At 69.9% G+C, this 115,343-nt stretch carries 91 protein-coding genes, 1 other RNA gene and 2 riboswitches (2 of these 94 only partly in view); of the genes, 22 read left to right on the top strand and 70 right to left on the bottom strand.

The window, feature by feature from the left end:
* On the top strand, window positions 1-814 hold the 3' portion of the coding sequence (locus RAB71_RS04380) for a class I SAM-dependent methyltransferase (RefSeq protein WP_010342188.1). Its footprint begins 14 nt before the window's first position; the window shows 814 of its 828 coding nt (coding positions 15-828); its start codon lies beyond the left edge, outside the window; its stop codon occupies window positions 812-814.
* A 7-nt stretch (window positions 815-821) separates the two neighbouring features.
* Here the strand turns inward: RAB71_RS04380 and RAB71_RS04375 are convergent, their stop codons facing one another.
* The 3 genes from RAB71_RS04375 to RAB71_RS04365 all read right to left on the bottom strand — a co-directional run bounded on the left by RAB71_RS04375 (window position 822) and on the right by RAB71_RS04365 (window position 4,669).
* The gene (locus RAB71_RS04375; protein WP_010342187.1) at window positions 822-1,895 is read right to left on the bottom strand and encodes a metal-dependent hydrolase; all 1,074 of its coding nucleotides are present in this window, start codon (window positions 1,893-1,895) and stop codon (window positions 822-824) included.
* 243 nt (window positions 1,896-2,138) lie between these two features.
* Complete coding sequence (locus tag RAB71_RS04370) at window positions 2,139-2,957, bottom strand: UDP-2,3-diacylglucosamine diphosphatase (protein WP_010342186.1); 819 nt, start codon at window positions 2,955-2,957, stop codon at window positions 2,139-2,141.
* Window positions 2,954-4,669 carry a lysophospholipid acyltransferase family protein gene (locus RAB71_RS04365; protein WP_175300585.1) on the bottom strand — a complete coding sequence of 572 codons (1,716 nt, stop codon included), beginning with the start codon at window positions 4,667-4,669 and terminating at the stop codon, window positions 2,954-2,956. The genes RAB71_RS04370 and RAB71_RS04365 overlap by 4 nt, the downstream gene beginning before the upstream one ends.
* Window positions 4,670-4,875: 206 nt before the next feature.
* Here RAB71_RS04365 and metK point away from each other — a divergent pair, with 206 nt between their 5' ends.
* A complete protein-coding gene (metK, locus tag RAB71_RS04360) occupies window positions 4,876-6,087 on the top strand; it encodes a methionine adenosyltransferase (protein ID WP_010342184.1) in 1,212 nt (403 codons plus the stop codon).
* Window positions 6,088-6,462: 375 nt separating this feature from the next.
* Here metK and RAB71_RS04355 read toward each other — a convergent pair whose 3' ends face one another.
* The 3 genes from RAB71_RS04355 to RAB71_RS04345 all read right to left on the bottom strand — a co-directional run bounded on the left by RAB71_RS04355 (window position 6,463) and on the right by RAB71_RS04345 (window position 11,674).
* Window positions 6,463-7,680: a histidine-type phosphatase gene (locus RAB71_RS04355; protein ID WP_010342183.1), complete on the bottom strand. Its 1,218-nt coding sequence runs from the start codon at window positions 7,678-7,680 to the stop codon at window positions 6,463-6,465.
* Window positions 7,681-7,724: 44 nt separating this feature from the next.
* Entirely contained in the window at window positions 7,725-8,765 is a 1,041-nt protein-coding gene (locus RAB71_RS04350; RefSeq protein WP_234006609.1) for a Ca2+-dependent phosphoinositide-specific phospholipase C, read from the bottom strand.
* Between the two features lie 122 nt (window positions 8,766-8,887).
* Window positions 8,888-11,674: a TonB-dependent receptor gene (locus RAB71_RS04345; protein ID WP_029561984.1), complete on the bottom strand. Its 2,787-nt coding sequence runs from the start codon at window positions 11,672-11,674 to the stop codon at window positions 8,888-8,890.
* Here RAB71_RS04345 and RAB71_RS04340 point away from each other — a divergent pair.
* Window positions 11,673-11,849: a hypothetical protein gene (locus RAB71_RS04340; RefSeq protein WP_156148527.1), complete on the top strand. Its 177-nt coding sequence runs from the start codon at window positions 11,673-11,675 to the stop codon at window positions 11,847-11,849. The genes RAB71_RS04345 and RAB71_RS04340 overlap by 2 nt on opposite strands.
* A gap of 194 nt (window positions 11,850-12,043) precedes the next feature.
* Here RAB71_RS04340 and RAB71_RS04335 read toward each other — a convergent pair whose 3' ends face one another.
* The 5 genes from RAB71_RS04335 to RAB71_RS04315 all read right to left on the bottom strand — a co-directional run bounded on the left by RAB71_RS04335 (window position 12,044) and on the right by RAB71_RS04315 (window position 21,107).
* The gene (locus RAB71_RS04335; protein WP_167397495.1) at window positions 12,044-13,987 is read right to left on the bottom strand and encodes an alpha/beta fold hydrolase; all 1,944 of its coding nucleotides are present in this window, start codon (window positions 13,985-13,987) and stop codon (window positions 12,044-12,046) included.
* Between the two features lie 2 nt (window positions 13,988-13,989).
* Window positions 13,990-14,970 carry a DUF4105 domain-containing protein gene (locus RAB71_RS04330; protein ID WP_052471043.1) on the bottom strand — a complete coding sequence of 327 codons (981 nt, stop codon included), beginning with the start codon at window positions 14,968-14,970 and terminating at the stop codon, window positions 13,990-13,992.
* A 59-nt stretch (window positions 14,971-15,029) separates the two neighbouring features.
* Window positions 15,030-15,605 (bottom strand): TetR/AcrR family transcriptional regulator, encoded by a 576-nt coding sequence (locus RAB71_RS04325; protein ID WP_010342178.1) that lies wholly within the window; start codon window positions 15,603-15,605, stop codon window positions 15,030-15,032.
* Between the two features lie 83 nt (window positions 15,606-15,688).
* Window positions 15,689-18,403, bottom strand: coding sequence for a phosphoenolpyruvate carboxylase (gene ppc, locus RAB71_RS04320; protein ID WP_010342177.1), 2,715 nt, complete (start codon window positions 18,401-18,403; stop codon window positions 15,689-15,691).
* 160 nt (window positions 18,404-18,563) lie between these two features.
* Window positions 18,564-21,107 (bottom strand): prolyl oligopeptidase family serine peptidase, encoded by a 2,544-nt coding sequence (locus RAB71_RS04315; protein ID WP_052471021.1) that lies wholly within the window; start codon window positions 21,105-21,107, stop codon window positions 18,564-18,566.
* 132 nt (window positions 21,108-21,239) lie between these two features.
* Window positions 21,240-21,339: riboswitch (S-adenosyl-L-homocysteine riboswitch) on the top strand.
* Between the two features lie 33 nt (window positions 21,340-21,372).
* Between RAB71_RS04315 and ahcY the strand changes: the two genes are divergently transcribed.
* The 3 genes from ahcY (at window position 21,373) to RAB71_RS04300 (ending at window position 23,658) form a co-directional block, all read left to right on the top strand.
* Entirely contained in the window at window positions 21,373-22,818 is a 1,446-nt protein-coding gene (gene ahcY / locus RAB71_RS04310; RefSeq protein ID WP_010342174.1) for an adenosylhomocysteinase, read from the top strand.
* Window positions 22,819-23,072: 254 nt separating this feature from the next.
* Window positions 23,073-23,357: a ribbon-helix-helix protein, CopG family gene (locus tag RAB71_RS04305; protein ID WP_010342173.1), complete on the top strand. Its 285-nt coding sequence runs from the start codon at window positions 23,073-23,075 to the stop codon at window positions 23,355-23,357.
* A gap of 1 nt (window position 23,358) precedes the next feature.
* The gene (locus tag RAB71_RS04300; protein ID WP_010342172.1) at window positions 23,359-23,658 is read left to right on the top strand and encodes a type II toxin-antitoxin system RelE/ParE family toxin; all 300 of its coding nucleotides are present in this window, start codon (window positions 23,359-23,361) and stop codon (window positions 23,656-23,658) included.
* 38 nt (window positions 23,659-23,696) lie between these two features.
* Here RAB71_RS04300 and RAB71_RS04295 read toward each other — a convergent pair whose 3' ends face one another.
* On the bottom strand, window positions 23,697-24,458 hold the full coding sequence (locus tag RAB71_RS04295) for a class I SAM-dependent methyltransferase (protein WP_010342171.1): 762 nt from the start codon (window positions 24,456-24,458) through the stop codon (window positions 23,697-23,699).
* A gap of 532 nt (window positions 24,459-24,990) precedes the next feature.
* Here RAB71_RS04295 and RAB71_RS04290 point away from each other — a divergent pair.
* The 3 genes from RAB71_RS04290 to RAB71_RS04280 are packed head-to-tail and all read left to right on the top strand — an operon-like array spanning window position 24,991 to window position 27,984.
* A complete protein-coding gene (locus RAB71_RS04290; RefSeq protein ID WP_010342170.1) occupies window positions 24,991-26,379 on the top strand; it encodes a cytochrome P450 in 1,389 nt (462 codons plus the stop codon).
* On the top strand, window positions 26,372-27,286 hold the full coding sequence (locus RAB71_RS04285; RefSeq protein ID WP_010342169.1) for a sulfotransferase domain-containing protein: 915 nt from the start codon (window positions 26,372-26,374) through the stop codon (window positions 27,284-27,286). Before RAB71_RS04290 ends, RAB71_RS04285 begins: the two co-directional genes overlap by 8 nt.
* Window positions 27,283-27,984: a sulfotransferase family protein gene (locus RAB71_RS04280; protein ID WP_010342168.1), complete on the top strand. Its 702-nt coding sequence runs from the start codon at window positions 27,283-27,285 to the stop codon at window positions 27,982-27,984. The genes RAB71_RS04285 and RAB71_RS04280 overlap by 4 nt, the downstream gene beginning before the upstream one ends.
* A 12-nt stretch (window positions 27,985-27,996) precedes the next feature.
* Here RAB71_RS04280 and RAB71_RS04275 read toward each other — a convergent pair whose 3' ends face one another.
* The 4 genes from RAB71_RS04275 to RAB71_RS04260 form a co-directional block, all read right to left on the bottom strand.
* Window positions 27,997-28,770, bottom strand: coding sequence for a TorF family putative porin (locus RAB71_RS04275; protein WP_010342167.1), 774 nt, complete (start codon window positions 28,768-28,770; stop codon window positions 27,997-27,999).
* 5 nt (window positions 28,771-28,775) lie between these two features.
* The gene (locus RAB71_RS04270; protein WP_010342165.1) at window positions 28,776-31,319 is read right to left on the bottom strand and encodes a methyl-accepting chemotaxis protein; all 2,544 of its coding nucleotides are present in this window, start codon (window positions 31,317-31,319) and stop codon (window positions 28,776-28,778) included.
* Window positions 31,320-31,828: 509 nt separating this feature from the next.
* Complete coding sequence (locus RAB71_RS04265; RefSeq protein ID WP_010342164.1) at window positions 31,829-32,386, bottom strand: DUF3228 family protein; 558 nt, start codon at window positions 32,384-32,386, stop codon at window positions 31,829-31,831.
* Between the two features lie 181 nt (window positions 32,387-32,567).
* Window positions 32,568-33,488 carry a M14 family metallocarboxypeptidase gene (locus RAB71_RS04260; RefSeq protein ID WP_010342163.1) on the bottom strand — a complete coding sequence of 307 codons (921 nt, stop codon included), beginning with the start codon at window positions 33,486-33,488 and terminating at the stop codon, window positions 32,568-32,570.
* A gap of 332 nt (window positions 33,489-33,820) precedes the next feature.
* Between RAB71_RS04260 and RAB71_RS04255 the strand changes: the two genes are divergently transcribed.
* The 3 genes from RAB71_RS04255 to RAB71_RS04245 all read left to right on the top strand — a co-directional run bounded on the left by RAB71_RS04255 (window position 33,821) and on the right by RAB71_RS04245 (window position 36,989).
* The gene (locus RAB71_RS04255; RefSeq protein ID WP_029561981.1) at window positions 33,821-35,191 is read left to right on the top strand and encodes an alpha-amylase family protein; all 1,371 of its coding nucleotides are present in this window, start codon (window positions 33,821-33,823) and stop codon (window positions 35,189-35,191) included.
* Between the two features lie 178 nt (window positions 35,192-35,369).
* A complete protein-coding gene (metF, locus tag RAB71_RS04250) occupies window positions 35,370-36,206 on the top strand; it encodes a methylenetetrahydrofolate reductase [NAD(P)H] (protein ID WP_010342161.1) in 837 nt (278 codons plus the stop codon).
* Window positions 36,207-36,371: 165 nt separating this feature from the next.
* Entirely contained in the window at window positions 36,372-36,989 is a 618-nt protein-coding gene (locus tag RAB71_RS04245; protein ID WP_010342160.1) for a DUF4124 domain-containing protein, read from the top strand.
* Window positions 36,990-37,243: 254 nt separating this feature from the next.
* Here the strand turns inward: RAB71_RS04245 and RAB71_RS04240 are convergent, their stop codons facing one another.
* From RAB71_RS04240 to RAB71_RS04230, 3 genes are all read right to left on the bottom strand, one after another.
* The gene (locus tag RAB71_RS04240) at window positions 37,244-38,206 is read right to left on the bottom strand and encodes a Nudix family hydrolase (protein WP_010342159.1); all 963 of its coding nucleotides are present in this window, start codon (window positions 38,204-38,206) and stop codon (window positions 37,244-37,246) included.
* 247 nt (window positions 38,207-38,453) lie between these two features.
* Window positions 38,454-38,828 carry a VOC family protein gene (locus RAB71_RS04235; protein WP_010342158.1) on the bottom strand — a complete coding sequence of 125 codons (375 nt, stop codon included), beginning with the start codon at window positions 38,826-38,828 and terminating at the stop codon, window positions 38,454-38,456.
* A gap of 83 nt (window positions 38,829-38,911) precedes the next feature.
* On the bottom strand, window positions 38,912-39,466 hold the full coding sequence (locus RAB71_RS04230; RefSeq protein WP_010342157.1) for a TetR family transcriptional regulator: 555 nt from the start codon (window positions 39,464-39,466) through the stop codon (window positions 38,912-38,914).
* A gap of 103 nt (window positions 39,467-39,569) precedes the next feature.
* On the opposite strand from RAB71_RS04230, the gene RAB71_RS04225 reads away from it, so the two are divergent.
* Window positions 39,570-40,757: an FAD-dependent monooxygenase gene (locus RAB71_RS04225; RefSeq protein ID WP_010342155.1), complete on the top strand. Its 1,188-nt coding sequence runs from the start codon at window positions 39,570-39,572 to the stop codon at window positions 40,755-40,757.
* 134 nt (window positions 40,758-40,891) lie between these two features.
* Here RAB71_RS04225 and secA read toward each other — a convergent pair whose 3' ends face one another.
* Complete coding sequence (secA, locus tag RAB71_RS04220; RefSeq protein ID WP_010340116.1) at window positions 40,892-43,633, bottom strand: preprotein translocase subunit SecA; 2,742 nt, start codon at window positions 43,631-43,633, stop codon at window positions 40,892-40,894.
* Between the two features lie 164 nt (window positions 43,634-43,797).
* Window positions 43,798-44,745: a M23 family metallopeptidase gene (locus tag RAB71_RS04215; RefSeq protein ID WP_010340117.1), complete on the bottom strand. Its 948-nt coding sequence runs from the start codon at window positions 44,743-44,745 to the stop codon at window positions 43,798-43,800.
* Window positions 44,746-44,755: 10 nt separating this feature from the next.
* Here RAB71_RS04215 and RAB71_RS04210 point away from each other — a divergent pair, with 10 nt between their 5' ends.
* The gene (locus RAB71_RS04210) at window positions 44,756-45,232 is read left to right on the top strand and encodes a DUF721 domain-containing protein (RefSeq protein WP_010340118.1); all 477 of its coding nucleotides are present in this window, start codon (window positions 44,756-44,758) and stop codon (window positions 45,230-45,232) included.
* Window positions 45,233-45,377: 145 nt separating this feature from the next.
* On the opposite strand, the gene lpxC is transcribed toward RAB71_RS04210, so the two are convergent.
* From lpxC to RAB71_RS04135, 15 genes are all read right to left on the bottom strand, one after another.
* Window positions 45,378-46,292: a UDP-3-O-acyl-N-acetylglucosamine deacetylase gene (lpxC, locus tag RAB71_RS04205; RefSeq protein ID WP_010340119.1), complete on the bottom strand. Its 915-nt coding sequence runs from the start codon at window positions 46,290-46,292 to the stop codon at window positions 45,378-45,380.
* Between the two features lie 252 nt (window positions 46,293-46,544).
* Complete coding sequence (gene ftsZ / locus RAB71_RS04200) at window positions 46,545-47,771, bottom strand: cell division protein FtsZ (protein ID WP_010340120.1); 1,227 nt, start codon at window positions 47,769-47,771, stop codon at window positions 46,545-46,547.
* A 294-nt stretch (window positions 47,772-48,065) separates the two neighbouring features.
* Entirely contained in the window at window positions 48,066-49,301 is a 1,236-nt protein-coding gene (gene ftsA / locus RAB71_RS04195; protein ID WP_010340121.1) for a cell division protein FtsA, read from the bottom strand.
* Window positions 49,298-50,152, bottom strand: a complete 855-nt coding sequence (locus RAB71_RS04190; RefSeq protein ID WP_010340122.1) for a cell division protein FtsQ/DivIB — start codon at window positions 50,150-50,152, stop codon at window positions 49,298-49,300. The genes ftsA and RAB71_RS04190 overlap by 4 nt, the downstream gene beginning before the upstream one ends.
* A 121-nt stretch (window positions 50,153-50,273) precedes the next feature.
* Window positions 50,274-51,215, bottom strand: coding sequence for a D-alanine--D-alanine ligase (locus RAB71_RS04185; protein WP_010340123.1), 942 nt, complete (start codon window positions 51,213-51,215; stop codon window positions 50,274-50,276).
* A complete protein-coding gene (gene murC, locus RAB71_RS04180) occupies window positions 51,212-52,648 on the bottom strand; it encodes a UDP-N-acetylmuramate--L-alanine ligase (protein ID WP_010340124.1) in 1,437 nt (478 codons plus the stop codon). Before murC ends, RAB71_RS04185 begins: the two co-directional genes overlap by 4 nt.
* On the bottom strand, window positions 52,645-53,883 hold the full coding sequence (murG, locus tag RAB71_RS04175) for an undecaprenyldiphospho-muramoylpentapeptide beta-N-acetylglucosaminyltransferase (protein ID WP_104609617.1): 1,239 nt from the start codon (window positions 53,881-53,883) through the stop codon (window positions 52,645-52,647). Before murG ends, murC begins: the two co-directional genes overlap by 4 nt.
* A complete protein-coding gene (gene ftsW / locus RAB71_RS04170) occupies window positions 53,880-55,199 on the bottom strand; it encodes a putative lipid II flippase FtsW (RefSeq protein ID WP_010344434.1) in 1,320 nt (439 codons plus the stop codon). Before ftsW ends, murG begins: the two co-directional genes overlap by 4 nt.
* Window positions 55,199-56,284: a phospho-N-acetylmuramoyl-pentapeptide-transferase gene (gene mraY, locus RAB71_RS04165; RefSeq protein WP_010344435.1), complete on the bottom strand. Its 1,086-nt coding sequence runs from the start codon at window positions 56,282-56,284 to the stop codon at window positions 55,199-55,201. The genes ftsW and mraY overlap by 1 nt, the downstream gene beginning before the upstream one ends.
* Window positions 56,274-57,767, bottom strand: coding sequence for a UDP-N-acetylmuramoyl-tripeptide--D-alanyl-D-alanine ligase (gene murF / locus RAB71_RS04160; RefSeq protein WP_104609618.1), 1,494 nt, complete (start codon window positions 57,765-57,767; stop codon window positions 56,274-56,276). The genes mraY and murF overlap by 11 nt, the downstream gene beginning before the upstream one ends.
* A complete protein-coding gene (locus tag RAB71_RS04155) occupies window positions 57,764-59,248 on the bottom strand; it encodes a UDP-N-acetylmuramoyl-L-alanyl-D-glutamate--2,6-diaminopimelate ligase (protein WP_010344438.1) in 1,485 nt (494 codons plus the stop codon). The genes murF and RAB71_RS04155 overlap by 4 nt, the downstream gene beginning before the upstream one ends.
* Window positions 59,245-61,113, bottom strand: a complete 1,869-nt coding sequence (locus RAB71_RS04150; protein ID WP_041500523.1) for a penicillin-binding protein 2 — start codon at window positions 61,111-61,113, stop codon at window positions 59,245-59,247. Before RAB71_RS04150 ends, RAB71_RS04155 begins: the two co-directional genes overlap by 4 nt.
* Window positions 61,110-61,373: a cell division protein FtsL gene (gene ftsL, locus RAB71_RS04145; protein WP_010344441.1), complete on the bottom strand. Its 264-nt coding sequence runs from the start codon at window positions 61,371-61,373 to the stop codon at window positions 61,110-61,112. Before ftsL ends, RAB71_RS04150 begins: the two co-directional genes overlap by 4 nt.
* Window positions 61,370-62,482: a 16S rRNA (cytosine(1402)-N(4))-methyltransferase RsmH gene (gene rsmH, locus RAB71_RS04140; RefSeq protein WP_010344443.1), complete on the bottom strand. Its 1,113-nt coding sequence runs from the start codon at window positions 62,480-62,482 to the stop codon at window positions 61,370-61,372. The genes ftsL and rsmH overlap by 4 nt, the downstream gene beginning before the upstream one ends.
* Before the next feature lie 14 nt (window positions 62,483-62,496).
* Window positions 62,497-62,898: a division/cell wall cluster transcriptional repressor MraZ gene (locus RAB71_RS04135; RefSeq protein ID WP_010344444.1), complete on the bottom strand. Its 402-nt coding sequence runs from the start codon at window positions 62,896-62,898 to the stop codon at window positions 62,497-62,499.
* A 371-nt stretch (window positions 62,899-63,269) separates the two neighbouring features.
* On the opposite strand from RAB71_RS04135, the gene RAB71_RS04130 reads away from it, so the two are divergent.
* Window positions 63,270-64,055, top strand: coding sequence for an NRDE family protein (locus tag RAB71_RS04130; RefSeq protein WP_029562321.1), 786 nt, complete (start codon window positions 63,270-63,272; stop codon window positions 64,053-64,055).
* Window positions 64,056-64,206: 151 nt separating this feature from the next.
* Here RAB71_RS04130 and rnpB read toward each other — a convergent pair.
* From rnpB to rsmI, 3 genes are all read right to left on the bottom strand, one after another.
* An RNA gene (gene rnpB / locus RAB71_RS04125) (RNase P RNA component class A) lies at window positions 64,207-64,573 on the bottom strand.
* A 28-nt stretch (window positions 64,574-64,601) separates the two neighbouring features.
* The gene (locus RAB71_RS04120; RefSeq protein ID WP_138985784.1) at window positions 64,602-65,306 is read right to left on the bottom strand and encodes a hypothetical protein; all 705 of its coding nucleotides are present in this window, start codon (window positions 65,304-65,306) and stop codon (window positions 64,602-64,604) included.
* Window positions 65,307-65,334: 28 nt separating this feature from the next.
* Window positions 65,335-66,162 (bottom strand): 16S rRNA (cytidine(1402)-2'-O)-methyltransferase, encoded by an 828-nt coding sequence (gene rsmI, locus RAB71_RS04115; protein ID WP_010344447.1) that lies wholly within the window; start codon window positions 66,160-66,162, stop codon window positions 65,335-65,337.
* Between the two features lie 81 nt (window positions 66,163-66,243).
* Between rsmI and RAB71_RS04110 the strand changes: the two genes are divergently transcribed.
* From RAB71_RS04110 to RAB71_RS04095, 4 genes are read left to right on the top strand one after another with little or no spacing between them, the layout of a single operon-like run.
* Entirely contained in the window at window positions 66,244-67,968 is a 1,725-nt protein-coding gene (locus RAB71_RS04110; protein ID WP_010344448.1) for a penicillin-binding protein activator, read from the top strand.
* Window positions 67,958-68,326: a YraN family protein gene (locus RAB71_RS04105; RefSeq protein WP_029562323.1), complete on the top strand. Its 369-nt coding sequence runs from the start codon at window positions 67,958-67,960 to the stop codon at window positions 68,324-68,326. Before RAB71_RS04110 ends, RAB71_RS04105 begins: the two co-directional genes overlap by 11 nt.
* Before the next feature lies 1 nt (window position 68,327).
* Window positions 68,328-68,882, top strand: coding sequence for a metal-dependent hydrolase (locus RAB71_RS04100; RefSeq protein WP_010344451.1), 555 nt, complete (start codon window positions 68,328-68,330; stop codon window positions 68,880-68,882).
* Window positions 68,879-70,264, top strand: a complete 1,386-nt coding sequence (locus RAB71_RS04095; protein WP_104609619.1) for an FAD-binding oxidoreductase — start codon at window positions 68,879-68,881, stop codon at window positions 70,262-70,264. The genes RAB71_RS04100 and RAB71_RS04095 overlap by 4 nt, the downstream gene beginning before the upstream one ends.
* A gap of 192 nt (window positions 70,265-70,456) precedes the next feature.
* Here RAB71_RS04095 and RAB71_RS04090 read toward each other — a convergent pair whose 3' ends face one another.
* The 15 genes from RAB71_RS04090 to RAB71_RS04020 form a co-directional block, all read right to left on the bottom strand.
* Window positions 70,457-71,428 carry an IS110 family transposase gene (locus RAB71_RS04090; RefSeq protein ID WP_353940057.1) on the bottom strand — a complete coding sequence of 324 codons (972 nt, stop codon included), beginning with the start codon at window positions 71,426-71,428 and terminating at the stop codon, window positions 70,457-70,459.
* Between the two features lie 426 nt (window positions 71,429-71,854).
* Complete coding sequence (locus tag RAB71_RS04085; protein WP_010341967.1) at window positions 71,855-72,355, bottom strand: AAA family ATPase; 501 nt, start codon at window positions 72,353-72,355, stop codon at window positions 71,855-71,857.
* Between the two features lie 147 nt (window positions 72,356-72,502).
* Window positions 72,503-73,231: a response regulator gene (locus RAB71_RS04080; protein WP_010341966.1), complete on the bottom strand. Its 729-nt coding sequence runs from the start codon at window positions 73,229-73,231 to the stop codon at window positions 72,503-72,505.
* On the bottom strand, window positions 73,221-75,899 hold the full coding sequence (locus tag RAB71_RS04075) for a sensor histidine kinase KdpD (protein ID WP_010341965.1): 2,679 nt from the start codon (window positions 75,897-75,899) through the stop codon (window positions 73,221-73,223). The genes RAB71_RS04080 and RAB71_RS04075 overlap by 11 nt, the downstream gene beginning before the upstream one ends.
* 60 nt (window positions 75,900-75,959) lie before the next feature.
* The gene (gene kdpC, locus RAB71_RS04070) at window positions 75,960-76,556 is read right to left on the bottom strand and encodes a potassium-transporting ATPase subunit KdpC (protein ID WP_234006670.1); all 597 of its coding nucleotides are present in this window, start codon (window positions 76,554-76,556) and stop codon (window positions 75,960-75,962) included.
* Window positions 76,557-76,628: 72 nt separating this feature from the next.
* Window positions 76,629-78,698 (bottom strand): potassium-transporting ATPase subunit KdpB, encoded by a 2,070-nt coding sequence (kdpB, locus tag RAB71_RS04065; RefSeq protein WP_010341963.1) that lies wholly within the window; start codon window positions 78,696-78,698, stop codon window positions 76,629-76,631.
* A 10-nt stretch (window positions 78,699-78,708) separates the two neighbouring features.
* Entirely contained in the window at window positions 78,709-80,544 is a 1,836-nt protein-coding gene (gene kdpA / locus RAB71_RS04060) for a potassium-transporting ATPase subunit KdpA (RefSeq protein ID WP_010341962.1), read from the bottom strand.
* Window positions 80,545-80,560: 16 nt separating this feature from the next.
* Window positions 80,561-80,653, bottom strand: coding sequence for a potassium-transporting ATPase subunit F (locus tag RAB71_RS04055; RefSeq protein WP_010341961.1), 93 nt, complete (start codon window positions 80,651-80,653; stop codon window positions 80,561-80,563).
* A 249-nt stretch (window positions 80,654-80,902) separates the two neighbouring features.
* Entirely contained in the window at window positions 80,903-82,411 is a 1,509-nt protein-coding gene (locus RAB71_RS04050; RefSeq protein ID WP_029561950.1) for an outer membrane beta-barrel protein, read from the bottom strand.
* An 861-nt stretch (window positions 82,412-83,272) separates the two neighbouring features.
* Complete coding sequence (locus tag RAB71_RS04045; RefSeq protein WP_029561949.1) at window positions 83,273-84,844, bottom strand: CocE/NonD family hydrolase; 1,572 nt, start codon at window positions 84,842-84,844, stop codon at window positions 83,273-83,275.
* Between the two features lie 233 nt (window positions 84,845-85,077).
* A complete protein-coding gene (gene thiL, locus RAB71_RS04040; protein WP_104609557.1) occupies window positions 85,078-86,052 on the bottom strand; it encodes a thiamine-phosphate kinase in 975 nt (324 codons plus the stop codon).
* A gap of 132 nt (window positions 86,053-86,184) precedes the next feature.
* Complete coding sequence (gene nusB / locus RAB71_RS04035) at window positions 86,185-86,655, bottom strand: transcription antitermination factor NusB (protein WP_010340900.1); 471 nt, start codon at window positions 86,653-86,655, stop codon at window positions 86,185-86,187.
* A complete protein-coding gene (gene ribH / locus RAB71_RS04030) occupies window positions 86,652-87,119 on the bottom strand; it encodes a 6,7-dimethyl-8-ribityllumazine synthase (protein WP_010340901.1) in 468 nt (155 codons plus the stop codon). The genes nusB and ribH overlap by 4 nt, the downstream gene beginning before the upstream one ends.
* Window positions 87,120-87,238: 119 nt before the next feature.
* The gene (gene ribB, locus RAB71_RS04025) at window positions 87,239-88,366 is read right to left on the bottom strand and encodes a 3,4-dihydroxy-2-butanone-4-phosphate synthase (protein WP_029561816.1); all 1,128 of its coding nucleotides are present in this window, start codon (window positions 88,364-88,366) and stop codon (window positions 87,239-87,241) included.
* A 115-nt stretch (window positions 88,367-88,481) separates the two neighbouring features.
* Window positions 88,482-89,081 (bottom strand): riboflavin synthase, encoded by a 600-nt coding sequence (locus RAB71_RS04020; protein WP_010340903.1) that lies wholly within the window; start codon window positions 89,079-89,081, stop codon window positions 88,482-88,484.
* Window positions 89,082-89,160: 79 nt separating this feature from the next.
* Window positions 89,161-89,324: riboswitch (FMN riboswitch) on the bottom strand.
* 217 nt (window positions 89,325-89,541) lie between these two features.
* On the opposite strand from RAB71_RS04020, the gene RAB71_RS04015 reads away from it, so the two are divergent.
* Window positions 89,542-90,165: an outer membrane beta-barrel protein gene (locus RAB71_RS04015; RefSeq protein WP_010340904.1), complete on the top strand. Its 624-nt coding sequence runs from the start codon at window positions 89,542-89,544 to the stop codon at window positions 90,163-90,165.
* Window positions 90,166-90,251: 86 nt separating this feature from the next.
* On the opposite strand, the gene ribD is transcribed toward RAB71_RS04015, so the two are convergent.
* The 6 genes from ribD to RAB71_RS03985 form a co-directional block, all read right to left on the bottom strand.
* Window positions 90,252-91,361 carry a bifunctional diaminohydroxyphosphoribosylaminopyrimidine deaminase/5-amino-6-(5-phosphoribosylamino)uracil reductase RibD gene (ribD, locus tag RAB71_RS04010; RefSeq protein ID WP_010340905.1) on the bottom strand — a complete coding sequence of 370 codons (1,110 nt, stop codon included), beginning with the start codon at window positions 91,359-91,361 and terminating at the stop codon, window positions 90,252-90,254.
* Window positions 91,358-91,834 (bottom strand): GNAT family N-acetyltransferase, encoded by a 477-nt coding sequence (locus tag RAB71_RS04005; protein ID WP_010340906.1) that lies wholly within the window; start codon window positions 91,832-91,834, stop codon window positions 91,358-91,360. Before RAB71_RS04005 ends, ribD begins: the two co-directional genes overlap by 4 nt.
* A gap of 4 nt (window positions 91,835-91,838) precedes the next feature.
* Window positions 91,839-92,369, bottom strand: a complete 531-nt coding sequence (gene nrdR / locus RAB71_RS04000; protein WP_010340907.1) for a transcriptional regulator NrdR — start codon at window positions 92,367-92,369, stop codon at window positions 91,839-91,841.
* A 105-nt stretch (window positions 92,370-92,474) separates the two neighbouring features.
* The gene (gene glyA, locus RAB71_RS03995; protein WP_010340908.1) at window positions 92,475-93,743 is read right to left on the bottom strand and encodes a serine hydroxymethyltransferase; all 1,269 of its coding nucleotides are present in this window, start codon (window positions 93,741-93,743) and stop codon (window positions 92,475-92,477) included.
* Window positions 93,744-93,864: 121 nt separating this feature from the next.
* The gene (locus RAB71_RS03990; protein ID WP_010340909.1) at window positions 93,865-94,362 is read right to left on the bottom strand and encodes an RcnB family protein; all 498 of its coding nucleotides are present in this window, start codon (window positions 94,360-94,362) and stop codon (window positions 93,865-93,867) included.
* Window positions 94,363-94,472: 110 nt separating this feature from the next.
* Complete coding sequence (locus RAB71_RS03985) at window positions 94,473-95,396, bottom strand: helix-turn-helix transcriptional regulator (protein ID WP_104609559.1); 924 nt, start codon at window positions 95,394-95,396, stop codon at window positions 94,473-94,475.
* A gap of 208 nt (window positions 95,397-95,604) precedes the next feature.
* Between RAB71_RS03985 and RAB71_RS03980 the strand changes: the two genes are divergently transcribed.
* Window positions 95,605-97,050 carry an MFS transporter gene (locus RAB71_RS03980; protein WP_010341955.1) on the top strand — a complete coding sequence of 482 codons (1,446 nt, stop codon included), beginning with the start codon at window positions 95,605-95,607 and terminating at the stop codon, window positions 97,048-97,050.
* A gap of 136 nt (window positions 97,051-97,186) precedes the next feature.
* Window positions 97,187-98,848, top strand: coding sequence for an energy-dependent translational throttle protein EttA (gene ettA / locus RAB71_RS03975; RefSeq protein ID WP_010341954.1), 1,662 nt, complete (start codon window positions 97,187-97,189; stop codon window positions 98,846-98,848).
* A 174-nt stretch (window positions 98,849-99,022) separates the two neighbouring features.
* Here the strand turns inward: ettA and RAB71_RS03970 are convergent, their stop codons facing one another.
* The 10 genes from RAB71_RS03970 to RAB71_RS03925 all read right to left on the bottom strand — a co-directional run.
* A complete protein-coding gene (locus RAB71_RS03970) occupies window positions 99,023-99,538 on the bottom strand; it encodes a peptide deformylase (RefSeq protein ID WP_010341952.1) in 516 nt (171 codons plus the stop codon).
* A 465-nt stretch (window positions 99,539-100,003) separates the two neighbouring features.
* Complete coding sequence (locus tag RAB71_RS03965) at window positions 100,004-104,491, bottom strand: cellulose synthase subunit BcsC-related outer membrane protein (protein ID WP_104609556.1); 4,488 nt, start codon at window positions 104,489-104,491, stop codon at window positions 100,004-100,006.
* Window positions 104,479-105,645 (bottom strand): cellulose synthase complex periplasmic endoglucanase BcsZ, encoded by a 1,167-nt coding sequence (gene bcsZ, locus RAB71_RS03960; RefSeq protein WP_010343619.1) that lies wholly within the window; start codon window positions 105,643-105,645, stop codon window positions 104,479-104,481. Before bcsZ ends, RAB71_RS03965 begins: the two co-directional genes overlap by 13 nt.
* Window positions 105,642-107,930: a cellulose biosynthesis cyclic di-GMP-binding regulatory protein BcsB gene (gene bcsB / locus RAB71_RS03955; RefSeq protein ID WP_010343618.1), complete on the bottom strand. Its 2,289-nt coding sequence runs from the start codon at window positions 107,928-107,930 to the stop codon at window positions 105,642-105,644. Before bcsB ends, bcsZ begins: the two co-directional genes overlap by 4 nt.
* Before the next feature lie 59 nt (window positions 107,931-107,989).
* On the bottom strand, window positions 107,990-110,140 hold the full coding sequence (bcsA, locus tag RAB71_RS03950; protein WP_010343617.1) for a UDP-forming cellulose synthase catalytic subunit: 2,151 nt from the start codon (window positions 110,138-110,140) through the stop codon (window positions 107,990-107,992).
* Between the two features lie 95 nt (window positions 110,141-110,235).
* Window positions 110,236-110,649, bottom strand: coding sequence for a hypothetical protein (locus tag RAB71_RS03945; RefSeq protein ID WP_104609555.1), 414 nt, complete (start codon window positions 110,647-110,649; stop codon window positions 110,236-110,238).
* Window positions 110,650-110,696: 47 nt separating this feature from the next.
* The gene (locus RAB71_RS03940) at window positions 110,697-111,155 is read right to left on the bottom strand and encodes a cellulose biosynthesis protein BcsD (protein ID WP_010343616.1); all 459 of its coding nucleotides are present in this window, start codon (window positions 111,153-111,155) and stop codon (window positions 110,697-110,699) included.
* A 211-nt stretch (window positions 111,156-111,366) separates the two neighbouring features.
* Window positions 111,367-112,551 carry a nicotinate phosphoribosyltransferase gene (gene pncB, locus RAB71_RS03935; protein ID WP_010343615.1) on the bottom strand — a complete coding sequence of 395 codons (1,185 nt, stop codon included), beginning with the start codon at window positions 112,549-112,551 and terminating at the stop codon, window positions 111,367-111,369.
* A gap of 592 nt (window positions 112,552-113,143) precedes the next feature.
* Window positions 113,144-114,109 carry a glycosidase-like protein gene (locus RAB71_RS03930; protein WP_167397489.1) on the bottom strand — a complete coding sequence of 322 codons (966 nt, stop codon included), beginning with the start codon at window positions 114,107-114,109 and terminating at the stop codon, window positions 113,144-113,146.
* Window positions 114,100-115,343 carry the 3' portion of a hypothetical protein gene (locus RAB71_RS03925; protein ID WP_041499664.1) on the bottom strand. It continues 271 nt past the right edge of the window, so only the last 1,244 of its 1,515 coding nucleotides appear in the window; its start codon lies beyond the right edge, outside the window; its stop codon occupies window positions 114,100-114,102. The genes RAB71_RS03930 and RAB71_RS03925 overlap by 10 nt, the downstream gene beginning before the upstream one ends.

The following is a 115,343-nucleotide window of genomic DNA, read 5'->3' as shown; positions in this document are numbered from 1 at the left end:
CGACACCCCGACCTACCTGCACGGCTATTCCGACACCGAGCAGGCGCGCCTGCTGAAACAGGCGCGCTTGCTGGAAGCCACCCTGTTCAACCAGATCGACTACACCGGCGCGCGGCGCCTGCTCGAAGTGGGCAGCGGCGTCGGCGCGCAGACCGAAGTGCTGCTGCGGCGCTTCCCGGAACTGCACGTCACCGGCATCGACCTGAGCGAGGCGCAACTGCAGGCAGCACGCGAGAACCTGCAACGCATGCCCTGGTGCCAGGACCGCTACACCCTGCAGCAGGCCGATGCCGGCGACCTGCCATTCCAGCCGCGCAGCTTCGATGCGGCGTTCCTGTGCTGGGTGCTGGAGCACGTGCCGTCGCCGGCGCGGGTGCTCAGCGAAGTGCGGCGCGTGCTGGCGCCGGGCTCGCCGGTGTACGTGACCGAGGTGATGAACGCCTCGTTCCTGCTGCATCCGTACTCGCCGAACGTGTGGCGCTACTGGATGGCGTTCAACGACTTCCAGTACGACCATGGCGGCGATCCCTTCGTCGGCGCCAAGCTCGGCAACCTGCTGCTGGCCGGCGGCTATCGCGACGTCAGCACGCAGATCAAGACCCTGCACCTGGACAACCGCGAACCGGCGCGGCGCAAGACCATGATCGGGTTCTGGGAAGAGTTGCTGCTGTCGGCGGCCGAACGGCTGCTGCAGGCCGGCGCGGTGGATGCGGAGACCGTGGCGGGCATGCGCCGGGAAATGGCGCAGGTGCAGAGCGACCCGGACGCGGTGTTCTTCTATTCGTTCGTGCAGGCGCACGCGACGGTGTATTGAGCGGCATTTACTGCGCCATGGGTGACGCCTGCGCGCCGACCGGCGCGGGCGACGCCGGCTCGACCCAGATCCGCTGCCACATCCGCGCCAGCGCTGCACCGATTTGCCCACGCGCTTCCGGCGCTCGGCAGGCGGCCTGCAACTGCCGCGGCGGAATCGCCGCCCAGCCGTCGCCGCGCTGCCGCGCCACCGCGAAATTGAAGTTGTAGTCAGGCTCCAGGCCCATGCGCAGGTCGCTGAGCACCAATTCACCGTCCTTGACCTGCGCGCGCATAAAGCCGCGGTTGAACCAGCTCAACCGCTGCACCGCCGGCAGCTCGCGCACCTGCGCCAGCGCCTGGGTGTTGGAGGGATAGCCCTGGAAGCGCATTGGCCCGCGATCGGCGACCAGCGAACGCTCGCCGATCACGTAGCCGCTCGGCGTCATCGCCACCACCCGCCACAACAACGTGTTGAACGGCATCGGCACCGAAAAGCGCGGCGCCTGCGCCAGGCCCATCGCCGCCAGCGCACGGTCGGCCTCGCCATCGACCAGGTGCTTGGCCAGCAGCGACCAGCCCAGGTAGGCGCTGCTCAGCAACAACCCGGCCAGCAAGGCCTGCTGCGCCACACGCCGCGCACGCGCGAACCAGGCGATGGCGCAGGCCAGCAGCAGCCACAGCGTGTAGGCGGGATCGATGATGAACACGCTCGACCACATCGTCGGCGATGGCCGCAGCGGCCACCACAGCTGCGTGCCGTAGACGGTGAACGCATCCAGCAACGGATGGGTGATCAGCGCCAACTGGATCGCCCAGAACCAGCGCCGCGGCGCTTCGGCGACCCGTCCATGGCCGAAGCGCCGGAACAGCCACCAAATCAGCCAGCCGAGCAGCGGCAGCACGAACAGCGAATGGCTGAAACTGCGATGCACCGTCATCAGCGTGACCGGGTCGCGGGTCAGCGGCAACAGGATCAGCGCATCGAGGTCGGGCACGGTGCCGAGTGCGGCACCGGCGATCAGTGCCGCGCGCCGATGCGCAGCGGGCGCGATGGCCGCGGCAATGGCGCCGCCGAGCACGATCTGGGTGAGGGAATCCATCGACCGATGCTAGCAGCGATGCGGGGATGGGGGGGCGGCGGTAGCGCGCGGTTGTCAAGGTGAATGCCCGCCAGACTGCAGCGCGCGATTCCCGGGGCGGGCAGGTGCGTTGCAGAAGCGGTGTCGGTCACCACTCGCCATCGCATGGCATCGTTGGCACTTGCTGTCACGGCTGAAGCCGCTCCTACGCAGCTTCTTCGGCGGCTGCCGGACGATGGCGGCGTCCGCTGCGAGCGTCCAGCTTCAGGCCGCGCGCGGCCAGGCGTTCTCCTGCACCAGCCGCAATCGCGGCGGCAGTTCGCGCAGCACCTCGCCGCGGTGCGAGAGCAGGCGCAGCGTGCCGTCGGCCTCCTCGGCGAGCGCAGTGAGGTTTTCGACCCAATCGCCGTCGTTGGCGTAGACCAAGCCGTCGCGTTCGAACAGCCCGGCGCGGTGCACGTGGCCGCAGATCACCCCGTCCAGGCCGCGACGGCGCGCGTCGTCCAGGCCGGCGGCGACGAAGCGCTCGATGTAGCGCTCGGCGGCGCTGCTCTGCCGCTTCAGGTAGTCGGCCAGCGACCAGTAGCGCATGCCAAGGCGGCGGCGCACGCGGTTGGTGAGCTGGTTGCCGGTGAGGATGCGGTAGTACAGCCAGTCGCCGAACTTCTCCTGCAGGCCGCCGAACTGGGTCACGCTGTCGTAGTCGTCGCCGTGCACCACCAGCAGGCGGCGTCCGTCGGCGGTGGCGTGCACCGCGCGCCGACGCACCTGCATCGCCGGCAGCGCCAGCCCGCAGAACCGGCGGATCGGCCGGTCGTGGTTGCCCGGGACGTAGATCAGTTCGGTGCCGCCGCGGGCCAGCGCGTGCAGCGCATCGACTACGCGCTGGTGCGCCGCGCCCCACACCGCGCGGCGCTGCGCCATCCACCAGAAGTCGACGATGTCGCCGACCAGGTACAGCTGGTCGCAGTGCAGGCCGCCAAGGAAGTCGGCCAGTTCGCGCGCATGGCAATGCGGCGCGCCCAGGTGCACATCGGAGACGAACACTGCGCGGCGCGGCGCCAGGCTGTTGAGCGGACTCATGCCACCACCTCTGCTTCGTTGCGGGGACGTTCGAGGTAGCGCGCGCGCTTCTTGCTGCGGATGCGCTGCAGATCCAGCTCGATCAGGCCGTCGACGGCGTCGTTGAACGCCGGGTCCACGCCGAAGGCGAGGAAGCGCGCACCGCCGGGCTCGCACAGATCGGTGTACTGCTTGTAGAGCATCGGCACCGCCGCGCCCAGCGCGTCGAGGTTGCCCTTGAGCACCTTGAAGGCGGTGTCGGCATCCAGTTCGTCGAACGCTGGCGGCGCCTCCGGATACGGGAACGGCCGCGCCGAGGCGGCTTCGCCGCTGGCGTCGCCGTAGTAGCGCGCGTAGTAGGCCACGATCTGCTCGCGCGCTTCGTACGGCAGCGCGGCGCTGATCGACACCGCGCCGAACAGGTAGCGCACCTGCGGATGGTCTTGCAGATAGGCGCCGATGCCCTGCCACAGGTAATCGATGCTGCGGCTGCCCCAGTAGTCCGGCACCACGAAGCTGCGGCCCAGTTCCATGCCCGCGGCGATACGCGGCAGCATGCCCTCGCCGTAGCGGAAGAGTTCGGCGGTATAGAAACCGGCCAGGCCGCGCTCGGCCAGCACCTGTGCGCCGCGGGCGACGCGGTAGGCGCCGACCACGCGCGTGGCGGCGCCGTCCCACAGCACGATGTGCTCGTACCAAGTGTCGTAGTCGTCCAGGTCCAGGCGCCGGCCGGTGCCCTCGCCCACCGCACGGAAGGTCAGTTCGCGCAGGCGGCCGATCTCGCGCAGCAGCGCCGAGCCGGCACGCAGCCGGCCGACGCGGATCTGCTTGCCATCCAGGGTATGGCCAAGGCTGCGCAGCCCGGCCACTTCCACCGCCAGTTGTGCCGGGTCCTCGGCGGCGACCAGCGCTTCCTCGCTCGGCGCGGCCTGTCCACCGCTGCGGCCGAGCGCATACAGCTCGCTGCGCAGGCGCCGCATCAGATCGGCTTCGGGCAGGTCCTGCGGCAGCGCGCGGGCGCGGCCCAGGCTGAGCGCGATGCGGCGCTCGCGACGAGCGAACATCTCCCGCGCCAGCAGCGCGGTGCCGGCCGGCTTGAACAGTGCCGAGGCGCCATAGAACAGCGCCGAGTTGCGCGCATGGATACGCACCGGCAGCACCGGCGCGGCGGTACGCAGGGCAAAGCGCAGGAAGCCGCGGCGCCAGCGCCCGTCGGCGACGCCGCCCCAGCCCAGCCGCGAGACCTCGCCGGCCGGGAACACGATCACACATTGCTCCTGGGCCAGCGCCTGCTCGATCGCCCGCACGCTGGCCGGCGACGGCGCGCCGCCGAGGATGCGCACCGGCAGCAGCAGATCGCGCAGGCCTTCCAGCGCCCACAGGAAATCGTTGGCGACGATCTTCACGTCGCGCCGCACCTGGCCCACGCAGTCCAGCAGGGCCAGTGCATCCAGCGCGCCGGAAGGATGGTTGGCGACGATCAGCAGACGCCCGCGCGCCGGAATGCATTCGGCGGCGGTCGGTGCGACCACGTAGCGGGCCTGCAGGAAATCCAGTCCGGCCTGGACCAGGGCGAACCCGCGCAGGTCGCGGTTGGCCTCCAGGAACGCGTCCAGCGCGTCCAGTCCCGACCATTTCTGCAGACCACGCAGCAATGGCCGGACCAGCCGCGAGCGGCGTCCGGCAAACCAATGTGGGTAGCGGTCCTGAAGACGGCGTTCGAGTGCGAGCACGGCAAGCCCCCTTGCTGACTGCGCACAGCTTCGGCGGCGGCGGCGACACCGATCTTGCAATCTGGCTACGGCAAGGTGACGGACGCACCGTGGCGCGCCAACCGGTTAACCTTGGGCAACGTCCGCCCGGGGCATCATGCACGCCACCCGGCGCCCGTGTATCATTCGCCTCCATCTTTTCATCCGAATACAAGGATATAGCCGCGATGTCCAGCTATCTCTTCACCTCCGAGTCGGTCTCCGAAGGCCACCCGGACAAGATCGCCGATCAGATCTCCGATGCGGTGCTCGACGCGATCCTGACCCAGGACAAGCGCGCGCGCGTGGCCTGCGAAACGCTGGTCAAGACCGGCGTGGCGATCGTCGCCGGCGAAATCACCACCAGCGCCTGGATCGATCTGGAAGCGCTGACCCGCAAGGTGATCCTGGACATCGGCTACAACAGCTCCGACGTCGGTTTCGACGGCGAGACCTGCGGCGTGCTCAACCTGATCGGCAAGCAGTCGCCGGACATCAACCAGGGCGTGGACCGCAAGAAGCCGGAAGAACAGGGCGCTGGCGACCAGGGCCTGATGTTCGGCTACGCCACCCGCGAGACCGACAGCTTCATGCCGGCCGCCATCCACCTGTCGCACCGCCTGGTCGAACAGCAGGCCAAGGTGCGCAAGAAGAAGAACTCGCCGCTGGCGTGGCTGCGCCCGGATGCCAAGAGCCAGGTCACCCTGCGCTACGAAGACGGCGTGGCGACCGCGATCGACGCGGTGGTGCTGTCCACCCAGCACGATCCGGACATCAAGCAGAAGCACCTGGTCGAAGCCGTGCGCGAGGAGATCCTCAAGCCGGTGCTGCCGGCCAAGTGGCTGCACAAGGGCACCAAGTTCCACATCAACCCGACCGGCAAGTTCGTGATCGGCGGGCCGGTGGGCGACTGCGGCCTGACCGGGCGCAAGATCATCGTCGACACCTACGGCGGCTGGGCGCGCCACGGCGGCGGCGCGTTCTCCGGCAAGGATCCGTCCAAGGTCGACCGTTCGGCCGCCTACGCCGCGCGCTACGTCGCCAAGAACGTCGTCGCCGCCGGCCTGGCCGACCGCTGCGAAGTGCAGGTCTCCTACGCCATCGGCGTGGCCGAGCCGACCTCGATCTCGGTCACCACCTTCGGCACCGGCAAGATCGCCGACGACAAGATCGAGAAGCTGATCCGCAAGCATTTCGACCTGCGTCCGTTCGGCATCATCCAGATGCTCGACCTGATCCATCCGATGTACCAGCAGACCGCCTCGTACGGCCATTTCGGCCGCACCCCGAAGGCCTTCACCTACACCGACGGCACCGGCGCCCAGCACCAGGCCACGGCGTTCTCGTGGGAGAAGACCGACCGCGCCGAGGCACTGCGCGCGGACGCCAAGCTGAAGTAAGCCGGCCAGCAGCGCTTGCAAGAAAGAGCGGGCCGCATTGCGGCCCGTTCTGCGTTTGGGGGATGTATCGTGCTGCACCGTCGACGCAGACGCTGTCGCGGGATGCGTCGCCATAGGCGACACCGCCGCCGTGGCTGGGCGTTACGACGACGGCCTGTCGCGGCTGAAGCCGCTCCTACAGGATCAGCGGCGCATCGCTGTCGCCGCGAGCAAAGGACACGGCATCGCAATGCCGGCAACGCGTCATCCATCCACGCGTCGGCGCACCGCCCGTCGTAGGAGCGGCTTCAGCCGCGACGGGTATTCCGGGGAAAACCTGTCGCGGCTGAAGCCGCTCCTACGAGGAGCAGGAGATCAAACGAGCTTCGCGCCTGCTCAGCCACGCCGTTGCAGCGCCGCCTGCAGCAGCGACTCGAACTTCGGCAGCGGACACAGCCCGGTCGTGGCGTCGCTGCAACCCGGAATCTGCAGCGTCTGCAGCAGCGGCGGGTGGCGCAGGCTCAACGGAGTCAGCGCGCGCAGTTGATCCAGCGACTGCGCCTGGTACCGCACGCGCACGTAGCGCTGGCCGTTGCGTGCATCGCGCACCTGCTCCACCACCAGCGCGCCGCCCGGGGGCGCGTCGTCACGGCCGAAGCCGGGCAGATGGAAGTGCAGGTCGAGCAGTCCGCTGAGCGCGGCGATGTGGGTGTCGCTGGCGACCAGCACGCTCAGCCGCGGCGCGTCGGCCGCGCCCAGCGTGTCCAGCAGGCGGTGCGCCAGCGGCGCGCCCGCGCGCGCGGCCATGTACTGCGGCCGTGCGTAGATCTCGAACAGCAAGGCATGCAGTCGCGACACCGCGGCGATGCGTGCCGGCGTCGCGCGGCCCCAGCCGACCTGGTCCAGCGGCATGCCTTCGGCGTACTGCAGGATGAACACCTCGGCCGTGCCCGAGGTCAGATCCAGCGGCCCGTGCAACGCCAGGCTGCGCCCGTTCTCGCCTGCGGTCAGCGACGAGGGCATGTGCACGAAGTCGCAGCGCTCCGCGCAGCCGAGGATCTCCTGCATGGTGCGCAGTTCGTGCGCATACGGCGCCAGCACCGCGCCCGGGCCACCGGTCTGGCGCTGGATCGAGGCCACCGCAGCGGCGGCATCGAACTCCACCGCGCCGGCTTCCACCGGGCGGAACAGCGGGTCGTCGCTGCCTTCGGCTTGGTGGCCGGCCTGCAGATGACAGCCGGGCGCCAGCGTGTCGGCGAGCAACTGCGCGCTGACGATGGTGCGCTGGTCGGTGTTGGCGTAGATGCTGACCGTACCGTCCGCAGGGCAGCCCTGCGCCGGCAGCACGCCATCGCGCAGCAGCCATTGCCGGGTGTAGTCGCCGCTGCGCTCCACCGCGGTGCGGCCATGCGCGGTGAGCAGGCTCGGCGGCGTGTCCCACACCGGCCAGGGCTGCGGCGCCAACGCGGCGGCCGCGGCCTCGCCCGGCAGCGGCGCGCGCACGCCGTGGCGGAACAGCATCCACACCTTTTCCACCTGCAGCGCGGGCGCGGCCTTGGGCGCCGACCGCGCCTGCGCGCCCAATGCCGCCACCAGCAGCACGACCCACAGCATCCAACGCGTACCTGTTTTCATCATCGTCCCCAACATGGAAAGTCTCACGGTGCGCTCGTGCCGCACGCGGCCGTGACCCGGTCGCAGTGCAGGCCCGTGGCGATGCCGAGCCAATAGCCCAGCCGCTGCGGATCCGGCGCGCCGGCGTAGTAATCGGTGCTGATCCATTGCGCGCCGGCATCCACTGCCGCCTGTGCGCGGCGGCGGTCGTGCGCGCGCGCCTCGCGGCCGTCGACATCGGCGCGGGTGCGCACCACGAAGCCCTGCGTCACCAGCGCGCGGATCCGCGGCGCCTCGGCCAGCGGATCCTCGATCGACAGCACCGCCGCCTCCGGCTGGTCCGGCGCATACCAGCCGAACATCATGCGACCGCGCAGCGACGGATGCGCCTGGCGATACAGCGCCTCGTGCCGTGGATTGCCGTCGAGCACGAACAGCAAGTGGCCACGTGCCTGCGCCACCCGCGGCCAGGCATGCGCCAGCACCGCCTCGCGCAGGCTCGGCGCGTCGCCGCGCACGTCGTCGGGCACGATCAGGTGCGCGCGCCCGATCACCTCGGCGATGTCGCGGTCCAGTGCGTCCAGATCGTTGGCGTCGAAGGCGGAACGGTGCGGCCACACGCCCGGCACCGGATCGAAATCCACCGCATTGACCAGCACCACCAGCGGCGTGTGCTGTGGGTGCGCGCGCGACCAGGCGGCGAGGATCGCCAGACAGTCGCGAAAGCGCAGGCAATGGCTGGCGTAGTCAAGGCCCGGTTGGTGCAGCACCTTGGCGCCGGGCGCGTGCATGCGGGCACGGGTCGCCGCATCGGCACGCGCATAGGGCGCGGCATACAGGCCGCCGTGCGGATCGGCGGCCACGTCGAGTTCGAGTTGCCGCAGCCCCAGCGCGAGCTGGGCCTGCAGCGAAGGATGGCCATAGGCCAGTGCCGGCCATTCGGCGGCGTCGTGCGCCTGCAGGCGCCGCCGTACCTGCGCGGTCGGCGCCGGCCGATAGCTGTTGTGCGAGCCGAGCAGTTGCACCTGGTCCAGGCGCAGGCCGTCGATCGACACCGTCGCCGGCGCCTCTGTCGACCACGCCATTCCCGGCAGGATCGTCAGCGCCAGCCAGACGAACAGCGCAGCAATGCCGGCAACGCGCCACCCGCCGCGCGGCACAGGGCCGTGCGACGGTTGGCGACGTCCAGCGTGCGCAAGCGCCCGCTTCAGAACGTGTACTTCACGTTCAGCAGCGCGGTGCGGCCGGCATCGACGATGTCGGAGATCGCGGTGCTGTTGTGGCCCACGTGCGCCCAGTAGCTCAGGCGGTTGGTGAGGTTGGCCACCGACAGGTCGGCGCGCAGGTGCTCGTTGAAGGTGTAGCCCACGTGCAGGTCCACACGCGTGATCGGCTTGACCCACAGGTCGTCCCAGGTCGCGCCGCGGTTGTAGTAGTCGTACACCGAGACGTATTCGCCGGAGTAGTGGTAGGCCAGGTTCACCGACAGCGGGCCCTTCTCGTAGAACAGCTCGGCGTTGGCCATCAGGTCCGGCGCGTTCTGGATGCGCTCGTCGTGGAAGCCGTCCATGCCCAGGTCGACACGGGTGGTCTGGCGGGTGACGTTGGCGCCGATGCCGAAGCCGTCCAGCGGTGCCGGCATGCCCTGCAGGGTCTGCCGCACCGCGGCCTCGAAGCCGAGCACCTTGCCGTCGCCGCCGTTCTGCGGACGCACGTAGCGCACGTTGCCGGCGCCGGTGCTGGTGCCGGCGTTGGCCGGATCCGAGCCGCTCTCGTAGATGTAGTCGGTCAGGCGCTTGTAGTAGCCGGCCAGCATCGCGTGGCCGCCGTGGCCGTTGTCCCACTCGCCGGACAGGTCGACGTTGAGCGACTTGATCGGCTTCAGGTCCGGATTGCCCTCGGTGATGACCGTGGTGCCGTCGCTGGAGACGTCGTAGTTGGCGCCACCGCCGAGCTGCACCAGCGCCGGCCGGGTGTAGCTGGTCCACACCGAGGCGCGGTACACCGCACTGCCGTCGCCCGGGCGGTAGTTCAGGAACACGCTCGGCAGCGGCACGTCGTAGCTGGTGTGGTTGCTGCTGAAGAAACCGGGCAGTTCGTTGCCCTTGGCGTCTTCGGGCATGGTCCAGAAGGTGTTGCGGATGCTGGTGTGCTCGAAGCGCACGCCCGGGATCACCTCCAGGTCGCCAGTGCGGAAGGTGGCCATCGCATACGCCGCGGTCACCGCCTCGTCGCCACGCATGGTCGCGCAGTTCTGGTTGTTGATCGCCAGGCTGCCGCAGGTGTCGAAGCTGGCCGCGGTCAGGTGCTGGGCGATCATCGCCTTCAGCCCGCCGTTGCTGAGCTTGACCGTCGGCCACGCGTACTTGCCCGGATACACCGAGTCGTACTGGCCGACCACCAGGCCGGTGTCGCGCAGCAAGGTGCCGTCGGTGAACTTGCTGTTGGTCCAGTCGCGCGAAGTGAAGTCGCGGGAGCTGTCGACGTACTTCACGCCGAACTGGATGTTGCTCAGCGCACCCTGGTCGAAGTCGTAGCGCACGTCGAACTTGGCGCCGCCCTTGGTCTGGCCGCTGTAGGACTTGGTCAACTGGCCGTAGCGGCGCGCATACAGGCTGCCGATGTCGCTGGCCTGGGCCTGGATCGCCGGGGTCAGCAGCGGCTTGGGGAAGCCTTCGCTGTCGTAGCCGGAGAAGGTGCTGGCGCCGCCGTACGGGAACTGGGTGGAGGCGTACTGGTCCACGCGTGCGGAAATCTCCACGTGGTCCGGGCGATCGTTGTCGCCGTAGCTGTAGAACAGGTTCGGCGACAGGGTCCAGTTGCCCAGTTGCTTGTCGGCGCCGAACTGGAAGGTGGCCAGGTCCGCCACTTCCGGATTGGTCTCGTACCAGTAGCGCACCGCCACGCGGTTGATCTGCGGCTGGTACACGCCGGTGGTGCCGATCTGCGCCAGGCTCACGTTGGCCGGCACCAGCTGGGTGTAGCCGGTGTTCTGCTCGGTCTTGGCGTAGGCATAGGTGGCGCGCGCGTACAGCTGCAGGCTCGGATCGACGTGCCAGTCGAAGGACACGTTGCCGCCGTAGCGCGTGGTGTCGCCGGCGGAATAGCCGATGTTGGCGCCGGTGGCCATCAGCAGGTCCTGCGGATCGTAGCCGGGCGCCGGCTGGCCGCTGGCGTCGGTGCGCGAGAAGTAGCGCTTGTTCCAGTCGCCGCGCGAGGCGGCGGCGTTGGCCACTTCGCTGTTCACGTAGTGGCGCTCGTCGTAGTACGCGCTGGTGTAGATGCCGAACTGGTTGTCGGTGCCGAACTTGGCGTGGAATTCGCCGGCCGCGCCCTTGCCCAGGCCGTTGTCGCCGTAGTCGCGCGCACGGCTTTCCATGCGCCCGCTGGCGGTGACGCTGCCGCCCATCGCCTCGCTGTAGTCGAAGCCGCTGGGGGTGCGGTAGTCGATGGTGCCGCCGATCGCGTCGCCGTCCATCGCCGCGGTGGAGGTCTTGTTCAACACGATGGTCTGCAGGCCCGACGGCGGCAGCAGGCTCAGCTGCACGCTGCGGCTGTAGGGCAGGCCCTGGGCGACGTTGACGCCGTTGATCAGGTTGACGTTGTACTCGGCGTTGAGGCCGCGCACCGAGGCGAACATGCCCTCGCCGCGCGCGGCGCCGTCGACGCCGCCGAAGTACGACTGCCCGGTGTTGACCACGTTGACACCCGGCAGCAGGCCCAGCGCCTCGGCGATGTTGTGCACGGCGGTGTACTTCAGGTCCTCGGCCGACAGCACGTTGGCCGTGTTGGTCGCGGCCATCTGCATGTCCGCGGCGTTGTAGCGGGTGACGGCGACGGTGATCTTGTCCAGGGTCTTGGCGCTGGCGTCGGACGCGGCGGTCTGCGTCTCCTGCGCATCCTGCGCCTGGGCCAAGGCCATCGGCGCGACACCGAGCAACGCTGCGGCGATCGCCAGTGACAGGCGTTTTTGAAGATGGATCGAGTGCGACATGAAAAATCCGAACGTAGGCGCGGCCAACGGAACGCGCCGCAGGCCGGGCATGGAGGGGAGAGAGGCCGTGATCGTGTTCACGGCGGCGCGCATTGTTCGGGTTGGCGGCTGCAATTTCGTGACAACGATGTCATCGGCAACCATCGACGGACGATTCGACGCGTTTCCTGCGTAATTCGGCACAACCGCAGCGGTGCGTCGACGCTGCGATGCGGATATGGCACTGCGGAGAAGGCGACGGGTTAGGCGTTCCCTTGGTGTGCCACGAGGCGATCGTCGGCGCTGCATCGCGCCTCGGGGAGTGAGCGGCAACGCGATGCCCTCGGCGCGCTCGACGACGGCGCGTGCAACCGCCCGTCGCGGGCATCGTTACCGCGTCGCGGTGGCGTCGACCTGCAACTGCGCGTGCAGGATGCGGCGGATCTCCAGGATCGCCTGCGGCGTCTCCTGCACGCTGTGGCCCGAGGTGATCACCAGTTCGGACACTGCGCCCGGCAGGTGCGCACTGCGGTACGGCACCAGCCCATCGTCGGAGGCGGCCAGCGGCACCGCCGGATCGCGGCGGGCGATGATGGTGTGGTAGCGCACCGCCGGCGCGATCGGCAGATCCGCCGCCGCGCGCACGAACGGATCGGTGTCGCGCAGGTTGTCGATGCTGTTGGGCACGCGCACCGGCGCGCCATCGGGGCCGTCGATCCCCTGCAGCCAGGTGTTCAGGCGATCGAGCAGCGTCACCGGCAGGCGCACCAGGCGCCCGGCCAGGCGTCCGAGCCGCCCTTCGGCGAAGGTGGTGCCGCGTTGCGGCGCGGCGATGAAGATGGCGCGGTCCACCTCCGGCAACGGCGCGAAGCGCAGCAGCGGCTGCAACTGCGCCAGCGCCTGCGGGTCCAGCGGGCGCCGGCCGGCGCGCGCGCCAATCAGGTCGTTCCACAGCGTGTCGCCGGAATCGCTGACCAGCAGGCGCCCGATCACCCCGCCCATGCTGTGGCCGATCAGGACCATGTGCTGCGACGCCGGCGCCTGCCCGGGCGGATCGAAATGGCGCAGGGTCTGCTGCAGCAGCGTGGCGATCTGCGCGCGGTTCCAGGCGATCGGCATGTTGGTCGGGTAGTAGACCTGCCAGATCTGGTAGTGCCGGCGCAGTTGCTCGTCGCCCATCAGTTCGTTGGCGACGTTGACCCATGCCTCCGGACTGCTGGCCAGGCCGTGCAGCATCAGGATGATGCGTCGGTCCGGATCGTATGGCTGCATCAGGTACAGATGCGGCTGGTCGATGCCATCCCCGCGGCCGAGCATCGAGCGCAGCGACTGCCGCGCGAAGCCGGCGCGGGCCAGCCACAGGCCGTAGGCGGCGGTGAAGTTGGCCGCCAGCGGCAGGCGCTGGCCGTGTACCTCGACCTCGCCGTCGCGGTACGGATCGTAGGGCGCGACCACCACGCTGCGGGTGTCGAGTACCTGCGCCAGGCTATCCCCTTCGAAGCGCAGCAGCACCGTGGTCGGCGCATACGGCATTTCGCTGAACGCCGGCGCGTGCGGGTCCGGCGCGGTCCTGGCGGCGGCCGCCGCGGTCGGGTCGCCGACCTTGGCCGGCGCGATCTCCGCGACCAGTTCGGCGCCGAAGCCGTCACGGCGGTAGGCGCTGCGCAGGCCATCGAAGCGCAGCGTCGACGCCGGCAGCATCGCGTCCGGCCGCGCCACCCCGCCGGGCAGGCGGAAGCTGCCCATGTCCGCGCGCACCTGCCAGCCGGCCGTGCGCAGCGCGTCGTCGTCGTGCAGCTCACCGCTGGCGCTGCCGGCGCGCCAGCGCAGGAACAGTTCGCCGACCACCTGCTGCACGGCGTAGTTGTAGTAGTCGCGCACCTGGGTCTGCCGATCCTCGAAGGCGCGCGCGCTGGCCGGGCGCGGGGTATAGAACAGGTAGGCGTAGGCGTAGCGCGCGGCCTCCAGCCACGCCTGCAGCGTCGCATCGTCCAGCGCCCCCGCCTGCCGCGGCGTGCGCGCATTGGCCGCATGCACCCACAGCTCCGACAGGGTCGCCAGCCGCCGCTCCTGGTCCAGCCCCTGCAATGCGCGCAGCTGTGTGGCGCAGGCCGGAACGTCCGCCTCGCAGGTTTTGGGGTCGAGCGCGAGCACGCGCAGCGTCTCCAGGCTGGCATCGCTGAGCCTGCCGGTGCTGAGCACGTCGCCACGCTGGGTGGCGATGTAGTCGGCGGCGCTGCGCGACTGCACGCTGACCATCGCGCAGCCGCTGCCGAGCAGCGACGCGGCAGCCAGCAGCGCGGCGCCCGTGCACCGCGCAAGACGTGCGCGCAGGGTCATGGCGTGACCGCGAGGTCGTCGCCGGGAATGCCGGCGCGGATGCGCGTGGAGAAATCGGCGCTGGCGCCGGCCGCGCGGGCACGTTCGCCGATGCGGCCGCGCGCGCGCAGCGTGGCCAGGCTGTAGCCGGGCACGAAGCCGTGCTGCGCGTAGACGTAGGACGGCAGGTAGCCGGACAGCAGCAGGCGGATGTCGAGCGGCAGTGCGGGATCGAGCTTGCGCGCCAGCTCGAACACGATGGTGGTGCAGTTGCTGGTGGCGGTGTTGTAGAACCGCGGCGTGCGCTGCAGTTGCTGCGCCCGCGCCACGTAGCCAAGGAACAGCTGGCGCAGTTGTGCGCGCGAGAGGTTGAGCCGGTACAGGTACACGTCCTCGCCGCGCACGTTGCTGCGCACCGCCAGGATGTCGCGCTCGTCGGCGGCCACCATCACCTGCTCGAAATTGCGGAAGAACCCGGCCAGCGCCGAGAACGCCTCGTCGCGCTCCTTGCGGATTTCCAGCGAGAACACCACGCGTCGGCCGTCGTCGAAACCGAACGAAACCAGGGTGTGGGCGATCGCCGGCCCCATCCAGTACGACAGCGCCAGGTCCGCCGACGCCAGCCGCTCCAGGTCGTAGCGGCGCGTCTCCCAGCGCGGGGTGTAGTCGTGGTCGCTGCGCCAGGCGAAGTTGCGCACGTTGTGCAGGGTCACCACGTGCCCATCCACCTGCGGCTCCAGCAACTGCGCGACATCGTCGGCCCAGTCGCGGTTCTGCTGCGGCTGCAGCGCCGACCAGCCCACCCCCATGCCCGCACAGCCGAGCGCGAACAGCAGCGGCAGCACGCGGTACTCGCGCGGATGGCGAAGGCCCCACAGCGCAGCGGCGCCCAGGGCGGCCCACAGCAGCGCCGAGCCGTAGCGCACCACAGCGCCGGTGTGCGGCAGATAGGCCAGGAACAGTGCGCCCCACAGACTGGCGGCCAGCACCGCCAGCATCGCCACGGCGCGCGCCAGCCGCCACGGCCAGGCGCGTCGGCGTGCGGCGCTGTCGGCGCTCACAAGTCCGCCGCCGCCGCGGGCGTGGCCAGGGCGTGGCACAGCAGCCGGCAACCGCGTTGCGCCAGCGCCTTGCGTTCGGCCTCGTCGCTGCCGCGCTGGCAGGCGCCGAGCATGTCCATCGCCAGGGCCAGGTCTTCCTCGCCCAGGTCCGCACGGCACAGGCCGGCGGCGATCGCACGCTGCAGGAACGGCAGCAGGATCGCCATCGCCCGCGTGTGCGCGGCGTCCATCATCGGATGCTCGCGCGGCAGCGACCGCCAATAGTCGGCCAGCGGCGCCGACATCGCGATGTGTTCGGCGACGTCGTACATCAGCAGGAACAGCCCGTCCGGCCGCGTGCCGATCTCGCGCGCGCAGCCCTCCAGGCCGTCCAGGCCGCGTTCCAGCAGCGCCGCCATCAGCTCGGTGCGGTCGGCGAAATGACGGTACAGGGTGGCGCGGCCGAGGCCTGCGCGCTCCACCACCAGTTCCAGCGGCGCCAGCACGCCGTGCTCACAGAACACCTCGTCGGCGGCGTCCAGCAACAGGCGGCGGCGGTGGGCGGTATCGGCTCGCATCTCCATGCGCGGCATTATCGGACAATTTTGTCCGCCCGCAAGCGGGTGGCGACGGGCGGCCGGCGGCAGCGGCCGGCGGCGCCCGTGAGGCGCCAGCGTCAGCCGGTGTTCTGCACGCCCTGGGCGACGCCGTTGACGCAGGCCACCAGCGCCCGCAGCAGGTCCTCGTCCTCGCCGTCGGTGGCGCGCCAGCGCTGCAGCAGGTCCACCTGCAGCACGCTGATCGGGTCGATGTAGGGATTGCGCAGGCGGATCGACAACGCCAGGCGCGGGTCGTGCTGCAGCAGCGAGGCCTGCCCGGTCAGCGCCTTCACCCAGCCCTTGGTCAGCGCCAGTTCGTCGCGGATGCGCGGGAAGAAGCGCTCGTGTAGCGGCCCGGACAGGCGCGAGAACATCTCGGCGATGTTGAGGTCGCCCTTGGACAGGACCATGGCGATGTCGTCGAGGAAGGTGCGGAAGAACGGCCAGTCCGCCGCCATCGCGCGCAGCGCGTCCTCGTGGCCGGCGTCCACCGCCGCCTGCAGGCCGCTGCCCACGCCGTACCAGCCCGGGATCACCGCGCGCGCCTGGCTCCAGGCGAACACCCAGGGAATCGCCCGCAGATTGGACAGCGCCGCATCCTGGCCGAGCCGGCGCGACGGCCGCGAGCCCAGGGTCATGCGTTCGATCACGTCGATCGGCGTGGCCAGGCGGAAGTAGCGCATGAACTCGGCATCGCCGACGAAGCCGCGGTACGCCTGGCTGCTGTGCTCGGCGACCAGGTCCATCACCGGCCGCCAGCCGTCTTCGCGCGCGTCGGCCGCGCGCGGGCGCAGGCTCGACAGCAGCACCGCGCCGGTCATCTGTTCCAGCGAACGCAGTGCCAGCGCGCGGATGCCGTACTTGCGGTGGATCACCTCGCCCTGTTCGGTCACGCGCAGGCGCCCGTCGACGCTGCCGCGCGGCGCCGCCTCCAGCGCGCGCGTGGTCTTGCCGCCGCCGCGCACGATCGAGCCGCCGCGGCCGTGGAAGAAGGTCAGGCGGATGCCCAGCTCGGCCGCCGCCTCCAGCAGTTCCACCTGCGCGCGCTGCAGGCCCCAGCGCGAGGCGGCGATGCCGCCGTCCTTGCCGCTGTCCGAATAGCCGAGCATCACCATCTGCACGTCGTCGCGCGCGGCCAGGTGGCGGCGGTAGACCGGGTCGGCCAGCAGGTCGCGCAGGGTCGCGGTGCCGCCGCGCAGGTCGTCCACGGTCTCGAACAGCGGCACGATGTCCAGCGGCACCGCGCCGTCGGCATCGACCAGGCCGCCGCGGCGCGCCAGCGCCAGCACGGTCAGCACGTCGGCGCGGTCGTGCGCCATCGAGATGATGTAGCTGCCCAGCGCGTCGGCGCCGTGCCGCGCGCGCGCATCGGCGAGCGCGGCGAACACCGCGTCCAGCCGCGCATTGCCTTCGTCGTCGGCCACCGGCAGGGTCTGCTCGCCGCTGGCGTAGGGACCGAGCAGGCCTGCGCGCTCCTCCACAGCACGCGTGTCCCAGTCCTGCGTGTCCAGCGCGGCGGCGACCGCGCGCGCGTGCACGCTGGACTCCTGGCGCACGTCCAGCCGCGCCAGGTGGAAACCGAAGCTGCGCACCCGCCACAGCAGGCGCCGCACCGCGAACCAGCCGGCGTGCAGGCCCTTGTTGGCCTGCAGGCTGTCCAGGATCAACTGCAGGTCGCTTTCCAGTTCGGTCGGCGCGACATAGGCGCCGGGCGCGTCGTCCAGGGTGGCCTGCAGGCGCGCGCGCATCAGGTCGTTGAGCAGGCGGTAGGGCATGTCGCCATGGCGCGGCCGCGAGCGCGCCGCCGCCTCCGGCAACAGTTGCCGGTAACGCTCCAGTTGCTCCAGCAGCGGTGCGCTCACCGCGACCAGGGTGGTCGACTGGCTGAGCAGGCTGGCCAGCTGCCACAGCTCCTTCAGATAGCGCTCCAGCACCGCGCGCCGCTGCGCGTCGAGGGTGGCGGTGATGGTGGCGGCATCGACATTGGGGTTGCCGTCCATGTCGCCGCCGACCCAGGTGCCGAAGCGCAGCAGCCGCAGCAGGGGCAGCGCCTGCCCGTAGGTCTGCTCGATGGCGTGCTCCAGGGTCTCGTACATCACCGGGATCACCCGGTACAGCACCTGGGTCAGGTAGAAGCCGACGTGCTCGCGCTCGTCCTCCACGGTGGGGCGCACCGGCGAGGAATCGGCGGTCTGCCACGAGGCGGTCAGCGCCATGCGGAAGCGCGCCGCGTCGGTGGCGCGCTCGCCCGGGGTGCGCAGGCCGTCGAGGTTGTCGACCAGGCTGGCCACCATCAACTGTTCCTTCTCCAGCAGCGCGCGCCGCACCGCCTCGGTCGGGTGCGCGGTGAACACCGGCTCGACGTCGATGCGCGGCAACCAGTCGCGCAGTTCCTCGATGCCGACGCCCTGCGCCTTGAGCCGGCGCAAGGCGTCGAGCAGGCCGTCCGGCTGCGGCGTGTCGGCGCTGCTGCGCTGGTAGTCGCGGCGGCGGCGGATGCGGTGCACGCGCTCGGCGATGTTGACCACCTGGAAATAGGTACTGAAGGCGCGCACCAACGCTTCGGCATCGCGCGGCGCGCGGCCGGCGAGTTGCTCGCTCAGCGAGGACAGCGGCGCGGCGCGTTCGCGGCGCGCGATCGCGGTGGTGCGGATGCGCTCGATCTCGTCGAGGAACTGCGCCGAGACCTGTTCGGCGAGCAGGTCGCCCACCAGGGCGCCGAGCCGGCGCACGTCGTCGCGTAAGGGAAGGTCGGGCGTGGCGAAGGCGATGCTGCTGCGGGACTCGTTCATCGGGAAACGCATGGCTCGGCAGTGGGGGCGCCGCAAGCCTAACCGAAAAGGGATCGCGCTCCCGTCGGCTGCGCGACGGTTTCAAAGCGAACCATTTGCGCGGCACAGCAGTGCCCTGCGCCACGGCGGCACGCACGTGCGGCCGTGGCACAGGCGCGGCTCAGCGCGGCGTGGCGCCTGCCGCAGCCGGCGCGGACGTCGGCGTGGGCGCCGGCCCCAGATAGGTGCGCAACCAGCGCTCGCTCTCGGCCAGCATCTGCAGCACCGATTCGCGTGCGCGGTAGGCATGCGCCTCGTTGGGCAGCATCACCAGCCGCGCGGTGCCGCCGTTGCCCTTGATCGCCGCGTACATGCGCTCGCTCTGGATCGGGAAGGTGCCGGAGTTGTTGTCCTCGGCACCGTGGATCAGCAGCAGCGGATCCTTGATCCGGTCGGCGTAGTTGAACGGCGACATCGCCTGGTAGACCGGCTGCGCCTGCCAGTAGGTGCGCTCTTCGGACTGGAAGCCGAACGGGGTCAGCGAGCGGTTGTAGGCGCCGCTGCGGGCGATACCGGCCTTGAACAGGCGCGTGTGTGCGAGCAGGTTGGCGGTCATGAAGGCGCCGTAGGAATGCCCGCCGATGGCGATGCGATCGCGATCGGCGACGCCGCGCCGCACCACCTCGTCCACCGCCGCCTGTGCGTCGGCGACCAGTTGCTCGACGTAGGTGTCGTTGGGTTCGCGCGCGCCCTCGCCGACGATCGGCATCGACGGATCGTTGAGCACCGCATAGCCCAGCGCCAGGAACGCCTGCGGCCCCCAGTAGCCGATCGCGTTGAAGCGGTACGGGGAGTCGGTGACCTGGCTGGCGGCGTCGGCGGATTTGAACTCGCCCGGGTAGGCCCACATCAGCATCGGCAGCGGGCCGTCGCGCTTGGCGTCGTAGCCTGGCGGCAGCAGCAGGGTCGCGGTCAGTTCCACGCCGTCCTTGCGCCGGTAGCGGATCTGCTCCTTGTGCACGTCGCGCAGTTGCGGCGTGGGGTGCGGGAAGCGGGTCAGCGCCACCGGCTCCGCGTCCGCACGGTCGAGCCGATAGAAGTTGCGCGGCTCCTGCGGCGTCTCGCGGGTGATCAGCAGGCGCTGGCCACTGTCGTCGAGCAAAGCCTGCGGTACCGCGTAGTACGGCGCCTGCGACTGGAACAGGCGGGTGCTGTGCCGCGTGTCCAGATCGTAGCGATCCAGGAACGGCCGGTCGCCCTGCGGCGAGGCGCCTTCGCCGCGCAGGAACAGGCTGTGACCATCGGCGGCGATCAAAAGGCGCGGGTTGCCGGCGGCATCGCGCTCCGTCACCGGCGTGCCCGGATCGGCGTAGCGGTCCTCCTGCGAACGTTGCACCAGCAACTGCGGCGCCTGCGCGGGATTGTCCGGTGCCACGCGCCATTGTTTGGTCTGGCGCGTCTTCCACCAGAACTCGTCGATCAGCGCCAGGTCGCCGCGGCCCCAGAAAATACCGGCGAAGCGCGACTGCAGGCGCGCCAGCGTTGCCGGCGGCGCGGTGAACGGCGCCGCCTGCATCAACACCGCGTCGCGCACCGCCGCCTCGCGCGCCGGATCGCCACCGTCCTGGGCCTCGGCCCAGACCAGGGTGGCCGGTGCGTCGCTGCGCCAGTCGATGTCGCGCACACCGGTGCGCACCGCATCGTTGCCGGTCGGCAGGCCTTCCACCAGCGGCAGCTGCGCCACCGTGTGCAGCGGCTTGCCGGCGCGGTCCAACACCTCGATGGTGCGCGGGAAGCCGCTGGCCGGCACCAGGTAGGAGAACGGCCGCTGCAGGCGCTGCGCCAGCAGATAGCGGCCGTCCGGCGACGGCGCCAGCGACAGGTACAGGTCCGGGGAGGCGATGCGCTGCTGGCGCCCGTCCACATCGACCAGTGCCGGCTGCGCGCGCAACTGATAGTCGAACTGGCGCGCGTCGGCCTCGTTCTTCAGCAGGTCCTGATAGGTGCGCAAGGCGGTGGCGCCGCCGCCGGCGGTCTGCTGCACCGCGGGCCCGGTCGGCACCGCATCGGACGGCGGCGCGGCACCCTGCTCCTGCGGCTGCAGCAACACCAGCAACTGGCGGCTGTCTGGCATCCACGCATAGCCCTCGCCGGACACCGTGTTGAGCCGCTCGGCGACCCGCCGCGCCCGCAGCGCAGCGATGTCCACCACCCACAGTTCGTTGGCGCCGCTGCGCGCATCGACCCGGTTGAAAGCCAGATGCCGCTGGTCCGGTGCCCAGGCCATGCCGGCGATCGACAGCGGCGACGGCAGGCCCTCGATGCGCAGTTCGCTGCCGTCGGCGATGCGCAGCAGCCACAGCTTGTCGCCGAAGGCGAAGCGGCTCTGCGAACGGGTGCGCGGATGGATGCGCAGCCCAGCGAGCTTGAGTTCCGGCTGCGCGACCTGGGCGATGCCGGGCAACGCGGGCAACTGCAGCATCGCCGCCAGATCGCGCCGCGGGCTCAGCGACAGCTGCGGCGGCCGCGGCGCATCGACGATGGCCTGCAGCGGCGCCGACGGCAACTGGTAGCCGCTGTCGGCGGCATCGGCGGGCGCGGCGGCGGCCCCAGATGCCGGGGCGGCATCCGCAGCAGCGCTGCCGGCCGCCGCCAGGGCCGCGCACAGCAGGCCGCAGACCGGGCCGGCCACGCGGCGGCGCCCGCGCACTGTGATCTGGTTCATCTCTCCCCTCTCCTTCACATCGGTCGAACCGATGACGGTAGCAGGGCGGGCGCCGCACGCCCCCTGTCGATGGTTGGGCACGGGCGCGTGTTCAAGCGCCGCACGTGGCAGCCGCTATAATCAGTTACCCCTTGCGCCGAGGGGCGCTGCGACCGGATCGAGACCGGGTTCCCCGTCTCCAGACCCGGCCAGGCTCGGCGCGAGGCTTGAGCGACAACGGCGCCCGGACTTCGCGAGTTTCTCGCCATTGACCGGAGCTTTATCGATGAACGCTGCACTCAAGAGCTTTTCCACCGAGGGCGACTACAAGGTCGCCGACATCAGCCTGGCCGACTGGGGCCGCAAGGAACTGGACATCGCCGAGCACGAGATGCCGGGCCTGATGTCGATCCGCCGCCAGTACGCCGCCGCCAAGCCGCTGGCCGGCGTGCGCGTCACCGGCTCGCTGCACATGACCATCCAGACCGCGGTGCTGATCGAGACCCTGAAGGACATCGGCGCCGACGTGCGCTGGGCCTCGTGCAACATCTTCTCGACCCAGGACCACGCCGCCGCGGCGATCGCCGCCACCGGCACCCCGGTGTTCGCCTGGAAGGGCGAGACCCTGGAGGAGTACTGGGACTGCACCCTCGACGCACTGACCTTCACCCTGCCCGACGGCACCCAGACCGGCCCGGAGCTGGTGGTGGACGACGGCGGCGACGTGACCCTGCTGATCCACAAGGGCTACGAACTGGAGAACGGCTCCAAGTGGGTGGACGAACCGGCCTCCTCGCACGAGGAGCAGGTGATCAAGAACCTGCTCAAGCGCGTGGCGGTGGAGCGCCCGGGCTACTGGACCCGCGTGGTCAAGGACTGGAAGGGCGTCTCCGAAGAGACCACCACCGGCGTGCACCGCCTGTACCAGCTGGCCGAAGCCGGCACCCTGCTGATCCCGGCGATCAACGTCAACGACTCGGTGACCAAGAGCAAGTTCGACAACCTGTACGGCTGCCGCGAGTCGCTGGCCGACGGCCTCAAGCGCGCGATGGACGTGATGCTGGCCGGCAAGGTCGCGGTGGTGTGCGGCTACGGCGACGTCGGCAAGGGCTCGGCGCACAGCCTGCGCGCCTATGGCGCCCGCGTCATCGTCACCGAGATCGACCCGATCTGCGCGCTGCAGGCGGCGATGGAAGGCTTCGAGGTCAACACCGTCGAGGACACCCTCGGCCAGGCCGACATCTACGTCACCACCACCGGCAACAAGGACATCATCCGCATCGAGCACCTGACGCAGATGAAGGACCAGGCCATCGTCTGCAACATCGGCCACTTCGACAACGAGATCCAGGTCGAGGCGCTGTACAAGCTGCCGGGCGTGCAGAAGATCAACATCAAGCCGCAGGTGGACAAGTTCATGCTGCCCAACGGCAACGCGATCTTCCTGCTGGCCGAAGGCCGCCTGGTCAACCTGGGCTGCGCCACCGGCCACCCCAGCTTCGTGATGTCCAACAGCTTCGCCAACCAGACCCTGGCGCAGATCGACCTGTGGCAGAACAAGGACAGCTACGAGAAGCAGGTATACCGCCTGCCGAAGAAGCTGGACGAGGAAGTGGCGCGCCTGCACCTGGAGAAAATCGGCGTGAAGCTGACCAAGCTCACCGACGCACAGGCCGCCTACCTCGGCGTGCCGGTCGACGGTCCGTTCAAGCCGGAGCACTACCGCTACTGAGGCATTGGCTGGACATCGCCAGGCAGACCAGAACGGGCGCCGCGAGGCGCCCGTTTTTTGTGCAATCGGCGCTGCGAGCGTGCGGAAACAGGGGCTGGAAATTCGTACGGAGCGAAAACCGCAGACATCGCCACCTTGCGCACTCCCTGCTCCAAGCGGCCTTTCCGACTAGTGGGCCGACGCGCCTGTCCAGCCAGGCCATGCGTACCACACCTGCGCTACATTGATTCCACACCAATCGCCTGGAGCTCCCCATGAGCACCACCACCATCCGCCTGCCGGACGCACTCAAGGCCCGCGTCGCCAAGGCTGCGGAAGCGGCCGGCACCACGTCGCACAACTTCATCCTGGAAGCCATTGCCGAGAAGGCCGAGTTGGCCGAGCGGTGCTTCGACTTCCATGCAGAGGCCGAGCGCCGTTGGGGCGAATTCCTCGAAACCGGCGAAAGCATTCCCTGGGACGAGATGCGTCGCTATCTGATGGAACGCATTCAGGGCAAGCACACGCCCCCTCCCGCCCCCCGCAAGTTCGCGAAATAGCATGGAGCACGTCGAGTTCCTGCCCTCTGTCAACGAGGACCTACGGCGCATCATCGGCCATCTGGAACAACACGAAGCCGAGCATATCCAGGAACGTCTGAGCGAGATCGTCAGCGCATCGAACGTGCTGACGGACAATCCGCTGATCGGCCGGCTGCCGCGCCATGATCTGCGTGAACTGGTGATTGGCCAAGGCGCTCAGGGACATGTTGCCCTCTACCGATACGTGGTGGCGCTGGATACCGTCTTTGTCCTGGCGATCCGCGCAGAACGCGAGGCAGGCTATGTCCGCGATGCGTAACATCATCGCCATCTAGCGCACAAGACGGCGCTAGTCTTTCAGATCCTGCAATCGCCAGCCGGCGCGTACACCGAAATCTGGATGCGGCTGCGCGCATGGTACGGCGTGCGTGCCCAGTCGCTCCAGCGCGCCTCCAGGCACAGGCCGGCGATCTGCGCCATCAGGTCCAGTTCCGATGGCCACACGTAGCGGCGGCGCTCGCTGAAGATGCGCGTGCCGGATTCGCCCAGCACCACCACGCGCTGGTCGATGCGCTGCTGCAGCGGATCCGGCTGCGAGCACACCAGCATCACTGCCGCGCCATCGCCGTCGGTGTCCGGCACGTCCAGCACCTGGCTGACCTTGCCGCCGCTGTCGAACACCTCTGCGCCCGGCACCGCGCTCTGGATCAGCAAGCGCCCGTCGGGCGCCAGGCAGCGCGCCGCATTGACCACGCACCGCAGTTGCTCGGCCTGGCTCAGCAGATAGCCGAACGCCCCCACCGCATAGATCAGGCCGAACGACCCGCACACCGGCATGTCGGCGAAATCGGCGCAGACCAACTGCAGGCGGTCGCTGCCGGGTTTGGCACGCAAGACCTCGAGCATCGCCGGGGAATTGTCGATACCGGTGACCGGCACATCGCGGTGCGCAAGCGGCAAGCCGATACGGCCGGTTCCGATGCCCAGTTCCAGCGCCGCGCGGCCCGCGGCCAGTTCGGCCAGCACGTCGACGCACTGCTGCGTAGCGGCGGCAGGCCAGCGATCGTAGACGCGATCGTAGATCGCGGCCAGGCGATCGTACTCGTGGGTCACGGGCATCCGCAGCCACTCGTTGCCGAAGTGGCGCGACGATAGCACGCAGCGATCGCGACGCAATGGCGCACGCACGGCAGCGACGCCGACGGCAAACGCGGCGACGCGATCCGATCACTTGCGACGCAAGGTGCTCGACGAAAAATGACAGGAATATTGCAGTTGGCGACGCTTCAGTCTTTCGCTTGCGTCGCCGTAGTCGAGCGAGGAAGCTTTCTGCGCGCCTGCCACAGGCGGCAGGCGCGACGATCGCAACAGAGTCCCCCGTTCAATCAGGAGTATCGCCATGAAGCGCCTTTTTGATTCGCTGTCGCGTTGGGTACAGAGCCTCGGTGGCAACAGGCTCGGCTACATCTACACCTACTGACTTCCCGCCACCGTTGCGTGGCATTCGCGTGCGAGAGGGGGCGATCCGCCCCCCCTCTCTTCGGCACTCGGCGCATTGCACGGCCACGCATGCGTTCGCCGTCGGTCCCATGTCGTCTTCCGCATCGCGGTGCACCGTGCCGTCATGCGTCTTCGTGCAGGTGAGTGCGTGATGCAGACGCAACAACGTCCGCCCGGTCCGCGTGGGCATTGGGCGTTCGGCAACCGGCAGGCCTTCGCGCGCGATCCCCTCGACTTCCTGCAACGCTGCGCACGCGAACATGGCGACGTGGTGCGGGTCGCCGAGCGCACCTACCTACTGGCATCGCCGGCAGCCATCGCGACCGTGCTGGGCGACGATAGCAGCCTCTACGCCAAATCCGATCCGGACCCGCGCACGCGGCGTGCTGCATTCCCGTCCTCGGTGATGAACAGTCAGGGCGAGGCCTGGCGACACAAGCGCCAGGCACTGCAGCCCGCATTTCGCGCCGGGCTGGTCCGCGACTATGCCGGACAGGCACTCGCCGCCACGCAGGCGCTGCTGCAATCGGGCGAGGACATCGCGCATGCAAAGGACCTACGCCTGACGATGACAGCGCTCTGTGCGGAACTGGGCGCCGGCTTCCTGCTCGGCGATGCGGCGCACGCGCCCGCGCTGCTGCGGATGCTGCCGATGGTCGATGCGATCCTGCAGCAGACCCGCACGCCGTCCGCGGCGCCGGCCTGGTGGCCGAGTGCCGGCAAGCGCCGTCTACGTGCCGCGCGCAACGCGCTGGACAGCGCACTGACGCAGATCCTGGCATCGCCACGTCCACCAGGCGCGAACGCCTCGGTGCTGGACCTGCTGCGGCGCGACGATCCACAGGGCCAGGGCGACTGGTGCCGCGATGAGACGGCGGCGATGCTGATGTCGGCGCTGGAGCCGATGGCGGCAGGCCTGACCTGGACGCTGTTGCTCCTGGCGCAGCATCCATCGATCGCGCAAGCGGTGGCGGAGGAAGCCGATGTATTGCCCGACATCGGCAACGCCTCCGCCACGGCAGGCGACGACACTCTTGTCGAACACCTGTCACTGACCCGCGCCTGTGTGAAGGAAGCCATGCGCCTGTATCCGCCGGCATGGATGACCGCGCGCATCGCCCAACGCGACACCACGCTAAAGGGATTCGCGGTGCCGCGCGGCACGCAGCTGATCGTCAGCCAGTGGGTGGTGCAACGCGATCCGCGCCATTTCGTCGCGCCGGAGCGCTTCCTGCCGACGCGCTGGCTGGATGCCGCACACACGCCAGCGCGCTACACCTACTTTCCGTTCGGCGGCGGCCCGCGCAGCTGCATCGGCACCCAACTCGCGCTGGTGCAGATGACCGTGGTCGTGGCCGGCCTGTTGCGCGAGCGCACGCTGCACCTGGCGGCGGATGCGCAGCCGCGGCCGTTCCCGGCGCTGGTGCTGCGCCCACTCGACGTCCGCATCGCGCTGCGGCCACGCACCCCTCCCCTTGGCCGTCGGTCGCATGACACGACGACGCCCCAGCCTCCTGCCCCGGACGCCCCGCATGGCTGACCTCGCCGCCTTCGCCAAGACCCGGGAATATCCCAACCGCTTCTTCGATTCCGCCGCCTGGAACGAACTGGAGTTTCGCGAGAGCGACATCGTCATCGCCAGCTACGCCAAGGCCGGCACTACCTGGCTGCAGCAGATCGTGGCGCAACTGCTGTTCGAAGGCGCAGCGGACGTCGACGTGTCGGCGATCTCGCCGTGGCTGGATGGCGTGTACCCGGACCGCGCCAGCAAGCTCGCGCTGCTGCAGGCGCAGACCCACCGGCGTTTCATCAAGACTCATCTGCCGGCCGATGCGCTGGTGATCAGCGACCGCGCCAAGTATCTGTACATCGGCCGCGATGGCCGCGACATCGCGCTGAGCCTCTACGACCACCAGTGTGCGGTCAGCCAGGATGCGCAGGCGCGCCTGGATGCCGGCGCGGCCGAACCGGGCAAGCTGCGCGTGGTGCCGCCACCGAGCCTGCCGGTGGACGCCTACGTGGCGCATTGGTTGGCCCACGACGGTGCGCCGTTCTGGCCGTTCTGGGAAGGCGTGCGCAGTTGGTGGCAGCAGCGCGCGCAGCCGAACGTGCTGCTGGTGCACTACGCCGACCTGCTGGAGGATCTGCCCGCGCAGGTGCGACGCATCGCCGCGTTTCTCGAGATCCCGATACGCGACGCCACCTGGGACACGATCCTGGCGCACTGCCGGTTCGACTACATGCGCCAGCACGCCGCGCGCTACGTGCCGCAGGGCGCCGGGCTGTGGCGCGAAGGCGGCAAGGCTTTCTTCAACCAGGGGCGTAGTGGCCGCTGGCGCGCGCTGTTGCCGGCGGCCGTCGCTGCCGACTACGCGGCGCGTGCGCAGGCGGAACTGGGCCGCGAGGCGGCGCAGTGGCTGGCGCAGGGCGCCGGGGCGACGCCATGAGCCTGCACATCATCGGCGCCGGCCTCGGCCGCACCGGCACCCTGTCGCTGAAGCTGGCGCTGGAACATCTGGGCCTGGGCCGTTGCTACCACGCCATGGAACTGGCCGCGAACCTGCGCCAGGCCTTGCCGCGATGGGATGCGGTGCTCGACGGACAGGCGGACTGGGACACGCTGTTCGCCGGCTATACCGCCACCGTCGATTATCCCGGCTGCTGCTTCTGGCGCGAACTGGTCGCACGCTATCCGCAGGCCAAGGTGATCCTGACCGTGCGCGATGCCGATGCCTGGTTCGATTCGGTACGCAACACCATCTTCGCCAGCGACGGCCGCGTGCCGGCGCTGTTCGGTCCCGACGGCCAACGACTGAGCCAGTTCCTGCGCCTCGACTTCGCCACGCGCATCGACGATCGCGGCTTCATGACCGACTATTTCCAGCGCTGGAATCAGGAAGTGATCGCCAACGTGCCGGCGCATCGCCTGCTGGTACTCGACACCGACGCGCAGACAGGCTGGGAACCGCTGTGCGCCTTCCTCGACGTGCCGGTGCCGGCGCAGCCGTATCCATGCGTACATGCGCGCAGCAGCGGCGCCCAGGCGCGTCCGCTGCCCAGCGACCCGGCACAACGCGAACAACGCCTGCGCGACTACCTGGACCGGCTCGCCGTGGAGGCGTTCGCGCCGCCCGCCAATGGCTGAGCGCGCGTCCGGCTACAGCGAAAAACTGCGCTTGATGGTGAACGACCAGGCACCATCGATCGGGTTGGAGACATGCACCCGGCCTTCGCCATCCGCCACGCCGGTGGTATAGCGACGATAGACGCCGGCGCTGTTCCAGGCCCGTGCGTAGCTCAAACCGAATTCGGTGCCGCGCCAGGTGCGGCTCACGCCGAAACGCGCATCGGTCCAGCCGTAGTCGGCGAAGTTGCGCACGTGCTGGTGGCCCGCATGCACGCTGGCCTGCCAGTCCGATGCCAGCGGCAGCGTGGCGTCCAGGGCCAGATAGCCGGAGCCGCGCGAGTGCCGGCCCTGGCCGACACCCAGCGTGGCGCTGTTGTAGCCGAAGTAGTCGCGCGTCCAGGTGCTGGCGTAGGACAGCTCCAGCGTGCGCCAATGCCCGGCGACGATGGCCTCGCCGTAGTCGTAGCGCGTGCCGCTGGCGCTCATGCGTGCGCCGGGATAGGCATAGTGGTAGACGCCGGCACGCCAGCCCCAGTCGCCGCGGCTGACGGCGTAGCCGGCGTACACGTCCCACTCCACGTGCCCGCCTTCGATGAAGTACGGGCTCACCCCGGACGCCCAGGTGCCGGCATACCAGCCGCTGTCCGCGGCCACGTCCAGCCCACCCTGCAGCACCGGCCGGCCCCAGCTCTGCTCGAATCCGCGCGAGACGTAGTTCGAGGTCGCGGCCAGGTTGGCGCTGGCGGTGCCGGCCCAGACCGGTGCGGCGACGCCCAGCGCCAGCAGCAGCGCGGCGCTGCGCATGGCCCTCACGACACCACCTCCAGCCGCGTCCGGCCCGGCGCGGCCAGGCGGCCCGATGCAGGCGCGGCAAGCTTGAACAGCGCCACAGCGCGCTGCAGTTCCCCGGCCTGATCCTCCATCGCCCGCGCCGCCGCCGTGGCTTCCTCGACCAGCGCGGCGTTCTGCTGGGTCACCTCGTCCATCTGCACGATGGTTTTGCCCACCTGTTCGATGCCGGCGCTCTGTTCCTGCGAGGCGGCGGCGATCTCGCTCATGATGTCGGTGACCTGGCGCACGCTGGCCACCACCTCGCGCATGGTGTCGCCGGCGCCGTTGACCAGCGCCGTGCCATCGTCGATCTTGCCGACCGAGGCGTCGATCAGGCCCTTGATCTCGTGCGCCGCGGTCGCCGAGCGCTGGGCCAGCGCGCGCACCTCGCTCGCCACCACCGCGAAACCGCGGCCCTGCTCGCCGGCACGGGCGGCTTCAACCGCGGCATTGAGCGCCAGGATGTTGGTCTGGAAGGCGATGCCGTCGATCACGCCGATGATCTCGGCCATCTTCTTCGACGCGCCGGCAATACCGGACATGGTCTCCACCACCTGCTCGACCACCGCGCCGCCGCGCGAGGCCACGTCGGCGGTGTCCTGCGCCAGGCGATTGGCCTGATGCGCATGCGCGGCGTTCTGCTTCACCGTGGAGGTCAGCTCCTCCATCGACGCCGCGGTCTCTTCCAGGTTGGCCGCCTGCTGCTCGGTGCGGCGCGACAGGTCGTCGTTGCCGGCAGCGATCTCGCTGGCGGCGGTGTTGATCGCGGTGGTGGCGTGCTGGATGCGGCCGACGATGCCGGTCAACTGCTCCACGGTGGCATTGGCGTCGTCGCGCATCTGCGCGAACACGCCATGGAACTCGCCATGCATCCGCGCGGTGAGGTCGCCCTGGGCCACCGCGCGCAACAGCGCCGACAAGGCCGAGAGGTTGCCCTCGGTAAGCTCCATCAGCCGGTTCAGCCCGACCACCATGCCGCGGAAGTCGTACTGGAAGCGCTCGGCATCGCCGCGCCGGGAGAAATCGCCGGAGGCCGCGGCCTGCGCCAGTTCGGTGATGGCCTGGTTGATCGCCTGCAGGCTGCGCTTGGTGGTGCGCATCGCCTCGGTGATCGCCGCCTTCTCGCCCGGCAGCGCCTCCATGTCCACCTGCATGTTGCCGATCGCGTACTGCGACATCACCTCGACCAGGCGCCGCTGCACGTCCACGTGCGCGGCGACCAGCGCATTGGTACCGTGGACCATGCGCCCGTACTCGCCGGGGAAGCGCGCGGCGTCCATGCGGTAGCTCATCTCGCCGGCGTCGTGGCGCTGCGCCATCTCCGCCTGCGCCTGCATCACCGCCTGCAGCTGCGTCTGCATGCTGCCCATCGCGTCCAGCAACTGGCCCAGTTCGTCGTCGCGACGATGCCGGACCTGGCTGTCCAGGCGTCCGGCGGCGACAGCCGAGGACACCCGCACCGCCTCGGCCAGCGGATCCAGCACCTGCCGGCGCAGCAGCAGGTACAGCGCGCCGCTCAGCAACAGCGCCGAGAGCAGGCCGACCGCGGCAATCGTCCACAGCAGCGCGCGCGCCTTGGCCATCACCAGCGCGTACGGCACCGAGATGCCCAGCGCGAACGCCTGCGGCGCATCGCCGATCTTCAGCGGCACGAACACGTTCAACGCATCCTCGCCGTCGGCGCGGCGATGGTCGAACACCACCTGGCCCTTGGCCACGCGCGCCAGCATGTCCTTGGACCAGGCGTCGTTGCGGGTCTTGCCGACCTGCTGCGGATCGCGGCTGGCCATCACCATGCCCAACGGCGACAACAGGCTGGCATGGCCCTCGCCCATCGGCCGCAGCGCGGCGATGCGCTGCTGCAGGGTATCGAGAGTGAAGTCGACGGTGACCACGCCCAGGAAGCGGCCGTTCTCCAGGATCGGCGTGGCCAGCGTGGTCATCAGCGTGTCCTTGCCGGCCACCGGGTAGTAGTAGGGCTCGATCACCACCGGCTTGTGCGTGTTGCGCGCCAGCAGGTACCAGTCGCCGTCGCCGGGCTTCTCGTAGTCGCGCAGCGCCTCGCGCACCAGCTGGCCGTTCTGCCGCGACCACCAGGTCATGTAGCGGCCGGTGGCGTCGTGGCCCTCGGCACCGACGAAGCCCTTGTCGTTGCCGTCGAACGCGTCCGGCTCCCACATGGTGCTGATGCCCAGCCACTGCGGATGCGCATCGAGCTGGCTGCGCAGCACCGCGGTGGCGGTGGCACGCGACAGGCCGCCGGCGCCGTGCTGCACGCGGAAACTGTTGGCCAGCGCATCGCTGGCGTCGAAGGCCACGCCGATCTCGCGCGACACGCGTTGCGCTTCCAGTTGCGCCAGGTTCTCGATGCTGGTGCGCGAGGTCGACAGCAACGCATCGCTGCTGCGCCAGTAGATGATCATCGCGGTCAGGCCGAAGCAGGCCAGCGCGAGCAGGCCGGTACCCAGCATCAGGCGTTTGGCGACGCTGCCGCGACGGCGATGCGGCGACGGAGTGGACATGACAACTTCCTTGGCGGGGGGAGGGAATGCGGTCGCGGGGAACGCGCCGCGCGGCACAGCCCACCGCGGCGCACGGCGCGAGCGCGCGTGTCCGTTGCCGATGACCTGCTGCCCGGGACGCCTTCCCCACCGGCCGCGACGCGCCGCCGGAAATCGCTTCCCGGCGCTGCTGCGTGCGGCCCACCTTCTCGCTATCGTCCCGTCGTGCGCAAACTTGATGGTCGTCCCGCGCGAGCCGGATGAACGGACATGGCTTCGCCGTGAAAGTGGTCAATAGCGCGCTGTTTATTCCTGCGCGCGTGCGCCAGTGAACAGGTATGCACACTGATGCAGCACGCGTTGCCGGCTTCGGCAACGTACAGACGCTGCAACAGAGACGTAAGAGCGCATGGAGCAGCCATAGGCGCTCGCGCCTGCGTTGTGACCGGCGATGCATCCATCATCGTCGCGGGCTCATCGATGCTTGCGCGCGCCCAGCTCGCTGGGCGCAAACGGCGCGTGCGCAGCGCTTACGGCCGCCAGTTGGCGTTGTGCTCCCAGAACGCCACGCTGCGCCGGTAGGCGTCGCGATCCAGCGGCACGCCGGAGCCGCCCTCCTCCACGCCCAGCGCATTGCGCAGCATGGTGATCGGTGCCATTGGGATTTCCTGCGGCTCGGCGGTGTACAGGCAACCGACCACGCCCCAGTCGGCCTCGATCGGCGCGCCCTCGTGGGCGAGCTGTTCGCGGCTGTAGAGGATCGGCAGCAGGTAGGCGGCCACCGGCGGCTCGACGCCTTCGAACCAGCGCACCAGCACAGGGAGTTCCTCGCGGCTGCGCGCCTCATAGCCGGAACGCAGCAGGCGCCGGTTGGCGTCGGTGATCGGCACCGTCAGGCAGCGCGTCGAGGTCCAGTTGCGGTGCACGTGCAGCTTGCAGAACGGCGCATAGCCGTCGAGCACCTGCAGCGGCACATTGGCGTTGAGATGCTGCTCGAACTGCTCCGGCGTGCAGTCCTGGATCGCATTGCGACGTCCGTCGCGCGGGAACAGGCGGGTGCGGGCGAACGGCGTGAGGACGATGGACATGGCATGCATGGCGAATGAGGGCGGACAAGCGTAGCGCGCGGCAAGGTCGGTGCCCACCGCGGCCGGCGCATCCGCGTGGTCGCACGCCCATGTAGGAGCGGCTTCAGCCGCGATGAGCGTTATCGATAGCGCCTGTCGCGGCTGCAGCCGCTCCTACGGATACTGCACACCATGCCTGCGACTACGGATGCGCCAACGCGTAGTCGATCGCCGCGCGCACCGCCGCCACCTGCGCGGCGTTGCACTGCTCCGGCGTGGCGCTGGCGCTGTCCGGGTAGACCTCGGTGGTGGTGGTGTAGCGCGCATCGGTGATGCCTGCGCACAGGCCCAGCCGCTTCACCGGATAATTGATGACGCCCGGCGCCGCCAGCGGCGTGCCGATCAGTTCGCCGGCGGCGTCGGCCGGCGCGATATGGGTGACCTGTGCTACTGCGGCCAGCACCGCCTGCTGGAAGGCCGGCTGCGGATTCTCGCTGTCGCCGACCAGATAGAAGCCATCGGGGATGCCGCCCGGCGCATAGTCGACGCCGTCGCGCGCCGCCAGCGCCGGACGGAACTCGGACTCGTCGCTGTCGGTGGTCTCATGCAGATCGATATGCATGCGAATGTGCTCGCGCAACAGCGCGACCAGACGCAGCAGCGCCGCTGATTCCTGCGCCGGGCTGTCGGCGCGGAACGAACGGTTGGGATCGATCGCATCGGCGTTCCAGCGGTGGATGCGCTCGTACGCCCAGGGGCTCACGCACGGCGCCAGCAGCACATTGGCGCGGCCGGCGTAGTCCTCGGCATGCTGCTGCGCGAACTGCAGCGCACCATGCACGCCGCTGGTCTCGTAGCCGTGCACGCCACCGGTGACCAGCATGTACGGCAGCGCCTCGTTCCAATCGCGGCTGCGCAGCGCCAGCAACGGATAGCGCTCCTGCGCGTACGCCAGTTCGCCGTACTCGACCAGCTCCCACGGCCCACGCAAGCGCTCGATGGCCGCCACCACCTCATCCTGATAGCTGCGACGGCGCGGTTGCCCGGCCAGCCACGCCGCTTTCTCGGCGGCGCCCCAGGGCACGCCGGGGGTTCCGATCGGATAGAAGGCTGCGCTGGTCATGATGCGGCTCCGCGTCGACAGGTGAGGGCGGCGACTGTAGCAAAGCGCAAGGGCCGCGATGCGCCATGTGCCACGAACACCGCGCTAGCGGTACCTCGTTGCGGAAGCGGATGCCGATCCCGCTTTCGCGCGCTGTCGCCATGAATACGTATGTAGCGCGCGCATGTTGCGCCGCGATGCGCGCTTAGCATCCTCCCGCCGCACGCCAGCCCCGCGGCGAGGTCATGCCCCTGTCCTGCAGGCCCCCGCCTGCGCCCACGCAACGAGGAGATCGAACGATGCGCGTCCCATCCGCTGCAAATCGTCTGCTGCGCCTGCACCGCTGGCGCAGCCTGCTGGTCGGCCTGCTGCTGCTCCTGGCCACCGCCAGCGCCCAGGCCGACGTCATCCTGCATGCCTTCAACTGGCCCTACGCCACCGTGGAAGCGCGTGCCGCGCAGATCGCCGCCGCCGGCTACCGCAAGGTGCTGGTGGCGCCGGCCTACCGCTCGCAGGGAGACGCCTGGTGGGCGCGCTACCAGCCGCAGGACATGCGCCTGATCGACAACCCGCTCGGCGACACCGACGCCTTCGCCAGCATGGTGCAGGCGCTAAAGGCCGTGGGCGTGGAGACCTATGCCGACGTGGTGCTCAACCACATGGCCAACGAAGCGGCCACGCGCTCGGACCTGAACTACCCGGGCAGCGCGGTGCTGGGCCAGTACGCTGCCAATCCGCAGCGCTATGCCGCGCTGCGGTTGTTCGGCGACCTCTCGCAGAATTTCCTCAGCGCCAGCGATTTCGGCCCGGCGCAGTGCATCACCAACTACAACGACCCCTACCAGGTGCGCACCTATCGCATCTGCGGCGGCGGCAGCGATCCCGGCCTGCCGGATCTGGTCGGCAACGACTGGGTGGTGCAGCAGCAGCGCAACTACCTGCTGGCGCTGAAGGCGCTGGGCGTGACCGGCTTCCGCATCGACGCGGCCAAGCACATGACCTTCGACCATCTGAACAAGGTGCTCGATGCGCAGGTGCGCTCCGGGGTGATGGTGTTCGGCGAAGTGATCACCGGCGGCGGCAGCGGCAATTCCGACTACGACCAGTTCCTGGCGCCATACCTGCAGGCCACCCCGCACGCGGCCTACGACTTCCCGCTGTTCAACTCGGTGCGCAACGCCTTCGCCTACGGCGGCAGCATGGATCTGCTGGTCGATCCGGGCGCCTACGGCCAGGCGCTGCCGGGCGCGCGCGCAGTGACCTTCGCCATCACCCACGACATCCCCAATAACGCCGGCTTCCGCTACGCGATCATGGACCCGGTCGACGAAACCCTGGCCTACGCCTATCTGCTCGGCCGCGACGGTGGCGTGCCGATGGTGTACTCGGACAACAACGAGAGCGGCGACAACCGCTGGGTCAACGCCTACCAGCGCGACGACCTCAAGCGCATGGTCGGTTTCCACAACGCCGCGCAGGGCCGCGACATGCAGGTGCTGGCGCACGGCGACTGCTACCTGCTGTTCCGCCGCGGCGACCTGGGCATCGTCGGCATCAACAAGTGCGGCACCACCGTCACCGCCGCCGTGCCGATGAACGGCAGCGTGCTGCGCTGGAACGTCGACTACACCGATGCGCTGGGCTCGGGCAGCGTGGTGCGCATTTCCAGCGGCAACTACACCTTCAGCCTGCCGCCGCGGCAGGCGCGGATGTGGAAGCGCTGAGCGTCCGCATCCAAGCCGGCGCGCCCAGGTGGGCGCGTCGGCGTCGTGCCGACCGGGCCCACGTGGTCCCACGGCTTCGACGCGGCGCCGGCCGTCCCGTTCCGGCGCCCCGGTCTTTTCTTGCACATCCATCCGGATGAAGAGATATACTGATCGCACCGCCCGCTGCGTTGCGCCCATGACCGCCATCAGCTTCGAGTTCTATCCGCCCAAGACCGACGAACAGCGCGCGCAGCTCGACCGCACCGCCGCGCGGCTGAAGGCCTACGCGCCGGAGTACGTGTCCTGCACCTTCGGCGCTGGCGGCTCGACCCTCAGCTACACCTCCGAGACCGTGCGCCACCTCAAGCAGCATCACCGCTTCGAGGCCGCGCCGCACCTGTCCTGCGTGGGCGGCAGCCGCGAGGAGATCCGCGAACTGCTCAAGCTGTACCGTGCCATCGGCTGCCGGCGCCTGGTCGCGCTGCGTGGCGACCTGCCCTCCGGCATGGGCCACCCCGGCGACCTGCGCTATGCCGCCGACCTGATCGCCTTCATCCGCGCCGAGCACGGCGACGCCTTCCATCTGGAAGTGGGCGCCTATCCGGAGACGCACCCGCAGGCCCACGACGCGCTCAGCGACCTGCGCCACTTCAAGACCAAGGTCGACGCCGGCGCCGATGCCGCCATCACCCAGTATTTCTACAACGCCGACGCCTACTTCCACTTCGTCGACGCGGTGCGCAAGCTCGGCGTACAGATCCCGATCGTGCCGGGCATCATGCCGATCTCCAACTTCAGCCAGCTGCGGCGCTTCTCCGAGCAGTGCGGCGCGGAAATCCCGCGCTGGATCGGCAAACGCATGCAGGCCTACGGCGACGATGCCGAAGCCATCCGCGAGTTCGGCGCCGACGTGGTCGCCGCGCTGTGCCAGCGCCTGATCGACGGCGGCGCGCCGGCGCTGCATTTCTATACGCTCAACCTGGCCAAGCCGACCACCAGCGTCCTGGCACGGCTGCCCTCAGCCGTCGGCTGAGTGTCGCGGCCGCTGGCCGAGCGCTGGGATTGGGGATTCGGGATTAGAGATTGGTAACGGCGGCGCGCGGCCTCGCTTTGGCGAATCCCCAATCCCCAATCCCGGATCCCAGCGCTCGTAAGGCATTCGCTCCGCGGTCACGCCGGCTGCGGCTACCCTGCGCCGATGCGCGCCCTTCCGCCGATCCTGCTGCTGTTGTGCCTGTGCGTCTTCGCCGTGCCCGCGATGGCGCAGCGGGTGAACCGTTGCACCGGCCCCGACGGCACCACCGTGTTCAGCGATCGCCGCTGCGAGGACGTCGGCGCGATCGACCGCTTGCCGCCACCGGTGGCGCCCGGCAACGTCGGCAGCGATGCCCGCGGCCTGGCGCCGCCGCAGTGCGTGCGCCGGCTGAGCGTGCTGGTTCAGCAGATCCGCAGCGCCGTGGACGCCCGCGACGTCAATCGGCTATCGGCGCTGTACTGGTGGAATGGCGTTTCCGACGACGGCGCGCAACGCATCTTCGACCGGCTGGAGGCGATCGTGCGCCGCCCCCTGGTCGCGATCGTGCCGGTGTTGCCGGACAGCAGCGCGACCATCGATCCCGCAGCCGGCACATCGTCGACAGCCGCGTCCGCGACAACGGCCACGTCGGCAGCAGCGGATGCCGATGGTGGCGAGGCGCCATCGCGCCCGCATCCGACCGGCCTGCGCCTGCAGCAGACCCTCGCCGGCAGCATCACCCCCGCCTCCACCGTACTGGACCTGCGCCGGCAGTACGACTGCTTCTGGATCAGTTTTTGAGAAGCCGGGATTGGGGAATGGGGAATCGCAACCGCGGCTCCCTGCGCGCGCAGCGCGTCATCTGTAGGAGCGGCTTCAGCCGCGACGCGATGGAGCCGGGATTCGGGAATGGGGATTCGGGAATCGCGACAGCGGCCCCCTGTGCGCGCACCGCATCATCTGTAGGAGCGGCTTCAGCCGCGATCGGGCCTTCTCGAGGATGCCCGGTCGCGGCTGAAGACGCTCCTACGATTGGGCATGCAGCTTGGCGACACTCACGCCACATCGGCCGCCAGCGGCCACAGGCCGCGGATTGCGGCGATGCCCTGGCCGCCGTGGCGGCGCGCTTCGGCCACCTGGCTCGGCAGCAGGCCGCCGATCGGGTAGATCGGCAGGGCGACCTGCTCGCGCAGGCGTTCGAACGCCTCCCAGCCCAGCGGGGCGGCGCCGGGATGGCTGGCGGTGGCCGCCAGCGGCCCGACCACCGCGAAATCGCAACCGAGCTGCTGCGCCGCCTGCAATTCTTCGAGGCTGTGGCAGGACGCCGCCACGGGCTGTCCGGCCGGCAACGGACGCGCCTGCCACTGCGGCAACTGCTCCGCGCCCAGGTGCACGCCCACGTCCAGCTCCTGCGCCAGCGCCACGTCGCGGTTGACCAGCACCTGCGCGCCACGCGCCGTACACAGCGTCGCCGCGGCCCGCGCCAGCGGCAGCCACTGCTCGGCCGGCAGGCCACGCGCGCGCAACTGCACGCGGCGCACGCCAGCGTCCAGTGCGCGCTGCAGCGCCGCCAACCAGTGACCCGGCTCAGCCGGCTCCGGCGTCACCAGGTAGCAGGCGGGCTGGCGCAGCATCGCCACCACCGGCTGGTCGGCCGGCGGCATCGCGTAGCGGCCCAGCTTGTCGGCGCTCACCCAGGTCAGCGCCTGGCCCTCGCGGCCGCGCGGCGTGCCCTTCCATGCCGAGACCTGGCGCACTTCCAGGCGCAGGCGCTTGTCCGGGTAGCGCTGCGGCACTTCCATCAGCCACTCGCCGACCACCGCATCGATGCCCAGTTCCTCCTGCAGTTCGCGCACCAGCGCCTGCTCCGAGGTCTCGCCGGGCTCGCGCTTGCCGCCGGGGAATTCCCACAGGCCGGCCAGGTCGCGGCCCTCGGTACGGCGGGTCAGCAGGATACGGCCGCGCGCATCGGTGATGACGCCGGCGACGACATGAATGGATCTGAGCGGTTCGGACATGGCGCAAGCTTGCCGTTTCCGGCAGTACCAACGCAATCAACCGGGTTCACATCAGCGACGGTCGGCCACGTAAAGCGGCGCCGATGCAATCCGGAAAGCACGCGCTGCGCGTCGGCGTGCGCTGCTGGTCGGGCTGCCACGCCAAGGCAAGATCAGGCGCAGACTGGCCCGCTACGCTGCGGGCAGCCGCCGCTACCCTGCGCGACCGCCTGCATCGCGCCAGCGCCGCCCATCCAACGCGCACCGCTCAGGCATCCAGGCCGTGGCCGATCCGCCACAGCACGCCACCGGGGTCGTGCAGGGTGAAGTCGCGCATGCCCCAGGGACGGTCCTCGGGCTCGCCCAGGCGCGCGCCGTAGCGGCCAGCCAGGTCGGCCGCCTGCAGCCGCCGCCACCACGCATCGGCATCCTCCACCCACAGGTGCAGCACGAGGTTGTGCGCCAGGCCCGCGTGGTAGAAATCCTGCAGCAGGAACGCGCAACGGTCGCCATGGCGGAAACAGATTAGGCCGTCGCCGAGCGGCTCGGGCGCGAAGCCTATGTCCGCATAGAACTGCGCCGACAGCGCGAAATCCTGCGCCGGCACGAAGACCTTCAGTTCCCGGCTAGTAGAGGCATCCAAGGCGATTTCTCCAAGGTGTTCGAGCGATCCATGACCGAGCATGCCACGGCGCGACCGCCATGCTTGGCAAACGCGCCCAGCCCTCACAGAGGCTGCGTCAGATAGCGCTGCAGCGTCTCTCCCAATACCCGCACTGCGCGCGGCCGGGTCAGGCCCCTGGCAGGAAATTCCAGCACATAGCGCACCAGGGCGAAGCCCAGCATCTGCGAGGCGATCAACGCGGCGCGCGTTTCCGCTGCCGCGCCCGGCCCGAGGTAACGCCGTACCGCGGTACGCAGCTGCCTCTCGAAGATCTCCGTGATCCGCGCCTTCGCATCGGCGTGGCTCACCGCCGCGCGCAGCAAGGCCACCAACTGATAGCCCGACGGTGCGTCCTCCCAGACCGCAAAGAAATGCACCGCCAGGCGCTCGCCCACGTCCTCGGCAGGGAGGTCGCGCAGATCCGGCAGGCGCAGGTCGAACTCCACCGCGGCCAGGAACAACTGCTCCTTGCTGCCGTAGTAGCGGATCACCAGTGCGACGTTGGCCTGCGCCTGCGCGGCGATCTGGCGCACCGTGGTGCCGTCGTAGCCGTGCAACGCGAACAGCGCGCGTGCCGATTCGAGAATGCGGTCCTTGGTTGCCTGCGAACGGGTCACGGATGCGTCTCTGCAGGGCACAGGCGCGGCCCTTGTAAACAGAAGTTTACTCCACCCCGGAAACGGCGCAGGATGTAAACACACGCTTACCCAGGAAGATGCGATGAACGCAAACTGCGACACGCGATCGACGGAGGTCCTGATCGTCGGTGCCGGCCCCAGCGGACTGGCGCTGCGCCTGGCACTGGACCGGCTCGGGATCGCCTCGCTGCTGGTCGATCGGCACCCGGCCGGGCGGAACACCTCGCGCGCAGCGGTGATCCATGCGCGCACCCTGGAGGTGCTGGAACCGCTGGGCGTGGTGCCGCGCCTGCTCGCGGCGGGCGTGCGCACCACCCTCTTCCGCGTGCGCGACGGCGACAGGGTGCTGCTGCAGATCGGCTTCGACGACCTGCCCTCGGCGCACCGCTACGCGCTGATGTGCCCGCAGAGCGCGACCGAAGCGATCCTCGCCGACGCCCTGGAGCCGGACCCCGTCACGGTGTGGCGTCCGGCACGCCTGCTCTCGTTTGCGCAGACAGCAGACGGCATCAGCGCCGACCTGGAGCTGCCGCAGCAGCGCCGGCGGCAGGTGCATGCGCACTGGATCGTCGGTTGCGACGGGGCGCACAGCGCGGTGCGGCAGGGCGCCGGGATCGCGTTCGAGGGCGGTGACTACGCGGAAACGTTCGTTTTGGCCGATGTGCGCATGGCCTGGCCGCTGCCGCGCGACGAAGTCAGCCTGTTCTTCTCGCCGCAGGGCCTGATGGTGGTGGCGCCGTTGCCGGAACCCGACGGTACCGTGGGCGATCGCCACCGGATCGTGGCCACGGTGACGGACGCAATCGGGCCGCCGACGCTGGCGCAGGTGCAGGCCTTGCTCGATGCGCGCGGACCGCGCAGTAGGCGCGCGCGCGTCGACACACTGCTGTGGCGTTCGGACTTCCATCTGCAGCACCGGGTGGCCGCGCAGATGCGCCGGGGGCGGGTCCTGCTGTGCGGCGATGCGGCGCACGTGCACAGCCCCGCCGGTGGCCAGGGCATGAATACCGGCATCCAGGACGCGGTCGCCCTGGCGACAGCGCTGCGGCAGGCGCTACGCCAGCACGATAACCAGGGCCTGGACGACTGGGCGACCCGCCGCCGCCGCATCGCTCGCGGCGTGGTGCGCATGACCGACGCGATGACCCACGCGGCCACCGCCACCGCGCCGCTGGCACGCACGGTCCGCAACGGCCTGCTTGGGCTGGTCGATCATGCGCCGTTGCTGCAGCGCAGGCTGGCGGCGCGCCTGGCCGAACTGGGCAACTGAGCGGCGGATGGCCGCCGTCCCCCCCCCCCCCCCACCCCCCACATTTGCGGGAGCAACGAAGCCGCGTCTTCACCCCTGAAGGGGGCCGGCCCGCAGCGGCGGCGCGCATGCGCCACCGTGCGGCCAGGCCAGGCTCAGCTCAGCTGGCCGTGGCAGTGCTTGTACTTCTTGCCGCTGCCGCAGGGGCACGGATCGTTGCGGCCGACCTTCGGCGCTTCGCGGGTCACCTGCGCCACGGTCGGCGCTCCCGCTTCGCCGCGCTGCACCTGCTCGGCTTCCTCGTCGGCGCCGTAGCCGCCGGCGTCCTGGTGCTGGAACTGCGCCTGGCGCAGCTGCGCCTCCATCTGCTGGCGCTCCTGCGCCTCCAGTGCCGCCACTTCCTCCTCGCTGCGGATGCGCACCCGCGCCAGCAGGGTCACCACTTCACGCTTGGCGTGCTCCAGCATCTCCGAGAACAGCTCGAAGGCTTCCTTCTTGTATTCCTGCTTGGGCTGCTTCTGCGCGTAGCCGCGCAGGTGGATGCCCTGGCGCAGGTAGTCCATGCGCGCCAGGTGCTCCTTCCAGCTCTGGTCGAGCACGGTCAGCATCACGTGCTTCTCCAGCGCGCGCATGGTCTCGCTGCCGATCGCCGATTCCTTCTCGCGGAAATGGCGGTCGACTTCCTCGCGCACCTTCTCGACGATGCCGTCCGCGTCCAGTTCCTCGTGGCGCTTGACCAGGTCGGTGATCGACAGCGACAGGCCGAGTTCGCTGGCCAGCGTGGCTTCCAGGCCCGGCAGGTCCCACTGGTCGTCCACCGAGTTCGGCGGCACGAAGCGCGAGACGATGTCGTAGATCACGTCGTCGCGGATGCCGTCGACGTTCTCCTTCACCGACTCGGCGTCCAGCAACTCGTCGCGCTGGGCGTAGATCACCTTGCGCTGGTCGTTGTTGACGTCGTCGAAGTCGAGCAGGTTCTTGCGGATGTCGAAGTTGTGCGCCTCGACCTTGCGCTGCGCCTTCTCGATCTGCCGGCTGACCAGCTTGTCCTCGATGACGTCGTCTTCCTTCATGCCCATCATGCGCATCGCCTTCTGCACCCAGTCCGAGGCGAAGATGCGCATCAGATTGTCTTCCAGCGACAAGTAGAACCGCGAGGAACCGGGATCGCCCTGACGGCCGGAACGGCCGCGCAGCTGGTTGTCGATACGCCGCGATTCGTGGCGCTCGGTGCCGATGATGTGCAGGCCGCCTGCGGCCTTGACCGCGTCGTGACGCTCCTGCCAGGCCGCCTTCAGGCGCGCGCGCGTGGCCTCGTCCGGCTCCTCGCCCAGCGCGTGCAGTTCGGCTTCCAGCGAGCCGCCGAGCACGATGTCGGTACCGCGGCCGGCCATGTTGGTGGCGATGGTCACCGCACCCGGCTGGCCGGCGTTGGCGACGATCTGCGCTTCGCGCTCGTGCTGCTTGGCGTTGAGCACTTCGTGCTTCACGCCCGCCTTGCGCAGGTGCTCGGACAGCATCTCCGAGGTCTCGATCGAGGTGGTGCCGACCAGCACCGGCTGGCCGCGCTTGGCGCAGTCCTCGATGTCGGCCAGCACGGCGTTGAACTTGCCCTGGCGGTTGAGGAACACCTGGTCCGGCCAGTCCTTGCGGATGGTCGGGCGGTTGGTCGGGATCACCACCACTTCCAGGCCGTAGATGCTCTGGAATTCGTAGGCTTCGGTATCGGCCGTACCGGTCATGCCGGACAGCTTCTTGTACATGCGGAACAGGTTCTGGAAGGTGATGCTGGCCAGCGTCTGGTTCTCGCGCTGCACCGGCACGCCTTCCTTCGCCTCCACCGCCTGGTGCAGGCCGTCGGACCAGCGCCGGCCCGGCAGGGTGCGGCCGGTGAACTCGTCGACGATGACCACCTCGCCGTCGCGCACGATGTAGTCCACGTCGCGCTGGTAGATCGCGTGCGCGCGCAGCGCCGCGTTGAGGTGGTGGACCACGCTCAGGTTCTGCGCGCCGTACAGGCGATCTTCCTCGTCGGTGAGGATGCCGGCGGCGCGCAGCAGTTCTTCGGCGTGCTCCATGCCCGCCTCGGACAGGTGCACCTGCTTGCCCTTCTCGTCGACCCAGAAGTCGCCCTCGCCCTCTTCCGACTCCTGCTTGATCAGCTGCGGCACGATGCGGTTGACGCGGATGTACAGCTCCGGCGACTCGTCGGCCGGGCCTGAGATGATCAGCGGCGTACGCGCTTCGTCGATCAGGATCGAGTCGACCTCGTCGACGATGGCGTAGTTGAGCCCGCGCTGGAAGCGGTCGGCCTTGGACAGCGCCATGTTGTCGCGCAGGTAGTCGAAGCCGAATTCGTTGTTGGTGCCGTAGATGATGTCGGCGGCATAGGCGGCATGCTTGTCGCTGTGCGGCATGCCCGGGTACACCACGCCCACGCTCAGGCCCAGCCAGTTGTAGAGCTTGCCCATCTGCGCGGCGTCGCGGCGCGCCAGGTAGTCGTTGACGGTGACCACGTGCACGCCCTTGTCTTCCAGCGCGTTGAGGTACACCGGCAGCGTCGCGACCAGGGTCTTGCCCTCGCCGGTGCGCATTTCCGCGATCTTGCCCAGATGCAGGACCATGCCGCCGATCAACTGCACGTCGTAGTGGCGCATGCCCAGCACGCGGCGGCTGGCCTCGCGACACACCGCGAACGCTTCCGGCAGCACCTTGTCCAGGGTCTCGCCGCCGGCGATGCGCCCGCGCAGTTCCGGGGTCTTGGCCTGCAGCTGCTCGTCGGAGAGCTGCTCCATCTCCGGCTCCAGCGCATTGATCTTGGCGACGATACGGTGGAGCTGGCGCAGTTGGCGCTCGTTGCGGCTACCGAAAACGCGAGTAAGCAGACTGTTGATCATTGAAGGAACCGGTTGGAAAGGAACGCCTCGACGGCCCGATCCCCCATGGAATCGACGGGCCGCAAACGAAACAGGGCGCGAGGCGCCCTGTCGATGGCAAAGCACATTGTAGCTTGGGGCGGCGCCCGGCGATTCAAGCGCCGGCACGCCAGGCCCCGCAAGGCTCAGCCGCGGCCGCGGCGGCCCACCGGAATGGCGCCATCGCCGAGGAACTTGGCCGGGTTCACCACCACCCCGTCCTTCCACACCTCGAAGTGCACGTGGGCGCCGGTGGAACGGCCGGTGGAGCCGGCCTTGGCCACTTCCTGGCCGACCCGCACCAGGTCGCCGACCTTCACCGACAACCGCGAATTGTGCGCATAGCGGGTGACATAGCCATTGCCGTGGTCGACCTCGACCACGTTGCCGTAGCCGCCGCGCACGCCGGAATAGCTGACCACGCCGTCGGCCACCGCCAGCACCGGGTCGCCGACATTGGCGTGGAAGTCGATGCCCTTGTGGTTGCCGGTACCGCGGCCGAACGGATCGGCGCGGCCGCCGAAGGCCGAGGTGATGTAGCTGTTGCGGATCGGCATCCGCGAAGGCACCGCGTTCTGGTCCAGTTGGTGGTCGAACAGCAGCGATTCGAGCACCGACAACTGCTGGCCGGAGGTGGCGAACTGCTGCTGCAGCCCGTCCAGTTCCTTGCCGAGCTGCTGCGCGGGCATGTCGTGGCTGGGCTCGTCGTCGCCGCCACCGACGCCGACCGGCTGGTCGAAATCGAACTCGCCGTCCTGCAGCTTGCCCATGCGGGTCAGGCGATCGCCGAGTGCGTTGAGCCGGGTCGCCTGCGCCTGCAGTTCGCCCAGCCGCGCCGCCAGGGCGTTGACCTGGGTCTGCGCGTCGCGGCGCACCTGCGCCAGTTCCTGGTCCTGCCGCTCGAGCTTGGCGCGCAGTTGCGCCGACCCACCCCACCCGGCTGCAGCGCTGACGCCGATGCCGAGTACCATGCCGAGGCCGAGCACGGAACCGAGCGCGGCGAAGGGGCGGCGATCGGCGAAATCGCGCAATCGCCACGGTAACGTCTTGACCCCCTTTTCACTGGAACGGATTACGATCTTCTTGAACGTCATATGAGTTTTCATGTCTAAGCGAAAGTCCGGCGAAGGCCATACCGCCACGCCGCAGCCGGCGCTGGACGCCGCACTGGCGGACAAGGCGGGCGACCCGTTGCGCCGTGCCCTGTGGCTCGACGCGCTGGACCGGCAGTTACGCCCCCATCTGCCGCCGAACCTGGCCTCCCGGTGTCGGTTGGCCAACGTGAACGGCGAACAGCTCGTTTTTCTCGTTGAGTCTCCGGTCTGGCACGCCCGGGTCAGGCTGGCCGAGGCCGACATCCTTGCTGCGGCCCGTTCCCTCGGGCTGAAAGCCACCAAAGTGACCGTCAAGACTGCGACTGCACCCGCGCATTCCCCAATGCAGCAGGCAAGAAGCACGCCAGCTCCGGTTTCTGCGGCTACGCACAAGGGGCTGCGCGAGGCCCTGGCTTCCCTGCAGGACGTCGTCTCCGCGACGCCTGATGCGACCACGGGCTCCGACCGTGGCCGTCGACGTACGTAGACACGCACGCCGCGACCGACGCATCCTAGCGGGCGTCGGGCGTCAGGTCGTTACCGATTCGTTAAATCGGCGTTAAGGGGAGAAGAAGAACCGGTCGATTGCCGATTCCGTGATCTCTACCCGGGCGTCACCGGGTTGAACGGGTTCAGGCGTAAGCCGCCGCCCCGTAGGCCACCGGCGCCTGCTGCGCGGCGGATTCGAAGCTGACCCATTCCCACGCCGCCTGCTCGGCGAGCAGGGCGCGGACCAGCTTGTTGTTCAGTGCGTGGCCGGACTTGTAGCCCTCGTAGGCGCCGAGGATGGCACCGCCGGCCAGGTACAGGTCGCCGATCGCATCGAGGATCTTGTGGCGCACGAACTCGTCGGCGTAGCGCAGGCCGTCGTCATTGAGCACGCGGAACTCGTCGAGCACGATGGCGTTGTCCATCGAACCGCCCAGGCCGAGATTACGCTCGCGCATGTACTCCAGGTCGCGCATGAAGCCGAAGGTGCGCGCGCGGGAGATTTCCTTGATGTAGGCCATCGTCGAGAACTCGATCTCCTGGCGCGACTGCTTGGCCGGGATCATCGGGTGGTCGAACTGGATGGTGAAACCGAGCTTGTAGCCGCCGTCGTACGGCACGAAACGGGCGATCTTGTCGCCGTCGCGCACTTCGACCTCGCGCTTGATGCGGATGAAGCGCTTGGCCTTGTCCTGCTCGACGATGCCCGCCGACTGCAGCAGGAACACGAACGGACCGGCCGAGCCGTCCATGATCGGCAGTTCGGCCGAGGACAGTTCGACGATGGCGTTGTCCACGCCGAGGCCGGCCATCGCCGACATCAGGTGCTCCACCGTCTGGATCTTGGCCTGGCCGCGGCTCAGGCCGGTGCACAGCGTGGTCTCGGTGACCAGCTCGGCATCGGCAGGCACGTCCACCGCCGGATCCAGGTCCACGCGTCGGAACACGATGCCGTGGTCGGCCGGTGCGGGGCGCAGGGTCATGTAGACCTTGTCGCCGCTGTGCAGGCCCACGCCGGTGGCGCGGATCGTGTTCTTGAGGGTGCGTTGCTGGGTCATGGCAGACAGTCTGGGAACGTCTGTTCGCACGGGAACTGAACAGACAACGAGAATATCACGCGTTTAGCTAAATTTTAACAAAGCGGTCACAGCATCCCATGCTTGCAACACTGGCCCGTGCCGGCGTCGCGGTCGCAAAAACCTGCCGGGTCGCGGGGACCCGGCAGCAAGGGACATGGCGCGCCGGCCAGGGAGGCGCTCCCGGACGGCGGTGTTGCGGGCCGGCGCACGCGCCGGCCGATGACGCAGACCTCAGTCGGCCTGGCGGCGCAGAAACGCCGGGATGTCCAGGTAGTCGCTCGGCAGGTCGGCCGCGGCCGGTGCCGGTGCGGACGCCGCCGCGCTCATGCCGTCGCCGCTGGGACGGCGCAGGCCCAGGCCCATCGCACCGCCGACGGCCTTGGACACGGCGTCGCCGCCGTGCTCGAAGTCGCCGAACTCCGGCTGGCCGGTGGTGGCGTTGCGCACCAGCTTGATCGGCGCACGCTGCTCCGGACGCTGCGACTGGCGCGACACCGCACGGTTCAGGCCGGTGGCGACCACGGTCACGCGCACTTCGTCCTGCATGTCCGGATCCAGCACGGTGCCGACCACCACGGTGGCGTCCTCGGAAGAGAAGCCTTCGATGGTGCGGCCGATCTCGTCGAACTCGGCCATGGTGAAGTCCGGGCCGGCGGTGATGTTGACCAGGATGCCGTTGGCGCCGGCCAGGTTGACGTCGTCCAGCAGCGGGTTCTGGATCGCCGCTTCGGCGGCGGCCTGCGCGCGGTCGTCGCCGCGGGCCGAGCCGGTGCCCATCATCGCCAGGCCCATTTCCGACATCACGGTGCGCACGTCGGCGAAGTCGACGTTGATCAGGCCCGGACGCACGATCAGGTCGGCGATGCCCTGCACCGCGCCCTGCAGCACGTCGTTGGCGGCGCGGAACGCCTGGATCATGGTGGCGTTGCGGCCGAGCACGGTGATCAGCTTTTCATTCGGAATGGTGATCAGCGAGTCGCAGTGCTGGCTCAGTTCCTCGATGCCCTTCAGCGCCACCTGCATGCGGCGGCGGCCTTCGAACGGGAACGGCTTGGTGACCACGGCCACGGTCAGGATGCCCATTTCCTTGGCCAGCTGCGCCACCACCGGCGCAGCGCCGGTGCCGGTGCCGCCGCCCATGCCGGCGGTGATGAACACCATGTCCGCGCCCTGCAGCGCGTCCATGATGCGCTCGCGGTCTTCCAGCGCGGCCTGGCGGCCGACTTCCGGATTTGCGCCCGCGCCCAGGCCCTTGGTGACGTTGGTGCCGAGCTGCAGCTGCAGCTTGGCGCCGCAGTTCTTGATCGCCTGCGAGTCGGTGTTGGCGGTGATGAACTCCACGCCGTCCACGCTGCTGCTGACCATGTGCGCGACCGCGTTGCCGCCGCCGCCGCCCACGCCAACGACCTTGATCACTGCATTGGGTGCCATCTTTTCAATCAGTTCGAAATGCGCCATGTCCGTTTCCTCTTTGAGCCGTGAATGGGGAATCGGGAATGGGGAATCGGATCGCTCCGTTCGCCTGCCCGACACCCGCATTTCGGCGAGTGTTGTTGTTTGGAAGCTGGGAATGGGGAATCGGGAGTGGGGAATCGCAACAGCGCGTCTCCAGCCCGGGACCTTTTCCTCAGCGGAATTGCAAAAAACTACGCCTACCTACCTTCTCTCACCGCTCTCCACCGATCTCACCGCAGCACTGCCTTTGCTTTTGCTCTTACCCATTCCCAATTCCCGATTCACCATTCCCGGCCCTCAAAACTCGCCGCGATACCAGTTCTTCAATTTCTTGAACAAGCTGCCGGCGCGGCCGGTCGGCAGCGACGGGCGGCGCGGGTGCTCGATCTGGCTGCCCATCAGCAGCAGGCCCACGCCGGTGGCGTGCACCGGGTTGCCGACGACTTCGCCCAGGCCGGTGACGTGCTGGGGAATGCCCACGCGCACCGGCATCTGCACCATTTCCTCGGCCAGTTCGACCACGCCTTCCATCTTCGAGGCGCCGCCGGTCAGCACCATGCCGGCGCGTACCAGTTCCTCGAAGCCGGAGCGGCGCAGTTCCGCCTGCACCATCTCGAAGATTTCCTCGTAGCGGCCCTGCACCGCCTGCGCCAGCGAATGGCGCGGCATGCGCCGCGGCGGACGGTCGCCGACGCTGGGCACCTGGATGCTTTCTTCCGCGGTGGCCAGCTGCGCCAGCGCGCAGGCGTAACGCACCTTGATCTGCTCGGCTTCCGGGGTCGGCGTGCGCAGCATGTGCGCGATGTCGTTGGTGACGTGGTCGCCGGCGATCGGCAGCGAGGCGGTGTGGCAGATCGCGCCCTGCACGAACACCGCCAGATCGGTGGTGCCGGCGCCCATGTCCACCAGCACCACGCCCAGCTCGCGCTCGTCGGCGGTCAGCACTGCCACCGAAGACGCCAGCGAGGACAGGATCAGGTCGTCCACCTGCAGGCCGCAGCGCTGCACGCACTTGCTGATGTTGGCCGCGGCCGACTGCGCGCACACCACCAGGTGCGCGTGCACCTCCAGGCGCACGCCGGTCATGCCGACCGGGTTGCGGATGCCTTCCTGCGAATCGTCCAGCACGTACTCGCGCGGGATCGCGTGGAGGATGCGCTGGTCGGCCGGGATCGCCACCGCCTTGGCCGCTTCCAGCACGCGGTCCAGGTCGTTCCAGGTCACCTCGCCGTCGCGGATCGGGACGATGCCCGGCGAGTTCTTGCACTGCACGTGATTGCCGGAGATCGACGCGTAGACCGAGCGGATCTCGCAGCCGGCCATCAGCTCGGCTTCCTCGATCGCGCGCTGGATCGACTGCACGGTGGATTCGATGTCCACGACCACGCCGCGCTTGAGCCCGCGCGACTCATGCGAACCGATGCCGATCACCTCGATCGGGTTGCCGGGCGAGTATTCGCCGACCAGCGCGACGACCTTGGAGGTGCCGATGTCCAGTCCAACGATGAGGGATTTGTCGCCTTTGCGGTTCATGTCTTGGAGCCGGGAATAGAGAATCGGAAATGGGGAAGGGAGAAGAGCGGGCTCTCGCGATGGGATGGAGGGTCGGCCAGTGCCGCGTGCCGCGCGGGCTGGGCCGGCGCCGCAGGCTTCTTCTCCTTGCCCGGCTCCTTACTCGGCTCTTTGCTCTCGGGTACCCATGCCACGGTGAATCCGTTGGTGTAGCGCAGATCGGCGCGCGCCAGCGGCGGCTGGCCCGGCTGCAGCAATTGCGGCAGCACCCGGGCGAAGCGCTCCAGGCGGGCGCGCGCGTCGTCGCGGCCGACCACCACCTGCACGCCGTTGCCTAGCGCCAGCGACCAGCTGCCGCGCGCGTCCAGGGCCACGCCCTGCACCGGCAGGCCGACCGGGGCGAACAGCGCGCGCGAGGCGTTGTACAGCGCGACCACGTCGGCGGCCTTGGCGTCGGGGCCGGCCAGGTGCGGCAGCGCCACGTCGCGCAGTTCGTTGGGCAGGGCGAAGATGCGGCCCTGCTCGGACAGCATGCGGTCTTCGCCCCAGCGCGCGAACGGGCGGTGCTCGACGACGCGCACTTCCAGCACGTCCGGCCAGCGCTTGCGCACGCGTGCGCTCTCCACCCACGGCAGGCGCTCGATCGCGTCCTGCGCATCCTGCAGCCGCACCGCGAAGAAGCCGCGCCGCGCGTACGGCAGCACCACCTGGCGCAACTGCTCGGCGGACACGCGCTTGAAGTCGCCGCTCACCTGCAACCGGCTCAGCGGCCAGCGCTCGGCCCCGACCCAACCGTTGAGCACGGCTACGATCGGCAGCGCGACCAGGGCCAGCGCCAGCAGCCAGGCGAGGATGCGCAGGGAGGCGTTCATGGGCGCACCTTTCGGTGCGCGGGATTGGGGAATCGGGAATGGGGAATGGGGAAGGCACAAGCGGCCGCGCACGCGGCACCGCTGTTACCCATTCCCGATTCCCGATTCCCGATTCCCGGCTTCACAGCGTCTGCTCCAGGATGCGCCAGCACAGGCCGGCGAAATCCACGCCCAGTTGCGCGGCGGCCTTGGGCACCAGCGAGTGGCTGGTCATGCCCGGGGCGGTGTTGACCTCGATCAGCTGCAGGCCACGCACGCGGTCGCGCATCACGTCCACGCGACCCCAGCCGCTGCAGCCGGCGGCGGCGAAGGCCTGCAGCGCGAGCTGGCGGATCTCGGTCTCGTCCTCGCCCTGCATGCCCGGGCACAGGTACTGGGTGTCCTCGGCGATGTACTTGGCGTGGTAGTCGTACCAGTCGCCGGCGGGGACGATGCGGATCGACGGCAGCGCGACGTCGCCGAGGATGCCGACGGTGTATTCCTCGCCCTGCACCATCTGCTCCATCAGCAGTTCGCCGCGGTAGTCGGCGGCGAAGGCGCGCACCGGCGCCAGGTCGGCCTCGGACAGCACGCGGAACACGCCGACGCTGGAGCCTTCGCAGGCCGGCTTGACGAACAGCGGGTAGCCCAGCGCGGCGGCGGCCGCGGCCAGGTCGGCCTGGGCGTCGATGCGGGCGAAGCCCGGGGTCGGCAGGCCGGCGGCGATCCACACCTGCTTGGTGCGGATCTTGTCCAGGGTCAGCGCGCTGCCGAGCACGTCGGGGCCGGTGAACGGCACCTGCAGCGCGCGCAGCAGGCCCTGCAGCACGCCGTTCTCGCCGTCGCCGCCGTGGAGGATGTTGAAGACGCGATCGACCTCGCCAGCGCGGATGCGCTCGAGCAAGGCAGGAATGCCATCCACCGGCTGCGCGTCGACGCCGCGGCTGCGCAGCGCCTCGAGCACGTTGGCGCCGGAGTTCAGCGACACCTCGCGTTCGCTGGACGTGCCGCCGAGCAGCACGGCGACGCGGCCGAACGCGGCCGGGTCGGTGACGCGCGGCGGCGGCAGGGTCTGCGCGCTCATGCGTCCGCTCCGCCGGCGAAGCCGTGCTGGGCGATGTGCTGGGCGACGTAGCCGATGTCGCCCGCGCCCATCATCAGCAGCAGGTCGCCGTCCTGCAGCACGTCCGGCAGCACGCTGTCGAGTTCGCCGACCTGGCCGACCACCACCGGCTCGCTGCGGCCGCGCGCGCGGATCGCGCGGGCCAGCGAGCGTGCGTCTGCCCCCGGGATCGGCGCCTCGCCGGCCGGGTAGACCTCGCTGAGCACCAGCGCGTCCACTTCCGACAGCACCGCGGCGAACGCGTCGAACTGGTCGCGGGTGCGGCTGTAGCGATGCGGCTGGAACGCGACCACCAGGCGCTTGTCGGGCCAGCCGCCGCGGGCGGCGGCGAACACCGCGGCCAGTTCGCGCGGGTGGTGGCCGTAGTCGTCGACCACGCGCACGCGCGCGCCGCCAGCGGTGGTCACTTCGCCCAGATCGTTGAAGCGGCGGCCGATGCCGGCGAAGCTCTGCAGCGCGCTGGCGATCGCCTCCGGCGCCACGCCCAGCTGCCAGCCGATGGCGGCGGCGGCCAGCGCGTTGAGCACGTTGTGCCGACCTGGCAACGCCAGGGTCACCGGGATGCTGCTGCCTTCCGGCAGGCGCAAGGTGAAGCGCATGCGCGGGCCGTCCTGGACCACGTCCTCGGCGCGCACGTCGGCGTTCTCGCTGAGGCCGTAGCTCATCACATGGCGTGGCGTCTTCGCCGCCAGCGCGGCCACTTCCGGATCGTCGATGCACAAGACCGCCAGGCCGTAGAACGGCAGGCGCTGAAGGAACTCGGCGAATGCGGCCTGGACCCGGGCGAAATCGTTGCCGTAGTTCTCCAGGTGGTCGGCATCGATGTTGGTGATGACCGAGATCAGCGGGTTCAGGCGCAGGAAGCTGCCGTCGCTTTCGTCGGCCTCGGCCACCAGCCACTGGCCGCCGCCGAGCTTGGCGTTGGCGCCGGCGGCGAGCAGTTGGCCGCCGATCACGAAGGTCGGGTCCAGCCCGCCTTCGCTGAGCACCGCCGCGGCCAGGCTGGTGGTGGTGGTCTTGCCGTGGGTACCGGCCACCGCGATGCCGCGGCGGAAGCGCATCAGTTCGGCCAACATCGCCGCGCGCGGCATGATCGGGATGCGCTGGCTGCGCGCTTCCATCAGTTCCGGGTTGTCTTCGCGGATCGCGCTGGACACCACCACGCAGTCGGTGCCGAGCACGTTGGCTGCCGAGTGCCCGCGCATCACCCGTGCGCCGAGCTTGACCAGGCGCCGGGTCGCCGCGTTGTCGGCGTTGTCCGAGCCGGAGACCTCATAGCCCAGGGTCAGCATGACCTCGGCGATGCCGCTCATGCCGGTACCGCCGATGCCGACGAAGTGCACGCGCGGGAATGCGCGGACCAGATCGCCGGTGTCGTGGAGACGGCGAATCACAGGGCACCTCCGGTGGAGGTGCCGGGATTGGGGATTCGGGATTGGGGATTCGTGTCGCTGGCGGCTGGTTGCCGCAGCGCTGCACGTTGTACGGGTGTCTGCATGGTGTCCTGCTTGTGCTCCTGCTTTTTGCCAATCCCCAATCCCGAATCCCGACTCCCGGCTTCTTCGAGCACGATGTCCGCAATCCGCTCGGCCGCATCCGGCTTGGCCAGCTGGCGCGCGGCCTCGGCCATCGCCAGGCGCTGCGCCGGCTGTGTCAGCAGGTCGCGCAGCACGCGCTGCAGGTGGCCGGCCAGGGCGTCGTCCTGCTTCAGCAGCACGGCGGCGCCGCGCTCGACCAGGTATTCGGCGTTGCGGGTCTGGTGGTCGTCGACGGCGGCGGCGAACGGCACCAGCACGCTGCCGATGCCGACCGCGCACAGTTCGGCCAGGGTCGATGCGCCGGCGCGGCACACCACCAGGTCGGCCCAGGCGTAGGCGGCGGCCATGTCGCCGATGAAGGCTTCGACGCTGGCGGCGACGCCGGCGTCGGCGTAGGCGCGCGCGGCTTCCTCGCGCAGCGCTTCGCCGCACTGGTGGCGCACCTCGACGGCCACGCCGAGCGCGGCCAGCGCCTGCGGCAACGCCTGGTTGAGCACGCGTGCGCCCTGGCTGCCGCCCAGCACCAGCAGCCGCGGCGCGCCGTGGCGCGCGGCCAGGCGCTGCGCCGGCGGCGCCAGCGCGGCGATCTCGGCACGCACCGGGTTGCCCACCGCCTCCTCGCGCGTGGCGAAGCTGCCGGGGAAGCCGGTCAGCACGCGCCGCGCGACCCGCGCCAGCACCTTGTTGGTCAGGCCCGGCGCGCGGTTCTGCTCGTGCACCAGCAGCGGCAGCTTGAGCAGCCGCGCGGCCAGGCCGCCGGGGCCGGCCGCGAAGCCACCGAAGCTGATCACCGCGCGCGGCGCCCGCCGGCGCAGCACGAAGCCGGCGGCGCGCACCGCCCGCATCACCCGCACCGGCGCGCCGAACAGGGCTAGCGCGCCCTTGCCGCGCAGCCCGCCGATCTCGATCGTGTCCAGCTCGATGCCGTGCTCCGGCACCAGCCGCGTTTCCATGCGCCCGGCCGCGCCCAGCCACACCACCGGCACGCCGCGCGCACGCAGCACCTTGGCCACGGCCAGCGCGGGGAAGATGTGCCCGCCGGTGCCGCCGGCGAGGATCATCACCGGACGATCGCCCTGCACCGCGCTCATCCGAGCCTCCCGAAGGTGGGTTCGACCCGCGGCTGCATGCGGCTGGTGCCGCGCCCCGGTGCACCCTGGATCGCCGCGGCGACCGCGCTGGCGCTGGCCTCGCGTGCGGCCTGCAGGTCTTCGGCGTTGTCCACGGTCTGCTTGACCGGCATCGCCGCGTCGCTGCGCACCAGCGCCACCTGGCGCTCGGCGCGGTTGAGTTCGTAGGACACGCGCAGCAGCAGGCCCATCGCCGCGCAGGTCATCAGCACGCTGGAGCCACCGGCGGAGATCAGCGGCAGGGTCAGGCCCTTGGTCGGCAGGATGCCCAGGTTCACGCCGACCGAGACGAAGCTCTGCAGGCTGATCCACAGGCCGATGCCGAAGGCAATGTAGCCGGAGAAGTGGCGCTTCATCTCCACGCAGCGCATGCCCAGCCAGAACGCGCGACCGACCAGCAGCGCGTACAGCGAGATGATCAGGCACACGCCGACGAAACCCAGTTCCTCGGCGATGACCGAGAAGATGAAGTCGGTGTGCGCTTCCGGCAGGTAGTTGAGCTTCTGCACCGAACCGCCGAGGCCGACCCCGAACAGTTCGCCGCGGCCCACCGCCATCAACGCATTGGACAACTGGTAGCCGGAGCCGAGCTGGTCGGCCCACGGATCCAGGAACGAGGTGATGCGGCGCAGGCGATACGGCTCGAGGATCGCGATGAAGGCGAACACCGGCAGGCCGATCACGATCGGCATCGACATGCGCGGCAGGTTCACCCCGCCCAGCACCAGCATGCCGGCGGTGATCGCCAGCAGCAGCGTGGAGGAGCCGAAGTCCGGCTGCAGCAGCAGCAGGCCGACCAGCGCCACCGCCACGCCCAGCGGCTTGAGCATTGCCGGCCAGGTCGCGTTGACCTCGTCGCGGAAGCGCACCAGGTAGCTGGACAGCCACACGATGTACAGCACCTTCACCGCTTCCACGGTCTGGAAGCGCGAGATGCCCAGGTTGATCCAGCGCCGCGCGCCGTTGACCGTACTGCCCAGGCCGGGCACGAACACCACCAGCAGCAGGCCGAAGCAGGCCAGCAGCAGCAACTGGTTGTACTGCTCGATGTTCTTCAGCTCGGTGCGCATCGCCCAGAACGCCAGGCCGATGCCGCCGGCCAGGAACAGCAGGTGGCGGCTCAGGTAGTAGAACGGGCTGGTGGTCAGCTCGATCGAGCTGGAGCCGACCATCACCACGCCCAGCGACGCCAGCGCCACCGCGGCGCCGAGCAGCCACGGGTCGTAGCGGCCACCGATGGCCTCCAGGCGGGTCGCTTGGCGAGCGGCGTCGTTCATCAGCGCACCTTCAACGTGGCCAGGCCGACCAGCACCAGCACCACCGAAATGATCCAGAAGCGCACGATCACCCGCGGCTCCGGCCAGCCCTTCAGCTCGAAGTGGTGGTGGATCGGCGCCATGCGGAACACACGCTTGCCGGTGAGCTTGAACGAGGCGACCTGGATCATCACCGACAGGGTCTCGATGACGAACACGCCGCCCATGATCACCAGCACCAGTTCCTGGCGCACGATCACTGCGATGGTGCCCAGCACCGCGCCCAGCGCCAGCGCGCCGATGTCGCCCATGAACACCATCGCCGGATAGGTGTTGAACCACAGGAAGCCCAGGCCCGCACCGGCGATCGCCGCGCAGATGATGATCAGTTCGCCGGCGCCGGGAATCGTGGGGATCTTCAGGTAGGCGGAGAACACCGCGTTGCCCGACGCATAGGCGAACACGCCCAGCGCGCAGGCCACCAACACGGTCGGCATGATCGCCAGGCCGTCCAGGCCATCGGTCAGGTTGACCGCGTTGGAGAAGCCGACGATCCAGAAATAGGCGATGGCGACGAAGCTGATCCCCGCCAGCGGCAGCGCGATCGACTTGAACATCGGGATATAGAAGGTGATCGCCGCCGGCACATCGGCGGTGTAGTACAGGAACAGGCCGGCGGCCAGGCCGAAGATCGACTGCAGCAGGTACTTCCAGCGCGACTTCAGCCCGTTCGGGTCGCGGCGCACGATCTTGATCCAGTCGTCGTACCAGCCGATCACGCCGAACGCCAGCATCACCGCCAGCACCAGCCACACGTAGCGGTTGCGCAGGTCGCCCCACAGCAGCACCGACAGCAGCACGGTGAGCAGGATCAGCGAGCCGCCCATGGTCGGGGTGCCGGCCTTGGAGAAGTGGGTCTGCGGGCCGTCCTGGCGGATCGGCTGGCCGCCCTTGAACTGCGCCAGCTTGCGGATCACCGCCGGGCCCAGCCACAGCGACAGGAACAGCGAGGTCAGCGCCGCGAGGATGCCGCGGAAGGTCAGATAGCCGAACAGCCCGAACATGCTTTCGAGCTGCTGCAGCCAGCGGGCGAGTTCAAGCAGCATGCGGCGCCTCCTGTGCCTGGTTCAGCAGCGCGCGGACCACGGTGTCCATGGCGCTGCCGCGCGAGCCCTTGACGAGGAGCGTGGCCGGGGCCGGCTGGAGCGCGCCATGCGACGGCGCGCCGGTGGTCTCATGCATCTGCTTCGATTCCTGCTCTTGATCCTGCGTATGTCGCGTCGCGGCCACGGCCGCCAGGTCGCGCTGCAGCGCCTCGATCAGCGCCGCATGGCTGTCGAACACCCTGCCGTTCTCGCCGAAGGCCTGCGCGGCGTGGGCGCTGAGCGGGCCGAGCGCGTACAGCCGGGTCAGCCCGGCGTCGCGCGCGCGGCGCCCGCCGCTGGCGTGCAGGGCTGCGGCGTCGGCGCCGAGTTCGCGCATGTCGCCGAGCACCAGCCAGCGCTCGCCGCCGGCCGCGGCCAGCGCATCGATCGCCGCGGCCAGCGAGCCGGGGTTGGCGTTGTAGCTGTCGTCGATCAGCACCGCGCCGTCGGGCAGCGTGTGGGTGATCTGCCGGCCGGGGACCGGCTGCACCTGCGCCAGGCCGGCGGCGATGCGCGCCGGGGCCACGCCCAGCGCCAGCGCCAGCGCGGCGGCGGCCAGGGCGTTCTGCAGATTGTGCCGACCCGGCAGCGGCAGCGTCGCCTCGACGTCGCCGCGCGGCGTGGTCAGCACGAACTGGGTGCGGTCGGCGGCCATGCGGATCTGCGCGGCACCGACCTCGGCGCCCGGCTGCAGGCCGAAGCGCAGCACCTGCGGCCGCGCCTCGCCGGTCGGCAGGCGCTGCTCGAACCACAGGCCGAAGGCGTCGTCGGCATTGATCACCGCGGTGCCGTCGGCCGGCAGCGCGGTGTAGATGGCGCCCTTGGTCTGCGCCACGCCAAGCAGGCTGCCCATGCGCTCCAGGTGCGCGGCGGCGACGTTGTTGACCAGCGACACCTGCGGCGGCGCAATGTCGGTGAGATAGGCGATGTCGCCCGGCTTGCCGGCGCCCATTTCGTAGATCGCGTAGTCGGCGTCGTCCGGCGCCTCGATCACCGCCAGCGGCAGGCCGATCTCGTTGTTGCGGTTGCCGGGGTTGGCGTAGACGCTGCCGCCGTCGATGCGGCAAGCATGCTGCAGGATCGCCAGCAGCAGCGCCTTGACGCTGGTCTTGCCGTTGCTGCCGGTGATCGCGGCCACGCGGGTGGCGCGGCCGCGCTGCATGCCGGCGGCGATCCGCGCCAGCGCCAGCTCGGTGTCGGCGGCGACGATCTGCGGCAGTTCGATCTGCGGCTGCACGCGCTCCACCAGCAGTGCGCTGGCGCCGCGCGCAGCGGCGTCGGCGACGAAGGCGTGGCCATCGAAACGCTCGCCGCGCAGCGCCACGTACAGGCTGCCGGCGGCCAGGCTGCGGGTGTCGTGGCTGATCACGTCGATCGCCACATCGTCACCATGCAGTTCGGCGCCGGCCCAGTGCGCGATCATCGACAACGGCAGGCGCTTCATCGGGCCGCCTCCGTCGCATGCGCGCGCAGGGCGTGCGCGGCGACCTCGGTATCGTCGAATGCATGGCGCACGCCGGCGATCTCCTGGTAGGGCTCGTGGCCCTTGCCGGCGATCAGCACGATGTCCTTGGCACCGGCATCGGCCACCGCCATGGCGATGGCCTGCGCGCGGTCGCGCTGCACCTGCACCGCCTGCATGCCGTCGAAACCGGCCAGGATGTCGGCGACGATGGCATCGCCGTCCTCGCCACGCGGGTTGTCGTCGGTGACCACCACGCGCTCGGCCAGACGCTGCGCGATCGCCGCCATCTGCGGGCGCTTGCCGGTGTCGCGCTCGCCGCCGCAGCCGAACACGCAGGTGATGCGGCCCTGCGCGTGCGCGCGCAGGCTCTGCAGCGCCTGCTCCAGCGCGTCGGGCGTGTGTGCGTAATCGACCACCACCAGCGGCTGCGCGCCATCGCCGCCAAGCCGGTTCATGCGCCCGCGGATCGGCTGCAACTGCGCCAGGGTGGCGGCGATGCGCACCGGCGCCACGTCCAGCGCATGCAGCGCGCCGGCCACGGCCAGCAGGTTGTCGACGTTGAAACGGCCCAGCAACGGCGACTGCAGCGGATGCCGCTCCTCGCCGATCGCCAGGGTGAAGCCGATGCCGCGCGCGTCCAGGCGCAGCGCCTCGGCGCGCACCTCGGCGCCATCCTGGCCGCGCGAGCTGACCGCGATGCGGCGCAGCGCCGGATCCAGCGTGCCCAGCAACTCGCGGCCGAACGCATCGTCCAGGTTGACCACCGCCGACTTCAGCCCCGGCGTGGCGAACAGGCGCGCCTTGGCGGCGCCGTAACTGGCAATGTCGCCGTGATAGTCGAGATGGTCGCGGGTGAGATTGGTGAACACGGCCACGTCGAAATGCACCGCATCCACGCGGCCCTGGTCGAGCGCGTGCGAGCTGACTTCCATCGCCACCGCCTGCGCGCCGGCGTCGCGCAACTGCGCCAGCAGCGCGTGCAGCGGCAGCACCAGCGGCGTGGTGAAGCCGGTCGGCTGCACCTGCCCGTACAGGCCGGCGCCGAGCGTGCCGATGCTGCCGCTGCGCGTGCCCAGCAGGTGCCAGGCCTGCGTCAGCAGTTGCACGGTGGAGGTCTTGCCGTTGGTGCCGGTGACCCCGACCATGGTCATGGTCTGCGACGGATGGCCGTGGAACTGGTCGGCCATCGCGCCCATGCGCGCGCGCAGGCCCGGCACCGCGATCGCATCGGCCGGCGCCGGCAGTTCGGCCGGGGCCGGCGGGTCGTACAGCACCGCGACCGCGCCGTTGGCGCGCGCCTGCTCGACGAAGCCCAGGCCATGCGCGCCGAAGCCGGCGATCGCCACGAAGGCATCGCCCGGGCGCACCGCGCGGCTGTCCATGACCAGCCCGGACACCTGCACGTCATGCGCCAGCGCCACGCCCGGCAGCAGTTGCGACAGCGACATGGCGCGGGTCACTGGCGGGTCTCCTGCAGCGGCGCAGGCAACGCGGCCGGCGCCGGCGGCGCCACCGCACGCGCGCTGGGCAGCGCGGCATCGACCTCGGCGGCGGCGTCGGGCACGGTGGCCGGATCCGGCTCCACCGGCGCCGCCGGCGGCGCATGGCCGCTCTTGCCGGCGGCCTGCGCGGCAAGCCACGACTGGATGTCGTCCGGCGGCACGTCCATCAGGCGCAGCGCGCCTTCCATCACGTTGTGGAACACCGGCGCCGAGACCAGGCCGCCGTAGTACTTGGCGCCCTGCGGGTCGTTGATGACGATGACCGTGGCAAAGCGCGGATTGCTCGCCGGCACCAGGCCCGCGAACAGCGCGTTGTAGTGGCCGCGCTCGTAGCCGCCGGGGCCGGCCTTGCGCGCGGTGCCGGTCTTGCCGGCGACGTGGTAGCCCAGGATCGCCGCGCCCTTTGCGCCGCCCTGGGTGACCACCGTCTCCATCATCGCCACCACTTCCTTGGAGATCGCCGGGTCCAGCACCTGCTTGCTGTCCTCGTGCTGGCCCTTGACGAAGGTCGGGGTCACCAGGCGCCCGCCGTTGCCCAGCGCGCAGTAAGCGCGGGCGATCTGCAGCGGCGTCACCGACAGGCCGTAGCCGTAGGACATGGTGGTCTTGGACGAACCGCTCCAGCGCGCCGGCGACGGGAACACGCCGGCCGATTCGCCGGGAAAGCCGCTGTGCGGGGAACTGCCGTAGCCGTAGCTGTGGACCTGATCGTAGAAGGTCTGGTCCGGCAGCTTGGCCGCGATCTTGGCCGCGCCGATGTTGGAGCTGCGGGTGATCACCCCGGTCACGGTCAGCACGCCGTTGTTGCGCGGCACGTCCTTGATGGTGAAGCGGCCCACCGACATGTAGCCGGGGTTGGTGTCGATCAGCGTGTCCTTGGTCACCACCCCGGCCTTGAGCGCGGTGGAGATGGTCAGCGGCTTCATCGTCGAGCCCGGCTCGACCAGGTCGGTGACCGCGCGGTTGCGGCGCACGTCCGGGTTGACCCCGTTGACTGCGTTGGGGTTGTAGGTCGGCAGATTGACCATGGCCAGGATCTCGCCGGTGGCCACGTCCATGATCACGATCGAGCCGCCCGCGGCCTTGTTCTCGACCAGCGCGTTGCGCAGTTCCTTGTAGGCCAGGAACTGAATGCGGCGGTCGATGCTCAGGGTCAGGTCCTTGCCCGGCTGCGCCGGCTTGACCAGGTCGATGCTCTCGACGATCGCGCCCTTGCGGTCGCGGATCACGCGCTTGGCGCCCGGCTTGCCGCGCAGCCAGGCATCGAACGCCAACTCCAGCCCTTCCTGGCCGCGGTCGTCGATGTTGGTGAAGCCCAGCACGTGCGCCATCGCTTCGCCCTGCGGGTAGAAGCGGCGGAATTCGCGCTGCGAGAACACGCCGGGAATGCCCAGCGCGACCACCGCATGCGCCTTGTCCGGATTGATCCGGCGCTTGAGGTACATGAACTCCTTGTCCGCCTTCTGCGACAGCTTGGCGGTCAGTTCGTCGACCGGCAGCTCCAGCGCCTGCGCCAGCTGCGGGATGCGGTCCGGGCTGCGCAGCAGTTCCTGCGGGTTGACCCAGATCGATTCCACCGGCGTGGACACCGCCAGCGGCTCGCCGTTGCGGTCGGTGATCATGCCGCGCGAGGTGGCGATCGGCAGTTCGCGCAGGTAGCGCGCTTCGCCCTGGCGCTGGTAGAAGTCGCTGTTGATCAGCTGCACGTAGGCCGCACGGCCGATCAGCGTCACCGAGCACAGGCCCAGCGCCGCGCCGACCAGCGCCAGGCGGCCGCGCAGGTTGAAGTTGCTGCGGGGGCGATTGCGGCCGCTCTTGTTCACGGACGCACCACCACGATGTCGCCGGTCTCGGGGAACTTCATCCCCAGCCGCTCGCGCGCGACCTGGTCGACGCGATTGCTCTCGGCCCAGGTCGCCTGCTCCAGCTGCAGCCGGCCGAACTCGATGTTCAGCTCGTCGCGGTTGTGCTCCAGCCGCGACAGCTCCACGAACAACTGGCGATGGCGATGGCGCATGTACACCACCCCGATCGCCGAGGCGATGGTGCAGGCGAGCAGCACGAGCAGCAGCAGCCGGCTCATGGCGCGCTCCTGTGGAGCGCGCCATGCGCCGGCGGGAATGGGGAAACGGGAATGGGGAATGGGGAAGAGCCGGCCGACTGCGCACGGAAACCTTCCGTGCCGGGAAGCGCGCTCTTGCTTTCGCCTTTACCGATTCCCGATTCCCGACTCCCGATTCCCAGCTTCTCAGCCACCCGCAACACCGCGCTGCGCGCGCGCGGGTTCGCCGCCAGTTCGTCGGCGTCGGCCTTGATCGCGCCGCCGTGCAGGCGCAGGGTCGGCACGAAGGTCGTGGCCTCGGGCAGGCGGCGGTTGCTCGGCGGGGCCTTGGCGTGGCGCTGCATGAACTGCTTGACGATGCGGTCTTCCAGCGAGTGGAAGCTGATCACCGCCAGGCGGCCGCCGGGCTTGAGCCGGGCCAGCGCCGCGTCCAGGCCGGTTTCCAGATCGGCCAGTTCGCGGTTGATATGGATGCGGATGGCCTGGAAGCTGCGCGTGGCCGGGTGGGTCTTGCTGTCGCCGCGCGGCATCACGCTGGCGATCAGGTCGGCCAGTTCGGCGGTGCGCGTCAGCGGCTGCTTCTCGCGGCGGGCGACGATGGCGCGGGCGATGCGCCGGCTCTGCCGCTCTTCGCCGTAGGTCCACAGCACGTCGGCGATCTCGCGCTCCTCGGCGCGCGCCAGCCACTGCGCCGCGCTCTCGCCTGCGTCCGGGTCCATGCGCATGTCCAGCGGGCCATCCTTGCCGAAGGAGAAGCCGCGCGCGGCCACGTCCAGCTGCGGCGAGGACACGCCCAGGTCGAACAGCACCCCGTCCAGCGCGGTGGCGGCGTCCCACTGGCCCAGCTCGGCGAAGCTGCCGCGATAGATGGACACGCGCGCGTCGGCGCCGAACGCGTGTTCGGCTTCGGCGATCGCCTCGGGGTCCTTGTCCATCACCAGCAGCCGGCCTCCTGGGCCGAGTTTGTGCAGCACCCCGCGCGCGTGTCCGCCACGCCCGAACGTGCCATCCAGATAGATTCCGTTTTCGATCACCTGCAGCCCGTCCAGGACCTGCGCGAACAACACCGGCACATGCGCCGCCGATGGTTGCGACACCGGGAGGTGACCGGCCTGCGCCTGTCCGCGCATCCGGACACCCCGACTCACAACTTCAGATCGAGCAATCCATCGCCCAGATCCTCGTCAGACAACGTCTGCTGGATCAGTGCGCGATGAGCCTGCTCGCTCCACAGTTCGAACTTGTCGCCCATGCCCAACAGCACGGCGCGCTTTTCAATGCCCACCGCGGCGCGATGGCTCGGCGGAATGGTGATGCGGGCGTTGGCATCCAGCTCCAGTGCGGCCGACGAACCCACCAGCTTCTGCTGCAGGACCCGCACCACGCGCTGGGTGTTGGGCTTGGCCATGACGTCGTCACGGACCCGCTCCCACTCCTTCTCCGCATACAGCCACAGGCAGCCGGCCTCGAACGGGTTGTAGGTCAGCACCAGCCGATTGCCGCTCACGCGCGCGACGAGGTCGCGGTACGCGGTGGGAACCGCCATACGCCCCTTGTCGTCCACAGTGATTGCGGTCTCGCCCTGAAACACGACGCCTGCACCTTTCCGAATCCGCCTGGGCGGTCATTGAACCACGAAAAACCACAAAAAACCCGGTTTCCCCTCAAGTGCCCACCTTAGCAGCGCGCAACGGGTTGTCAACAACTTTGCGAGTGGTAAATCGCTAGCGGGATCAATGGTTTGCAACGATCTTTAGAGACTTGTTCAAGGCTTATCCACAAGTTACTGTTTCGTCTCAAATTTTGAGATTGAACGGAAATTCAGGCCTGTGTAGGGGGCGTTAAGGCGGTCGTCACCGGCCGTCGACATGGCGCCTGGGCTCGCCTCGCGTTGCGCAAGCGCGCACACTGCCGGGCATGTGTCTGGTCGTTCTCGCGCACGCTGCGCACCCGCGATGGCGCTTGCTGCTGGTCGGCAACCGCGACGAATTCCACGCCCGCCCGACCGCGCCGCTGCAGCGCTGGCCGGCCCCGGCGCAGCGCCTGCTGGCCGGGCGCGACCTGCGCTCCGGCGGTACCTGGGTGGGACTGGACGACGCCGGCCGCTGCGCCGTGGTCACCAACGTGCGCGACCCGCTGGCCTCAATGTCCGGCGCCTCGCGCGGCGCCCTGATCGCCGACTACCTGACCGGCGCCGAGCCGGCCGCGACCTTCGCCGACGCGCTGGCCGCGCGCGCCGATGCCTTCCCGCCGTTCAACCTGCTGCTGGCGGATGCCGCCGGCGCCGCCTACGTCGGCAACCACCCGCCAGGCCGCAGCGCCCTGACGCCCGGCGTGCACGGCATGTCTAACGGCGCGCTCGACGCACCCTGGCCGAAGACCCTGCGCCTGCGCACTGCCGTGAGCGCCTGGATCGCCGCCGGCGACGACGACCTGGCGCCGCTGTGGCGGGCGCTGGCCGACGAGACCCTGGCCGACCCGGCCGACCTGCCCGACACCGGCGTCGGCCCGGACCTGGAACGGCGGCTATCGCCCGCCTTCATCCGTGGCAGCGAGTACGGCACCCGCGCCAGCACCATCGTCGCGGTGGATGCCGCCGGGCACGGCTGGATCCGCGAGCGCCGGTTCGGCCCGGGTGGGGTATTCCTGGGGGAGACGCGGCTGGAGAACCGGGACGTGGGAACAGACACCGGGAAGCAGTGACGCCTGGGCTCACGCATCGACCTCGGCGGCGGTGGCGTGGCGGAACAGCGCTGGCCCGTCGAGTGACTGCAGTCGGGACTGAAGTCCCTCCCACAGCAGCCGGGCCGCCGTGGCGGCAACAGGCCCCCGATAACGCTGGCCTGAGAAAAAGTGGCGGAGCCGGCCGATAAGCCGGGTTCTGTCGTGGACAGTCATTCTTCTAGGCGCACCGTCACCGGTACGCTCAAGCAACCTACCCGGACCCGACGCGGGCCGCGCCATGAGGTCCCTATTTGGTCTTGCTCCAGGTGGGGTTTGCCGTGCCGGTCCGTTACCGGACTCGCGGTGCGCTCTTACCGCACCATTTCACCCTTACCGGCCTGCTTGCGCAGACGTAGGCGGTATCTTTCTGTTGCACTAGTCCGTCGGCTCGCGCCGCCCAGGCGTTACCTGGCACCTTGCCCTATGGAGCCCGGACTTTCCTCGGCATCCCGCCGCACCGAAATGCGATGGGATGACGCGACTGTCTGGCCGGCTCCGCCGCGGGCATTGTCGCATGTTTCTCCATTAGAAGCTGATGCCATCGCCCTCTCGGGACACCAGCAGTACCCGCGCAAAGCGGCTTTCCAACTGCCATTCATGCGCGTTTCGCGGCACAGCCAAACTTGCCGCCATCGGCCATAGGTCACAAATAACCAGAAGCCAGACTTGGTCACAGCACCCCAAGTAACCCTCAACGTTTTTGTTCTTTCTTGAGACAGCGGACTGCAGCAGATCCTGCGTCAAACTTGGGGTGCGCCACACGGAACCACCAATCCAGCGCGCGGGCTCATCTGACTTCTGAGTACATATCGTGAGCCCTTGAAGCCACTGGGGAAGGAGTTGCCGCGCACGGGCATCCAGAGCAAGAACCTGGAACATTGCTCCTGAATCAGTGCGATGTCTCTCCACGAGCGCCACAAGTTCGCGAACCGCCGGTTTTTTTGCGGGCGGCGTACCGTTGAAGGAGACATTCACAAACAAGCGGTGGCCGTATGTCTCCTCATACAACGCCCTCGCCTCGGCAAGAATGTTGCGTTGAGCAGCCTCTATTTCACGGGCAGGCAACCGCGACGCCGGATCGTCGCGCCGGAAAAGCTGAGTGACCTCGATACCAATGTTCGTGTTGCTGCTGCGGATCACGAGATCGGGCGCGGGCGGATCCGGTTGTTCCACAATGCCCTTGGGGATCTCCTCCGGCATGACCACCCTGGCGAGGTCCAGCCATGCCAACTCCCTTGCCTTCTGGCGTGCCGCCTTGCTAGCCACCGCCGTACAACGCCTTGCGCGACGCACCGGTCAGTTCGGCGGCCAGCTTGGCGGCGGTGGACGGCGGCAGGTGCTCGCTGAGCTTGGCGTAGACGCGGCGGCCTTCGGCCAGTTGCGCGTCGGCGTCGTCGCCGGCGCCCTGCACCATCAGCACGAACTCGCCCTTGCGCTGGTTGTCGTCGGCCTCGACCCGCGCGTGCAGGTCGGCCAGGGTGCCGTCGAGCACGGTCTCGAACAATTTGGTCAGTTCGCGCGCCAGCACCGCCGGGCGGGCGTCGCCGAAGGCGGCGCGGCAGTCGGCCAGGGACTCGGCGATGCGGTGCGAGGCTTCGTAGAACACCAGGGTGCGTGGTTCGCTGGCCAACCGGACCAGGCGCTCGCGGCGTGCCGAGGCCTTGGCCGGCAGGAAGCCCTCGAAGGCGAAGCGGTCGCTGGGCAGGCCGGCCACGCTGAGCGCGGCGATCGCCGCACAGGCGCCCGGGACCGGGCTGACCCGCACCCCGGCGGCGCGGGCGGCGCGCACCAGGCGGTAGCCGGGGTCGCTGACCAGCGGGGTGCCGGCGTCGCTGACCAGGGCCAGCGACTGGCCCTCCAGCAGGCGCGCGACGATGCGCTGCGACAGCGCCTCCTCGTTGTGTTCGTGCAGTGCCAGCAGCGGCCGCTCGATGCCGAAGTGGGCCAGCAGCTGGCCGCTGCGGCGGGTGTCCTCGGCGCAGATCGCCGCCACCGAGCGCAGCGTCTCCTGGGCGCGCGGCGTCAGGTCGGCGAGGTTGCCGATCGGCGTGGCGACGACGTGCAGAGTTCCGGGCTGGGCGCTCATCTACGGGCTTTCCATGGTCAAGGGTAGAATCGTAGCGGTTTTCCCCGGCGCGCCCGGCGTGCCCAGCCGAATGGACCAGAAATGAACAAGCGATTCGCAAGGATTTCCGCCCTGTCGCTGCTGGCGCTGCTGATCGCCGGCTGCGCCACCACCAGCGTGACGCCGAGCGCCTCGCCGGCCCAATCGGCCGCGCTGGCGCTGCTGGACCAGGGCAAGCCGAAGGACGCGGCGCAGCAGCTCGAGGCGCAGGCCGCCGGCGCCACCGGCAGCGCCCGCAACCAGTTGCTGGGCGACGCCGCCTTCGCCTGGTACGAGGCCGGCGACGCCGCCCGTGCGCGCAGCCTGCTGGCGCAGGTGCAGCCGCGGCAGTTGCCGCCACTGAGCAAGGTGCGGGTGGCACTGGTCGAGGCCGAGCTGGCCCTGGCCGACCGCCAGCCGGCCAAGGCGCTGCAGGCGCTGGGCAGCGATCCGCGGGACGTGCCGCAGAACCTGCGTGCGCGCTGGCACCTGGCCCGCGCACAGGCCCTGGAAGGGACCGGCGACGCCACCGCGGCGCTGGACGAGCGCGCCCGCGCCGACAACGGCCTCAGCGGCCAGGCGCGCAGCGACAACCAGCGCGCCATCGTGCGCCAGTTGGCCACGCTCAACGACGCCACCCTGCAGGCGCGCGCCGCCGCGCTGCCGGCTGGCGATCCGCTGTACAACTTCGTCGGCCGCGCGCTGCTGAGCCGTGGTCTGGCGCTGCCGCGCCCGTTCGACCGCGGCGAGCAGTGGGGCTTCGACACCAGCAAGCGGCTGCCGGCCGAGCGCGACGGCTACCGCCCGCCGGCCAAGCTGGCGGTGCTGCTGCCGCTGAGCGGCAGCCTGGCCACCGCGGCCGCGCCGGTGCGCGACGGCCTGCTCGCCGGCTATTACGGCGAGACCCGGCGGCGTCCTGCGATCGACTTCATCGACACCACCGGCACCCCGGCCGGCGCACTGGCCGCCTACCAGAAGGCGGTCGATGGCGGCGCCGACTTCGTGGTCGGCCCGCTCGGCCGCGACGAGGTCACCGCGCTGTTCGCACGCGACGCGCTGCCCGTGCCGGTGCTGGCGCTGAACCGCGGCACCCACGCCCCGCCCGGCGGCAGCGCCGGCTTCTCGCTGGCGCCGGAAGACGACGGCATCGCCGCCGCCGAGTACCTGCTGGCGCACGAGCGCCACAACACCCTGGTGATCGGCAGCAACGACGACAACGGCCGCCGCGCGGTGGCCGCGTTTCGCGACCGCTTCAGCGAGCGCGGCGGCAAGGTCGCCGGCAGCATCAGCGTGGCCGAGACGCCCGGCGACATCGCCGCGCAACTGCGCAACGCCGGTGCCGCCGACTCGGTGCTGCTGGCGGTCAAGGGCAACACCGCCCGCGCGCTGGCGCCGCAGCTGGCGCTGGCCGGTTTCGCCGGCAAGACCCGGATCGCGACCTCGCAGTTGGTGCTGGGCACCGGCAAGCCCGAGGACGACCTGGTGCTGGACGGCATCGTCTACCCGAGCGAACTGTGGAACGTGCGTGGCGTCGGCGGGCTGCCGGCGGCGACCAGCGTGGCCGACATGCTGCCGACCGCGCGCGGCCCGGCCGGGCGCCTGTTCGCGTTCGGCTACGATGCCTGGCAGATCACCGCGTACCTGGAGAAGCTGGCGACCGGCAAGGACAGCGGCCTGCGCGGCGCCACCGGCGTGCTGCATCTGGACGGCTTCGGCAACATCGTGCGCACCCCGGCCTGGTCCACCTTCAGCGGCGGGCGTCCGACCCCGCTGCCCGATGGAAACTGAGCGGCGCCGACGCGGCAACGCGGTGGAAGCGGCGGCGCGCGCCGAACTGGAGCGCGCCGGCCTGCGGTTGATCGCCGCCAACGTCGCCTTCCGCGGCGGCGAGCTGGACCTGGTGATGCAGCAGGCGCAGAGCCTGGTGTTCGTCGAAGTGCGCTACCGGCGCAGCACCGCATTCGGCGGCGGCGCGGCCTCGGTCGACCTGCGCAAGCGCCGCCGCCTGCTGCTGGCGGCGCAACTGTTCCTGGCCGCGCATCCGCAGTACGCCAACTGGCCGTGCCGCTTCGACGTGGTCGAGGCCGACGGCGATCCGCCGCGGCTGACCTGGCTGCGCGATGCGTTCCGCGCCGAGGATTGCTGAGGTGCCCAGCATCTTCACCCACGCCGCGGTGCCGCTGGCGCTGTGGGACGCCGCCGATCGCGGGCGCATCTCCACGCGCCTGCTCGGCGCCGGCGTCGTTGCGTCGATGCTGCCCGACGCCGATGTGCTCGGCTTCGCCCTGCACATTCCTTACGCCGACGCGTTCGGCCATCGCGGCGCCAGCCACTCGCTGCTGTTCGCCGTGGTGCTGGGCGCGCTCGGTGGGCTGCTGCACCGACCGTTGCGCGCCGGCGCGCTGCAGGCGGCCACGTGGCTGTTCGTCTGCACCGCCTCGCATCCGCTGCTCGATGCGATGACCTCCGGCGGCCTCGGCGTGGCCCTGACCTGGCCGTGGAGCGAGCAGCGCTGGTTCGCGCCGTGGCGGCCGATCCGGGTCTCGCCGTTCGCCAACGGTTTCTTCAGCGCCCGCGGCGTGGCCACACTGCTGTCGGAGCTGCGCTGGGTGTGGCTGCCGCTGGCGCTGGCGGTGTGCACCTGGAAACTGCTGCAGCCGCCCTCGCCCTCCGCGTCTTCCTCTTCGCCGCCTTCGCCATGACCACACCGCTGCCTGCCGCGCTCACCGACACCCTCGCCACCCTGCTCGGCCCAGAGGGCTGGCGCACCGACGCCGACAGCCGGCGCCGCTACGGCGAGGACGATTCGCGGCGCTGGGCGCTGGCCGACGCGGTGGCGCTGCCGCAGACCCGCGCGCAGGTGCAGGCGATCGTGCGCGCCTGCCGCGCGCACCGCGTGCCGCTGGTGGCCCGCGGCGCCGGCACCGGCACCGCCGGCGCCGCGGTGCCGTTCACTGGCGGCGTGGTGCTGTCGTTCGCGCGCATGAACCGCATCGTGCAACTGCGCCCGGCCGACCGCTGCGCGGTGGTCGAACCCGGCGTGCTCAACGGCGATCTGCAGCAGGCCTTGGCGCCGCACGGGCTGTTCTGGCCGCCGGATCCGTCCAGCGCGGAGATCTGCAGCGTCGGCGGCAACCTGTCGACCAATGCCGGTGGGCCGCGCGCGGTGAAGTACGGCGCGACCCGCGACAACGTGCTCGGCCTGGTCGCGGTGACCGGCACGGGCGAGCTGATCCGCTGCGGCGGCGCCTACACAAAGGACGCCACCGGCTACGACCTGACCCACCTGCTGGTCGGCAGCGAAGGCACGCTGGCGCTGATCGTGGAAGCGACGCTGAAGCTGTCGCCGCGGCCGCTGGCGCAGGCCGGGCTGCGCGCGCTGTACCGCGACGCCGCCGCCGCCGCTGCCGCGGTGTCGCGGCTGATGGCGCAGCCGAGCACGCCGACCATGCTCGAGTTCATGGACCGCAGCGCGATCGCGCTGCTGCGCCGCAACGGCAGCGATGTGCCCGAGGCCGGCGCGATGCTGCTGATCGAGGCCGACGGCGACCACGACACTCTGCCCTACGCGCTGCAGGCGCTGGGCGCGGCGGCCGAGGGCGACGGCCTGCTGACGCTGGACGTGGCCGCCGACGGCAGCGCGCGCGATCGCCTGTGGGCCGCGCGCCGCGCGCTGTCGCCGGCGTTGCGCACGATCCGCCCGGGCAAGATCAACGAAGACGTGGTGGTGCCGGTGTCGCGCATCCCCGACCTGGTCGCCGGCGTGGAAGCGCTGGCCGCCGAGTTCGACCTGCCGATCGTGGCCTTCGGCCATGCCGGCAACGGCAACCTGCACGTCAACATCATGTACGCGCCCGACGACGCCGCCGAAACCGCGCGCGCGCAAGCGGCGCTGCCGCGGCTGTTCGCGCTGGTGCTGTCGCTGGAAGGCACGCTGTCCGGCGAACACGGCATTGGCGTTGCCAAGCGCGACTACATGGACCAGGCGTTCGACGCGGCCACGCTGGATGCGATGCGCGCGATCAAGCGCGCGCTGGATCCGGATGGGATCCTCAATCCGGGGAAGGTGTTGCCGGAGCCTTGAGGGGATTCGGGATTCGGAATGACCAGCCTGGCGGCTGTTGAGAGCCGGGGTTCGGGATTCGGGATTCGGGATTCGGGATTCGGGATTCGGGATTCGGGATTCGGGATTCGGGATTCGCAACAGCGTCTTTCGCGTGCTGATTCATTGCAACGTCACCATGCCGCGGTGCCGTCGTAGATACCGTCTTACCCCCTAGCAGGCAAGTCCCCTTTTCGGATCGAACGCCGTACCCGATTTGAGAACCCCGTAGGCCAGGTGCAGGAGCTTGCGCATGGCGGCGCACACGATCTGCTTGCCGGCTTTGCCGCGTTCGCTCAGCCGCTGTTTCAGCGTCCGGATGATCGGGTTGTGGGTCATGGCCACCAGGGCCGGCATGAACAGGCCCGCACGCAGGCGGGGCGAGCCGGTGCGCGAGATGCAGACGTGGCCTTTGCGGTCGCCCGACTGCTGCAGGCACGGATTCAGGCCCGCGAAGGCGGTCACCGCCGCGGCATCGGCGAAGCGCCTCACATCGCCAAGCTCGGCCAGCATCAAGGCCGCGCTGGTGTCGGCAATCCCCTGGATGCTCACCAGCAGCTCGCGCTGCCCACGCAAGGTCGGATCCTGGTCGATGTGGTCATCGATGGCCTGCTCGATCTGGGCGATGTGGTGTTGCAGATCGGCCAGATGGACCTGGATCGAGTCCTTCACCTGGGCCGGAGCGACGTCCAGCCGGTTGCGCTCCATCTGCAGCATCTGTTGCAGATCCTGGCGCCGGCGCACCAGCGCTTTGAGCTGCTTGAGCGCCGGCGGATCAGGGTGCCAACGGCGTAACTGCTCGCGGTGACGCAGGGCATAACTGGCGATCAGCTTGGCATCGCTGCGATCGGTCTTGACCCGGCTGAGCTGGCTGCGTGCGTACGCGGCCGTCTGCGCAGGGTTGAGCACGCACACCTGATAGCCTCGTGCGTGGAGGAACTCGGCCAGCGCCTGGTGATAGGTGCCGGTGGCCTCCATGGCGATCCAGCTATCGGGCTGCGCATGCGTCTGCAGCCATGCCTGCAGGGCCTGGAAGCCCTTGGCATCGTTGGACAACTTGGCCTTGGTACGGTGCTTGCCATTGGTCAGATCGATGGCCGCATCGAAACTGCGTTTGGCGACGTCGATGCCGATGACGGGAGACATACGCGATTCCTCCATCGTGTCAGGGTCATGATCGGCGCTGGGCCCGGTCCTGCCTTGTCGATGCGAGTTCACGCCCGGGAGCGGACTCTGGATACCGTTCGGACACACAAGGGCCAGCATGTGGAGGGCGGAGCCGATCTACGATGCAAGCTCGAAGCTTTAGGAGCGACTGGACCTGCCACACCTCCTCCGATGATCAGTCGGAAGACATGACGCCTGTCTAGGGGCGACATGTCCAGATACAAGGAGCGGCTTTAGCCGCGATGGGCATCACCGGTAAGGCCACGGTCGCGGCTGAAGCCGCTCCTACGAGGGGCTGGGCGATCGCGTCACAAGCGATGGCATTGCGCTATCGCTGCCGGCGACCGATGCGTGTCGCGGCGGCGATGTGCGACGTGCTGGACGCCGCTGCCGCGCACGCAGCCTTCAAGGCGCCCATTCGGCAGGCGTGACCAAGCTGACGTGATCAGCGCCTTCGGCGAGCGTCGGCGCTTCGAACAGGCTGGCCACGGACCGGATCGCCGACTCCGGCACCTGTTCGTCCGCTGGCCGCTGTAGATTCCGCGCGAGCGCAATCGGTAATGCGACCTTGATCCAGACGACCTCGATCCTGGCACCGGCCGCTTTCGCGATGGCGACGATCGGCGCGCGCTGCCGGGCACCCGGCAGGGCCGCGTCGAAGTAGACGGTGCATGGCCGCACCGGTTGCCGCGCAATCCATGTGGTCTTTCCCGCGCCCTGGAGGCCGCATACGATCACGACCGTCCAGGCTCCCGCAGGTTCACACGGACCGGCGAGGATCGTCGTCAGGGCGTCGTGGCTTTGCCGCCATGCTGCTTGGCTGCGTTCCGGCGTCCACACGCGACCACGTTCCGTTTGCAGGAAGTGATCCGGGTTGATCACGATGGGATGGGAGCGCACGGTCATCTGTTCTTTCGTTTATCGCTTTCCACCCGCTCCCAGGGCATGCGTTGCCGCCGTAGGAGCGGCTTCAGCCGCGACCGGACGTCACCGGTAATCGTCGGTCGCGGCTAAAGCCGCTCCTACGAGATCCAAGCAAGGCCACCAGACCCATCACGCCGGCGGGCACTGCACCCCTATGAAGCGCAGCCCCACGCCCGGCTCGGTGGCGATGTAGCGCGGGGCCACGGCGCTGTCGCCGAGTTTCTGCCGCAGCTTGCCGACCAGGATGCGCAGGTAGTGGGTGTCGTCCTGATGAGTGGGCCCCCACAGTTCGCGCAGCAGTTGCGGCTGCGTCACCACGCGGCCGCTGTGCCGCAGCAGCAACGCGAGCAGCGCGTACTCCTTGCGGCTGAGCGGCAGCGCCTCGCCGTCCAGGCGCACTTCGCGCAGGCCCAGGTGGATGTGCAGGTGGCCGTCGTCGAACACCGGCTCGGCCTCGCCAGCGACGGGCTGCATGCGCAGCAGCACGCGGATGCGCGCCATCAGTTCCTGCACGCCGAATGGCTTGGTCACGTAGTCGTTGGCGCCGGCGTCCAGCGCCTGCACCTTCTCGTCCTCGCCGGCGCGCACGGTCAGCATGATCACCGGCACCGACGACCATTGCCGCAGTTCGCGCAGTACGCTGTGCCCGTCCTGGTCGGGCAGGCCGATGTCCAGCACCACCAGTTCGGCGCCGTGCGCGGCCAGTTGCGCCAGGCCGGCGGCGCCGGTGTCGGCCTGCAGCACGCGGTAGCCCTGCGCGCGCAGGCTGATGTCGAGGAAACGGCGGATCTGCGGCTCGTCGTCGATGACCAGCACGCGCGGCGGCGGAATCGGATCGGCGTGGGACTCAGTCGGCATCGGGGCGGGACGGCGGCGCGGCGGGTTCGATGAGCGGCAGGGTAATGCGGATCGTGGTGCCGCGGCCATCTGGGCCCGGCAACGCCTCGACGCTGCCGCCGTGCGCGCCGATCATGCCCTGGCAGATGGTCAGGCCCAGGCCGGTGCCGTGGCGGCCGCGGTCGCCGCGCTCGACGCTGTAGAACATGTCGAAGATGCGCGCGCGCTCGTCCTCGGGAATGCCCGGGCCGCGGTCGCTGATGTCGATGCGCAGGCGGCCCTCGACCATGCCGGCGGCGACGCGGATCGCCGCGTCAGCCGGCGAGAACTTGGCGGCGTTCTCCAGCACGTTGAAGATCGCCTGTTCGACCAGTGCCGGGTGCACCCACAGCGTCGGCAGCTCCGCGGCCAGGGCGATGTCCAGGCGCACCTGCGGCTGGTAGCGCTGCAGGCGCCGCGCGGCCGAGCCGATCAATTCGTCCACGCCGATCCAGTCGCGGTTCAAGGTCAGCCCGGTGTGGCCGAGCCGGGTCATGTCCAGCAGGTTCTGGATGTAGCGGTCCAGGCGCTCGCCTTCCAGTTGGATCGTCTCGAGCAGGCTGCGGCGATCCTCCGCATCCATTGCCTTGCCGTAGCTGGACAGGCTGCTGGCCGCGCCGATCATCGCCGCCAGCGGCGAGCGCAGGTCGTGCGAGACCGAGGACAGCAGGGCCGAGCGCAGCCGCTCGGTCTCGCCGCTGACACGCGCGCTTTCCAGGTCGGCGACCAGGCGCGTGCGCAGCGCCGCCTGGCCGATGTCCTCGACCATCGCCTCGGCCAGGCGCTGCTGCTCCAGGCCCGGGCGCTGCACACCGGCGCCGAAGCGCAGGCCGACCACGCCGATGGTGCCGCGTTCGTGGCGCACCGGCAGGAACCACCAGCTCGCGCCGGCCAGGGTGTCGGTGAAGCGCCCGGTGGCCTGACCGTGGCGCTGCGCCCAATCGGCGGCGCTGCGGTCCACCGCGGCCATCGACGGCGCGTAGTCGTCGGCCTCGGCGTGCGCGCGCTCCAGCGGTTGCAGGCGCAGCCAGGCCTCGGCATCGAGGGTGCCGGCGAGCGCGCGGCGGCCGGCCTCCAGCACCTGCCCCAGGTCGGCGGCACTGGTGAGTTCGCGGCCCAGCCGCTGCAGTGCGGTGGTCTGTGCGTTGACCGCGCGCAGCGCCAGCACCTGCATGCGCAGGCGCGAGGCCAGGCGCCCGGCGACCAGGGCCGCGACCAGGAACAGCAGCACCGTGACCACGCCCTGGCGCGCGCCGATCTGGAAGGTGAAGCGCGGTTCGATAAAGAAGAAGTTGTAGCTGAAGAAACTCAGCAGCGCCGCCAGCACCGCCGCGGTCATCCGCGTCTTCGACGCGACCATCACCACCGCGACGATGAACACCATCGACAGGTCGTCGATGCCGACCCAACTTTCGGCGATCCAGGCGACCACCACCGCCAGCGCCGAGGCCACCGTGGCGAACAGCAGGTCGTCGCGCGACAGCCAGTGCGCCGGGCTGCGCCAGCGCCGCCGGGCCCGCGCGCGCGCTTCCGGCGAACTGATGATCACCAGTTCGTAGTGCGCGCCGCGTTGCAGCAGTTGCTGGGTCAGGGTGCGGTTGATCATGCGCGCCAGCGGGCGCTCGCGGGTGCGGCCCAGCACTAGGGTGGACACGCCGCTGCGCGCGGCGTGGTCGAGCAAGGCGTCGGCGACGTTGGCGCCGTGCAGCAGCGCGGCCTCGCCGCCGAGCCGGCGCGCCAGAGCGAACGCACGGTCGATCTCCAGTTGCCAGTCGGCATCCGGCTGCGCCTGGGTCTGCACGGTGACCACGGTCCACGGCGCGCCGCGGCGCTCGGCCAGGCGCCGCGCCACCCGCACCAGGTAGTCGGACTGGCCGCGCCCGTCGATCGCCACCATCACCGTGCGCCGCAGGGCGACGCTGGTGCGGCCCTGCGCGGCCTGCACGTCGCGCAGGTCGTTGTCGACGCGGTCGGCGGCGGTCTGCATCGCCAGCTCGCGCAGCGCGGCCAGGTTCGACGGCGAGAAGAACGCCTGCAACGCCTGCCCGGCCTGCTCGGGCAGGTAGACCTTGCCCTGCTGCAGGCGTTCGATCAGCTCGCGTGGCGGCAGGTCGACCAGCACGATGTCGCGCAGGCGGTCGAAGATCGCATCGGGCACGGTCTCGCTGACGCGCACGCCGGTGATGCGGTGGACCACGTCGTTGAGGCTTTCCAGGTGCTGGATGTTGACCGTGCTGTAGACGTCGATGCCGGCGTCGAGCAGCTCCTGCACGTCCTGCCAGCGCCGCTCGTGGCGGCTGCCGGGCGCGTTGCGATGGGCCAGTTCGTCCACCAGCACCAGCGGCGGGCGCAGCGCCAGCAACGCATCCAGGTCCATCTCGTCCAGGGTCCGGCCGCGATACTCCAGCCGCCGCCGCGGCTGCACGGTGAGGCCTTCCAGCAACGCCGCGGTCTCGGCGCGGCCGTGGGTCTCGACCACGCCGACCACCAGCTTGCTGCCCTGCTGCTGCAACTGCCGCGCGCGCGACAGCATCGCGTAGGTCTTGCCCACCCCCGGCGCCGCGCCGAGGAACACGGTCAGGCGCCCGCCGCGCTCGCGCTGCAGTTCGCCGATCAGGGCGTCGGCCTGTTGGGTGCGGGGGTCGGGCATTTGGAGCTGGGAATGGGGAATTGGGAATGGGGAATCGCAAAGCCTACAGCGCGGCGCGCCTTACCGCTTTTGCTCCTTCCCATTCCCGATTCCCGTTTCCCCATTCCCGGCCGCGTCCAAGGCCAAATTCAGCGCCAGCACGTTCACCCGCGGCTCCCCCAGCACGCCGAACTGGCGCGGCTGGGTTTGGGCGGCGACCAAGGCGGCGACGGTCTGCGGCGGCAGGCCGCGCGCGGCGGCCACGCGCGCCACTTGGATGTGCGCCGCGTCCACGCTGATGTCCGGGTCCATGCCGCTGCCGGACTGGGTGATCAGATCGTCCGGCACCTGCGCCGGGTCGATGCCCTCGCGTGCGGCCACCACCTGGCGGGTGTCATCCAGGCGCTTGCGCAGGTCGGGGTTGCTGCGCGCCTGGTTGCTGCCGGCGGCAGACATCGGGTCGTACTTGGCGCCGGACGGACGCGGCTGGAAATAGCCGGCGGCGGCGAACGGCTGCGCCACCAGCGCCGAGCCGACCACGCGGCCGTCCTTGGTGCGCAGGCTGCCGTTGGCCTGCTCGGGGAACAGCGCGCCGGCCAGCACGGTGGCCAACAACGAGTACAGCGCTGCGGAACCGAGCACCAGCAGCGGCAGCACCAGCACCGCGCGCCAGCGCATCGGTTCGCGGGGGGAAACGGAGGACACGGTCATGGAGGCAATTCCGAAAGAGCGTAAAGATCGGCGCCGGGGTCAGCCCAGCGCCACCAGCAGCAGGTCGATGGCCTTGATCCCGACGAACGGCAGCAGCACGCCGCCCACGCCGTAGATCAGCATGTTCCGGCGCAGCAGCGAAGTCGCCGAGGACGGGGTGAAGCGCACGCCGCGCAGCGCCAGCGGGATCAGCGCCGGGATCACCAGCGCGTTGAAGATCAACGCCGCCAGTACCGCGTTGGTCGGGCTGGACAGGCGCATCACGTTCAGCGCGGCCATCTGCGGGATCGAGGCGGCGAACAGCGCCGGCAGGATCGCGAAGTACTTGGACACATCGTTGGCCAGCGAGAAGGTGGTCAGCGCGCCGCGGGTGATCAGCTGCTGCTTGCCCACTTCCACCACCGCCAGCAGCTTGGCCGGATCCGAATCCAGATCGACCATGTTGCCGGCCTCCTTGGCCGCCTGGGTGCCGGAGTTCATCGCCAGGCCGACGTCGGCCTGGGCCAGCGCCGGCGCGTCGTTGGTGCCGTCGCCGACCATCGCCACCAGGCGTCCGCCGGCCTGCTCCTGGCGGATGCGCGCCAGCTTGTCCTCCGGCGTGGCCTCGGCGATGTAGTCGTCGACGCCGGCCTCGGCGGCGATGGCCGCAGCGGTCAGCGGGTTGTCGCCGGTGATCATCACCGTCTTGACGCCCATCGCACGCAGCCGCGCGAACTTCTCGCGCACGCCGTGCTTGACCACGTCCGACAGCTCGACCACGCCCAGCACGTGTCGGCCCTCGGCCACCACCAGCGGCGTGGCGCCGCTGCGCGCGACCTGCTCGACCCGGCTCTTCAGTTCCGCCGGCACCTGACCGCCCAGCGCGGTGACGTGGCGGATCAGCGCATCGGCGGCGCCCTTGCGGATCGCCCGCGGCGGCTGCATGCCGTTGGCCGGCAGATCGACACCGGACATGCGGGTCTGCGCGGTGAAGGCGATGAACTCGGCGCCGGCCGGATCGGCCGGCGGCAGGCCCTGTTCGCGCGCCAGGCGCACGATCGACTTGCCTTCCGGGGTCGGGTCGGCCAGCGACGACAGCATCGCCGCCTCGCGCAGCTGCGCCACGTCCACGCCGCTGACCGCATGGAACGCGGTGGCCTGACGATCGCCGTGGGTGATGGTGCCGGTCTTGTCCAGCAGCAGCACATCGACGTCACCGGCCACTTCCACCGCCTTGCCGGACTTGGCCAGCACGTTGGCCGACAGCGCACGGTTCATGCCGGCGATGCCGATCGCCGGCAGCAGGCCGCCGATGGTGGTCGGAATCAGGCACACCAGCAGCGCGATCAGCAGCAGCGGGTCCACCTTGACGCCGACGAAGGCGGCGATCGCCGGCAGCGAAGCGACCACGATCAGGAAGGTCAGGGTCATCGCCGCCAGCAGCATGGTCAGCGCGATCTCGTTCGGCGTCTTCTGCCGGTTGGCGCCTTCCACCAGCGCGATCATGCGATCCAGGAAGCTGTGGCCCGGCTCGGCGGTGACCTTCACCAGGATCTCGTCGGACAGCACCTTGGTGCCGCCGATGACGCCGGAGCGATCGGTGCCGGCCTCGCGCAGTACCGGTGCCGATTCGCCGGTGACCGCGGCCTCGTTGATGGTGGCCAGGCCGTGCACGATCTCGCCGTCGGCGGGGATCAGTTCGCCGGCCGAGACCACCACCAGGTCGCCCGGACGCAGTTCGGCGGCGGGCACGCTGGTCTCGCCGTCCAGGCGCACGCTGGCGACCCGGCGCGCCACCAGGTCCTTGCGTGCGCGCCGCAGCGAGGCGGCCTGGCCGCGGCCACGCGCCTCGGCCACCGCCTCGGCGAAGTTGCCGAACAACACGGTGACCAGCAGGATCGCGGTCACCGCCCAGCCGAAGCCGGCCGGGCCTTGGCCGGCCACGGTGATCAGTGCCGACAGCAGGGTGCCGGCGAAGACCACGGCCATCACCGGGCTGCCCAGCAGATGCCGCGGCGACAGCTTCAGCACGCTGTCGCGCAGCGCCGCACGCAGCGCGGCGGCGTCGAACAGCCCGGGCCGGCGTGCCGGTGCGGAGGCCACGGAAGAAGATTGGTGCGGGGTGCTCATCGTCGTCGTCTCAGTGCGCGGCCAGGGTCAGGTGATCGGCGATCGGTCCCAACACCAGGGCCGGCGTGAATTGCAGAACAGTCAGGATCACGATGACCGCGATCAGGGTCAGCGCGAAGGTCGGGGTTTCCACCTGCAGGCTGCCGCCGGTTTCCGGCGCCACCCGCTTGCGCGCCAGTTGCGCGGCCACGATCAGCGGCACGATCAGCGCCGGATAGCGGCCCAGCAGCAGCACCGCGGCACAGCTCAGGTTCCACCACGGAATGCCGTCGCCCAGCCCCTCGAAACCGGAACCGTTGTTGGCGAACGCCGAGGTGTACTCGTAGAACACCTGGCTGATGCCGTGGAAGCCGGGATTGGAGGTCGCCGACATCGAGGCCGGCAGCGCCAGGGTCACCGCGGTGAAGCCGAGCAGCACCAGCGGCTGCAACAGGATCAGCAGCGCCAGCAGGCGCACTTCCGGTGCTTCGATCTTGCGCCCGAACAACTCCGGAGTGCGCCCGGTCATCAGGCCGGCCAGGAACACGCTCAGCAGCAGATACACCAGGAACTGCTGCAGGCCGCAGCCGATGCCGCCCCAGATCGCGTTGATCAGCATGTTGACCATCGCCACGCCGCCGGTCAGCGGCGCCAGCGAATCGTGCATGGCGTTGACCGAGCCGTTGGAGGTCTGCGTGGTCAGCGACGACCACGCCGCCGAGCTATCCACGCCCAGGCGCACTTCCTTGCCTTCCATCAGTGCGGCGCTGGCGGTGCTGGCGGCATTGCCTTCGGCCCACATCGACAGCGCGGTGGACGCCAGCGACATCACCAGCATGCTGCCGAACACCAGCGCGGTGAACTTGCGGCGCCCGGTGAACGGGCCGACCATGAACGCCACCGCCACCGGGATCAGCACGATGCCCAGCATCTCGAGCAGGTTGGAGAACGGCGTGGGATTCTCCAGCGCCATCGCGCTGTTGGGGCCGTACCAGCCGCCGCCATTGGTGCCGAGCTGCTTGATCGCCACCATCGCCGCGACCGGGCCGAGCGGGATCTTCTGCGTCTGCTGCCCGGCACTGGCGTCCAGCGGCGTGGCGACCGGACCGGCGGCCAGCGTCGAGGGCACGCCCTGCTGGGTCAGCAGCAGCGTCCACAGCAGGCACAGCGGCAGCAGGAAGCGCAGCGTCGGACGGATCACATCGGCCCAGTAATTGCCGAGATCGACGTCGTCCTCGCGCATCGCCTGATGCTGCAATCCCACGCTAGCCGCAGCAGGCAGCCGTCCGTGGCGCGACGCCATCGGCTCCGGATCGTCCGGCCCGGTCATCCCTGGCCGGGCGCTCACGGTCGCGGCCGATGCCGATAGGGCATCGGCCGAGCGTGCGACCGTTCGCCCACCGAACAGGCCGCGCAGCGTTGCCGCCACCAGCGCCAGGCCCATCATCGGAGTGATGAACTGCAGGCCGACCACGCCCACCGCCTGCGACAGGTACGACAGCTGCGCCTGCCCGGAGTAGTGCTGCTGATCGGTGTTGGTCAGGAACGAGATCATGGTGTGCAGGGCCACGTCCCAGCGCATGTTCGGCACCGCATCGGGATTGAACGGCAGCCAGGCCTGGGTCACGAACAGCGCGAACACCAGCACGCCCAGCACCAGGTTGCTGGCCAGGAACGCACCGGCGTAGGCGCGCCAGTGCATGCCGCGCGCCGGGTCGGTGCCGAGCAGGCGGTACAGCGGGCGTTCGATCCAGCCGAACAGCGCGTCGCCGCGCATCGGCGCCCCGCGCATCACCTTGGCCAGGTACAGGCCCAGCGGCCAACCCAGCAGCAGCGCGAGCGCATAGACAAGCAATGTATCGATCATGGAAGTGGCACTCGGCTCAGAAATCTTCGGGGCGCAGGATCACGTACAGCAGGTAACCGGCCGCGACGATCACCGCCACGCCGCAAACGAACGAAAGCCAACCGCTCATGGTCTCAACTCCGAAACAAGGGGACGGCCCGCCGCATGGCAGGCCGCAATCGCATGGGAAGGCCGACGCGCGCGACGCGCACGGCGGCAGAAGGGAAGCGCAACACAGCGACGGACACCGGGTCGGACAGGCCTTCTGGCCCAGGCCGGCATTATCGAAGCCGCCGCCATAAACTCTCCGTGGCGAAGCCGCGCGGCGCGCATAAATTCTGCGTAAAACCGTGCGGCGCCGGCAGCGCGCGTGCCGTCCTCAGTAATGCAGGATCGCGTCGATCAGCGCCGTTGCCTGATGGTTGCGATGTCCGCCGTCGTAGGCGGGGAAATCGTAGGCGTGCTCGTAGCGCAACTCCGGGCGGATCTCCAGATCCTGCGACACCCAGTGGGTCAGGCCGATGGTGTGGCTGGAGTAACGCGTGGCGAAACCGGTGCGCTGGCCGTCGTGGTCGTTCACGAACTCGTTGCGGATCGCCAGCATGTCCGAGGCGCCGAGCTGGATGTTGACGTAGTTGACGATGGCATCGGCGCTGCTGCGTCCCAGCGGGAAGTCCGGCGCCTCGCCCAGCGCGTAACCGGGGCGCCCGGTCGGCGCATGCGACTGCGACGGATCGGTGGCCAGCGCCTGGTCGCGCACGTAGATGTGGTAGGCCTCGGTGAGCATGTGCACCTTCGGCGAGAAGCGGTGGCCCCAGGTCAGCACGAACTCCTGCAGATTGTTGTAGGTCTGCGCGGCGTTGTTGTACGACTCCACGCACGGATACAGCATGTCGTCGTTGCTCCTGGAGACCCAGCGCAGGCAGGCCTGCGCACTCAGGCGGCTGGTCGCGTCCCAGATCGCCGAATCGTCGCCGCCGTGCACGCCGAGCTGCAGCGTCCACTGGTCGTTGAGCTTGGTGGTGGTGAGGATGCCCATGTTGGTATAGGCATCGACCGTGTACAGGATCGAATGGGTCAGCAGGTAGTTGTTCGGCGAGAACTGGGCCTCGATGTCCGGCAGCGAGAGGTAGCGACCGACCGTGACCAGCATGCCCTGCGCCACCGACGGCAGGTACAGGTCCACGTGCGCGATCATCGGATCGTTGCCGTAGATCTTGCCGTTGAGCGCGCTGTTGGGCTGCGGGTGGTGCAGCAGCTGGTCGCTGGTGACGCCCTTCATCGTGGTGTAGTGGTAGTCGTAGCCGTACAGGTCGTCGAGGTGGAAGCCCCAGTCGACATGATCGGTCTGCACCGTGTCCGGCACGCGCTGCAGGCGGATCAGCGCCTGGTTGAACTCGCCGCGGTTGGGCCGCGTGGAGTAGGACAGCGGATAGTTGCTGCGCGAGGACGTGCTGGCGTTGAGCGAGGGATTGATCCAGCCGTACAGCTCGATGCGGTTGCGCTGCATCCACTGCCCCACGCGTGTGCAGGCCAGCGCCTTCTCCACCGGATACTGCGCATTCTCGTTGGGCACCCCGACCGGGTAGTCGACCGCGCCAAGCTGCCATTCGGCCGACGGGAACGGCGGCGAGGAGAACGGCGCCGGCAGGCCGCGGCGCGCCGGCGTCGGCCCATCGGGATCGGCCGGCTGCGCATCCTCGCGATAGGCCGAGGCCAGGCGCGAGAAGAAGCCATTGGCGCAATCGGCACTGCGCGCCAGCGGTGGCGCAGCGACGTCCTGCGCCGCTGCCGGCAGCGCATCGGACACCGGCGCCGCCAGACCAGCGGCAGCGGCGGGGCCAGCGCACAGCGCAGCCAGGGACAGGAACAGGGGGTGGAGCTTCATGGACATCGGATTCTCAGCTCGCGAGGAGCCGTCCTTCTTCGGGTGGAGGGAAACAACGACAGCGCGACGCGTCACGCGCACGCGCTATCGCAGGCGATGCGCCTGGTGGCGTATCGCGGGATGAGAGCTGGAATGCGGCGCCGCGGCGGCGGCGTCAGCGGGTCAATGCGCGTGCAGCGAACGCGCGCGACTGTGTGGGGGCGGATGCTGCAACGCGCTGCGGCAACCATGGAGGCGTCGCGCTGCGCGCGGCGTGTCGCGTCGCCCGGTACGGAGACCAGAGTGTTGCGCCGTCGCCGGATGCGATACGCCGCGTCCATACACGACCGTTGCGGGCGGCGACACGCTCAAGATTGCAGCCATCGATTCCACGCAAACACCCCTGTCGTCAGCGCGGAAAGTATAGGAATCGCCGAATATCTTCGTTGCAAAGCGCACGCTGGTTCGAATAAAAGCTGCGTAAATTCGTGCGCGAAATGGGAAGTGGCGTGCGCGCTGTTTGGCGATGCGTGGTGCCGTACCCTCATCCGCCCCTGCGGTGCACCTTCTCCCAACGGGAGAAGGGAGCAGCGAAGCCCCTCTCCCACCGGGAGAGGGGTTGGGGTGAGGGTCCGGCGAGCGAAGCGCCACGCTGATCTGCCTATGCGAGGCTGCGCCCGTACCCTCATCCGCCCCTGCGGGGCACCTTCTCCCGCGGGGAGAAGGGAGAAGCGAAGCCCCTCTCCCGCCGGGAGAGGGGTTGGGGTGAGGGTCCGGAAAGCGAAGCGCCACGCTGATCTGGCTATGCGAGGCTGCGCCCGTACCCTCATCCGCCCCTGCGGGGCACCTTCTCCCAAAGGGAGAAGGGAAACGCCAACTGCCTCAGTGCAACGGCACACTCAAGAACGACGGCGTTGCCGCCGGCGAGCTGAAGCTCACGGTGCCGCCGAAGCGGCTGGCCGAGGTGTAGCGCGGATCGGTGGTATCCACCACCAGCACCAGGCGACGCCCAGCCTGGATCTCGGCCGCGGCCGCCTGCAGCGCCAGGTCGAGGGTCACCGGCGTGCCGGGCGTCGCATTGCGCAGGGTGTACGGCACATGGCTCAGTAATTGCGCCGACCCCGCGCTGTCCATGCTGTAGAGATAGGCGAACAGCGACACGTTGGATTGGCTCGGGGTCACCGTCAGCCGCAACGACGGCGCGCCGGCCAAGCGCTTGTCGCTGGACAACACCGGACCGCTCCACACCGCGGCGCCCACCCGGCTGACCAGCGGAATCGAGGTGGTCACCGGCTGGCCGAGGCCCTGCAACAGACCACTGACCATCACCACGCCGGAATCGGCCAGCGTCGGCACGTCGGTGGCGATGCGGTAGTTCCAGCCGCTGCTGTTGCCGCCGGTCAGCGACCCGGTCGGCAGCAACAGGCCGCTGGGACCGGTCAGGCCGTAGCGGGTGGCGCCGGCCTGCACGCTGTTCCAGTCGGCATAGCTGAGCCAGGTGCCGCCGACGGTCGACAGCTGCACCGGCGCTTCGCGGTCCACGCCGTTGTCGCGGCCCTTCAGATAGCGGTCGAACCAGCGCGTGGCCTCGGTATACACCTGGTTCGGCAGGCCCAGCGCGCCCGGCAGTTCGGCGGTGGCGTGGTCGCCCTGGCTGAACATCAGGTGCTTGGGCACGCTCAACCGGTTGTACAGGTCTATGTACTGGTTCGGCGGGAACAGACCGTCGTTGAACGCATTGGCCATCAGCACCGCCGGGCCGTTGCGGTTGAGCGCCTGTACCTCGTTGATCACCCCGCGTTCGGCCGCCTTGGGCAGGAAGCCCTGCACCGCGCCGTCGTAGTCGCCCACCGCCACGTGTGCGGTGATCCGCGCCAGGTCCGGACCGGGCCGACCGGTGGCGACCCCGGCGGCGACCAGCAGACCCACGCCCTGCTGGCTGACCGTGCTGTTGGCGTACAGCGAGGCCTGCAGGTCGGCCCAGCCGCTGAGCGCGGCCACCGCCTTGATCCGCGGGTCGCGCGCGGCGGCGAGCAGGCTGGTGCCGGCGCCGTAGGAGATGCCCGACACGCCGATCGCCTTGGCATCGGCCGGGGTGTTGGCCAGCGCCCAGTCGATCACCGCGCTGACGTCCTCCACCGTCGGTGCGCCGGCGATGTCTATCAGCCCCTGCGAATCCCAGAAGCCGCGCGAGGTGTAGCTCACCACCACGTAGCCGTCGTTGGCCAGTTCGCTGGCGCGGCCCACGTACTCCAGGTTGGGCAGCGACCAGCTGGCCGGCATCACCACCAGCGGGAACGGCCCTGGCCCCTGCCCTTGCGGCACCAGGACGAGCGCGCCGAGCTTGGTGCCATCGAAACTGGAAATGCTCTGGTACTGCTTGGTGAAGCCGGCCGCAGCCGCGGCGGCGGAGAACACCAGCAACATCGCGCCAAGGGCGATGCGACGTGACACGGACATGCGCATGGACTGCCTCCCAAGCGGCGCCGGACCGGGATGGCCGGCTGCCGGAACGGTAATGCCAGAACGGTGACAAGCGCTCGACGTGGGGCCGGGCAGGCGGACCGTACCACCGGGTACGGGCGATATTCACGCCGCAGTGCGGCACGGTATGGAAGGACCTTGGCGGGCGGCCCAAACGGGCTGGCGCCGCGGCCCGTGGCCGGCGCGCGCCCAGGCCACGCGGCTCAGCTCAGAAAGTGCTGGTAGCCGCTGCGCGGCGGTTGCCATGGTTGGCCGTCGGCACCGCGCACCACGATGCCACGGCGGGCGACGATGCGCCCGATCGGCGTCGCCGTCACCCCGACCGCCTGCAGCGCCTGCGCGATCGCCGCGCGCTGCGCCGGGTCGGCGGTGAAGCACAGTTCGTAGTCGTCGCCGCCGCCCAGTTGCCAGGCGTGCACCTGCGCAGGGTCCGCGTCGGCCGGGGCGGCGACCGCCGGCAGCGCGGCCAGGTCCAGTTCGGCGCCGACGCCGCTGCGCGCACAAATGTGCTCTAGGTCGGCCAGCAGGCCGTCGGAGACGTCCACGCAGGCCCGCGCCAGGCCGCGCAGGCGCAAGCCGGCCTGCACCCGCGGCGTCGGCCGCAGCAGGCGCTGGCGCAGGCGTTCGTGCAGGGGATCGGCGGCCGGCGCGGTCACGTCCAGGCGGCCGGCCTGCCACAGCGCCAGCGCCGCGGCGGCCTCGCCCGGCTGGCCGGTCACCCAGACCGCGTCGCCCGGTTGTGCGGCATCGCGGCGCAGCGCCGCCGTCGCCGGCACGCTGCCGATGGCGGTGACCGACAAGGCCAGCGGCCCGCGCGTGGTGTCGCCGCCGGCCAGGCCGATGCCGTGCGCGTCGGCCAGGGCGAAGAAGCCCTCGGCGAACGCATCGACCCAGGCCATGTCGACCTGCGGCAACGACAGCGACAGCGTGCACCAGCGCGGCTGCGCGCCCATCGCCGCCAGGTCGGACAGATTCACCGCCAAGGTCTTCCAGCCGATGTCGGCGGCCGCGGTCTCGGCCGGGAAATGCACCCCGGCATTGAGCGTATCGGTGGTGATCGCCAGCAACTCCCCCGCCGGCGGCAGCAGCAAGGCCGCATCGTCGCCGATGCCCAGCGGCAGGTCGTCACGCGCCCGGCTGCGCGCACGCAGGCGCTCGATCAGATCGAATTCGGGCATTGGGGGCTAGGAATGGGGAAAAGGGAATCGGGAATGGGAAAAGCAGGAGCAACAACCGGCGCGCCGGCGATCTCGGAGGGGAAGGCAGTTGCTTTTGCCATTCCCCATTCCCGTTTCCCCATTCCCAGCCCCTCAGCCCCCCGACTCCACCGCGCGCCACTGCAGCGCGGCGCGGTCGAGGACGCCGTTGACGTAGGTGTGGCCGTGTTCGGAACCGAAGCGCTTGGCGGTCTCGATTGCTTCGTTGATCACCACGCGGTACGGCACGTCCATGCGGTACAGCAGTTCGTAGGCGGCCAGGCGCAGCACCGCGCGTTCGATCGCGTCCACTTCCTCGACCGTGCGGTCCAGGTAGCCGACCAGGGCTTCGTCCAGTTCGGCGCGGTGCTTGAGCACGCCTTCGACCAGGTTCTCGAAGTACACCAGGTCGGCGATCTCGTGCGCCTGCTCGTGCGCGAACTGGGCGATCACGTGCTGGGCGTTGCCGCCGGAGATCTGCCAGGCGTAGATCGCCTGCAGCGCACGCCGGCGCGCACGCGAACGCAGGACCGGATCGACGCCGTCGCGGCGTGGGTGGTGCTTGTGGCCAGCGGGTTTGTTCACGGCAGCAGCTCCAGCAGGTTGACCATCTCCAGCGCGCCCAGCGCCGCTTCCTCGCCCTTGTTGCCGTGGCTGCCGCCAGCGCGCGCCTCGGCGTCCTCGACCTGCTCCACCGCGAGCACGCCGTTGAGCACCGGGATGCGGAAGTCCAGCGAGACCCGCAGCAGGCCCTCGGCGCAGCCGTCGGCGACGTGTTCGTAGTGACGGGTATCGCCCCGGATCACGCAGCCCAGCGCGATGATCGCGGCATGCTTGCCAGCCGCGGCCAGCCGTGCGGCGACCAGCGGCAGTTCCCACGCGCCCGGTACGCGGATCACGTCCACCGCGTCCTCGGCGATGCCGTTGCCGGCCAGGCTCTGCCGCGCGCCGGCGACCAGCACGTCGGTGATGCGGGCGTTCCAGCGGCTGGCGATGATCGCGAAACGCGCCGACTCGGGAGTGCGGAGGTCGCCTTCGTAGTGGGACATGGCGGTGGCAGCTTGAGGGGGTGGGAGAGTTTAGCAGGCGGTGGGGCCGCGCCCCGGAAAGCGCCCCAAGCGACCGTGCAGAAGGCCGCCTCAGCGCCAATGGCAGGAATCGCGCGGGATCAGCTTTTACCGATTCCCGAGTCCCGAATCCCGATTCCCGGCTCCACGTGCTCCACCACCTCCAACCCGAACCCGGCCAGGCCGACCTGCCGGCGCGGCGTACCGAGCACGCGCAGCTTGCCCAGGCCCAGGTCGGCCAGGATCTGGCTGCCGGCGCCGTTGCGCCGCCACTGGCCCACGTCCTTGCCGTGCGCCGCCTCCGGTTGCGCGCGCAGCCGCGCCAGCAGCGCCTCGCTGTCGCGCGGCGCCGACAGCACCACCATCACCCCGCGCTCGGCGGCGGCGATCGCGCGCAAAGCGTCGCTGGCGGCCACGCCGAAGTCGTCGCGGCGCCAGTGCAGCAGGTCGGCCAGCGGATTCTCCACCTGCACCCGCACCAGGGTCGGCGTCTCGGCGTCCGGGGTGCCGCGGACCAGGGCGAAGTGCAGGTCGTGGGCGATGCGGTCGCGGTAGGTGACCAGGGTGAAGCCGCCGAACTCGGTGTCGATCGGCCGCTCGTCGATGCGCTCGACGGTGTGTTCGGTGGCCAGGCGGTAGGCGATCAGGTCGGCGATCGAGCCCATCTTCAAGCCGTGGGTGCGGGCGAACTCCTCCAGTTGCGGACGCCGCGCCATGCTGCCGTCGGGGTTGAGCACCTCCACCAGCACGCCGGCCGGCTCCAGCCCCGCCAGCATCGGCAGGTCGCTGGCGGCCTCGGTATGGCCGGCGCGGGTCAGCACCCCGCCCGGCTGGGCGATCAGCGGGAAGATGTGGCCGGGCTGGCTGAGGTCGTGCGGCTTGGCGTCCGGCTTGACCGCCGTGCGCACGGTGTGGGCGCGGTCGTAGGCGGAGATGCCGGTGGTCACGCCCTCGGCGGCCTCGATGCTGACGGTGAAGTTGGTATGGAACTGCGCGGTGTTGCGCTGGACCATCGGCGCCAGGCCCAACTGCGCGCAACGCTCGCGGGTCAGCGACAGGCACACCAGGCCGCGCGCGTGGGTGACCATGAAGTTGATGTCCGAAGGCTTGACCAGCTCGGCGGCCATGATCAGGTCGCCCTCGTTTTCGCGGTCCTCGTCGTCGACGATGACCACCATGCGGCCGGCGCGGAGTTCTTCCAGCAGCTCGGGGACGGAAGCGAAATTCAGGCTCGGGGTAACGGAAGGCGACATGCGGGAACTCGCGGAAAGACGGAGGATGCCGCGCGCGCCGCGGACAGCGGCGCAGCGTGGCGGATAGGCGGACGGCCGGACGCGGCCAGGATCAGTCCTGGCGGCCCTGCAGCAGGCGTTCGACGTAGCGCGCGACCAGGTCGATCTCCAGGTTCACCGCGGCACCGACCGCGGTGTGCGCGAACGCGGTGTGCGCCACGGTGTGCGGAATCAGCGCGACCTCGAAGCCTTGCGCGTCGACTTCATTGACGGTGAGGCTGACCCCGTCCACGCAGATCGAACCCTTCTTGGCGATGTAGCGCAGCAGCGACGCCGGCGCGGCGAAGCGCCAGCGCTGCGCGCGCGCGTCGTCGTGGATCGACAGCACCTCACCGAGGCCGTCGACATGGCCGCTGACCAGGTGCCCGCCGAGGCGGTCGCTGGGACGCATCGCCCGCTCCAGGTTCAGCACCGCGCCCTCGGCCAGGCGGCCGAGCGTGGTCAGCGCCAGGGTTTCGGTGGAGGCGTCGGCCTGGAACGCCGCCGCGTCGAAGGCGATCACGGTCAGGCACACGCCATTGACCGCGATGCTCTCGCCCAGGCGCACGTCGGCGAACGGCAGACTGCCGGTGGCGAAGGTGAAGCGGAGATCGCCGCCCTGCGGCTGGCGTGCGGCGAGGTGGCCGACGCCTTCGATGATTCCGGTGAACATAGCTACGTTTCTCGCAATGGGGTGAGCGAAAAACGCCACAAGGCAAACAGGCACGCGCACAGCCGCAAGGCTGCGCGAAGGCCGTCTTCTTTCATCCGGACTATACCGTCGGCCCCGGCATCGCACCGGATCTGCTGACCTTCCCGAGCCGGCGCATCGCGCCTGCGCCGGGAAGCGCTCGCGGGCTCGTGCGCGAACGCACCTACCGCCGGTGGGGAATCGCACCCCGCCCTGAAGACGTTTGTGGTCGCCGGCGAACCGGCCTGCGCATTCTAGCAGGCGTGGTCAGGCGGGCCCGGCCCGCACTGTCGATCGGGACAGGACACTGCATCGCGCGGCATGCCCGCCCCCAAGACAGCAATGTGAAATATTTGTTAAAATGCGCAAGGCGACAGCGACGTCGCCCGTGTCCGCCCTGCAACGGGCACCGACACTGCCATTCATTCGGAGAGCACCACCCATGCGCAACACCCTGATCCTGGCTGCCCTGTTGGCGGCCGCACCCTTTGCTGTGTCGGCCGAGGGCCTGAGCTACAACTATGTCGAAGGCGGCTGGAACCGCACCGAGATCAACGTCAACGCGTCCTCCGAGGACATCAACGGCGGCTACCTGCGCGGCTCCTGGCAGATCGCCGAGCCGGCGTATGTGTTCGCCGGCTACCAGCGCGCCAGCGAGGACTTCGTCCTGTCCGAGGTGTACACCGCCAAGGTGACCGTGCAGCAGGCCAACCTGGGCATCGGCTACCGGCAGGAAATGACCGAGCGGGTGGACTTCATCGCAGACGCCAGCGTGCTGCGGGTCAAGGCCGAAGCCGACCTGCGCGAGGACGGCGTGCGTCTCGCCCGCGGCTCCGATTCCAGCACCCTGGGTGCCGTCAATCTCGGGTTGCGCGGCAAGCCTTCGCCGCGGACCGAAGCCTGGATCAAGGCCGGCTACATCGACGGCAGCGATGCCGACGAAGGCAAGTTCGTCGGCACCCTCGGTGGCCAGATCAACTTCACGCGCACCTGGGGCATGGTCGGCGAATTCCAATACATCGATGACGCCAGCCAGTACAAGGTCGGCGTGCGCGCCAGCTTCTGATCCAAGACCTGGCGCTTTGCGCACAAAGGGCACGCCGGCACACACCGCCGGCGTGCCCTTTGCGTTGATGCGTTTCGTTGGCGAACTCAGTCCGCTACCGGGACATAGCGCAAGCGCAGGTCCTGCCCCAGTTGCACGATGTCCGCGAGCTGCAGCGGCACCCGCTGGGCCATGGTCTCGATGCCGAGCCCGGCCAGCAGCGGGCGGGCAGTATCGCCGAGCAGCAGCGGCGCCATGTACACCAGCAACTCATCGACCAGGCCGGCGCGCAGCAACGCGCCGCTCAGCGTCGCCCCCGCTTCGACCTGGACCTCGTTGATGCCGCGTTCGCCGAGCAGGCGCAGCGCCGCATGCAGGTCGCAGCGCCCGTCGTGCAGCGGCACGGCGGCGAAGGTCGCGTGATCCAGCGTCGGCGGCACGCAGTCCGGTGCATGCAGGTACAGGGTCGGTGCGCTGCCGTCGCGGACCTTGGCCTGGGCCAGGCTGCGCAGTTGCGCGTCCAGCACCACGCGCAGCGGCGGCATCGCCTCGGTCGCCGCATCCAGGCGCACGGTCAGCGCCGGGTCGTCGGCCAGCACGGTGCCGGCGCCGGTGAGGATGGCGCCGGCGCGGGCGCGCCAATGCTGCACGTCCTGGCGCGCCGCCGCGCCGGTGATCCATTTCGATTCGCCGCTGGCCAGGGCGGTGCGTCCGTCCAGGCTGGCACCGAGCTTGATCCGCAGCCACGGTCGGCCACGCTCCACCCGCGACAGGAAGCCCCGGTTGAGCGCGCGCGCCTGCGCTTGCATCAACCCGGATTGCACCGCGATGCCGGCTTCGCGCAGCAGTGCGAAGCCGCCGCCGTTGACCTGCGGGAACGGGTCGGCCATCGCCGCCACCACCCGCGCCACCTCGGCCTCGATCAGCGCCAGCGCGCACGGCGGGGTGCGGCCGTAGTGCGCGCATGGCTCCAGGGTCACGTAGGCGGTGGCGCCGCGGGCGCGTTCGCCGGCGGCGCGCAGCGCGAACACCTCCGCGTGCGGCCCGCCGGCACGCTGGTGGAAGCCCTCGCCCACCACCGCGCCGTCGCGCACGATCACGCAACCGACCATCGGATTGGGCCGCGTGGTGTAGGCGCCGCGCTCGGCCAGGCGCAGCGCCTGCGCCATCCAGCGATGGTCGTCGGCGGAAAAGCCGCGCGCCTGCGGATCGCTCATGCGGCAGCGCCGCCGGCGTCGATGCGCATCACCACGATCTGCAGCGGCCCCAGCGGCAGGTCGGCGTGGCGCTGCCAGCCCAGGCGCTCGTAGAACGGCACCAGCACCGGCTCGCAATACAGGTACAGCCACTGCACGCCGAAGCCCGCGGCGGCCTGCACGCAGTGCGCGACCAGGGCGGCGCCGACGCCGGCACCGCGTGCCTGCGGCCGCACGTACAGCGTCGCCAGCCACGGCGAAAACTGGCGGATGCGCGCGTCGTCGTTCTGCAGCAGGCTCACCGACCCCAGCCAGTCCTCGCCGTCCAGGGCGATCCAGCTGGTGGGGATGCGGCGTTCGTCGCGGTGGCTGCGCAGGTCGGCCTCGGCCTCCACCACGTTCCATTCCGGCAACAGGGGACCGAAGGCGTGCAGATGCTCCTGCGCCAGCGCCGGGATGTGCTGCGCGGCCTCGGCCAGACAGACGATGCGCATGCGCTCAGCGCTTGCCGGTCTTGTCGCCCGGCTTGGCCGCGCGCACCAGGTCCAGCAGCGGCAACTGCTCGCTGCCGACCGGCAATTCGCGCTCGAGCTTCTCGATCTCCTCGCGGAAATCGGCCACGTCCTGGAAGCTGCGGTACACCGAGGCGAAGCGCACGTAGCCGACGTGGTCGAGCTTGCGCAGCTCGGCCATCACGTACTCGCCGACCCGGATCGAGGGCAGTTCGCGCTCACCGGACATGCGCAACTGGTGCACCACTGCGCGCACCGCCGCCTCGATCTGCTCCTCGGCCACCGGCCGCTTCTGCAGCGCGCGGTCGAAGCTGGTGCGCAACTTGCGCGCATCGAACGCCTCGCGGCCGCCGTCGCTCTTGATCACCGTCGGCAGCTTGAGCTCGATCGTCTCCAGCGTACTGAAGCGCTCGCCGCAAGCCTCGCACTCGCGACGCCGGCGGATCGTCGCGCCATCCTCGGACACGCGCGAATCGATCACCCGGGTATCGGTGTGCTGGCAGAAGGGGCAGTGCATTCAGGGCGCCGGGAATGGGGAGACGGGAATGGGGAATGGGAACGTCAACAGCGCAAGCGTAGCGCGTCTGACCATTCCCGATTCTCCATTCCCCATTCCCGTTTTTCAGCCATACACCGGATACTTGCGGCACTGCGCGGTCACCGCGTCACGCACGCGCGCCAGCACGGCGTCGTCGGCCGGGGCGTCGAGCACGTCGGCGATCCAGTTGGCCAGGTCGACGCAGTCCTGCTCCAGGTAGCCGCGGGTGGTGATGGCCGGGGTACCCAGGCGCAGGCCGGAGGTCACGAACGGCGAGCGCGGGTCGTTGGGCACCGAATTCTTGTTGACGGTGATGTGGGCCTTGCCCAGCGCCGCTTCCGCGTCCTTGCCGGAGACGTCGCGGCCGATCATGTCCACCAGCATCAGGTGGTTTTCGGTGCCGCCGGAGACGATCTTATAGCCGCGCGCGATCAGGGTCTTGGCCATGGCCTGCGCGTTCTTCACCACCTGCTGCTGGTAGCTGGTGAACTCCGGCTCCAGCGCTTCCTTGAACGCCACCGCCTTGGCCGCGATCACGTGCATCAGCGGGCCGCCCTGGATGCCGGGGAACACGATCGATTGCAGCTTCTTGGACAGGTCCTCGAGCGTGTCGCCAGCACCGGCTGCGCTGGCGACGATGATGCCGCCGCGCGGGCCGCGCAGGGTCTTGTGGGTGGTGGAGGTGACCACGTGCGCGTGCGGCAGCGGGGTCGGATACACGCCGGCGGCAACCAGGCCGGCCACGTGCGCCATGTCCACGAAGAAGTACGCGCCGACCTTGTCGGCGATGGCGCGGAAGCGCGCCCAGTCGATGACCTGCGAGTACGCGGAGAAACCCGCCACCACCATCTTCGGCTTGTGTTCCAGGGCCAGGCGCTCGACCTCGTCGTAGTCGATCAGGCCCTGGTCGTTGACGCCGTACTGCACGGCGTTGAACAGCTTGCCGGAGGCGTTGACCTTGGCGCCGTGGGTCAGGTGGCCGCCGTGCGCCAGCGACATGCCGAGGATGGTGTCGCCCGGCTGCAGCAGCGCGAAGTACACCGCCTGGTTGGCCTGCGAGCCGCTGTGCGGCTGCACGTTGGCGTAGTCGGCGCCGAACAGCTGCTTGACCCGGTCGATGGCCAGTTGCTCGGCGACGTCGACGAATTCGCAGCCGCCGTAGTAGCGCTTGCCCGGATAGCCTTCGGCGTACTTGTTGGTCAGCTGGCTGCCCTGCGCTTCCATGACGCGCGGGCTGCAGTAGTTCTCGCTGGCGATCAGCTCGACATGGTCTTCCTGGCGGCCGGCTTCGGCGGCGATGGCGCGGGCCAGTTCGGGATCGTAGGTTTCGATGCGGGCGTCGCGCGGGAACATCGGGTCTCCGGGGGCATGGACAGAAGGCAGACGACTAGTTTAAGCCCCGCGCGCGCCCGAGGGCGAACCAAAACGCGAACGGCCTCCCGAAGGAGGCCGTCCGGCAGTGCTGCGGCGGGGCTCAGCGGCCGCTGAGCACCAGGTCGGCGATGATGCCGGTGGCGACGGCGACCAGCAGCAGGTTGCCGGTGTCGTCGCGCACCCAGCGGTAGCCGTATGGCGGGCGCCGGACCTGGTAGCGGTCGTAGTCGTAGACCACGTAGTTCGGGCCGTAGTAGCGCTGGCCGCGCGCCCAGCGCGGCGGGCCCGGACGGTAGTAGACGACGTCGGGACCGTTGCGATAACCGTCGCGGTAGCCGCGGTCGTAGGCGCGACGGGCATCGCGGCGGTCGCGCTCGCGGTCGCGCCAGTCGCGATCGCGGTCGGCGTCGCGGTAACCGCGGTCGTACCAGCCGTGGTCGCGCGGACCCGGTCCCGGCGGGGGCGGCGGTCCCGGAGGACCCGGCGGGCCCCAGCCCGGGCCCGGGCCGCCCGGACCCCAGGCGAACGCGGATGGCGCCATGAAACCCAGCGCCAGCGCGGACGAGAGGGCAATTGTGGCAAGGCGTTTCATGTTCATGGCAGCTCCGTCACGTGGTGTGGCGATTGCATTTAGAGCCTTGCCGTCTGAACCGCCTCCTGCTGGAATCGGTTACGTATTCAGCTTTGCCGATAGGGCTAAGAAAGCGTTCATCCATCGGTACTTGCGGCCTGCGCGTGTAGGCGCAACAGCGCGGCCTGCGCTGTGTCATCGGCTGGCAAATAGACCACCAGGCGGTTGCCGTTACGCGGCGCCGACCACCAGTTGACCTGCTGCAGGCGCAGTTCGCCTTCCTGCGGATGGCGGAAGCGCTTGAGCTGGTTCTCCACGCCGCGCACCTCGCGCCGCTGCCGCCACAGCGCGTCGAATTCGGACGAGGCGGCGCGGTAGCGCGCCAGCAAGGCCTCCCATTCCGGCTCGCCCAGGTGCTCGGCCATCGCCGCGCGCAACATCGCCACCATGTGCTGCAGCACGTCCTGGCGGTCGAGCAGCGCGTCGCGCCAGCGCGGATTGGTGAAGGCCTGATAGACGCAGTTGCGATCGGCATCCGCCAGGTCGGCCAGGGTCACCCCCATCAGCCGCTCGAAGGCCGGGTTGGCGCCGAGGATGTCGAAGCGCGGGGTCTGCAGCATCGCCGGCCACGGCCCGAGCTGATCGAGCAGCATGCGCCCGGTGCCGGTCAGGCGCTGGCACGGCGGCGGCGCCAGGGCCGTGGTCTCGCCCACCCCCGCCAGCGCCAGCACGTGCGCGGTTTCGACCTCCGAACACTGCAGGGCGCGGGCGATGGCGGTCAGCACGCGCGCCGAGGCGCGGACCGGGCGCCCCTGTTCCAGCCAGGTGTACCAGGTGACGCCGACATCGGCGAGCAAGGCCACTTCCTCGCGGCGCAGGCCAGGGGTGCGCCGCCTGCCGCCGCGCGGCAGCGCCAGCCGCGCCGGGTCCAGGCTCTCGCGGCGGGCGCGCAGGAAGGCGCCCAGCGCGCGGGCGCGCTCGCTGGCCAGGGCCGGGCCGGACGCGGCCGCTGCGGCGGCCCGCTGCGGCGTGGGGGTGGAATGCGCGAGGTCCAGTTGCATCGTCTTCTCCGCGTCGTTGTCTGCCAGTACCGAACGATCCAGCGTCAGGTCGCGGCGCACGCCGCGCCGCCGTGTCCCGCCCCGCCTGAGACGCCGCTCGGGACGGCCAGGGAGGCACTGTCAGTACCAGGATAAATGAGTCCTTGTACCAGTTTATCGACTGCCCATACTGCGCGCCATGACCACGCCCACCTCCCCCGCTTCCGCCATGTCCGCCAGCGTCCCCACCCTGAGCCGCCGCGGCCTGGGCATCCTGCTGATCGGGCAGATGCTGCCGCTGATCGACTTCTCCATCCTCAACGTGGCGCTCGGCTCGATCGCGCACACGCTGCATGCGTCGGCGACTCAACTGGAACTGATCGTGGCCGTCTACGGCGTCGCCTTCGCGGTGGGCCTGGCGGCGGGCGGCCGGCTCGGCGACAACCTCGGCCGGCGCCGCGTGTTCGGCGCGGGCGTGCTGCTGTTCGGCCTGGCCTCGTTGCTGTGCGGCGTTGCCGGTTCGGTAGGAGCGCTGCTGGCCGGCCGCATCCTGCAGGGCCTGGGGGCGGCGCTGGCGGTGCCGCAGATCCTCGCCACCATCCACGTCAGCCTGCACGGCAAGGCGCACGCCCGGGCGTTGGCGCTGTACGGCTCGTTGGGCGGCATCGCCTTCGTCATCGGCCAGGTGCTTGGCGGATCGCTGGTCAGCGCCAACATCGGCGGCTCCGGCTGGCGCAGCGTGTTCCTGATCAACCTGCCGTTCTGCCTGCTGGCGCTGGCCTGCCTGCGCGCGGTGCCGGAGACCCGCGCGGCACGGCGGATGCCGCCCGACCTGGCCGGCGCCGGGCTGCTGGGGCTGTTCCTGGCCTGCCTGCTGCTGCCGTTGGCGCTGGGCCCTTCCCTGCACTGGCCGCCGGCGTGCCTGGCGGTGCTAGCCGCGTGCCTGCCGCTGCTGGTGGCGCTGGCCCGGGTCGAACTGTGGCAGGAACGCCGCGGGCGCACGCCGCTGCTGCCGCCGGCCCTGCTGCGGCTGCCCAGCGTGCGCTTCGCACTGCTGGTGGGCGGGGTGTTCTTCACCTGCTGGAGCGGCTTCATGTTCGTGCTGGCGCTGACGCTGCAGACCGGCGCCGGGCTGTCGCCGCTGCAGTCGGGCAATGCCTTCATCGTGCTGGGGGCGGCCTACTTCGCCTCCGCGCTGGTCAGCGCCCGCGTGGCGACGCGCTGCGGCCCGCTGCCGACGCTGTTGCTGGGCTGCGTGGTGCAGATGCTGGGCCTGCTGGCGCTGAGCTGGACGCTGCACGCGGTGTGGCCGCATCCGGGCGCGGGCAACCTGGCGCCGGCGACGGCGCTGATCGGTGCCGGCCAGGCCTGGATCGTGGCCAGCTTCTACCGCATCGGCCTGTCGCAGGTGCCCACCGAGCATGCCGGCGCCGGCAGCGCCATGCTCTCCACCATCCTGCAGGCGGCCATGGGCCTGGGGCCAGCGGCACTGGGCGCGATCTACGCGCACGCCCACGGCGGCGGCAGCCTGGCCGCGATGCAGGCGGCCCTGCACAGCGAGTGGCTGGCGATGCTGCTGCTGGTGCTCTGCGCGCTGTTCTACCTGCGCCGGCAGCGCCGCGCCGGCGCATCGTCGACGGCGTCGACCGCGGCACTGCCGCCGATCGCCGAATAGCCCGCGCAGCACCGCCAGCGCGTGCGCTGGCGCAACCGCGGCAACGATTGCCGGCGGCCGTCCGGCTATAATCCGTCATCCCTTTCGACGCCCTCCGGCTGCCGGCCGGCGGGCGCCCTGCGCCTTTGGAGCTGCCATGTCGCAATACATCTACACCATGAACCGGGTCAGTAAGACCGTGCCGCCCAAGCGCCAGATCATCAAGGACATCTCGCTGTCCTTCTTCCCCGGCGCCAAGATCGGCCTGCTCGGCCTCAACGGCGCCGGCAAGTCCACCGTGCTGAAGATCATGGCCGGCGTGGACACCGATTTCGAAGGCGAGGCGCGTCCGCAGCCCGGCACCAAGGTCGGCTACCTGGCGCAGGAGCCGGAACTGGATCCGAACAAGACCGTGCGCGAATCGGTCGAGGAAGGCGTGGGCGAAGTGCTGCAGGCACAGGCCGCACTGGAAGCGGTGTACGCCGCCTATGCCGAGGAAGGCGCCGATTTCGACGCGCTGGCCAAGGAACAGGAACGCCTGGAGGCGATTCTGGCCGCTGGCGACGCGCACACCCTGGAAAACCAGCTCGACGTGGCCGCCGACGCGCTGCGGCTGCCGCCGTGGGACGCCAAGATCGCCAACCTGTCCGGCGGCGAGAAGCGCCGCGTGGCGCTGTGCCGGCTGCTGCTGCAGAAGCCGGACATGCTGCTGCTCGACGAACCCACCAACCACCTCGACGCCGAGTCGGTGGAGTGGCTGGAGCAGTTCCTGGCGCGCTACACCGGCACCGTGGTCGCGGTCACCCACGATCGCTACTTCCTCGACAACGCCGCCGAGTGGATCCTGGAACTGGACCGCGGCCGCGGCATTCCGTGGAAGGGCAACTACACCGAATGGCTGATGCAGAAGGACGAGCGCCTGAAGCAGGAAGAGAACCAGGAAAAGGCGCGGCAGAAGGCGATCCAGAAGGAACTGGAGTGGGCCCGGCAGAACGCCAAGGGCGGCCGCTCCAAGGGCAAGGCGCGTCTGGCGCGCCTGGACGAACTGCAGTCGGTCGACTACCAGAAGCGCAACGAGACCAACGAAATCTTCATCCCACCGGGCGAGCGCCTGGGCAACTCGGTGATGGAGTTCAAGAACGTCTCCAAGAAGTTCGGCGACCGCCTGCTGATCGACAACCTGTCGATGATCATCCCGCCGGGCGCCATCGTCGGCATCATCGGCCCCAATGGCGCCGGCAAGTCGACCCTGTTCAAGATGATCACCGGGCAGGAGAAGCCGGATTCGGGCGAGATCGTGGTCGGCCCGACCGTGCAGCTGTCGTACGTGGACCAGAGCCGCGACAAGCTGGAAGGCAACCACAACGTGTTCCAGGAGATTTCCGGCGGCCTGGACATCCTCAACATCAACGGCGTGGAGATCCAGTCGCGCGCCTACATCGGCCGCTTCAACTTCAAGGGCCAGGACCAGCAGAAGATGGTCGGCTCGCTGTCCGGCGGCGAGCGCGGCCGCCTGCACATGGCCAAGACCCTGCTGCAGGGCGGCAACGTGCTGCTGCTCGACGAACCGTCCAACGATCTGGACATCGAGACCCTGCGCGCGCTGGAAGACGCGCTGCTGGAGTTCCCGGGCAACACCTTCGTGATCTCGCACGATCGCTGGTTCCTGGACCGCATCGCCACCCACATCCTCGCCTTCGAGGGCGATTCGCACGTGGAGTTCTTCCAGGGCAACTACCGCGAGTACGAGGAAGACAAGAAGCGCCGCATGGGCGACGACGCCGGCCCCAAGCGCCTGCGCTTCAAGGCGCTGAAGTAAGCCGCAGCGCGTTTCTCGCAGCACCCGCCACGGCCCGCTTCGCGCGGGCCGTGTGCGTTTTGGGTGATGTCCGTGATGGCATTCGTAGGAGCGGCTTCAGCCGCGACCGAGGCGTTACCGGTAACGCCCGGTCGCGGCTGAAGCCGCTCCTACGAAAAGCACGTCGGTCCTGTGCTACAGATCGTACGACAGCACGTCCTCGAAGCCGAACTTGTCGAAGTCGCGGATGCGCGAGGGATATAGCCGGCCGATCAAGTGGTCGTGCTCGTGCTGCACCACCCGGGCGTGGAAACCCTCGGCGTCGCGTTGCAGCGGGGTGCCGTCGGGCAGCACGCCGCGGTAGCGGATGTGCCGGTAGCGCGGAATCACCGCACGCAGCCCGGGAATGGACAGGCAGCCTTCCCAGCCGTCCTCCAGGTCGTCGGACAGCGGCTCGATCTCCACGTTGGCCAGGGCGGTGCGCGGCACCGGCGGCGCGTCCGGATAGCGCGCGCTGCGCTCGAAGCCGAACACCATCAACTGCAGGTCCACCGCGATCTGCGGCGCGGCCAGGCCGACGCCGCGCGCGGCATCCATGGTCTCGAACATGTCGGCCACCAGCGCATGCAGTTGCGCGCTGTCGAAGTCGGTGACTGGCGGCGCCTGGCGCAGCAGACGCGGGTCGCCCATGCGGATGATGTCGCGGATCATGGCGGACTCCTGTGCGGGGATGGCCGCGATTATCCGCCGTGCCGGCGGCGCGTGCAGCGGGGCGGCGATGTACCGTGCCCCAACTAAGGCCCGCCGCCGTGCAATCCCCGTGTTGCGGCGAAGGGCCGGCCAAATTCTGCAGGCGTGAACTGTCCTGCAGCCGCGACGCGCGACGTGGCGCGCTTGCCGATGGCGCAATGCGTCGGGACTGAAGTCCCTCCCACAGTTCACCCAGCCAACAATCGCGCGTTCCGTCACACGTGGTTCCGCAGCGCCGTGGGCCATTCGCCGAGATGGATGTGCACATGTGACGCCCGCCTGACGTCGCTCCCGCAGGGATGCGCTGGGCATCCTTGTGGGAGGGACTTCAGTCCCGACGACGGAGGGTGTCAGTCGGGTTTCGGCGTCGCTTGTCGCGGCTGTACGACAGTTGACGCCTGCGCCGGTCTCCGCGCGGCGCGCGTCCTACTCCGGCACGTACGGCGAAGCCAGCACCTGCGGGCGGCGGCCGAGGCCGGCGCCGAGCCGGTCGAGCACGAAGCGCACGTAGAGGTTGGTGCTGAACTGGGTGTAGTCGCGGGCGTTGTTCAGCAGCAGGCGGCCGCCCAGGAACAGTTGCGGGGCGATCTGCCACTCCGCCGCGCCGGCGATGTTGTAGGACATGCCGGTCTTGCTCTGCCCGGCGTAGACCGGCGCGACGTAGCGGTCGGTCAGCCCCAGCAGCGCGGCCAGCGAGGCGGCGTCGTAGGCGGCCTGCTGCATCTGCGCGCTGGTCGGGAAGTACGGGCTGTCGTCGCTGCGGAAGTGCTGCACGCCGACGCTGGCGTCCACGCTCCAGTTGACCGTGCGCCCGGCGGTGCGCCCGCTCCAGTGCACCGGGAAGCCCAGGTCCACGTAGTCCTGCGGGCTGAAGTAGCCGCCCTGGCCGTAGGTGTAGCCGCCCAGGTTCTTGTCGTACTGCATCGCGGTCAGGTTGAGGCCGGCGGTCAGCGACTGGTTCTCGGTGTCCAGCGCGTGCACGTACACGCCCAGGTCGACCTGGCGGTGGTCGTTGCTGGCGACGTTGCGGCCGACCAGGCGGTCGGCACTGGCGCTGGCGTAGCCGCCGAGCAGGCCGTTGTCGAGGGTGGCCGACAGGCGCAGGCCGTTGCTGGTCACGCCGCCCCAGCCGAGCCCGGTGCGGCCGTCGTCGACGCCGCCGAAGGACAGCAGGCTGTCGCTGACCGCGCGCCGGAACACCTCGCCCGAATAGGTGAGGTTGTCGCCGGCCTGGCCGCGATAGCCGACGCCGCCGACGATGCGGCGCTCGGGGAAGCCGACCGGGGTGCTGCCCAAGTCGGCGCTGAAGCCGCCGTTCTTGTAGGTCACCGCCATGCCGACGCCGCGCGCGTCCTGGTCCATGCGCCGCGCGCCGTTGCCGTTGGCGGCCATGGTGTACAGCGCCTGGCTGAAGCCGGCCGGGGTCAGCGCCGCGGCAGTGGGGTTGGCGGCGAGGTTACGGAAGCGGGCGATGTCGGCGGTGCTGAGATCGGCGCTGCGCGAGGCATCGCCGAGGATGGCGCTGGCCAGCGTGCCGATCGCGGTGTCGGCGGCGGTGTTGCCGAGCAGGAACGCCGACAGCGGTTCGGCGTACAGCGCCTGCAGCGCCGCTGCTTCGCGCTGCGCGTTGGTCAGCGCCGGGTCGGTGTCGTTGAACAGCTTGTTGTACAGCCCGCTGTTGACCGCGTAGGTGCGCAGCGCGTTGCGGGTGGCGTTGCTGTTGCCCTCGGTGAGCAGCAGTTGGTACAGGTCGCTGCCGACCAGGCTGTCGATCGGCGTGCGGTCGGCGGCCAGGGCATCGCCCATCGCCGCGGCGGGGCCGGCGCCGAAGCGGCTGGCGGTGGCGTAGTCGGTGCCGAGCGTGCCGGCGTCGAGCAGGGTCGGGGTGACGTCGACCTGCAGCTTGCCCTCGCCCACCGCGAATTCGCCGTGCAGCGGCACTTCCAGATCGCGCAGCCGGCCCAGACCGGCCTCGCCGTCGCGAGCGCGGTAGCTGGCGCCGGTGGCGAGGCTGTCGCTGTTCTCGGCCTGCACCTCGCGCAGTTCGTCGAGCACGCTGGAACCACCGGCGGCGGTGGCCGGCGCGGCCGGCTGGCGCAGGGACGTGCGCGGCGCGGCGGCCAGCAGCCCGTCCTCGTCGGGCAGCGCGCGCGGCGCGGTGCGGGTGGTGGTGGCGCGCTGGCCCGGCACCGGCAACGCGGCCAGGGCCACGCCCGCAGCGCTGGCGCTGGCCGGCGGCGGCAGGTCGTCGCCGGCGCTCATCGCCGGCGCGGACGCCGGCAGCGCGGACGCCGCGTAGGCCGGGGCCGGCACGCCGCCGCCGAGGCTGTCGGACACTACCGCGGCGCTACGCGGCATGCGTCCGTTCATGCCGGCGAACGGATTGAGCGGGCGCCCGGCCGCGGCGTAGGACGCCGGGCCGTTGGCGGCCGGCAGACCGTTGTCGTACTGGCCGGATTGGCGCGCCTGCGCCGCCAGCGCGGCACGGAAATAGCTCTCGGCTTTGCGGTTCTTGCCGGCGCTGCGGTACACGCGCCCGGCAGCGGCAAGCACCTGCGGCGAATCCGGCGCCTGCGCCAGCGCGCGCTGCAGGTAGTCCTCGGCGCTGTGCAGGTCGCGCAGCGCGGCGGCGGTGTTGGCCGCGGCGATCAGCGTGTCCAGGTCGTTGGGCGACTGCTGCAGTTGCTGCTGGTACAGCACCAGCGCCTGGCGCTGATCGCCGGCAGCGGCGTACAGCCGCGCCAGCGCGGCCACCGCCTGCGGATCCTGGTTTTGCTGCGCCAGCAGCGGCGCCAGCGCGTCGTAGGCGGCTTCGAGGTTGCCGAGTTCGCGCAGCGCATCGACCTGGCGCAGCACGTAGCCGCTGCGCAGCGCCTGGTAGCGGCGCTGCTGTTCGGCGCTCATCTCGCTGTCGCGCAACTGGCGCAGGGTGGCGGCCAGTTCGGCGTCCTGGTGCGCGCGCAGCAGCACGCCGGCGTACTGCAGGCGCGCTTCGGTGGAGGGGTTCTGCGCGACCAGGCGCTGCGCCAGGGTCAGCGCGCGCTGGTTGCTGCCGATGTCGGCGTAGGCGCCGGCCATCGCCGCCAGCAGCGCCGGCTGCTCCAGCGCCTCGCCCAACGCGGCCTCGGTGCGGCCGAGCAGCAACTGCGCTTCGCCGCCGCGGCCCTGCTGTTGCAGCAGGCGCGCCTGGGCCGCCTGCTGTTCCACCCAGGCGGTGTTGCGCAGCGCGCTCATCTCGGCGGTGCGCGCACTGGCCGGGATGCGCTCCAGGCTGGCGTAGGCGCCGGCCCAGTCGCCGCGTTCCTGCGCCAGCAGCGCATTGGCGTACAGCGCCTCGGGCATGTCGCCATGCACCGCGAGCAGGCCGTCCATGACGCTGCGCGCCTGGTCGGGACGCCCGGCCTGCTGGTACAGCCGCGCCAGGTCCAGCCGCACCCACGGGTCGCCCGGGTTGTCGACCATCGCCTTCTCCAGCTCGCTCTGCGCGGTGACGGTGTCGCCGGCCTCAAGCGCCTGCTGCGCGCGGGCGCGCTGCAGGTTGGCTTTCAATGCCGACTCGCCGCCGGCCTGCTGGCGCTGCGCCGGGCTGAGCCTGGCGAACAAGGCACTGGCCTCGTTGGCACGGCCCTGGCGGCTGTACAGGGCGATCAGGCCCTGCAGCGCGCCGGCATCGTCGGCGTGCAGGCGCAGCGCCTCGCGGTAGCTCTTTTCGGCGGCGGCGGCATCGCTGGCCGACTGCAGATCGCCCAGCAGCGCGTAGCCGGCAGCTTCCTCGGGCTTGAGCTTGACCGCCTGCTGGACCAGGCGCAGCGCGGCGTCGGTGTCGCCGCGGGTGCGCGCGGCCTGCGCCTGCTGCAACTGCAGCCAGTAGCGCGCGCTGTCCAGCGCGCTGCGCCACTTGCCGTTGGCGGCCGCGGCCGGGCGCAGCAGTTCCTGCGCTTCGCCGAAACGCTGCTGGCGCAGCCGCACCGAGCCCAGCCCGCCGAGCGCCTCGGCATCGCGCGGACGCGCGCGCAGCACCTGCGCGAAGCGCTGCTCGGCCAGGGCCAGGTTGCCGGCGTTGAGCGCCTTGAAGCCCTCGCCCAGCTGTTCGCCGGCCGGATCCCCGCCGCCTTGCGCGCGGCGTTCCTGCAGTTGCGCGGCCTTCTTGGCCACCTCGGCATCGTTCGGATTGGCGGCCAGGAACGCCTGGTAGAGCGGCGCATCGGAAAGGCCAGCGTTGAGCCACAGCAGGGCCTGGCGCCAGGCGGCGCGGGCCGGGCCGGCGACATCGGTGCGCTTGCTCAGCGTGGCGAGCTGGGCGATGCCCTCGCGCCGCGACGGTTCGCGGTAGGTCAGCACCTGCGCCAGTGCCAGCGCCGCGGCGGTGTTGTCCGGCTGCGCGGCGGCCAGGCGGCGCAGGCCGTCGCGGGCGCCGTCCCAACCTTGCGGGGTGCCGGCCAGCGCCTGGTAGTACTCCAGCGCCAGCGAGTCCGGCGGGCCCTTGCCGTCGAACAGTGCCTGGTAGGCGCGCACCGCGTCCACGTAACGGCCGGCGGCGGCGGCGCGGCGTGCGTTACGCAGGTCGGCGTTGTCGCCGGTGCCGCCGATCGACATCGCCAGGCGCTGGGTCTGCGGCGCCTGCGGATGCGCCTTCTGCAGCTGTGCCAGGCGCTTGCGCGCATCGGTCTGACGGCCCTGCGCCAGGTCGATCTGGGCCAGGCCGAGCAGCGCGTCGGGCTGGTTCGGATCGACCTGCAGCAACTTGCGCCAGGCGTCGGCGGCGAGATCGTCGCGGCCCTGGTCGTGCCAGTAGTTGCCCTGGCTGACCAGTTGCTGGGTGGCGCCGGCGTTCTGCGCCTGCGCGCTGCCGGCGAGCAGGCACAGGTCGATCATGCCGGCCAGGTACAGGGGCTTGAGGTTCATGCGGAGCATTGGGTTCTCCAGGCGGGCTGCAGCGCGCCGTCTGCGGAAAAGCGGTAGCGGTTGTCGAGCCAGGCGCGTCCGAACAGGATCAGCACCCGGTCGTAGTAGGGAAGCCGGGCCGCGGCGGTGTCGCCGGGCGCGGGAATGCGTTGCGCCTGCGCCTTGAGCAGCGCCGGTTCGCGCAGCGCGCTCAGGTACGGCAGCAGCGCCGCGGCGAAGCCGGGCGGCGCCTGGCCGTTGCCGACGCCCTGGCGGGTGTCGATCTTCTCGTCGAGGCGGCCCTGTGCGCGCAATTGCTGCAGCGGGCCGGACAGGTCGTCGAGCAGCGTCTTGCGCAGCGGATCGGCGGCATCGAGCATGCCGGCCCACAGGTACACGCGGATCGCGTCGTAGCTGCCGATCGCGCCCTTGTCCGGATCGACGCCGAAGGTGCGACCGTCCCAGGCGATCCAGTCCGGTGCGAACCCGACCGGCGCACTGTCGCGCAGCATCCGCGCGCTGCGCGTGGCCAGGCCGGCCCACGGCCCTTTCGGATCGACCGCGGCGAAGCGCCGCAGCAACTGGATCGGCAGGTAGCTGGGATTGAGCGTCCAGCGCTGCGGCTGGACGAAGCCCTTGGCCGCCGGCAGCAGCATGCTGCCGAACCCGGGCAGCTCGGCCAGCTCGGTGCGCCGCACCAGCGCCAGCATCTGCAGGCCGGCCTGGGTGTAGCCGGGCCGCTGCCACAGGCGCCCGGCCTCGATCAGCACGTAGGCGATCCACAGGTCGGCGTCGCTGGCGCTGTTGCCGTCGAGCACACGCCAGCTGCCGTCGCTGGCGCGGCCCCACAGCCAGGCCGGCAGCACCTGCTGCGGGCGGCCGCCGCACAGGTTGTGCCGGGTCCAGCCGAGCACGCGCTCGAACAGCACTTGGTCGTTGGCCACCAGCGCGAAGAACAGCGCGTAGGACTGGCCTTCGGAGGTGCTGCGCTGGTCGGCGTGCTGGAAATCGATCACCCGCCCGCTGGCATCGAGATGCTTGGCGACGAATGCGGTCCACTCGCGCCACGGCGCGCAGGCCGGCGCCACCGCCAGCGCGGCGCGCGCCGGCGGCAGCAGCGTCGCCGTACCGGCGGCGAGCAGGCCGCCGAGCAGGCGCCGGCGTTGGCCGGTGTGTGCGTTCACTGCCCTTCCTGCAGCCGCGCCGCCGAATGCCGGCGCAGCACCACGCGCGCAGCCAGCGCCAGCAGCACGCTCAGCACCACCACCGCCAGGCCGAGCAGCAGCGGATGCTGCGAGAAGTACCAGCGCGCCCAGGTCGGCAGCGGCAGGTGGCCGACGTAGTAGGTCTGGTTGCCGGCCAGGCTGCGCACCTTGCCCTTCTGCAGCAGCACCACGCTGCCCTGGAAGTCCTTCAGCGTGGCCGGCTCCAGCCAGGCGTCGAAGAAGTCCTCGACGCTGGCCGGATCCTCGGCCAGCAGCGCGACCACGCTGCGCCCGGCCTTCAGCGGCGACTGGAAGCCCATCAGCACCACATCGCCGGGCGCCGGCTTCACCGCGACCTCGGCGGTGGTCGGCAGATCGGTGCGGCGCGCGTCGAACGAGAGGAACCCGGGCAGCTTGTCGAGCACCCAGTCGCTCATCGAGAAGCGCCGGCCGCTGGCGCCGTCGCCGATCGGCAGGGCCGCGCTCCAGCGCTGGAACAGCGGCTGCGAGCGCAGGCTGCCGAACACCAGCAGGTCGCTGTCGGCGTGCTTGTCGACCTCGGCGGCATGGATCAGGGTCACCCGCAGCGCCGGGTAGCCGGTGGACGCGCCGAGCCGGCCGAGCAGCGTCAGCAGGTTGGCCATGTCCTGGTCGCCGATCTCGTCCGGCACCACCACGGTGGACTCGGACAGGTCGGCCAGGCGCGTGAACGGGAAACCTGCATTGCCGAACGCGGCCAGGTTCGGCATCGCCATGTAGTGATGGAACGAGCGCAGGTCCACGCTGGAGTCGGCATCGATCGCGCCGGACACGTCGGGGAAGGTGTTCTTGCACGCCTGCGCCTGCGGGCGGTCGAAGAAGAAATGGAAACGCAGCTGACTGTTGGCCGAGAACGGCCCGGTCGGCAGCAGCAGTTGCTGCTCCACCGGCATCGCGCCCTTGGGCGAGAGTTCGTGCCACCAGCGCAGCGGCAGCGACTCGGCGTAGGCGTGGCCGGTCAGCGGCAGCGTGGTGACGAAGGCGTCGTTGATGCTGACGTTGAGCGCGGACTTGTTCTGCGTCTCCGGCACCGTGTAGCGGTAGCGCAGGTTGACCGGGATGCCGTCGCGCTGCCACACGAACAGGTCCGGCGGCAGCTGCAGGCCGACCCGGATCAGGTCGGGGTGGTAGCCGCTGACGTTCAGTTGCGAGGTCTGCGCCACCAGGTCGCCGAAGCGCACCGGCCGATCGCTGGAGATCCAGTTCGGCGCGTCGTAGGGCTTGCGCGGCTGCGCCTGCTTGAGTTCGCCGATGCGTGCCACCGGGCCATTGAACGGCGTGCCCAGGCTCAGCGCGGTGGCGGCCTGCTGCAGGTCGTTGTCGTCGCGGCCCAGCACCAGCAGCAGCTTGCCGGTGGCATCGCGCGGGTTGGCGATCATCGCCAGGGTCGGGCCGGCGATCTCGCTCAGGCCGGCCTGGGTCGCCGCCAACTCCGCCGGCAGGGTCGCGGCGGTGGCGAACAGCACCGCATTGCCGGTGGCCGGCACGTCGCCGATGGACACGCCGAACGCGGCGCCGCGGTAGCCGGCCTGCGCGCCGAACCAGGAGGCGACGATGCCGGCGCTGCGCAGCGTGGCCAAGTCCGGGCGCTGCGGGAACACGAACGGCAGTTCCAGGCGGCGCGTATCGCGCTTGTCGTAGAACGGCACCGGCAGCAGCGCCAGGTCGTTGCGCAGCACCAGCGGCGTGGCGGTCAGCGACAGCCGCGTGGCCGGATCGATGTTGGCCCACAGGCTGGTGTGGTCCGGATCCTCGCAGTCGCGGGTGTAGTGGCCGATCAACTGCAGGTTCAGCCGGTTGTAGTCGCTGATCAGGCGCGGATCGATCGGCACGTCGCTCTGCTGCAGCCTGCCGGCGTTCTCGCGGCTGACCGGCAGGGTCGCCACGGTGACGCCGTTGACGCTGACCTTCAGATGCGACAGGTCCGGCAGCAGCGCGGGCGAGTAGCTGTAGACCAGGTGCAGGTTCGCCGCCTGCACCACTTCGTCGGTGCGGGTGCTGAAGGCGATACCGGCGCTGCCCTGGATGCCGCGCAGGGTCATCTCGTAGTCCACACCCAGTTGCTTGAGCGTGGCCGAGCGCTCGCGTTCGGCCGGCGACGGCTGCGGCGTGGCGGTCGCGGCGTCGGCGGGCGCCGGTGCGGTGGCGGGAAGGGTCGGCTCCTGGGCCAGGGCGAGGCCGGAGAGGACCGTGAGACAGCACGCAGCCAGGGCGGGTAGACGCATCGACGGCAACCGGAGGGAAGTGAGAGAGAGGAAGGAACGCGACACGACGTAACGACGACTCACGGCGCAGCCTCCTCGCCGGCGGTGCGGCCGCGCCAGCCGCTGCGCGCGCTGCTGGCGACGTGCTGGCCGAGGCGCTTGAAGCCGCGCATGCTCGCCGCGAACACGCGCCCCAGCGACACCCAGAAGCGGTCGCGGTCGTGGCGGCCCCACTGCGACACCCAGATGTCGGCGCGGGCGAAGGTGCAGGCCACCAGCCAGCGCTCCTGCTCGATCGACATCGGCCGGAACTGGATGCTGATTTCGCCGTCGCGGTCGTGGCGCACCATCGCCGGCAGGCGCTTGGAACTGCCGCGCTGCGGCAGCGCGATCTCCACCGGCAGGTCCGGCTCCACCGGCACCGGCGCGAGCAGGCGCAGCGCCATGCCGCCGGTGGAGAAGTTGACCGTGCGGCAATCCAGTTCGCGGCCATCGGCCAGGTGCAGCGTGGCCGGGATGTCCAGCGGCACGCGGTGCGAGCGGCGCACCTGGCGCATCTCGCTGGCGGTGGCGATGGTGGCGCCGAGCAACAGCACGTTGTAGGCGGTCCAGGCCAGGTTGAACCAGATCGTCTGCGCCTCGCCGCCGGCCTGCACGCTGAGCAGGCGCATCACGCCCGCAGCCAGGCCGGCCAGGTTGAGCACCAGCAGGAACAGATACGGCTTGGCGATCTGTCCGTCGAAGTAACTGCGCGGCACCAGGCCGCCCTTGGGGGTGACGTTGAACTTGCCGAGCTTGGGATTGAACAGCGCCACCAGCGTCGGGCGCAGGATGTACCAGGCCAGGGTGGTCTCGTAGACCTCGTTCCACAGCAGGTGGCGGAACTTGCCCTGGGTGCGCAGGTTGGTCAGGTTGGCCTGCAGGATGTGCGGCAGCGCGTAGGCCAGGATCATCAGCGCCGAGGCGTGGATGACGTGCGCGCCGAAGAACAGGAAGGCCAGCGGCGCGGTGAGGTAGACGATACGCGGCAACCCGTAGAAGAAGTGCAGCATCGCGTTGGCGTAGCACAGCCGCTGCGACAGGCGCAGGCCCTTGCCCAGCAGCGGGTTGTCCAGCCGCGCGATCTGCGCCATGCCGCGCGCCCAGCGGATGCGCTGGGCGACGTGGCCGGACAGGCTCTCGGTGGCCAGGCCGGCGGCCTGCGGCACTGCGATGTAGGCGCTGCGGTAGCCGCGGCGGTGCAGCTTCAGCGCGGTGTGCGCGTCCTCGGTGACGGTCTCCACCGCCACTCCGCCCACTTCCTCCAGCGGCTTGCGCTTGATCACCGTGCACGAACCGCAGAAGAAGGTGGCGTCCCACTGGTCGTTGCCGTCCTGCAGCAGGCCGTAGAACAGCTCGCCCTCGTTGGGCACCTTGCCGTGGTTGCCGAGATTGCGCTCGAACGGATCGGCCGAGAAGAAGTAGTGCGGCATCTGCACCACCGCCAGCTTGGCGTCGCGCAGGAACCAGCCCATCGCCACCTGCAGGAACGAGCGCGTGGGGATGTGGTCGCAGTCGAAGATCGCCACGTACTCGCCGCTGGACTTCTTCAGCGCGGCGTTGATGTTGCCGGCCTTGGCGTGGAAGTTGTTGGTGCGGGTGACGTAGTGGATGCCGACCTGCGCGCAGAACGCGCGGAACTCCTCGCGGCGGCCGTCGTCGAGCAGGTAGATGTTGAGCTTGTCGGCCGGCCAGTCCATCACGCTGGCAGCGAGGATGGTCGAGCGCACCACCGACAGCGGTTCGTTGTAGGTGGGAATGAACAGATCAACGCTGGGCCATTGCTGCTGGTCGGCCGGCAGCGGCAGCGGCCGCCGGTTGAGCGGCCACAGCACCTGGAAGTAGCCCAGCGCCAGGATCACGAACGCGTACAGTTCGGCCAGCAGCAGGCCCAGGCCCAGGCTCAGGTCGATCGGGCTGCTCATGCCCACGGTCTGGGTCAGCCGCCACCAGATGTAGCGCGAGGACACCGCCAGCGACAGCGCCATCATCACCAGGATCGCCAGGCGGCTGCCGCTGCGCCGCAGCAGCATGGCCGCGGCGAACACCACCAGCGAGAACAGCAGTTGCTGCGGCACATCCATCGGAATGGCGACGACGAAGACCAGCAACACGGCGCCCAGCAGCCATAGCGACCAATTGGCCAGGACATGCAGCGGGCGCGCGGCACGCGACGCGGAGGCAGCGCTCATCGGCGATTCCTAACAAGGGGAGGAGGTCGGCGCGCGGTCTTCCCCACCGCGCGGCGACGGCAAACAGGTGCGGCGCCCGCAGGCGCCGCGTGACATCAACGATTCAAGAAACGCTTGAGCGGTCCGCCCGGCGCCGGCACGGTGGCCTCGCGGCCGACCTCGAGCAGGCGCTGGAACAGCTGCTGCAGCGGCGTGCCGGTCGCGGCGGCCGTGCCGGCAGCCGGCGCAGCCGCCGCCGCTGCGGCGGGCGTCATCGGCAACGTCGCAGCAGGCACCGGTGCGGCCGGCCTGGGCTCGATCGCGGCGCGTACCACCGACAACACCGGCGCCGGCGCGGCAGGCAACGGAGCGGCAGGCGCCGCTGGCGGCGCGGCGGCCGGTTCGGCGGCGCTGAGCCGGTCGGCGGAGAAATCCTGGTACGCGGTGGCACCGCTGCTGCCGAGCTTGGCGAACAGGCTGGAGACGTCGTCGCCGGTTTCGGCACCCGTCTGCTTGGACTTCTTGGACATGACGCCCCTCATGACGATCTGAAAATAATCGGTCGCTACCGCCGCGCTCAGCCGGCCCTGGCCAGCACCAAACGCCGCAGGTCTTCGTTCCCGGACGACAACGCACGCACGCCCAGGCCGGATGACATCCCCACCTGCACGAACCATGCCTGATATACCCCCTCCAGGAACCCGTCGGCACCGCTGGCCTGCCCGGCCAGGCCGATGTGCAGCGGCGAGCCGGCGTGCAGCAACTCGACGCGGTCGGCGTGCTCCTCGAAGCGCGCGTAGCCCCATTCCAGCCGGTCCCAGACGCGGTTGGCCGCGTCCTCCAGTTCCTGCAGGGTGCTGCAGGCGCCGACCGGGTGCTCGACCGCGAAGCGGCGGCCGATGCGCGCCATCAGCAGGGCCAGGTCCTCGGCGCCCAGTTCGGCGGCGAATTCCTCGGCCAACGCGCGCAGAAAACCGCGCCACTGCCGCGAACAGGCGTGGGTGCGGTAATGGCTCTGCAACGCGTGAACGCTCATCGAGGAAGTCTCTGGCCAGGGACGGAACGACAACGGCGTAGCGGCTGTGGCGCCTCAGCCCGGCCGTTGGTGACCGTCACTATTGCGACACAGTTCTCACTTTGCAATGCAGTGTATCTCACTCTTTCTTCACAGCAAAGCCCTCGCATCCCGAAATGCGACCGCTGCCCGGCCGCCAGCGGTCGGCGCGCACGGGCCGGCCATTCCCGGCTCAGGGCTGCTCCTCGGCCGGCACCTGGAACACCTGCCGCAGGTAGGCCAGATAGGCGGGGTCGTCGCACAGGGTCTTGCCGGGCGAGTCGCTGAGCTTGGCCACCGGCTGACCGTTGCAGCGGACCATCTTGATCACGATCTGCAGCGGCACCAGGCCCAGGTCGTTGGTCAGATGCGTGCCGACGCCGAACGCCAGCATGCAGCGGTCGCGGAAATGCGCGTACAGCCGCATCACCTTGTCGATGTCCAGCCCGTCGCTGAACACCAGGATCTTGCTGCGCGGATCCACCCGGTGTCGCTGCAGGTGCGCCAGGATCCGCTCGCCCCACTCGAACGGATCGCCGGAATCGTGGCGCATGCCGTCGAACAGCTTGCAGAAGTACAGATCGAAATCGCGCAGGAACGCATCCAGGCCGACCACGTCCGACAGCGCGATGCCGAGATCGCCGCGGTACTCGCGCGCCCACGACTCCAGCGCCGCCGCCTGCGAATCGCGCAGCCGCGGCCCCAGCGCCTGGAACGCCTGCAGGTACTCGTGCGCCATCGTGCCCAGCGGGGTCAGGCCGTAGCGGCGGGCGAAGTACACGTTGCTGGTGCCGACGAACTGCTTGCCCAGGGTCTGCTGCAGCACCGGCAGCAGTTCGCCGTGCCAGGCGCGCGAATAGCGGCGGCGGGTGCCGTAGTCGGCGATGGCGCAGTTGTCGTAGCCCGGAGTGTCGCGCAGCAGCGCGATCTTGGCCTGCAGGCGGCGCAGGCCTTCGGCATGGTCGGCACCGCCGGCGTTGCGGAACCACACCTCGTTGACGATCGCCAGCAGCGGCACCTCGAACAGGATGGTGTGCAGCCACGGCCCGTGAATGCGCAGCTCGATCTCGCCGGGCACGCTGGTCGAGGCCTGCAACTGCAGGTACTTGCGGTCCAGGTGGAACAGCGCCAGGAAATCGACGAAGTCCGGCTTGATGAAGCGCATCGCGCGCAGGTAGTCCAGCTCGTCCTCGCGGAAGCGCAGCGCACACAGCGCGTCGATCTCTTCGGAGATCTGCGGCAGGTACTGCGCCAGGTCGATGCCCGGGGTGCGGCACTTGAAGCGGTATTCCACCTGCGCGCCGGGATGCTGATGCAGCACCGCCTGCATCATGGTGAACTTGTAGAGGTCGGTGTCCAGCAGCGAGTCGATGATCATCCGCCGATTATGCGCTCAGTGCGTTGCATGCCCCGTCTTCGTGTTTTTCTGTGGGAGCGTCAGCCGCGACCGGGCGTTTCCGATAAGGTGCGGCCGCGGCTGAAGCCGCACAATTCAGCCATGGTGACAACAAGTGCAAGAGCAAAGCTTTCGCCTTGCGGCGAGTTACTTTTCTTTGCTCGCGCAAAGAAAAGTAACCAAAAGAAAGCGCGCCCTGCCTCGCGCCCTCCGCGCTAACGCGCTCCGGGTCCGCGTCCATCCCGGGGATCCGCGGAAGGGGCATCCTGCCCCTGCCGCGGACGGCGCACATCCATGTGCGCCGCCCTGCGGGTGTTTCCCCGTGATGGCCGCCGCTTCGGAAGGGAACCCGGTAAGTCAAAAGCAAAGGCAACAGCCAAAGCCAAGCGACTGCGACTCCCAAAGGACTCGCGGTGATCGATGTCCGGGCGCGATGTGGGAGGGACTCTCGCCGCCCTTTTGTGGGATCAGTCACGACGGCTTCCGAGGTCAGATCGTCCGCCTACTCCGTTCGTCGTGGTTGCATGACAGTTGACTCCTGCCAAGGGCGAAGCGCGCCCCTGATCCCTGACCCTCACCGCTTCAGCACCGCCTGCGCCGGCTTGTGCTGCACGGTGAAATCGCTGTCGCGCGCGCCACCGGCGTCCGGATCGGTGTACCAGCACCACAGCGCGATGCCGGCGATGCGCGGCTGCGCGTCGAGTACGTCGCGCCACTCGCGCAGCACCTGCGCCTGCAACGCGGTGTCGACCTCGGCCGTGCGTTGCTCCGGGCTTTCCCATGGCGCCGCCAGGCTGCCGTGCGCCGAGCGCAGGCCCAGCTCGGCCACCCACACCGGGCGGCCGCTGCGCTCGCCCAGCGCCTGCACCCGCGCCGCCGCCGCGCGCATCTGCGCGCGCCGTTGCTCCGGCGCGGCGGCCAGCGCCGGATACAGGCTGGTGCCGACGAAATCGAAGCGGTCCCAGTAACCGAAGCGCTCGGCCTGCTCCAGGCCGTCGGCGACATAGCCGATCGGGCCGCGGTAGATCTGGCGCACCGCCGCCAGCAGCGCCGGCCACTGCGGCGCATCCTGCAGCTGGCGCAGTTCGGTGCCGACGATCAGCGCGCTGGCGCGTTCCTCGGCGGCGACCTGGGCCAGTTGCAGCAGCGCGCGCCGATAGGCCGCGAACCAGGCATCGCGATCGGCCGGCGCGGCCTCGCCGGCCCAGTGTCCGGGAATCCACAGATGCACCTTCAGCACCGGCTGCAGGCCGGCGGCGCGCATCTGCCGCAATCCGGCGCGGACCAGCGCCGGGCTGCTGTCGCTGCCCAGCACCGGGGCCGAAGACTGCGGCGACGCCTGCCAGACGAAGGCGACCAACAGCGCACGCGAAGCGCCGGCCTCGGCCAGTTGCCGCAGCGACTGCTGCGCGGCGCGGCTACCCCACGGCGCCTGCGGCGACACCTTGACGTTGGCGCCCATCCACGGCGGCGCCGGCGCCGCACTGCAGCCGCCGGCGCTCAGCGCCAACAGCAGTGCGGCCAGCAGTCTCACGGCAATCGGCGCCATACCCGGTAGATGCCCTGGTGGTAGACCAGACTGTAGCCCGGCAGGCCCTGCTGCCATAGCTGCGGGAAGCGCCGGTTGAGGCTGTCCAGCGCGCCGGCCTGGCTGGCCGGGTCGCTCACCACCACCTGCGCCGGCATCCGCCGCGGATCGACCAGCGCCTGCTTGAAGCGCGGGTCGAACGGCAGGATCAGTTGCCTGGCGTCGCCGCGGGCGACGATCACCGGATAGCTGGCGCGGTCGTCGAGCAGGGTCGGCAGCCGCGCCTCGGCCAGCCACGTGCCCAACTGCGCGGCATCGGCATGCCGCGGCGGCGCCGGCGCCTGCAGCGCGGCGATCCAGTCGCGGGTGGTGGAGGTGGCGGTGCGGGCGATCACCCAGCCGCTGGACACCGCGCCGGCCAGCAACAGCGCCAGGCCCAGCCAGCGCGCATTGCGGCGCAGGTCGCCCAGCACCAGCGCCGCCGGCACCAGCAGCAGGGCCAGGAAGTCCAGCGGCTGCGCGCTGAAGTGCGCCCAGGTGGCCAGCGTGCCGGCGCCGAGCACGGTGGCGGTGGCGGCGAGCACGCTGCGCCAGGTGTCGCCGTCGCGGGTGTGGCGCAGCAGCAGCAACAGCGGTGCGCTGACGATGCCGGCCAGCAACAGCCACAGCGGCGGCCACCACGGCCGCGCCGCGGCCTGCTGCAGCCACGGCTGCAGCGCCGCCTGCGCCGAGATGCCGCGGAAAGCGGAGGTGGCGTCGCGCACGAACAGCAGCGGATCGCCGAAGAACATGTAGTTGAGGTACATCCACGCCCCCACCGCGAACAGGAACGGCAGGTAGCACACCAGGTAGAAGGCCAGCGGCGCCTGCCGCATCAGCCGCGGCGGCGCGATCAGGAACAGCCACGGCGCCAGCGCAAGCGCCAGGAAGCAGGCGCGTTCATCGACGAAGAACAGCAGGCACAGGCTCGCGGCCAGGCGCAGGTAGGCGAAGGCTTCCGGATCGTCGCGGAAATGGCGCAGCGCGCGCGCGGCCACGTAGAACACCAGCAGGCCCAGGCCTTGGTTGTTGCCGGACAGGGTGGGCCACAGGAAGAACGGCTGGATCACCACACCCGCACTGAGCGCCCAGGCCCAGCCGCGGCCCAGCCCGGCGGCGATGTCGCGCCACAGCAGGGTCACCAGCGCCGCCCCGGCCAGCACGTCGACCAGGTACGGCAGCAACGGCGTGGACAGGCCCGGCAGGC

Source organism: Xanthomonas sacchari, assembly GCF_040529065.1.
GTDB lineage: Bacteria > Pseudomonadota > Gammaproteobacteria > Xanthomonadales > Xanthomonadaceae > Xanthomonas_A > Xanthomonas_A sacchari.
Note: the sequence above shows the minus strand (reverse complement) of the source record. Positions and strands in the feature narration are given on the sequence as shown.

Coding starts and splice junctions, on each gene's coding strand:
- RAB71_RS04285 (WP_010342169.1), top strand. CDS start 26,372: ATGGCTGACCTCGCCGCCTTCGCCAAGACCCGGGAATATCCCAACCGC.
- murG (WP_104609617.1), bottom strand. CDS start 53,883: ATGAGCGCGGTGCAGGGCGATCGTCCGGTGATGATCCTCGCCGGCGGC.
- RAB71_RS04075 (WP_010341965.1), bottom strand. CDS start 75,899: ATGCCCGACCCCCGCACCCAACAGGCCGACGCCCTGATCGGCGAACTG.
- RAB71_RS04245 (WP_010342160.1), top strand. CDS start 36,372: ATGCGCGCCCTTCCGCCGATCCTGCTGCTGTTGTGCCTGTGCGTCTTC.
- RAB71_RS04330 (WP_052471043.1), bottom strand. CDS start 14,970: ATGCTGGCGGTGCTGGCCGCCAGTCTGTGGGGCGCACTGTTCCTGGCC.
- RAB71_RS04020 (WP_010340903.1), bottom strand. CDS start 89,081: ATGTTCACCGGAATCATCGAAGGCGTCGGCCACCTCGCCGCACGCCAG.
- RAB71_RS04290 (WP_010342170.1), top strand. CDS start 24,991: ATGCAGACGCAACAACGTCCGCCCGGTCCGCGTGGGCATTGGGCGTTC.
- bcsA (WP_010343617.1), bottom strand. CDS start 110,140: ATGAGCGCTGCCTCCGCGTCGCGTGCCGCGCGCCCGCTGCATGTCCTG.
- glyA (WP_010340908.1), bottom strand. CDS start 93,743: ATGTTCCCGCGCGACGCCCGCATCGAAACCTACGATCCCGAACTGGCC.
- RAB71_RS04375 (WP_010342187.1), bottom strand. CDS start 1,895: ATGGATTCCCTCACCCAGATCGTGCTCGGCGGCGCCATTGCCGCGGCC.
- RAB71_RS04005 (WP_010340906.1), bottom strand. CDS start 91,834: ATGCGCATCGTCTGTCTGGCCGAGGCCGCGCAGCACATCCCGGCGCTG.
- ettA (WP_010341954.1), top strand. CDS start 97,187: ATGTCGCAATACATCTACACCATGAACCGGGTCAGTAAGACCGTGCCG.
- ftsZ (WP_010340120.1), bottom strand. CDS start 47,771: ATGGCGCATTTCGAACTGATTGAAAAGATGGCACCCAATGCAGTGATC.
- RAB71_RS03970 (WP_010341952.1), bottom strand. CDS start 99,538: ATGATCCGCGACATCATCCGCATGGGCGACCCGCGTCTGCTGCGCCAG.
- lpxC (WP_010340119.1), bottom strand. CDS start 46,292: ATGACCCAGCAACGCACCCTCAAGAACACGATCCGCGCCACCGGCGTG.
- ribH (WP_010340901.1), bottom strand. CDS start 87,119: ATGTCCCACTACGAAGGCGACCTCCGCACTCCCGAGTCGGCGCGTTTC.
- metK (WP_010342184.1), top strand. CDS start 4,876: ATGTCCAGCTATCTCTTCACCTCCGAGTCGGTCTCCGAAGGCCACCCG.
- RAB71_RS04355 (WP_010342183.1), bottom strand. CDS start 7,680: ATGCTGTGGGTCGTGCTGCTGGTGGCGGCATTGGGCGCGCAGGCGCGG.
- RAB71_RS03940 (WP_010343616.1), bottom strand. CDS start 111,155: ATGAGCGTTCACGCGTTGCAGAGCCATTACCGCACCCACGCCTGTTCG.
- RAB71_RS04350 (WP_234006609.1), bottom strand. CDS start 8,765: ATGGCGTGGTCGACAGAGGCGCCGGCGACGGTGTCGATCGACGGCCTG.
- RAB71_RS04210 (WP_010340118.1), top strand. CDS start 44,756: ATGTCTAAGCGAAAGTCCGGCGAAGGCCATACCGCCACGCCGCAGCCG.
- kdpA (WP_010341962.1), bottom strand. CDS start 80,544: ATGATCGATACATTGCTTGTCTATGCGCTCGCGCTGCTGCTGGGTTGG.
- kdpB (WP_010341963.1), bottom strand. CDS start 78,698: ATGAGCACCCCGCACCAATCTTCTTCCGTGGCCTCCGCACCGGCACGC.
- secA (WP_010340116.1), bottom strand. CDS start 43,633: ATGATCAACAGTCTGCTTACTCGCGTTTTCGGTAGCCGCAACGAGCGC.
- rsmI (WP_010344447.1), bottom strand. CDS start 66,162: ATGAGCGCCCAGCCCGGAACTCTGCACGTCGTCGCCACGCCGATCGGC.
- RAB71_RS04345 (WP_029561984.1), bottom strand. CDS start 11,674: ATGTCGCACTCGATCCATCTTCAAAAACGCCTGTCACTGGCGATCGCC.
- RAB71_RS04275 (WP_010342167.1), bottom strand. CDS start 28,770: ATGCGCAGCGCCGCGCTGCTGCTGGCGCTGGGCGTCGCCGCACCGGTC.
- RAB71_RS03945 (WP_104609555.1), bottom strand. CDS start 110,649: ATGTCCAAGAAGTCCAAGCAGACGGGTGCCGAAACCGGCGACGACGTC.
- RAB71_RS03965 (WP_104609556.1), bottom strand. CDS start 104,491: ATGCTCCGCATGAACCTCAAGCCCCTGTACCTGGCCGGCATGATCGAC.
- RAB71_RS04110 (WP_010344448.1), top strand. CDS start 66,244: ATGAACAAGCGATTCGCAAGGATTTCCGCCCTGTCGCTGCTGGCGCTG.
- RAB71_RS03985 (WP_104609559.1), bottom strand. CDS start 95,396: ATGCAACTGGACCTCGCGCATTCCACCCCCACGCCGCAGCGGGCCGCC.
- RAB71_RS04185 (WP_010340123.1), bottom strand. CDS start 51,215: ATGAGCGCGCAGACCCTGCCGCCGCCGCGCGTCACCGACCCGGCCGCG.
- pncB (WP_010343615.1), bottom strand. CDS start 112,551: ATGATCATCGACTCGCTGCTGGACACCGACCTCTACAAGTTCACCATG.
- RAB71_RS04265 (WP_010342164.1), bottom strand. CDS start 32,386: ATGTCCATCGTCCTCACGCCGTTCGCCCGCACCCGCCTGTTCCCGCGC.
- thiL (WP_104609557.1), bottom strand. CDS start 86,052: ATGCCCGAATTCGATCTGATCGAGCGCCTGCGTGCGCGCAGCCGGGCG.
- RAB71_RS04190 (WP_010340122.1), bottom strand. CDS start 50,152: ATGAACGCCTCCCTGCGCATCCTCGCCTGGCTGCTGGCGCTGGCCCTG.
- RAB71_RS04240 (WP_010342159.1), bottom strand. CDS start 38,206: ATGTCCGAACCGCTCAGATCCATTCATGTCGTCGCCGGCGTCATCACC.
- RAB71_RS04260 (WP_010342163.1), bottom strand. CDS start 33,488: ATGACCAGCGCAGCCTTCTATCCGATCGGAACCCCCGGCGTGCCCTGG.
- ftsW (WP_010344434.1), bottom strand. CDS start 55,199: ATGAACGACGCCGCTCGCCAAGCGACCCGCCTGGAGGCCATCGGTGGC.
- RAB71_RS04370 (WP_010342186.1), bottom strand. CDS start 2,957: ATGAGTCCGCTCAACAGCCTGGCGCCGCGCCGCGCAGTGTTCGTCTCC.
- RAB71_RS04105 (WP_029562323.1), top strand. CDS start 67,958: ATGGAAACTGAGCGGCGCCGACGCGGCAACGCGGTGGAAGCGGCGGCG.
- RAB71_RS04085 (WP_010341967.1), bottom strand. CDS start 72,355: ATGACCGTGCGCTCCCATCCCATCGTGATCAACCCGGATCACTTCCTG.
- murF (WP_104609618.1), bottom strand. CDS start 57,767: ATGAAGCGCCTGCCGTTGTCGATGATCGCGCACTGGGCCGGCGCCGAA.
- RAB71_RS04305 (WP_010342173.1), top strand. CDS start 23,073: ATGAGCACCACCACCATCCGCCTGCCGGACGCACTCAAGGCCCGCGTC.
- RAB71_RS04315 (WP_052471021.1), bottom strand. CDS start 21,107: ATGAACCAGATCACAGTGCGCGGGCGCCGCCGCGTGGCCGGCCCGGTC.
- RAB71_RS03990 (WP_010340909.1), bottom strand. CDS start 94,362: ATGAACATGAAACGCCTTGCCACAATTGCCCTCTCGTCCGCGCTGGCG.
- mraY (WP_010344435.1), bottom strand. CDS start 56,284: ATGCTGCTTGAACTCGCCCGCTGGCTGCAGCAGCTCGAAAGCATGTTC.
- kdpC (WP_234006670.1), bottom strand. CDS start 76,556: ATGCGCTGGCGCGCGGTGCTGGTGCTGCCGCTGCTGGTGCTCGGTTCC.
- RAB71_RS03980 (WP_010341955.1), top strand. CDS start 95,605: ATGTCCGCCAGCGTCCCCACCCTGAGCCGCCGCGGCCTGGGCATCCTG.
- RAB71_RS04015 (WP_010340904.1), top strand. CDS start 89,542: ATGCGCAACACCCTGATCCTGGCTGCCCTGTTGGCGGCCGCACCCTTT.
- ppc (WP_010342177.1), bottom strand. CDS start 18,403: ATGAACGAGTCCCGCAGCAGCATCGCCTTCGCCACGCCCGACCTTCCC.
- RAB71_RS04340 (WP_156148527.1), top strand. CDS start 11,673: ATGAAAAATCCGAACGTAGGCGCGGCCAACGGAACGCGCCGCAGGCCG.
- RAB71_RS04280 (WP_010342168.1), top strand. CDS start 27,283: ATGAGCCTGCACATCATCGGCGCCGGCCTCGGCCGCACCGGCACCCTG.
- RAB71_RS04130 (WP_029562321.1), top strand. CDS start 63,270: ATGTGTCTGGTCGTTCTCGCGCACGCTGCGCACCCGCGATGGCGCTTG.
- RAB71_RS04050 (WP_029561950.1), bottom strand. CDS start 82,411: ATGAAGCTCCACCCCCTGTTCCTGTCCCTGGCTGCGCTGTGCGCTGGC.
- RAB71_RS04215 (WP_010340117.1), bottom strand. CDS start 44,745: ATGACGTTCAAGAAGATCGTAATCCGTTCCAGTGAAAAGGGGGTCAAG.
- ftsA (WP_010340121.1), bottom strand. CDS start 49,301: ATGAACCGCAAAGGCGACAAATCCCTCATCGTTGGACTGGACATCGGC.
- RAB71_RS04225 (WP_010342155.1), top strand. CDS start 39,570: ATGAACGCAAACTGCGACACGCGATCGACGGAGGTCCTGATCGTCGGT.
- nrdR (WP_010340907.1), bottom strand. CDS start 92,369: ATGCACTGCCCCTTCTGCCAGCACACCGATACCCGGGTGATCGATTCG.
- bcsB (WP_010343618.1), bottom strand. CDS start 107,930: ATGCGTCTACCCGCCCTGGCTGCGTGCTGTCTCACGGTCCTCTCCGGC.
- RAB71_RS04095 (WP_104609619.1), top strand. CDS start 68,879: ATGACCACACCGCTGCCTGCCGCGCTCACCGACACCCTCGCCACCCTG.
- RAB71_RS04055 (WP_010341961.1), bottom strand. CDS start 80,653: ATGAGCGGTTGGCTTTCGTTCGTTTGCGGCGTGGCGGTGATCGTCGCG.
- RAB71_RS04090 (WP_353940057.1), bottom strand. CDS start 71,428: ATGTCTCCCGTCATCGGCATCGACGTCGCCAAACGCAGTTTCGATGCG.
- RAB71_RS04300 (WP_010342172.1), top strand. CDS start 23,359: ATGGAGCACGTCGAGTTCCTGCCCTCTGTCAACGAGGACCTACGGCGC.
- rsmH (WP_010344443.1), bottom strand. CDS start 62,482: ATGCGCGGACAGGCGCAGGCCGGTCACCTCCCGGTGTCGCAACCATCG.
- ftsL (WP_010344441.1), bottom strand. CDS start 61,373: ATGAGCCGGCTGCTGCTGCTCGTGCTGCTCGCCTGCACCATCGCCTCG.
- RAB71_RS04325 (WP_010342178.1), bottom strand. CDS start 15,605: ATGCCGCGCATGGAGATGCGAGCCGATACCGCCCACCGCCGCCGCCTG.
- RAB71_RS04270 (WP_010342165.1), bottom strand. CDS start 31,319: ATGTCCACTCCGTCGCCGCATCGCCGTCGCGGCAGCGTCGCCAAACGC.
- RAB71_RS04080 (WP_010341966.1), bottom strand. CDS start 73,231: ATGCCGACTGAGTCCCACGCCGATCCGATTCCGCCGCCGCGCGTGCTG.
- metF (WP_010342161.1), top strand. CDS start 35,370: ATGACCGCCATCAGCTTCGAGTTCTATCCGCCCAAGACCGACGAACAG.
- RAB71_RS04135 (WP_010344444.1), bottom strand. CDS start 62,898: ATGGCGGTTCCCACCGCGTACCGCGACCTCGTCGCGCGCGTGAGCGGC.
- ribD (WP_010340905.1), bottom strand. CDS start 91,361: ATGAGCGATCCGCAGGCGCGCGGCTTTTCCGCCGACGACCATCGCTGG.
- ahcY (WP_010342174.1), top strand. CDS start 21,373: ATGAACGCTGCACTCAAGAGCTTTTCCACCGAGGGCGACTACAAGGTC.
- RAB71_RS04295 (WP_010342171.1), bottom strand. CDS start 24,458: ATGCCCGTGACCCACGAGTACGATCGCCTGGCCGCGATCTACGATCGC.